Source organism: Priestia endophytica (assembly GCF_026790145.1).
Taxonomy (GTDB): Bacteria; Bacillota; Bacilli; order Bacillales; family Bacillaceae_H; genus Bacillus_I; species Bacillus_I endophytica_A.
Genome location: NZ_JALAMS010000015.1, coordinates 1 through 115343, shown reverse-complemented (window position 1 = coordinate 115343; position 115343 = coordinate 1). Strand labels below are relative to the sequence as shown.

At 38.0% G+C, this 115343-nt stretch carries 120 protein-coding genes, 1 pseudogene, 1 riboswitch and 1 other annotated feature (1 of these 123 running past the window's edge); of the genes and pseudogenes, 114 read left to right on the top strand and 7 right to left on the bottom strand.

All coding sequences use genetic code 11. The annotated features are described in order from the left end of the window. The 12 genes from MOC86_RS12510 to MOC86_RS12455 all read left to right on the top strand — a co-directional run. Positions 1–1108, top strand: partial view of a D-alanyl-D-alanine carboxypeptidase family protein gene (locus MOC86_RS12510; protein WP_419146634.1) — the 3' portion only. 29 nt of this gene lie to the left of the window's left edge; the window shows 1108 of its 1137 coding nt (coding positions 30–1137); its start codon lies off the left edge, out of view; the stop codon is at positions 1106–1108. Position 1109: 1 nt separating this feature from the next. Beyond that, entirely contained in the window at positions 1110–1706 is a 597-nt protein-coding gene (locus tag MOC86_RS12505) for a nucleoside recognition domain-containing protein (protein ID WP_019391636.1), read from the top strand. Beyond that, positions 1706–2239: a spore maturation protein gene (locus MOC86_RS12500; protein ID WP_019391637.1), complete on the top strand. Its 534-nt coding sequence runs from the start codon at positions 1706–1708 to the stop codon at positions 2237–2239. The genes MOC86_RS12505 and MOC86_RS12500 overlap by 1 nt, the downstream gene beginning before the upstream one ends. Positions 2240–2362: 123 nt before the next feature. Beyond that, the gene (locus MOC86_RS12495) at positions 2363–3097 is read left to right on the top strand and encodes a pseudouridine synthase (RefSeq protein WP_019391638.1); all 735 of its coding nucleotides are present in this window, start codon (positions 2363–2365) and stop codon (positions 3095–3097) included. A gap of 90 nt (positions 3098–3187) precedes the next feature. Next, positions 3188–3715, top strand: a complete 528-nt coding sequence (gene resA, locus MOC86_RS12490; protein ID WP_268584492.1) for a thiol-disulfide oxidoreductase ResA — start codon at positions 3188–3190, stop codon at positions 3713–3715. A gap of 12 nt (positions 3716–3727) precedes the next feature. Beyond that, positions 3728–5353: a cytochrome c biogenesis protein ResB gene (gene resB / locus MOC86_RS12485; RefSeq protein ID WP_268584491.1), complete on the top strand. Its 1626-nt coding sequence runs from the start codon at positions 3728–3730 to the stop codon at positions 5351–5353. After that, a complete protein-coding gene (ccsB, locus tag MOC86_RS12480) occupies positions 5350–6534 on the top strand; it encodes a c-type cytochrome biogenesis protein CcsB (RefSeq protein ID WP_268584490.1) in 1185 nt (394 codons plus the stop codon). The genes resB and ccsB overlap by 4 nt, the downstream gene beginning before the upstream one ends. A 124-nt stretch (positions 6535–6658) precedes the next feature. After that, a complete protein-coding gene (locus tag MOC86_RS12475) occupies positions 6659–7375 on the top strand; it encodes a response regulator transcription factor (RefSeq protein ID WP_124049494.1) in 717 nt (238 codons plus the stop codon). Then, complete coding sequence (locus tag MOC86_RS12470) at positions 7372–9138, top strand: ATP-binding protein (protein WP_268584489.1); 1767 nt, start codon at positions 7372–7374, stop codon at positions 9136–9138. Before MOC86_RS12475 ends, MOC86_RS12470 begins: the two co-directional genes overlap by 4 nt. A 122-nt stretch (positions 9139–9260) precedes the next feature. After that, positions 9261–9791: a sigma-70 family RNA polymerase sigma factor gene (locus MOC86_RS12465; RefSeq protein WP_268584488.1), complete on the top strand. Its 531-nt coding sequence runs from the start codon at positions 9261–9263 to the stop codon at positions 9789–9791. A gap of 148 nt (positions 9792–9939) precedes the next feature. Continuing rightward, a complete protein-coding gene (locus MOC86_RS12460; RefSeq protein WP_268584487.1) occupies positions 9940–10629 on the top strand; it encodes a peptidoglycan DD-metalloendopeptidase family protein in 690 nt (229 codons plus the stop codon). 104 nt (positions 10630–10733) lie between these two features. Next, positions 10734–10854, top strand: a riboswitch (FMN riboswitch). 143 nt (positions 10855–10997) lie between these two features. Next, complete coding sequence (locus MOC86_RS12455) at positions 10998–11594, top strand: ECF transporter S component (RefSeq protein WP_419146633.1); 597 nt, start codon at positions 10998–11000, stop codon at positions 11592–11594. 36 nt (positions 11595–11630) lie between these two features. Here MOC86_RS12455 and MOC86_RS12450 read toward each other — a convergent pair whose 3' ends face one another. Continuing rightward, on the bottom strand, positions 11631–11879 hold the full coding sequence (locus MOC86_RS12450; protein WP_019391647.1) for a ferredoxin: 249 nt from the start codon (positions 11877–11879) through the stop codon (positions 11631–11633). Between the two features lie 360 nt (positions 11880–12239). On the opposite strand from MOC86_RS12450, the gene MOC86_RS12445 reads away from it, so the two are divergent. The 9 genes from MOC86_RS12445 to MOC86_RS12405 all read left to right on the top strand — a co-directional run bounded on the left by MOC86_RS12445 (position 12240) and on the right by MOC86_RS12405 (position 21139). After that, positions 12240–13310, top strand: a complete 1071-nt coding sequence (locus tag MOC86_RS12445; protein WP_268584486.1) for a helix-turn-helix domain-containing protein — start codon at positions 12240–12242, stop codon at positions 13308–13310. Next, positions 13301–14833: a RecQ family ATP-dependent DNA helicase gene (locus MOC86_RS12440; RefSeq protein ID WP_268584485.1), complete on the top strand. Its 1533-nt coding sequence runs from the start codon at positions 13301–13303 to the stop codon at positions 14831–14833. Before MOC86_RS12445 ends, MOC86_RS12440 begins: the two co-directional genes overlap by 10 nt. Continuing rightward, the gene (locus tag MOC86_RS12435) at positions 14820–15389 is read left to right on the top strand and encodes a CPBP family intramembrane glutamic endopeptidase (protein WP_268584484.1); all 570 of its coding nucleotides are present in this window, start codon (positions 14820–14822) and stop codon (positions 15387–15389) included. Before MOC86_RS12440 ends, MOC86_RS12435 begins: the two co-directional genes overlap by 14 nt. A gap of 68 nt (positions 15390–15457) precedes the next feature. Continuing rightward, positions 15458–15916, top strand: a complete 459-nt coding sequence (locus MOC86_RS12430) for a DUF2663 family protein (RefSeq protein ID WP_111925119.1) — start codon at positions 15458–15460, stop codon at positions 15914–15916. Positions 15917–16080: 164 nt separating this feature from the next. Further along, positions 16081–16833, top strand: coding sequence for a metallophosphoesterase (locus tag MOC86_RS12425; RefSeq protein ID WP_268584483.1), 753 nt, complete (start codon positions 16081–16083; stop codon positions 16831–16833). Between the two features lie 90 nt (positions 16834–16923). Further along, on the top strand, positions 16924–17829 hold the full coding sequence (locus MOC86_RS12420; protein ID WP_268584482.1) for a MerR family transcriptional regulator: 906 nt from the start codon (positions 16924–16926) through the stop codon (positions 17827–17829). A 121-nt stretch (positions 17830–17950) separates the two neighbouring features. Further along, positions 17951–18550 (top strand): genetic competence negative regulator, encoded by a 600-nt coding sequence (locus tag MOC86_RS12415; RefSeq protein WP_040056729.1) that lies wholly within the window; start codon positions 17951–17953, stop codon positions 18548–18550. A 204-nt stretch (positions 18551–18754) separates the two neighbouring features. Continuing rightward, positions 18755–20035, top strand: a complete 1281-nt coding sequence (locus MOC86_RS12410) for a Glu/Leu/Phe/Val family dehydrogenase (RefSeq protein WP_268584481.1) — start codon at positions 18755–18757, stop codon at positions 20033–20035. A 144-nt stretch (positions 20036–20179) separates the two neighbouring features. After that, positions 20180–21139, top strand: a complete 960-nt coding sequence (locus MOC86_RS12405; RefSeq protein WP_268584480.1) for a YpdA family putative bacillithiol disulfide reductase — start codon at positions 20180–20182, stop codon at positions 21137–21139. Positions 21140–21164: 25 nt separating this feature from the next. Here MOC86_RS12405 and MOC86_RS12400 read toward each other — a convergent pair whose 3' ends face one another. Further along, positions 21165–22130, bottom strand: coding sequence for an asparaginase (locus MOC86_RS12400; protein ID WP_268584479.1), 966 nt, complete (start codon positions 22128–22130; stop codon positions 21165–21167). A gap of 114 nt (positions 22131–22244) precedes the next feature. Here MOC86_RS12400 and prsW point away from each other — a divergent pair, with 114 nt between their 5' ends. The 9 genes from prsW (at position 22245) to fni (ending at position 30218) form a co-directional block, all read left to right on the top strand. Next, positions 22245–22919 carry a glutamic-type intramembrane protease PrsW gene (gene prsW, locus MOC86_RS12395; protein ID WP_243517951.1) on the top strand — a complete coding sequence of 225 codons (675 nt, stop codon included), beginning with the start codon at positions 22245–22247 and terminating at the stop codon, positions 22917–22919. 192 nt (positions 22920–23111) lie between these two features. Then, a complete protein-coding gene (sleB, locus tag MOC86_RS12390; protein ID WP_268584478.1) occupies positions 23112–24083 on the top strand; it encodes a spore cortex-lytic enzyme in 972 nt (323 codons plus the stop codon). A gap of 13 nt (positions 24084–24096) precedes the next feature. Then, complete coding sequence (gene ypeB, locus MOC86_RS12385; protein WP_268584477.1) at positions 24097–25443, top strand: germination protein YpeB; 1347 nt, start codon at positions 24097–24099, stop codon at positions 25441–25443. A 123-nt stretch (positions 25444–25566) separates the two neighbouring features. Next, positions 25567–26223, top strand: a complete 657-nt coding sequence (locus MOC86_RS12380) for a flagellar brake protein (RefSeq protein ID WP_268584476.1) — start codon at positions 25567–25569, stop codon at positions 26221–26223. Between the two features lie 70 nt (positions 26224–26293). After that, positions 26294–26470 carry a YpfB family protein gene (locus tag MOC86_RS12375; protein ID WP_158512826.1) on the top strand — a complete coding sequence of 59 codons (177 nt, stop codon included), beginning with the start codon at positions 26294–26296 and terminating at the stop codon, positions 26468–26470. A 130-nt stretch (positions 26471–26600) separates the two neighbouring features. Beyond that, on the top strand, positions 26601–27281 hold the full coding sequence (gene cmk / locus MOC86_RS12370; protein WP_268584475.1) for a (d)CMP kinase: 681 nt from the start codon (positions 26601–26603) through the stop codon (positions 27279–27281). Further along, entirely contained in the window at positions 27278–27859 is a 582-nt protein-coding gene (locus MOC86_RS12365) for a lysophospholipid acyltransferase family protein (protein ID WP_243517965.1), read from the top strand. The genes cmk and MOC86_RS12365 overlap by 4 nt, the downstream gene beginning before the upstream one ends. 142 nt (positions 27860–28001) lie before the next feature. Next, on the top strand, positions 28002–29147 hold the full coding sequence (gene rpsA / locus MOC86_RS12360; RefSeq protein WP_268584474.1) for a 30S ribosomal protein S1: 1146 nt from the start codon (positions 28002–28004) through the stop codon (positions 29145–29147). After that, positions 29148–30218, top strand: coding sequence for a type 2 isopentenyl-diphosphate Delta-isomerase (gene fni, locus MOC86_RS12355; protein ID WP_419146632.1), 1071 nt, complete (start codon positions 29148–29150; stop codon positions 30216–30218). It begins immediately after the preceding gene. Between the two features lie 45 nt (positions 30219–30263). On the opposite strand, the gene MOC86_RS12350 is transcribed toward fni, so the two are convergent. Further along, positions 30264–30398, bottom strand: coding sequence for a YpzI family protein (locus MOC86_RS12350; protein WP_019391668.1), 135 nt, complete (start codon positions 30396–30398; stop codon positions 30264–30266). 103 nt (positions 30399–30501) lie between these two features. On the opposite strand from MOC86_RS12350, the gene MOC86_RS12345 reads away from it, so the two are divergent. From MOC86_RS12345 to MOC86_RS12165, 37 genes and pseudogenes are all read left to right on the top strand, one after another. Further along, positions 30502–31104: a hypothetical protein gene (locus MOC86_RS12345; protein WP_268584472.1), complete on the top strand. Its 603-nt coding sequence runs from the start codon at positions 30502–30504 to the stop codon at positions 31102–31104. A 188-nt stretch (positions 31105–31292) separates the two neighbouring features. After that, positions 31293–32603: a ribosome biogenesis GTPase Der gene (der, locus tag MOC86_RS12340; RefSeq protein ID WP_040056724.1), complete on the top strand. Its 1311-nt coding sequence runs from the start codon at positions 31293–31295 to the stop codon at positions 32601–32603. Between the two features lie 20 nt (positions 32604–32623). Continuing rightward, on the top strand, positions 32624–33664 hold the full coding sequence (locus MOC86_RS12335; protein WP_268584471.1) for an NAD(P)H-dependent glycerol-3-phosphate dehydrogenase: 1041 nt from the start codon (positions 32624–32626) through the stop codon (positions 33662–33664). Between the two features lie 181 nt (positions 33665–33845). Further along, on the top strand, positions 33846–34049 hold the full coding sequence (locus tag MOC86_RS12330) for a DUF2768 domain-containing protein (RefSeq protein ID WP_268584470.1): 204 nt from the start codon (positions 33846–33848) through the stop codon (positions 34047–34049). Positions 34050–34089: 40 nt separating this feature from the next. After that, entirely contained in the window at positions 34090–34800 is a 711-nt protein-coding gene (locus tag MOC86_RS12325) for a hypothetical protein (protein ID WP_268584469.1), read from the top strand. A 181-nt stretch (positions 34801–34981) separates the two neighbouring features. Then, positions 34982–36460, top strand: coding sequence for a stage IV sporulation protein A (gene spoIVA, locus MOC86_RS12320; protein ID WP_019391674.1), 1479 nt, complete (start codon positions 34982–34984; stop codon positions 36458–36460). Between the two features lie 380 nt (positions 36461–36840). Beyond that, positions 36841–37113 (top strand): HU family DNA-binding protein, encoded by a 273-nt coding sequence (locus tag MOC86_RS12315; protein ID WP_019391675.1) that lies wholly within the window; start codon positions 36841–36843, stop codon positions 37111–37113. 203 nt (positions 37114–37316) lie between these two features. Continuing rightward, positions 37317–37889 (top strand): GTP cyclohydrolase I FolE, encoded by a 573-nt coding sequence (gene folE, locus MOC86_RS12310; RefSeq protein ID WP_040056722.1) that lies wholly within the window; start codon positions 37317–37319, stop codon positions 37887–37889. A 21-nt stretch (positions 37890–37910) separates the two neighbouring features. Beyond that, positions 37911–38135 (top strand): trp RNA-binding attenuation protein MtrB, encoded by a 225-nt coding sequence (gene mtrB, locus MOC86_RS12305; protein WP_268584468.1) that lies wholly within the window; start codon positions 37911–37913, stop codon positions 38133–38135. Positions 38136–38395: 260 nt separating this feature from the next. Continuing rightward, complete coding sequence (locus MOC86_RS12300; RefSeq protein WP_268584467.1) at positions 38396–39202, top strand: heptaprenyl diphosphate synthase component 1; 807 nt, start codon at positions 38396–38398, stop codon at positions 39200–39202. Beyond that, complete coding sequence (locus MOC86_RS12295; RefSeq protein WP_268584466.1) at positions 39189–39890, top strand: demethylmenaquinone methyltransferase; 702 nt, start codon at positions 39189–39191, stop codon at positions 39888–39890. Before MOC86_RS12300 ends, MOC86_RS12295 begins: the two co-directional genes overlap by 14 nt. A 46-nt stretch (positions 39891–39936) precedes the next feature. Beyond that, on the top strand, positions 39937–40899 hold the full coding sequence (gene hepT / locus MOC86_RS12290; protein WP_268584465.1) for a heptaprenyl diphosphate synthase component II: 963 nt from the start codon (positions 39937–39939) through the stop codon (positions 40897–40899). Positions 40900–40995: 96 nt separating this feature from the next. Next, positions 40996–41448, top strand: coding sequence for a nucleoside-diphosphate kinase (ndk, locus tag MOC86_RS12285; protein WP_243517990.1), 453 nt, complete (start codon positions 40996–40998; stop codon positions 41446–41448). A gap of 61 nt (positions 41449–41509) precedes the next feature. Beyond that, a pseudogene (locus MOC86_RS12280) lies at positions 41510–42289 on the top strand (CheR family methyltransferase). A gap of 166 nt (positions 42290–42455) precedes the next feature. After that, complete coding sequence (gene aroC, locus MOC86_RS12275; protein WP_268584464.1) at positions 42456–43628, top strand: chorismate synthase; 1173 nt, start codon at positions 42456–42458, stop codon at positions 43626–43628. Continuing rightward, complete coding sequence (gene aroB / locus MOC86_RS12270; RefSeq protein WP_268584463.1) at positions 43628–44701, top strand: 3-dehydroquinate synthase; 1074 nt, start codon at positions 43628–43630, stop codon at positions 44699–44701. The genes aroC and aroB overlap by 1 nt, the downstream gene beginning before the upstream one ends. A gap of 281 nt (positions 44702–44982) precedes the next feature. Then, a complete protein-coding gene (gene trpE / locus MOC86_RS12265; RefSeq protein ID WP_268584462.1) occupies positions 44983–46503 on the top strand; it encodes an anthranilate synthase component I in 1521 nt (506 codons plus the stop codon). Continuing rightward, positions 46496–47515, top strand: a complete 1020-nt coding sequence (gene trpD, locus MOC86_RS12260; RefSeq protein WP_268584461.1) for an anthranilate phosphoribosyltransferase — start codon at positions 46496–46498, stop codon at positions 47513–47515. Before trpE ends, trpD begins: the two co-directional genes overlap by 8 nt. Continuing rightward, positions 47508–48275: an indole-3-glycerol phosphate synthase TrpC gene (trpC, locus tag MOC86_RS12255; RefSeq protein ID WP_268584460.1), complete on the top strand. Its 768-nt coding sequence runs from the start codon at positions 47508–47510 to the stop codon at positions 48273–48275. The genes trpD and trpC overlap by 8 nt, the downstream gene beginning before the upstream one ends. Further along, positions 48265–48891: a phosphoribosylanthranilate isomerase gene (locus tag MOC86_RS12250; RefSeq protein WP_268584459.1), complete on the top strand. Its 627-nt coding sequence runs from the start codon at positions 48265–48267 to the stop codon at positions 48889–48891. Before trpC ends, MOC86_RS12250 begins: the two co-directional genes overlap by 11 nt. Then, positions 48881–50113, top strand: a complete 1233-nt coding sequence (trpB, locus tag MOC86_RS12245) for a tryptophan synthase subunit beta (RefSeq protein ID WP_268584458.1) — start codon at positions 48881–48883, stop codon at positions 50111–50113. Before MOC86_RS12250 ends, trpB begins: the two co-directional genes overlap by 11 nt. Then, on the top strand, positions 50079–50897 hold the full coding sequence (trpA, locus tag MOC86_RS12240) for a tryptophan synthase subunit alpha (protein ID WP_268584457.1): 819 nt from the start codon (positions 50079–50081) through the stop codon (positions 50895–50897). Before trpB ends, trpA begins: the two co-directional genes overlap by 35 nt. A gap of 5 nt (positions 50898–50902) precedes the next feature. Further along, on the top strand, positions 50903–52006 hold the full coding sequence (gene hisC, locus MOC86_RS12235; protein ID WP_268584456.1) for a histidinol-phosphate transaminase: 1104 nt from the start codon (positions 50903–50905) through the stop codon (positions 52004–52006). 106 nt (positions 52007–52112) lie between these two features. Continuing rightward, positions 52113–53216, top strand: coding sequence for a prephenate dehydrogenase (locus MOC86_RS12230; RefSeq protein WP_268584455.1), 1104 nt, complete (start codon positions 52113–52115; stop codon positions 53214–53216). A 29-nt stretch (positions 53217–53245) separates the two neighbouring features. Further along, positions 53246–54532: a 3-phosphoshikimate 1-carboxyvinyltransferase gene (gene aroA, locus MOC86_RS12225; protein ID WP_419146631.1), complete on the top strand. Its 1287-nt coding sequence runs from the start codon at positions 53246–53248 to the stop codon at positions 54530–54532. Between the two features lie 131 nt (positions 54533–54663). Beyond that, positions 54664–55923: a tetratricopeptide repeat protein gene (locus MOC86_RS12220; RefSeq protein WP_268584454.1), complete on the top strand. Its 1260-nt coding sequence runs from the start codon at positions 54664–54666 to the stop codon at positions 55921–55923. A 141-nt stretch (positions 55924–56064) separates the two neighbouring features. After that, positions 56065–56613 carry a ReoY family proteolytic degradation factor gene (locus tag MOC86_RS12215; protein WP_019391694.1) on the top strand — a complete coding sequence of 183 codons (549 nt, stop codon included), beginning with the start codon at positions 56065–56067 and terminating at the stop codon, positions 56611–56613. Positions 56614–56698: 85 nt separating this feature from the next. Further along, positions 56699–57139: a DUF2487 family protein gene (locus MOC86_RS12210; protein WP_268584453.1), complete on the top strand. Its 441-nt coding sequence runs from the start codon at positions 56699–56701 to the stop codon at positions 57137–57139. Positions 57140–57267: 128 nt separating this feature from the next. Continuing rightward, a complete protein-coding gene (locus tag MOC86_RS12205; RefSeq protein WP_061801811.1) occupies positions 57268–57780 on the top strand; it encodes a ubiquinol-cytochrome c reductase iron-sulfur subunit in 513 nt (170 codons plus the stop codon). Positions 57781–57783: 3 nt separating this feature from the next. Then, positions 57784–58458 carry a menaquinol-cytochrome c reductase cytochrome b subunit gene (qcrB, locus tag MOC86_RS12200; RefSeq protein WP_019391697.1) on the top strand — a complete coding sequence of 225 codons (675 nt, stop codon included), beginning with the start codon at positions 57784–57786 and terminating at the stop codon, positions 58456–58458. Positions 58459–58483: 25 nt separating this feature from the next. After that, positions 58484–59257: a menaquinol-cytochrome c reductase cytochrome b/c subunit gene (locus MOC86_RS12195; RefSeq protein WP_124049458.1), complete on the top strand. Its 774-nt coding sequence runs from the start codon at positions 58484–58486 to the stop codon at positions 59255–59257. A gap of 80 nt (positions 59258–59337) precedes the next feature. Then, on the top strand, positions 59338–59931 hold the full coding sequence (locus MOC86_RS12190; protein WP_268584452.1) for a DUF1405 domain-containing protein: 594 nt from the start codon (positions 59338–59340) through the stop codon (positions 59929–59931). Between the two features lie 70 nt (positions 59932–60001). Beyond that, positions 60002–60409, top strand: coding sequence for a YlbD family protein (ylbD, locus tag MOC86_RS12185; RefSeq protein ID WP_268584451.1), 408 nt, complete (start codon positions 60002–60004; stop codon positions 60407–60409). Between the two features lie 18 nt (positions 60410–60427). Further along, positions 60428–60667 (top strand): YlbE-like family protein, encoded by a 240-nt coding sequence (locus MOC86_RS12180; RefSeq protein WP_019391701.1) that lies wholly within the window; start codon positions 60428–60430, stop codon positions 60665–60667. A 56-nt stretch (positions 60668–60723) separates the two neighbouring features. Continuing rightward, positions 60724–61080 (top strand): hypothetical protein, encoded by a 357-nt coding sequence (locus MOC86_RS12175; protein ID WP_268584450.1) that lies wholly within the window; start codon positions 60724–60726, stop codon positions 61078–61080. Between the two features lie 161 nt (positions 61081–61241). Continuing rightward, a complete protein-coding gene (locus tag MOC86_RS12170) occupies positions 61242–61685 on the top strand; it encodes a YlbF family regulator (protein ID WP_268584449.1) in 444 nt (147 codons plus the stop codon). Positions 61686–61776: 91 nt separating this feature from the next. Further along, a complete protein-coding gene (locus MOC86_RS12165; protein WP_026009502.1) occupies positions 61777–62049 on the top strand; it encodes a YlbG family protein in 273 nt (90 codons plus the stop codon). 3 nt (positions 62050–62052) lie between these two features. Here MOC86_RS12165 and MOC86_RS12160 read toward each other — a convergent pair whose 3' ends face one another. Then, positions 62053–62439, bottom strand: a complete 387-nt coding sequence (locus MOC86_RS12160; RefSeq protein WP_111925150.1) for a DUF7147 family protein — start codon at positions 62437–62439, stop codon at positions 62053–62055. A 385-nt stretch (positions 62440–62824) separates the two neighbouring features. On the opposite strand from MOC86_RS12160, the gene rsmD reads away from it, so the two are divergent. Further along, a complete protein-coding gene (rsmD, locus tag MOC86_RS12155; RefSeq protein ID WP_268584448.1) occupies positions 62825–63376 on the top strand; it encodes a 16S rRNA (guanine(966)-N(2))-methyltransferase RsmD in 552 nt (183 codons plus the stop codon). A gap of 32 nt (positions 63377–63408) precedes the next feature. Then, a complete protein-coding gene (gene coaD, locus MOC86_RS12150; RefSeq protein ID WP_019391708.1) occupies positions 63409–63891 on the top strand; it encodes a pantetheine-phosphate adenylyltransferase in 483 nt (160 codons plus the stop codon). 27 nt (positions 63892–63918) lie between these two features. Here the strand turns inward: coaD and ylbJ are convergent, their stop codons facing one another. Continuing rightward, positions 63919–65130, bottom strand: a complete 1212-nt coding sequence (gene ylbJ, locus MOC86_RS12145) for a sporulation integral membrane protein YlbJ (RefSeq protein WP_268584447.1) — start codon at positions 65128–65130, stop codon at positions 63919–63921. A 180-nt stretch (positions 65131–65310) separates the two neighbouring features. Here ylbJ and MOC86_RS12140 point away from each other — a divergent pair, with 180 nt between their 5' ends. Both MOC86_RS12140 and MOC86_RS12135 read left to right on the top strand, forming a co-directional pair. Further along, positions 65311–66105, top strand: coding sequence for a patatin-like phospholipase family protein (locus MOC86_RS12140; RefSeq protein ID WP_268584446.1), 795 nt, complete (start codon positions 65311–65313; stop codon positions 66103–66105). Beyond that, positions 66095–67120: a SepM family pheromone-processing serine protease gene (locus MOC86_RS12135; RefSeq protein WP_268584445.1), complete on the top strand. Its 1026-nt coding sequence runs from the start codon at positions 66095–66097 to the stop codon at positions 67118–67120. Before MOC86_RS12140 ends, MOC86_RS12135 begins: the two co-directional genes overlap by 11 nt. Before the next feature lie 42 nt (positions 67121–67162). Here the strand turns inward: MOC86_RS12135 and MOC86_RS12130 are convergent, their stop codons facing one another. Further along, entirely contained in the window at positions 67163–68368 is a 1206-nt protein-coding gene (locus MOC86_RS12130; protein ID WP_268584444.1) for a nucleotidyltransferase, read from the bottom strand. 159 nt (positions 68369–68527) lie between these two features. Between MOC86_RS12130 and MOC86_RS12125 the strand changes: the two genes are divergently transcribed. The 3 genes from MOC86_RS12125 to MOC86_RS12115 all read left to right on the top strand — a co-directional run bounded on the left by MOC86_RS12125 (position 68528) and on the right by MOC86_RS12115 (position 69990). Then, positions 68528–69043, top strand: a complete 516-nt coding sequence (locus MOC86_RS12125) for a YceD family protein (protein WP_019391713.1) — start codon at positions 68528–68530, stop codon at positions 69041–69043. A gap of 68 nt (positions 69044–69111) precedes the next feature. Then, on the top strand, positions 69112–69282 hold the full coding sequence (rpmF, locus tag MOC86_RS12120; protein WP_019391714.1) for a 50S ribosomal protein L32: 171 nt from the start codon (positions 69112–69114) through the stop codon (positions 69280–69282). 141 nt (positions 69283–69423) lie between these two features. Further along, positions 69424–69990: an RsfA family transcriptional regulator gene (locus MOC86_RS12115; protein ID WP_243518037.1), complete on the top strand. Its 567-nt coding sequence runs from the start codon at positions 69424–69426 to the stop codon at positions 69988–69990. Positions 69991–70037: 47 nt separating this feature from the next. Here MOC86_RS12115 and MOC86_RS12110 read toward each other — a convergent pair whose 3' ends face one another. Further along, the gene (locus MOC86_RS12110; protein ID WP_268584443.1) at positions 70038–70511 is read right to left on the bottom strand and encodes an N-acetyltransferase; all 474 of its coding nucleotides are present in this window, start codon (positions 70509–70511) and stop codon (positions 70038–70040) included. 246 nt (positions 70512–70757) lie between these two features. Here MOC86_RS12110 and MOC86_RS12105 point away from each other — a divergent pair, with 246 nt between their 5' ends. The 40 genes from MOC86_RS12105 (at position 70758) to pyrE (ending at position 115234) form a co-directional block, all read left to right on the top strand. After that, complete coding sequence (locus tag MOC86_RS12105; RefSeq protein WP_268584442.1) at positions 70758–71639, top strand: 2-dehydropantoate 2-reductase; 882 nt, start codon at positions 70758–70760, stop codon at positions 71637–71639. Positions 71640–71641: 2 nt separating this feature from the next. Next, the gene (locus tag MOC86_RS12100) at positions 71642–72025 is read left to right on the top strand and encodes a DUF3397 domain-containing protein (RefSeq protein ID WP_268584441.1); all 384 of its coding nucleotides are present in this window, start codon (positions 71642–71644) and stop codon (positions 72023–72025) included. Positions 72026–72106: 81 nt separating this feature from the next. Beyond that, entirely contained in the window at positions 72107–73717 is a 1611-nt protein-coding gene (bshC, locus tag MOC86_RS12095) for a bacillithiol biosynthesis cysteine-adding enzyme BshC (RefSeq protein WP_268584440.1), read from the top strand. A 393-nt stretch (positions 73718–74110) separates the two neighbouring features. After that, positions 74111–75049, top strand: coding sequence for a 16S rRNA (cytosine(1402)-N(4))-methyltransferase RsmH (gene rsmH / locus MOC86_RS12090; protein WP_268584439.1), 939 nt, complete (start codon positions 74111–74113; stop codon positions 75047–75049). Between the two features lie 30 nt (positions 75050–75079). After that, positions 75080–75439: a cell division protein FtsL gene (gene ftsL, locus MOC86_RS12085; RefSeq protein WP_243518047.1), complete on the top strand. Its 360-nt coding sequence runs from the start codon at positions 75080–75082 to the stop codon at positions 75437–75439. Beyond that, positions 75439–77658, top strand: a complete 2220-nt coding sequence (locus MOC86_RS12080) for a penicillin-binding protein (RefSeq protein ID WP_268584438.1) — start codon at positions 75439–75441, stop codon at positions 77656–77658. Before ftsL ends, MOC86_RS12080 begins: the two co-directional genes overlap by 1 nt. A gap of 171 nt (positions 77659–77829) precedes the next feature. Continuing rightward, positions 77830–79749, top strand: a complete 1920-nt coding sequence (locus MOC86_RS12075) for a stage V sporulation protein D (RefSeq protein ID WP_268584437.1) — start codon at positions 77830–77832, stop codon at positions 79747–79749. Between the two features lie 203 nt (positions 79750–79952). Further along, a complete protein-coding gene (locus MOC86_RS12070) occupies positions 79953–81431 on the top strand; it encodes a UDP-N-acetylmuramoyl-L-alanyl-D-glutamate--2,6-diaminopimelate ligase (protein ID WP_243518054.1) in 1479 nt (492 codons plus the stop codon). A 40-nt stretch (positions 81432–81471) separates the two neighbouring features. Continuing rightward, the gene (mraY, locus tag MOC86_RS12065) at positions 81472–82446 is read left to right on the top strand and encodes a phospho-N-acetylmuramoyl-pentapeptide-transferase (protein WP_268584436.1); all 975 of its coding nucleotides are present in this window, start codon (positions 81472–81474) and stop codon (positions 82444–82446) included. After that, positions 82447–83793: a UDP-N-acetylmuramoyl-L-alanine--D-glutamate ligase gene (murD, locus tag MOC86_RS12060; protein WP_268584435.1), complete on the top strand. Its 1347-nt coding sequence runs from the start codon at positions 82447–82449 to the stop codon at positions 83791–83793. A gap of 70 nt (positions 83794–83863) precedes the next feature. Further along, a complete protein-coding gene (gene spoVE / locus MOC86_RS12055) occupies positions 83864–84964 on the top strand; it encodes a stage V sporulation protein E (protein WP_040056699.1) in 1101 nt (366 codons plus the stop codon). Between the two features lie 197 nt (positions 84965–85161). Next, entirely contained in the window at positions 85162–86253 is a 1092-nt protein-coding gene (gene murG / locus MOC86_RS12050; protein ID WP_268584434.1) for an undecaprenyldiphospho-muramoylpentapeptide beta-N-acetylglucosaminyltransferase, read from the top strand. Between the two features lie 99 nt (positions 86254–86352). Continuing rightward, entirely contained in the window at positions 86353–87255 is a 903-nt protein-coding gene (murB, locus tag MOC86_RS12045; protein ID WP_243518060.1) for a UDP-N-acetylmuramate dehydrogenase, read from the top strand. A gap of 310 nt (positions 87256–87565) precedes the next feature. Further along, entirely contained in the window at positions 87566–88363 is a 798-nt protein-coding gene (locus MOC86_RS12040; RefSeq protein ID WP_268584433.1) for a cell division protein FtsQ/DivIB, read from the top strand. Between the two features lie 417 nt (positions 88364–88780). Then, positions 88781–90103 carry a cell division protein FtsA gene (gene ftsA / locus MOC86_RS12035; RefSeq protein ID WP_268584432.1) on the top strand — a complete coding sequence of 441 codons (1323 nt, stop codon included), beginning with the start codon at positions 88781–88783 and terminating at the stop codon, positions 90101–90103. A gap of 36 nt (positions 90104–90139) precedes the next feature. Further along, positions 90140–91312 (top strand): cell division protein FtsZ, encoded by a 1173-nt coding sequence (ftsZ, locus tag MOC86_RS12030; protein WP_268584431.1) that lies wholly within the window; start codon positions 90140–90142, stop codon positions 91310–91312. Positions 91313–91449: 137 nt separating this feature from the next. After that, positions 91450–92361, top strand: a complete 912-nt coding sequence (gene spoIIGA, locus MOC86_RS12025) for a sigma-E processing peptidase SpoIIGA (RefSeq protein WP_268584430.1) — start codon at positions 91450–91452, stop codon at positions 92359–92361. A gap of 25 nt (positions 92362–92386) precedes the next feature. Further along, positions 92387–93106 (top strand): RNA polymerase sporulation sigma factor SigE, encoded by a 720-nt coding sequence (sigE, locus tag MOC86_RS12020; protein ID WP_019391734.1) that lies wholly within the window; start codon positions 92387–92389, stop codon positions 93104–93106. A gap of 145 nt (positions 93107–93251) precedes the next feature. Next, positions 93252–94073: an RNA polymerase sporulation sigma factor SigG gene (sigG, locus tag MOC86_RS12015; RefSeq protein ID WP_372450208.1), complete on the top strand. Its 822-nt coding sequence runs from the start codon at positions 93252–93254 to the stop codon at positions 94071–94073. 111 nt (positions 94074–94184) lie between these two features. Continuing rightward, positions 94185–94442 carry a YlmC/YmxH family sporulation protein gene (locus MOC86_RS12010; RefSeq protein ID WP_243518072.1) on the top strand — a complete coding sequence of 86 codons (258 nt, stop codon included), beginning with the start codon at positions 94185–94187 and terminating at the stop codon, positions 94440–94442. A gap of 91 nt (positions 94443–94533) precedes the next feature. Next, positions 94534–95364, top strand: a complete 831-nt coding sequence (gene pgeF, locus MOC86_RS12005) for a peptidoglycan editing factor PgeF (protein WP_268584429.1) — start codon at positions 94534–94536, stop codon at positions 95362–95364. Beyond that, positions 95361–96038, top strand: coding sequence for a YggS family pyridoxal phosphate-dependent enzyme (locus tag MOC86_RS12000; RefSeq protein ID WP_268584428.1), 678 nt, complete (start codon positions 95361–95363; stop codon positions 96036–96038). Before pgeF ends, MOC86_RS12000 begins: the two co-directional genes overlap by 4 nt. 17 nt (positions 96039–96055) lie before the next feature. Then, positions 96056–96520, top strand: a complete 465-nt coding sequence (locus MOC86_RS11995; RefSeq protein ID WP_243518084.1) for a cell division protein SepF — start codon at positions 96056–96058, stop codon at positions 96518–96520. A 2-nt stretch (positions 96521–96522) separates the two neighbouring features. After that, positions 96523–96783: a YggT family protein gene (locus tag MOC86_RS11990; protein WP_040057042.1), complete on the top strand. Its 261-nt coding sequence runs from the start codon at positions 96523–96525 to the stop codon at positions 96781–96783. Between the two features lie 25 nt (positions 96784–96808). Continuing rightward, positions 96809–97585, top strand: coding sequence for an RNA-binding protein (locus MOC86_RS11985; RefSeq protein WP_019391741.1), 777 nt, complete (start codon positions 96809–96811; stop codon positions 97583–97585). A gap of 140 nt (positions 97586–97725) precedes the next feature. After that, on the top strand, positions 97726–98235 hold the full coding sequence (locus tag MOC86_RS11980) for a DivIVA domain-containing protein (RefSeq protein ID WP_268584427.1): 510 nt from the start codon (positions 97726–97728) through the stop codon (positions 98233–98235). 75 nt (positions 98236–98310) lie between these two features. Continuing rightward, positions 98311–98544 (top strand) — a binding site (T-box leader). A 75-nt stretch (positions 98545–98619) separates the two neighbouring features. After that, positions 98620–101388 carry an isoleucine--tRNA ligase gene (gene ileS / locus MOC86_RS11975; RefSeq protein WP_268584426.1) on the top strand — a complete coding sequence of 923 codons (2769 nt, stop codon included), beginning with the start codon at positions 98620–98622 and terminating at the stop codon, positions 101386–101388. A gap of 158 nt (positions 101389–101546) precedes the next feature. After that, complete coding sequence (locus MOC86_RS11970) at positions 101547–101801, top strand: hypothetical protein (RefSeq protein ID WP_040056691.1); 255 nt, start codon at positions 101547–101549, stop codon at positions 101799–101801. A gap of 240 nt (positions 101802–102041) precedes the next feature. Beyond that, positions 102042–102500 carry a signal peptidase II gene (gene lspA / locus MOC86_RS11965; RefSeq protein ID WP_124049430.1) on the top strand — a complete coding sequence of 153 codons (459 nt, stop codon included), beginning with the start codon at positions 102042–102044 and terminating at the stop codon, positions 102498–102500. Continuing rightward, the gene (locus MOC86_RS11960) at positions 102501–103412 is read left to right on the top strand and encodes an RluA family pseudouridine synthase (RefSeq protein WP_268584425.1); all 912 of its coding nucleotides are present in this window, start codon (positions 102501–102503) and stop codon (positions 103410–103412) included. It begins immediately after the preceding gene. A 189-nt stretch (positions 103413–103601) separates the two neighbouring features. After that, positions 103602–104144, top strand: a complete 543-nt coding sequence (gene pyrR, locus MOC86_RS11955; RefSeq protein WP_019391747.1) for a bifunctional pyr operon transcriptional regulator/uracil phosphoribosyltransferase PyrR — start codon at positions 103602–103604, stop codon at positions 104142–104144. A gap of 129 nt (positions 104145–104273) precedes the next feature. After that, on the top strand, positions 104274–105578 hold the full coding sequence (uraA, locus tag MOC86_RS11950) for a uracil permease (RefSeq protein WP_268584424.1): 1305 nt from the start codon (positions 104274–104276) through the stop codon (positions 105576–105578). 152 nt (positions 105579–105730) lie between these two features. After that, the gene (locus MOC86_RS11945; RefSeq protein WP_268584423.1) at positions 105731–106639 is read left to right on the top strand and encodes an aspartate carbamoyltransferase catalytic subunit; all 909 of its coding nucleotides are present in this window, start codon (positions 105731–105733) and stop codon (positions 106637–106639) included. Continuing rightward, positions 106623–107909 carry a dihydroorotase gene (locus MOC86_RS11940; protein WP_268584422.1) on the top strand — a complete coding sequence of 429 codons (1287 nt, stop codon included), beginning with the start codon at positions 106623–106625 and terminating at the stop codon, positions 107907–107909. The genes MOC86_RS11945 and MOC86_RS11940 overlap by 17 nt, the downstream gene beginning before the upstream one ends. Continuing rightward, on the top strand, positions 107906–109006 hold the full coding sequence (locus tag MOC86_RS11935) for a carbamoyl phosphate synthase small subunit (protein WP_268584421.1): 1101 nt from the start codon (positions 107906–107908) through the stop codon (positions 109004–109006). Before MOC86_RS11940 ends, MOC86_RS11935 begins: the two co-directional genes overlap by 4 nt. Beyond that, on the top strand, positions 108991–112206 hold the full coding sequence (carB, locus tag MOC86_RS11930) for a carbamoyl-phosphate synthase large subunit (protein WP_268584420.1): 3216 nt from the start codon (positions 108991–108993) through the stop codon (positions 112204–112206). The genes MOC86_RS11935 and carB overlap by 16 nt, the downstream gene beginning before the upstream one ends. Next, positions 112203–112976 (top strand): dihydroorotate dehydrogenase electron transfer subunit, encoded by a 774-nt coding sequence (locus MOC86_RS11925; RefSeq protein WP_040056687.1) that lies wholly within the window; start codon positions 112203–112205, stop codon positions 112974–112976. The genes carB and MOC86_RS11925 overlap by 4 nt, the downstream gene beginning before the upstream one ends. Positions 112977–112978: 2 nt before the next feature. Further along, complete coding sequence (locus tag MOC86_RS11920; RefSeq protein ID WP_326847729.1) at positions 112979–113914, top strand: dihydroorotate dehydrogenase; 936 nt, start codon at positions 112979–112981, stop codon at positions 113912–113914. Beyond that, a complete protein-coding gene (gene pyrF / locus MOC86_RS11915; RefSeq protein ID WP_268584418.1) occupies positions 113886–114602 on the top strand; it encodes an orotidine-5'-phosphate decarboxylase in 717 nt (238 codons plus the stop codon). The genes MOC86_RS11920 and pyrF overlap by 29 nt, the downstream gene beginning before the upstream one ends. Continuing rightward, on the top strand, positions 114599–115234 hold the full coding sequence (gene pyrE / locus MOC86_RS11910; protein ID WP_268584417.1) for an orotate phosphoribosyltransferase: 636 nt from the start codon (positions 114599–114601) through the stop codon (positions 115232–115234). Before pyrF ends, pyrE begins: the two co-directional genes overlap by 4 nt. The last annotated feature ends 109 nt before the right edge of the window (positions 115235–115343 follow it).

Here is a 115343-nt window from a genome sequence, read left to right as displayed (position 1 = left end):
TATGATAGTCACTATATTTCTTGCTGGTACCTTTCCATTAAAGAGTCAAGCTCAAGGAGAGGTTAGTGCACGGAGCGCTATATTAATAGATCAGCGCTCAGGAAGAATTCTGTATGAAAAAGACATTCATGAAAAGCGTCGTATTGCGAGCATCACTAAAATTATGACGGCCATTCTGGCGGTGGAATCTGGAGAAATGAACAAAAAAGTAAAAGTAAGCCGAGAAGCCATTCAAACAGAAGGCTCTGCTATTTATCTAGAGGAAAACGAAAAAATCTTACTTGAAGATTTAGTCTATGGTCTTATGCTTAGGTCTGGTAACGACGCGGCAGAAGCTATTGCAGAGCATGTGGGAGGAAGTAAAGAAGGCTTTGTTTACTTAATGAACCAAAAAGCAGCTGAAATTGGCATGGAAAATACAGAGTTTGCAAATCCACACGGTCTTGATGATCATGAAAATCACTATTCAACAGCGTATGATATGGCCATTTTAATGAAGTATGCGATGAACAGCAAAAAATTCCGAGAAATCTCTGGAACAAAAACATATCGAACTAAAAGCGGAGCACATGTACGCGTATTTAAAAACAAAAATAAGCTTCTTACAAGCCTTTATCCACATACAACAGGCGGAAAGACAGGATATACAAAAAGAGCGAAAAGAACGCTTGTCTCATCAGCACAGAAAGATGGTTTAGACCTCATTGCTGTAACGATTAATGCACCGAGTGACTGGGATGATCACATTTACATGTATAACATGGGGTTCGACAACTATAAAGCAACAAAAGTTGTACAAGAAGGCGAGATTGAAGGTGTGAAAAATAAGTTTTATGAAGACAAACTTTATGTAAAAAGAGATTTTATTTATCCTCTTACAGAAAAAGAGCAGGAAAAAGTAAAAACGAAGCTTACCCTTTTAAAACCAAGAAAAAAGGAATGGAAAGATGAAAGAAATGTCCCACAGATTGTTGGGAAGATTTCTATTTCTCTAGATGGCAAAGCTCTTGGTGAGATGCCCATTTATTATGATCATGGAGGAAAAGAAACAGGATCGTTTTTTGAGAAAGCAAAAGAACTGTTCTTTATAGGCCAAGGAGTACGGTAGCATGGTTAATATTATTTGGGTTTTGCTCACGGTTATTGGCTTAGTATTTGCGGTTGTGAATGGAAAAGTAGAAGAAGTAAATAAGGCTATTTTTCAGGGAGCACAAGAGGCTGTAACAATTAGTTTAGGTCTTATTAGTGTTCTTGTGTTTTGGCTTGGGTTAATGAAAATTGCTGAGGGAGCAGGTTTGCTTGTAAAACTTGCTCGCTTAGCTCGTCCTTTCATTTCAAGGCTTTTTCCAGAGCTTCCGAAAGATCATCCAGCAATTGGCTATATTTTGTCAAATATGATGGCTAATATGTTTGGACTTGGTAATGCTGCAACACCCCTTGGAATTAAAGCAATGGAAGAGATGAAGCGAGCGAACAATGGAAAAAATGAAGCAAGCAGTTCAATGATCACGTTTCTAGCTCTTAATACATCGAGTATAACGCTTGTACCGACAACAGTCATTGCTCTTCGCATTACGTATGAATCAGAAAGTCCTGCTGAAATTATCGGAGCAACGCTTCTAGCAACTTGTGTTTCCATGCTTGGTGCTATTTTACTTGATCGTTTCTTTTATCTTCGTCGCTTGAAAAAAGGTGGGAAAAAGTAATGGAAATCGTAAATTTTATTTCGATTTTGCTCATTCCGCTTATTATTGGTTTTATTCTGATCTATGCTACTTTTAAAAAAATACCAACGTATGAGCTGTTTGTTGAAGGCGGAAAAGAAGGAATCAGCTTAGCCTTCTCTATTATTCCTTATTTAGTTGGGATGCTTGTAGCTATTTCTATTTTTAGAGCTTCAGGAGCGATGGAATGGCTTCTTTCTTTTTTAAAACCAATGCTTCTTGCGATTGGTGTTCCTCCTGAAATTGTGCCGCTTGCACTTATTCGTCCGATCTCAGGAAATGCTGCTCTTGGAATGACGTCTGACTTACTTGCAACGTATGGACCAGATTCCTTTATTGGGCGTCTTGCTTCCGTTATGCAAGGAAGTACAGATACGACATTTTATGTATTAACTGTTTATTTTGGTGCGGTGGGAATTAAAAAAATGGGGGACGCTGTCAAAGTTGGCCTGCTTGCAGATTTAGTCGGAATTATTGCTGCAATTGTTATTGTAACGCTTATATTTGGGGCATGATGAAAAAGCTTCTTTGTAAAAGAAGCTTTTTTACCGTATATAGATGATAAGAATGAGCTTTTAAAGGAAAACTACTTGTACAACATATATGAAACAAGTAAGATGTACAAGAGGTGAATAACGATGGAACGATTACAAAAAGTGATTGCACACGCAGGAATTGCGTCAAGAAGAAAAGCAGAACAGCTTATTTTAGAAGGAAAAGTGAGAGTCAATGGCAAAGTAATTAAAGAGCTTGGAACAAAAGTAAAGCCACAGGACCGTGTTGAAGTTGAGGGAGTACAAATTGAACAGGAGAAACCTGTTTATTTCTTATTATATAAACCAACAGGGGTTATTTCGAGTGTAACAGATGATAAAGATCGTAAAACTGTACGAGATTATTTTCCGTATGTAGAAGAACGCATTTATCCAATTGGGCGTCTTGATTACGATACGTCAGGTCTTTTACTTATGACAAACGACGGAGCTTTTGCTAATCATCTTATGCATCCAAAATATGAAATTGAAAAAACATATATTGCAAAAGTGAAAGGCATTCCCCAAAAGCATGAAGTTCGCTTGCTAGAAAAAGGAGTCCGTCTTGAAGATGGTGTAACAGCACCAGCAAAAGTACGTGTTCTTTCCGTTGATAAGCGTAAACAAACATCGATTGTAGAGCTTGTTATTCATGAAGGAAGAAATCGTCAAGTTCGTCGCATGCTTGAAACAGTTGGATATCCGGTCGTAAAGTTAAAGCGTGAACGCTATGCGTTTTTAGATTTAGTTGGTTTAAATGCAGGAGAGGCAAGAGAACTTACTCCACATGAAGTGAAAAAATTAAATTCGCTTGCGGATACAGGAAAAGAGCGAGTGTGAAGCAACTGCTTCATGCTCCTTTCACCATACTTTAGCATGGTGAAAGAAGTATATGTAAGCGGATAACTTATCGATGTAAAGGGGGATTTTATGAAAAAGAAAAAAAGACGTCTCCTCGTTCGAACGATTATTTTGTCCATCTTGTTTAGCGCTGTTGGCTATACAATGTACGCTCAGTTTTTTGCTGAAAAAGAGAAAGTTGTGGTTGGGGAAAAAGCGCCTGACTTTGTCCTAGAAGATTTAAGCGGAGAAAAGCATAAGCTTTCAGATTATGAAGGAAAAGGCGTTTTCTTAAATTTTTGGGGAACGTGGTGTAAGCCTTGTGCAAAAGAAATGCCCGTGATGCAAAATCAGTATGAACAGTTTAAAGACAAAGGAGTCGAAATTCTAGCTGTAAATGCAGATGAGACTAAGCTTGCTGTTAATCGATTTTCGAAAAGTTATGGGCTTACATTCCCTGTGATGATTGATGATGGTGGAGAAGTACAGACCGCATACGATATAGGCCCTTTGCCAACAACTATTTTAATAGATTCCAAAGGGGAGATTGTTGATATTTTTGAAGGTGGACTTGATGAACAAAAAATCAAGGAATATATGGATAACATAAAGCCATAGGAGGTTTGAAACATGAAAGAAGTGAAATGTGAATGTGGCCATGTGAATCCACACGGAACAATTTTATGTGAAGCATGTGGAAAACCAACAAATGGTGAGAATTCTAAAAAGCTGTTAGATATGAGGTATGAAGGAAGTGCGAGAAGATCGCAGACGTATAACAAAACAGTAATTGATCATATTTGGAACTTCTTCTCGTCTGTAAAAGTAGGAATATGGCTTATTGTTTTAACCCTTATTGCCTCAGCTTTTGGAACGATTTATCCTCAGGAAGCGTACATTCCGATTAATGCAGATCCCTCGACTTACTACGAAGAACAATACGGAACACTTGGTGCTCTTTACTATCAACTTGGTTTTCACAATTTATACAGCTCATGGTGGTATCTACTTCTTATTGCTTCAATTGGGATTTCCCTTGTTATTTGTAGTCTAGACCGAGTTATTCCCCTTCATCGAGCATTGAAAAAGCAGCGTGTCACCCGACATGAATCTTTTTTACAACGACAGCGTTTTTTTAGCGTAACCGAAAACCCGATAGAATCCGATATTAATAAGGTAGAAGAACAGTTGAAAAAGAGAGGATACAGGGTTAAAAAAGAAGAAGGCAACTTGTTAGGTGAGAAAGGGCGTTTTTCAAGGTGGGGTCCTTATGTTAATCATATTGGACTTATTATCTTTCTTATCGGAGCAATGCTTAGGGTTGTTCCAGGGATGTATATTGATAAAACAATGTGGCTTCGTGAAGGAGAAACAAAGGCCATTCCCGGTACAAATGGGGAATATTTTTTGGAAAATAATCAATTTATCTATGAGGAGTATGGAAAAGATTCTGATGAAGTATTTCAAAAAACAATTGATCGTGTAGGAGCGGTAGCTAAAAATTATCAAACAGACGTAACCCTTTATAAAGGACAAGAAGGGAAGATTGCGGGAGAAGATCAGAAACTTGTAAAACAAAAAGACTTTCCTATCAAAGTGAATGAGCCTTTAAAATTTGATGGATATGCTGTTTATCAAGTTGATTACCGGTTAAATGAGCTAAGTGAAATGAAGCTATCGTTAGACGACAAACAAAGTGGAGAAAGCTTTGGAACAATCTCTATTGATTTACATAATCCAAAAGATACGTATAAGCTAAAAGACGGCTATCGAGTGGAGATTTTAAGCTATTTTCCTGATTTTTATTTTAATGAAGAAGGAAATCCTGATACAAAAACGAAAACTCCTTCAAATCCGGCTTTTGTGTTTAAAATGTTCACCCCAGATCGGCAGGAGGGAGAAACAAGTTTTGTAGCCATTAGACAAAATGTCGAACCTCTAGGCGAGAATAAGTATAAGATGACGTTTGCGGGAATTGATACGAAAAATGTGACAGGGCTTACTGTTCATAAAGACTCTACCCTCTGGATACTAGGACTAGGTGGATTAATCTTTATGATTGGGGTTATTCAAGGTATGTATTGGAATCATCGTCGTATTTGGATCCAACATACAGCTCAAGGGTTATTTATGGCAAGTCATACAAACAAAAACTGGTTTGGACTAAAACGAGAGCTTGAAAAAATAATAGAAGGAACAGCAATTGTGATGCCAGAGGATCAGCAAGAAAAGAAAAAGGGAGGGGATAAGGCATGAACTTAGTTAGTTTAAGTGGAAACTTACTTTATACAGCTTTTATCGTCTACTTAATTGCAACGCTTTTTTTCGGGGGAGCTATCAGATCAAAAAAAGTAGAGCGCAACAATAAAAAAAATAAATTTGCAACATTTGGTATTTTGTTAGCAATTGTAGGATTTGTCGCACAGGCAGGTTATTTTGTTACCCGATGGATTGCAGCAGGACACGTTCCTGTGAGTAATTTATTCGAATTTATGACGTTTTTCTCACTTATGCTTGTTGGGGCATTTATTTTGTTATACTTTATGTATAGATTAAGTTCACTTGGGGTTTTTACCCTTCCTATCGCCCTTTTACTAATTGCTTATGCAAGCATGTTCCCGCGGGATATTTCACCTCTTATTCCCGCGTTGCAAAGTCACTGGCTTTATATTCATGTCACAACAACAGCGCTTGGCCAAGCCATCTTAGCCGTTAGCTTTGCAGCAGGCCTTATCTATTTAATTAAGGAAGTTGATCAAACTAAAAGAGGGAAGAGGACATTTTGGCTTGAAGTTGTGTTGTATAGCCTTGTTACAACACTTGCATTCGTCATTATTACCTCATCTTTTCGAATTGCAGATTATGAAGCAACGTTTTCATGGGTTGATAAGCATGATGAGAAAGCAGAAGCAGTGTATCATCTTCCAGCACTTGTTGGACCAAACGAACACGAGCTTATAACAGAAGGAAAACTGAGCCCATTTATAGAGGTGCCTGCACTTATTAACGCAGCTAAACTTAATACATGCATTTGGTCCATCATTGGCGGTTTGATTCTCTATGTAGTATTACGATTGGTTTTACGCAGAAGGCTTGGAGAAGCTTTAAAACCGCTTGTACGAAATGCAAACTCAGAGTTAGTAGATGAAATTAGCTACCGTTCTGTAGCGATTGGGTTTCCGATATTCACTCTTGGTGCTCTTATTTTTGCAATGATATGGGCTCAAATAGCGTGGACAAGATTTTGGGGATGGGACCCAAAAGAAGTTTGGGCTCTTATCACATGGCTCTTTTATGCAGCGTTTTTACATCTCCGTCTTTCAAAAGGATGGCATGGTGAAAAATCAGCATGGCTTGCTGTGATAGGATTTGCCATTATTATGTTTAACCTTATTGCTGTTAACTTAATTTTAGCAGGGCTTCATTCATATGCTTAAGCCTTCACAACTGTGAAGGTTTTTCAATTGCAGAGAAAGGGCATAAAAACGTATGATAGGGATGAATCTAGGAGTACAATAAACGATAATAAGTCGTACATAAGAGAAACTAGGAGGTAAGAAAATGGACGTAGCTGCACGAATTTTAATCGTAGATGATGAAGAAAGAATTAGAAGACTATTGAAAATGTATCTAGAGCGTGAAGGGTATGCTATTGATGAAGCTTCAAATGGGGATGATGCAGTAGCAAAAGCGCTTGAGACAGACTATGACATGATTTTGCTTGATATCATGATGCCTGGAAAAGATGGACTTGAAGTATGCAAAATTATAAGAGAGAAAAAATCCACACCAATTGCAATGCTAACAGCTAAAGGGGAAGAAGCAAACCGTGTCCAAGGATTTGAAATTGGAGCAGATGACTATATTGTAAAACCATTCAGTCCACGTGAAGTTGTGCTTCGCGTAAAAGCTCTTCTGCGCCGCTCTTCTCAAACATCATATTTAACAACGGAAACAAAAGCAAAAGACTTGCTTGTTTTCCCGCACCTTACAATTGATAATGATGCCCATCGGGTTACAGCTGAAGGAAAAGAAGTAAGCTTAACACCAAAAGAATACGAGCTTCTTTGTTTCCTCGCTAAATCTCCAGATAAAGTATACGATCGGGAGCATCTTCTTCGTGAAGTATGGCATTATGACTTTTTTGGAGATTTGAGAACGGTTGATACACATGTAAAGAGACTCCGTGAAAAATTGAACCGAAAATCAGAAAAGGCAGCAAGTATGATTGTGACGGTATGGGGAGTTGGCTACAAGTTTGAGGTTGGCAATGAATGAGACTTTGGCGAAGTGTTGTAGGGAAGCTTTGGATTACAATCATTCTGCTTCTTTCTGTCGTTTTATTCATTCTAACCATTTTACTTCTTGAGTTTTTCGAAAACTATATTGTTGATCAAGCCGAAGAGGATTTGAACAGTACGAGCAAGCAAGTTGCTCATTTTGTAGAAGAAATGGAAGATGGAGATTTAGCTTTAAAGGCAACATGGAATCTCATTGATGATGCAAATATTATCGTACAAAAAGGAAATGAATATAGCTTTTCACCGAATATTCGAGAAGATAAAAAGCAGATTGAGAAATTCTTAAAAGAAGACAGCTATTTCAAAAACAGTGCAAATGGAACAGAGATGAGGAAGAAAGAAACAACCTTAAACCTTTCAAAAGAAGGGCAATCAGATCAAATCTACATCGTTTCAATGCCGTTTACAATGTCTTCTGGAGAGAAAGGAGCCGTATATTTATATCAGCCTCTTTCTTATTTACAAGAGCCTTCTCGTCAAACAACAAAATTTATTCTTTTAGCAGCTGGGATTGCTATTATTTTAACGACAATTTTTGCCTTCTTCCTTTCTACAAGAATTACAGCTCCTCTTCGTAAAATGAAACAAGCTGCATTTGAAGTAACGAAAGGAAACTTTGATACAAAAGTTCCTATTTTAACGTATGACGAAATTGGAGAGCTCGCTATTGCTTTCAATCAAATGGGGCGTCAACTTAAATATAATTTAAATGCACTGAATCAAGAAAAAGAACAGCTTTCAAGTATTTTAAGCAGTATGGCAGATGGAGTTATTACCTTTAGCCGAAATGGGACTATTCTTATTACAAATCCACCTGCCGAACAGTTTTTGCAAGCTTCTCTCTATGAACAAAAAATTGATATTACAAATGCATCAGGTCTTTCATCAAAAGTGCAGCGTTTGTTAGAAGAAGTTGTTCAAACAGAGCAGGAGCAAGTAACTGAGATGACAGTACAAGGAAGAACATGGGTTATCCTAATGTCTCCGCTGTATAATCAAACGAAAATACGTGGAGCTGTTGCTGTTATCAGGGATATGACAGAAGAGCGCAGGCTTGATAAGCTTCGTCAAGATTTTGTTGCTAATGTTTCGCATGAATTAAGAACGCCGATATCAATGCTGCAAGGCTACAGTGAAGCAATTATTGATGATATTGCTTCAACAGAAGAAGAAATGAAAGAAATTGCAAAAGTTATCCATGATGAATCATTAAGAATGGGTCGTCTTGTAAATGAACTGTTAGATTTAGCAAGAATGGAAGCAGGTCATATTAGACTTTCAATTGATGAAGTAGACATTGAATCGTTTACAGAACGAGTGCTTCGGAAGTTTCAGGGTGTCGCAAAAGAAGAGGATATTGGGCTTCATTTATTGTTAGAATCACTTCAAAGACAAGAAGTGAAAATTGATGCGGACAAGCTAGAGCAAGTCTTAACAAACCTTATTGATAATGCTATTCGTCATACACAGGGAGAAGGAGCTGTAACATTAGAAGTCGAAAGTTTATCTAGTGCTCTTTCTCTTAAAGTACAGGATACAGGAGCAGGTATTGCTGAAGAAGATTTGCCGTTTGTTTTTGAACGTTTTTATAAAGGAGACAAAGCAAGAACAAGAGGAAAAGCAGGAACTGGTCTTGGTCTTGCAATTGCTAAAAATATTGTTGAAGCTCATGAGGGAACAATCCGTGTTCATAGTATATTAGGGAAAGGCACAACATTTTCAATTCGATTGCCACAATAGAGAGAAAAAAGCTAGAAAAGGGTCATCTTTTTCTAGCTTTTTTCTTTTCATTTAGGTAAAGTTGAATTACCATTTATTAGTATTTAGATCCTTTTATAAAGGTTAGGAGAGGGGGAGAGATGATGAACACTGTACTTGAGCGGCTATATATAACATATCATCAAGATTTGCTTCGGTTTTTAGTATATACAGTGAAAAATCGAGAGAAAGCAGAAGACTTAGCACAGGAAGTGTATATACGTGTTTTGAAATCTTGCAGTAAATTTGAAGGAAACTGTAGTGAAAAGACGTGGCTTTTTACAATTGCTAAAAATATTGCAATAGACTATTTTAGAAAAGAAAAAGGTTTAAAAGAGTGTTGTCTTTTATCAAGTTGGCGGAAGCACATTTGTTGTGAAGAATCTCCTTCTCCAGAAGAACATACCCTCATTAAAGAAGAGATACAGCAGCTGTATGAAAGGCTCAGCACATGCAAAAATGATTTTCAGCTTGTTTTACTTTGTCGTTTTATTCGTGGATTATCTGTTGGACAGACTGCCCATTTTTTAGAATGGTCAGAGAGTAAAGTGAAAACAACGCAACATCGAGCCCTTAAAGCATTAAGGACAGAAATGAGTGGAGGAAGAAAGCGTAAATATAAACGTGAAATATAGTCAAGAAAAGGATAATGTACAACATTAACTTTTTAACATTTTTCTGGATAAAACTCTTAAAAAACGTAAAGTATATGGGAGATGTCTTAAAATGGTAGGTACAGTTTAAGGCAGGGACTAAACATGTTTTTTAGGAGGAACTACAGCGATGAAAGCACGCATATTTGGAATTATAACAATAGTCGCTTTTATAGTTGGAAGCGGGTCTGTCCAGGGAAATGCTGAAGAAGCCGAACAGTGGATTTGGCCAACTGAGGGAATATTAACAGACTTATTTGGCACACGTCATGCTAAGCATTATGGTATTGATATTGCAGCTCCTATTGGAACAAATGTTGAAACAGTTGCAGATGGTAAAGTGACAAAATCCTATCCTTCTTCAACATATGGAAACGTTGTTTTTATTAAACAAAACAATGGATATGAAGCAGTATACGCTCATTTACACAAACGTCTTGTAAAGCAAGGTGACACAGTTAGAAAAGGACAAATAATTGGTGAAGTTGGAAGTACAGGCCGGTCTTCGGGAAGTCACCTGCATTTTGAAGTACATAAAGGAAATTGGAATGAACATAAAACAAACGCCGTTGATCCTCTTCCTCTTCTTGATGAAGAAAAGCTTTATGCTTATTTAAGAGGGGGAGTTACAAGGGAAGTTTTTCAGTCTGTTTATGGAGAGACAACAAATGATGGGAAAGTGAAAACAACTGTTCAAAAAGGGGACACGTTATCAAATATTGCCGAGAAATACGGTGTATCAGTTTCAACTTTACAAGCGTGGAATAACTTAGATAAAACAACGATTTATGCTGGAGAAAAGCTTATCGTTCAGCAATGAAAGGTCTCCTAAAAGGAGATCTTTTATTGTTAAGGAAAGGAAAAAGGTTTTTATAATTTACTTTTAATTCGAGAAAAGTTATAATGAACATAAAATCACATATGGTTCATCTTCGGGGCAGGGTGAAATTCCCGACCGGCGGTTACAGCCCGCGAGCTTTCATTGAAAGCAGGATTTGGTGAAATTCCAAAGCCGACAGTACAGTCTGGAAGGGAGAAGGTGGAGGTTCAAACGTTTAATTTTTTAATTGTTAAACGTTTATTAAACGAGCTCTGCTAACTCCTTCAGCTATTTATGAAGGAGTTTATTTGCGTTTAATACAAGAACCTTTCTTCTTTGAGATGGATCGCAAAGAAGGAGAGAGGATTATGAACAAAAATAAAAAGACTCAAAAATTCGTTGCGATAGGAATGCTGAGCAGTATTGCTTATGTACTGATGATGCTTAATTTTCCTATCCCTATTTTCCCAAGCTTTTTGCTTATTGACTTCAGTGAGCTTCCTGCTCTTATTGCAGCAATTGTTTTTGGACCGCTAGCGGGAATTGCAGTTGAAGCAATTAAAAACTTCTTGTATTATGCTGTTCAAGGAAGTATGACAGGTGTTCCAGTTGGATCACTTGCTAATTTTATCGCTGGAGTTTTATATATAGTGCCCGTTGCGCTTATGTTTCGCAAGTTTCGCAACCGTAAAAGCATTACGCTTGGTCTTGCAGTAGGAACTATTTTGACCTCAACTGTTATGAGCATTCTTAATTATTATGTTATTTTACCGGCTTACACATGGTTTTTACAAGCACCAGCGATGTCAGATAAAATGCTTTATGCAACAGTTACAACAGCTATCTTCCCATTCAACATTGTTAAAGGTGCTATTGTCGGAGTTTTGTTTGGTCTTATGTATGCTAAGATGCACACTTGGATTGCCAAACGCTCTATTCATCCTTCAACATCTGTTTCAAAATAAAAAAGCTCGTTAGGAATGATCCTAACGAGCTTTTTTCTATTCGTATTTAAGAGCGTCGCCTTCAAAAGGATCGTCCGCTACTTTGATAGACTCAGTTGGGCATCCTTCAAATGCATCCATCATGTCATCTTCAAGTGCCTCCGGTACTTCTACAACGCCTTCATTGTTGTCTAATGTTACAAATGCAATACCTTCGTCGTCGTAGTCGTAGATATCAGGTGCTGCAGCTCCACATGCACCACAAGCAATGCATGTGTCCTTGTCAACAATCGTATACTTTGCCATTATAAAGACCTCCTAAAATTCTATCCATCATATAAATTTTATGATTATTGTAGTTATCACGAAACAATACGTTTCATACTCACTAAACATTGTACGGCTGTTTGGATAAGTTTTCAATAGAAAAATCATTCTGTCATCCTAATGCTTATCTTAATAACAAGCTACAAGGAATATCTTGTTGAACCAATTCATTCTGTTCACTATAGTATTACCCGAAAAGGCGTAAGGAAAAACGAAGAGAAAATGTCCTTATTTTTCAATTGATCTTTATAGGCTATGCAAAGGGAAAAAAGTGTGTGAACAACAAATGCATGTTAAAATAAAGAAAAAAGAAATGTTATAAGGAGAAGCGTATCTATTATGAATTCTCTTCATATTGTAATGTTATTTTGTCTTCAACGCTTGAAAGAAGAGCGTACAATATATGGGGTTTATCATTTATTAAAAGGAAAGAAATCAGCCCAAACAATCCAAGATGGGCAAATCTACGGTCTGTCTTTTTTGTTCCAATCTTTTCCTTATTTAAAGAAACCATCCTTTGATAGTATGATCACAACCTTAGTTCAAAAAGAGGCTATTATCTCCAAAGGGGAACATGTTTATCAAGTTACAGAAAAAGGTCAAGAATATGTACAAAAGTGGTTAACGACTAATGAACTACCATCTTCACTGAACGGCTGGCAGTATGCCAATGTAACATACCCTTTTTGGAAACGTCTTCTTGTTCTGTTCCAAACTGTCTCAAATTTAGTTTACGAAGAGAAGAAATTTGTTCCTGTGACAAGAGATGAGGAAACGTTAAGATGGTTAAAAAACTTTCTTGTGCGAAATAGGCAGAATCGGACTGAATTAGCTCATCAACTTTTTCAAGAGCTAAAAAACATTTTGAAGGAAACCCCACAGCTTAATGTGGAGATATTTGTACGGCAGTTTTCAGGGTATCAGTATGCAGGAGAAACAAACGTTCAAATTGCGAAAGAGTATAATATTGATGAGCATTATGTGCATCTTTGCCAACTAGCAACGGTGCATTTTATCATTCATATGTTGAAAAAGCAGAAGGATTTGTACAAGCTACTACAAGGGTTACTAACCGATTTTAATGTTGTTCTTCCCTTAACATCATCAGCTAAGGCAACATATGAACTTATGAAGAGAAACAAGTCATTTGAAGACATTATGAGAATTCGTCGTTTGAAAAAAAGTACGATTGAAGATCATTTAGCTGAAATTGCCCTTTTTGTAGATGATTTTAGCCTCTCAGACTATGTAACAAATGCTGAACAAGAAGAAATTAAACGCGTCTATTTAAAGCTCAATACGAATAAATTAAAACCTATCAAAGATGAAGTGTCATCTTCTATTACTTATTTTCAGATTAGGCTTGTGCTTGCTCATTTGACTAAAGAAAGGAGAGTCACATGGAGTTAGAAGATATTCTTTTTAAAAAGTTTGGCTACCAAACATTTAAGCCTGGACAAAAAGAAGTGATAAGTTCTCTTCTAGAGGGAAAGCATACGATAGCGGTTTTGCCAACAGGAACAGGGAAATCGCTATGCTATCAGCTCACAGGTTATATTATAAACAAACCGATTCTCATTGTGTCTCCGCTTCTTTCTCTGATGGAAGACCAAGTTCAGCAGCTTAAAATGACTGGAGAAAAGCGCGTGATTGCTTTAAATAGCTTTTTGCAAGAAAAAGAGTGGAAAAAAGCAGTGAACGAGCTTTCAAAATATAAGTTCATTTACGCTTCTCCAGAAGCACTACAAAATCCACGAACGCTGGATGCTTTGAAACGCATTGGCATCGCTCTTTTTGTTGTTGATGAAGCACACTGTATTTCACAGTGGGGGCACGATTTTAGGCTAGAATATTCAATGCTTGGATCAGTGTGGGAAAAACTTGAACGTCCAACTTGTTTAGCGCTAACAGCAACTGCAACAGAAGCGGTTACCGAGGATATTGTGGCACATTTACATTTAGAAGATGTAACAAAGCTTATTTATTCTGTGAATCGTCCTAATATTGGAATGAAAGTTAAACGAGTTGAAAGTATAGAAGAAAAAAAAGAGCATGTACTGTGCTATGTGCAAAAAATGAAAAAACCTTGCCTTATTTATTGCTCAAGCCGAAATTGGACCGAAAACTTAACAGAATATTTGCTTGAGAATGGAGTAAGGAATGTTGCTTTTTATCATGGGGGGATGCCATATAATGAGCGCATTTTAATTCAACAGCAGTTTCTTCATGATCAGCTTGATGTGATTTGCTGCACAAGTGCATTTGGTATGGGAGTAAACAAGAAAAATGTTCGGTTTGTGCTCCATTTCCACCCCCCAACACAGCTTGAAAGCTACGTTCAAGAAATGGGAAGAGCAGGGAGAGACGGAAAAGAAAGTTTTTCTGTTGTTCTTTACGATGAGCGCGATGACGAGCTCGCTTTTCATCTTATGAGTAGCGAACTTCCTGACCGTTCGTTATGCTATGCTGTTTTATCTATATTAGAAAAGTACCAAGATGGAACGAATGTTTCGCTACTTGATCGAGATATGATCGAGATATATGGCATCAATGAAGTTCACTGGCGCTTTATTCGTTTTCACTTGCAGCAAAATGGTATGATTAAAAACGACAAACTAGCGAAAATGAACCATAAAGAAGAAATGGTTAACAATATCCAGAAAGCTGTTGAAAGCAGGCTTCATGATAAAGAAGCTCGTTTTAAAGAGATGAAAAAGTTTCTACTTTCAAAATCATGTCGCCGTTCCATTATCCTTGATTATTTTCAGAACGATAGCGAGCCTACTCCACCATTATGTTGCGACATTTGCGGGATTGATGAAGAAGCATATGAAGAACGTGAATATGTGAATGAGGATAAAAAACCGTATAGTTGGATAAATCATTTATCACATCTGTTAGGACAGAAAGAGGAAAAGTATGAACACTTCTAAGTATAGTGATAGAGAACTGATTTGGAGTTTATATGGCACACAGGGGCTACTTTTTCTTCTCACAGTTGGACTCTTATTCTTTTTGCATGATCAACCAGCAGAATTAGGGGAGTATTTTCAACTTGACTTTCGGGAGCTTTTTTTATTTGGCATGCTTCCAGCCCTTGTTGTTGTGGCAGTTGATCTTTTACTGACAATAAAGCTGCCAAGTCATCTTTATGATGATGGAGGAATCAACCGCCAAATTTTTCGCTCTCGTTCCTTTTGGCATATTGTCTTTCTTTGTCTTCTTATTTCTTTTGTAGAGGAACTGCTTTTTCGAGGAGTTGTACAAGCACATATTGGTCTTGTTGGAGCAAGTATTATTTTTGCGCTTATTCATGTTCGTTATTTAACAAAACCAGTACTGTTTAGCTCGGTTGTTTTAATGAGTTTTATGATCGGCTTGCTTTTTTGGTGGACGGATAACTTACTTGTAACAATGACGGCACATTTTGTAATTGATTTTGTACTTGCTTTATATATTCGCTATATTGAAAAAGAAGAACATGCCTAAAAAAACATAATAATGACTAGGACAACCACATACCTATATTAACAAAGCGGAATGTAGGAGGAGTGGGCATGGAGAAAGAAATTCAAGCGCTTGATCATCGTACAGATGAAGCGACAAAGTTTGTATTACAAAGTGTCGTAAAGCGGAAAAGAAAGTTTGATACGTTAACAAAAAAAGAAAAAAAGCTACAGGGGTTATTGCTTCTTTTGGCAGTCGGAATAATGGGATATACGTGGTTTTCACTTCAAACTTTAGAACAGTTAACGTTTCAATCCGTTCTTACTCATATGCTTGAACGGTCCATTTATTTTATGTTTATTCTTGTGATGGGAAGCCTTTTTTTCTATTTAAAATATGTTCATGAAAAATGTGAGAAGGCAGAAAAAGAATTTCACGAGCTTCGGTGTGAAATTATTCAGAAAGCAGGGGAATACTGGCCTCAGCCAACTAGATGGGAAGCGAGACAAGCCGTTTTCGCAATGATGATGAAAAAGTTTGATGTAAATTTATATCACGAGCATAAGTAGCAATAGGACAGACCCATATTCCGTTTTTTTTCATAGTATGAGTTTTGAATACTTTTTATCAAAAAATAAATTTTTAAAAATTCTTCTCTAACATTTGTGACCGTTAAGGGAGAGCAGATGTTGTATCACCAAGAAAAAGCAGGAGAAGTAGAGGAGGAGATATCGTGAAGTTTATATTTTCCATGGCGTTGTTTCCAGTTGTTTTATTAGGATACATGTGGAAAAATGCCTTTGAAAACCGAATTGTATATCATAGGTTCCGTTTCCCGCAGTTTCCCGCTCGTGAAAAACTGCGTCTTTTTTTTATTTCCGATGTTCATAAAAGGACGATAGATGACAAACTCATTGAGAAAATGAAGGATGAGGTTGACGCGGTCATTATAGGGGGAGACTTAACGGAAGAGGAAGTACCTTTTCTTCAAGTAGCAGAAAATGTGCAAAAACTAAAAAGCTTAGCACCTGTTTATTTTGTATGGGGAAATAATGACTATGAAGCAGGAGAAGATGAGCTTTCAGAGTTGCTTGAAGAAAACGGTGTAACTGTTCTTCGTAATGAAGCAAAGTCCTATCTGTTGAAAGAGCATTCGATTGATTTCATTGGCGTTGAGGATGTTTCAAAACGGAAGGCAGATTTAGAAAAAGCTGTTCAAGGTGCAAAAAATTCTTTTCGTTTACTTTTGAGCCATAATCCTTTCATTATGAGAAGGATAAAGGAGGAGATGAATATTTCCCTCGTTTTAAGCGGTCATACACACGGAGGACAAATTCGCTTTTTTGGATGGGGACCTTATGAGCATGGGGGAGTTTATACAAGAAATGGAACGACTATTTTAATAAGTAATGGATATGGTACAACGAAGGTACCTCTAAGGCTTGGTGCAAAGCCTCAGACACACCATATTACAATTACAAGCTAATGATACAAAACGTATACAACGTTTACACAAAAATACTGGTAACGTATAATTCAACTAGATAAAGAAACGATGTTTACTTGGAGGTTCGCAATGGCTTCAAGAGAAGGAAAATATAATATAAAAGCAATTTCACAGCTTGTAGGTGTTCAGCCTGGAACATTGCGTGCATGGGAGAGACGATACAATATAGTAGATCCTGTCCGTAATGATTCAGGTCATCGGTTGTATACGGATCGAGACCTAAAAACGATAAAATGGCTAACAGACAAAGTAAATAGTGGTTTTACAATTAGTCAAGCCGTTTCATTACTTGAAAAAGAGGCTGTTTTTTCAATAGAGGAAGAAGATACAGCAACAACAACCTCAAAAATCAAAGAAGATCTTTTGAGAGCTCTCTTATCTTTTCAAGAAACAAGAGCTCAGCAACTTATGGATCAAGCTTTTAGTCTTTATTCAATTGAGAAGGTAGTTATTGATATTTTAGGGTCGCTATTAATATCCATTGGAGATTTGTGGGAGAAAGGGAAAATTACAAGTGCCCATGAGCACTATGCATCACAGCTTATTAAAACAAGAATTGGGATTATTCTTTATTCATTTCCATCACCACCAATTATGCCGAGAGCAATTGCTGTATGTGGACCAAACGAGCGACATGAAGTTGGATTACTCATTTTTACGCTCTTTTTAAAAATGAAAGGTTTTGAAGTTATTTATTTAGGGAGCAGCGTCGATAATCAAGATGTAAAAATAGTTGTTGGAGAAGTTCAGCCTTCCTTATTGTTTATGTCATGTACAATGAAAGAAAACCAGGAAGAAACAATAGCTCTTGTAAAAGAAGTGAAACGGGAATTTTCTTCACTTTCAATCGGCCTTGGGGGAGCTGCTTTTTCAAATGTGGAAGATGAAAGCATCCTTTCTTTTATTGTCGGTGATTCAAAACAAGAATGGGAACGTTGGATTAACATAAAATTAACAGAGATTCAAATGCAATAAGGTTGTCTTCTTTCTTATAAACATGTAAACTCTATTGTAACAGCACGAATGAACTCTTTTTCAACAAGTGCATATATTAAACTGTTAATGTCGTTGTTTCGGCGAATGGGGAGGGTGTATGATGAGATTAGAGCGCCTGAATTATAACAAGATAAAAATTTTCTTGACGTTTGATGATTTAACAGAACGCGGATTATCAAAAGAGGATATGTGGAACAACTCGTTAAAAGTCCAGCAGCTTTTTAGAGATATGGTTGACCAGGCGAGTGAAGAGTTAGGTTTTCAACCAACACAGTCGCTTGCTGTTGAAGTATTTGCTCTTCAAGCGCAGGGCATGGTCGTTATTTTAACAACAAGTTCTGAAGACCTCTCAGACCAAGAAGATGATGACTTCATGGATGACTATATTCAAATGCAGGTAACGCTAGATGAAAATCAGGACATTTTCTTTGAATTTTCATCTTTTGAAGATGTTATCCAGCTTGCAAATCGACTCTCCCCTTTAGATGTGAAAAGTGGTACGCTTTATTCTTATGGCAAACACTTTTATCTATTAGTGGACACAGAGAATGAAGAGGATTTGGATACAGAAACTCTTGTAGCGCTTTTGGCTGAGTATGGATATCCGTCAACGCTGACAAAATATCGCGTTCATGAATATGGGAAAATGCTCCTTGAAAAGAATGCGCTATCGTTTATAGCTGAGAAATTTTCATCATGAAAAGAAGAGCGATTTTATATGACGAACGTTCGTCATATAGTCGCTCTTTTTTTAAATTTCTAGAGAAGAATTAATCGCTTTCAAGAAAGTCGATTTTTAAATGTGAAATTTTGCGTTTTTCTCTTTGCATCAGCATATGAAAGGTGTATACTATGTCATGAAAGAAGCACCATTTACTATATTTGACTGTGGGAGGTTCTCTAAATGGTTGCCGATAAAATGCAAACCAATGAACATGATGATAGAGACAAAAACGATGTATTAAAGTCAACTCAAACTGTTATACATAGTGCTTTAGAAAAGTTAGGGTATCCAGAAGAAGTATTTGAGCTTTTGAAAGAGCCTTTACGATTAATGACAGTGAAGATTCCTGTACGTATGGATGATGGCTCTGTGAAAGTTTTTACAGGTTACCGTGCACAGCATAATGATGCTGTTGGGCCAACAAAGGGAGGAATTCGTTTTCACCCGGGTGTAACAGAAAAAGAAGTTAAAGCGCTTTCTATTTGGATGAGTTTAAAATGTGGTATCGTTGATCTTCCTTATGGTGGTGGAAAAGGCGGTATTGTATGTGACCCACGTAATATGTCATTTGGTGAGCTTGAGCGCTTAAGTCGCGGCTATGTAAGATCCATTAGCCAAATTGTTGGACCGACGAAAGATATTCCAGCTCCAGATGTTTTTACAAACTCGCAAATTATGGCATGGATGATGGATGAGTACAGCCGAATTGATGAATTTAATTCTCCTGGTTTTATTACAGGAAAACCGCTTGTGCTTGGTGGCTCACATGGTCGTGAAACAGCAACAGCTAAAGGGGTAACAATTTGCATTCGTGAAGCAGCGAAAGCAAAAGGAATTGAACTAGAAGGAGCACGCGTTGTTGTTCAAGGATTTGGAAACGCAGGTAGCTTTTTATCCAAATTTATGCATGATGCTGGAGCTAAAATAGTTGGCATCTCTGATGCATACGGAGCTCTTCATGATCCAAACGGTCTTGATATCGATTATTTACTAGATCGACGAGATAGTTTTGGTACTGTAACAAAGCTTTTTGATAGTACAATTACAAACAAAGAGCTTTTAGAACTTGAGTGTGATATTCTTGTCCCAGCAGCTATCGAAAATCAAATTACAGAAGAAAATGCAAATGATATACGAGCAAGCATTGTAGTTGAAGCAGCAAACGGGCCTACAACGCTTGAAGCAACTAAAATTTTATCTGAAAGAGGCATTCTCCTTGTGCCAGATGTGCTAGCGAGCGCTGGTGGAGTCACTGTTTCTTATTTCGAATGGGTTCAAAATAACCAAGGTTATTATTGGACAGAAGAAGAAGTAGAGAAAAAGCTGGAAACAGTAATGGTCAAATCATTTCATAACATTTATAATATATCGAAAACGAGAAAAGTTGATATGCGCTTAGCTGCATATATGGTTGGTGTTAGAAAAATGGCCGAAGCCTCTCGTTTTAGAGGGTGGATTTAAAGCCCTATATTTGCATCCATCCAAAAAATCTCCTAATATAGATTAGGAGATTTTTTTAATTTATAAGAAAAAAGCTTTAATTTTACTTGCTCTTATACAGTTTAATAAATAGTGAAGTTTTTTTACGACTAAGGAGGAGCGGCAATGAAAAAGGAAAGAGTTATAATTGTTGGAGGAGGCCCTTGTGGACTATCTGCCTCGCTTGCTCTGCAAGCGGAAGGGATAGATGCCCTTGTTATTGAAAAAGGGAACATTGTGAACGCAATCTACCATTATCCAACACATCAAACATTTTTTAGTTCAAGTGCAAAATTGGAAATAGGTGATGTTCCTTTTATCACAGAAAATCGGAAGCCAAAGCGCAATCAGGCGCTTGCATACTATCGTGAAGTTGTTGAACGTAAACAAATTCGCGTGAATGCGTTCGAAAAGGTCGTTAAAGTGGAAAAGCAATCAGATGGAATGTTTCATATTTTTACAGATAAGGAAACGTATGAAGCAGAGAAGGTAATCATTGCAACTGGTTACTATGACCATCCAAACTACATGAACGTAAAGGGCGAAGATCTTCCAAAAGTTTTTCACTATTTCAAAGAAGCACATCCTTATTACAACTGTGATGTTGTGGTAATCGGAGGGAAAAATTCAAGTATTGATGCATCGCTTGAACTTGTAAAAGCAGGAGCGCGAGTGACAGTGTTATACCGTGGTGCTGAATATTCACCAAGCATCAAGCCTTGGGTGCTGCCAGAGTTTGAAGCCCTTGTTCGCAACGAAACCATTCAAATGGAGTTTGGAGCGAATGTGAAAGAAATCACGGAATCGCATCTCACATATGTAAAAGGAACAGAAGTTCATAAGATTAAAAATGACTTTGTCTTCGCTATGACAGGATACCATCCAGATCATGCCTTCTTGAATAAGATGGGAGTTGAGCGTGATGAAGAAACTGGTCGCCCGCATTTTAACAGCGAAACAATGGAAACGAATGTTGAAGGAATTTATATTGCAGGTGTCATTGCAGCAGGAAATAATGCAAATGAAATCTTTATTGAAAATGGACGCTTTCATGGAGATCTTATTGCCAAACATATTATTTCATAAAAAAGGCGAGCATTGTCGCCTTTTTTCATTGAGTGAAATATTGAGAAAGAACTTTGTGATTTGAAGTTGTTTCTAATGCAAGGGCGAGTTTGATACGAGCTTTCTGACCGTTCAACCCATTTGAAAAAATAATTCCAAGTTCTTTTAGCATTCTTCCACCGCCTTCATATCCGTACACATCTTGTGCAATACCATTAAAACAGCGGGAAACAAGAACAATTGGAATGCCTTTTTCAATATACTTTTGAAGCTGCGGTACAGTCTGAGGAGGCATGTTTCCTTGACCAAGTGCTTCAATAACGAGCCCATCTATTTTAAGAGAAGAGAGAGCTTGGAAAATCTGTTCATCCATCCCTGCATAAGCTTTTAAGAGAATAACATTTTTCTTTGTTTCTGTAATTGGAAAATGGTCGTGAGATGTTGGAGCATGATGGAAATTTACTCCACGCTTTGTTACAATTCCAATCGGTCCGTACTGAGGACTTTGAAATGTAGCCACATTACTTGTATGTGTTTTAGTAACGTTAGCTGCCGTATGAATCTCGTCATTCATGACGACGAGAACACCTTTATCTCCAGCTTCTTTACAAAGCGCAACTTCGACAGCTGAAAAAAGGTTGTGCGGTCCATCTGCTCCAAGCTCATTGTTTGAACGCATTGCACCAGTTAGTACAATAGGGACGTTTTGTTGTAGAACAAGATCAAGGAAATATGCCGTTTCTTCAAGTGTATCAGTTCCATGTGTAACAACAACACCTTCGGCACCATTTTGGATTGCTTCTTCAATCCCTTGTGCAAGCTGGCGCATATGTGCAAGTGTTACGTGCGGGGACGGAAGACGAAAAATTTCTGAAATTTGAACATCAATTTCAATATCAAATAAACCTGAAAGATCGCTAAGCGGATGTTTATCCCCTGGCTTAACAGCTCCCCTTTGGTCTTCTTCCATAGAAATAGTTCCGCCAGTATGGATGATGTGAATCTTTCGCATGTTTATCCCTCCTTATGAATTATGAACTAGGAATAGTAAATTCTTTTAACTGAAACCATTCTCAATCACTAATGAACATGGTACGATTAAAAAAAAGAGAAAAGAGGCGCTTGAATGCTCGCAATCATCTCAGCAGGCATTGCCCCTGGACTGGCGCTTTTGAGCTACTTTTATTTAAAAGATGAGTACGAAACAGAGCCAATCTCAGTTGTCTTAAAAACATTTATCTTTGGGGCAGTCCTTGTGTTGCCTATTATGTTTATACAGTATGTCATGCAAGAAGAGCAAGTGTTGCAAGGGGCATTTTTAAATTCCTTTCTTACAACTTCATTTTTAGAAGAGTATTTTAAATGGTTTGTACTCTACTTTACAATTTTTCAGCATGTGGAATTTGATGAACACTACGACGGCATTGTATATGGAGCCGCTGTTTCATTAGGCTTTGCTACTGCCGAAAACATCCTTTACCTTGTTGCGAACGGTGTGCAAGACGCTTTTGCTCGTGCAGTTTTACCTGTCTCGAGTCATGCCCTTTTCGGCGTTGTTATGGGATACTATCTTGGGAAAGGAAAGTTTTTTGGGAAAAGCAGCCGTAGAAAATGGCTCACATATTCTTTATTTATTCCCATTTTACTTCATGGAATGTACGACTATATCTTAAGAACGATTGATAATTGGATGGTATTAATGATTCCATTCATGGTTTTTCTATGGGGGTTAGGGCTATGGAAAGTTAAAAAAGCCAAAAAAACAAAACCACCTGTGAGCGATTTTTTTACTCCTTCTTAATGTGAAAGATAAGGTTTAGAAGTTTATGGAAAAAAGATAAATTAAATGGTTTCAACGCGTAAACCCCTTAAAAGCCCCTGCTTTTAAGGGGTTTTTCTTATGAAGGGAAGGAAAGGTGAGATCTGAATAAAATAGCGGACTTTACAAAAAATACTCTTATCATCAATCAGGTATGATTTAGGAGGGTATAGGATGATTCGGTTTCGTAAAGTAAGGAATATTTTATTTGTACTATTCATATGTCAATGGGTCTTTATTCCAACTTTTTCTGACAAAAATGTAGCCAAAGCCTTTTCAAATCAAGTAATTCAGCATGGAGCTGTTGGTAATGATGTAATAGAGCTACAGTCAAGGTTGCAGTATGTAGGCTTTTATACTGGACCAATTGATGGAGTATTTGGATGGAGAACGTACTGGGCATCAAGAAACTTTCAGTATGAATTTGGAATGAAAGTAGACGGATTAGTAGGGCCTGAAATGAAGAGAAAACTTGTTGCTGCAACAAAATATCATGAAGGATATGTAAAAGAGCAAATCCGAAAAGGACGAAATTTTTCGCACTATGGAAATATACCGCTTGATCAACAAGTCAAAAAAGGAAGCAGTGGATCAAAAGGAGGCGGACAGGCTGGCGGAGGTTCTAACAAAGGTGGAACATCTAAAGGCAGCACAAATAACGCTGGGCAAAAAGGAACTAGTGGAGCTAAAGGAAATCAAGCATCCCCTGGTGGAAACCAAGGGACACAGCAATCTGCTACAAAAACAGGAAGCTCTAATAAACCACAAGCAGCAAATGTTCCTGATGGGTATTCACAAAATGACATTAATTTGATGGCCAATGCTGTCTACGGAGAAGCTCGAGGTGAACCATATATTGGTCAAGTTGCTGTTGCAGCTGTTATTATCAACCGTACGGAAAGCCCGTCGTTCCCTGATACACCAGCAGGCGTCATTTTTGAACCTGGGGCCTTTACAGCGGTTGCTGATGGTCAAATTTGGCTTACTCCAAACCAAACGGCTAAGAATGCGGTTCTAGATGCTTTAAACGGCATGGACCCAACAGGAAACGCAGAATATTATTTTAATCCAGATACTGCTACAAGTGCATGGATATGGTCAAGACCGCAAATTAAGAAAATAGGGAAACATATATTCTGTAGATAAAGAGGTGAGCAATATGTTACGAACAATATTGATTTGTATCCTTTCTATTGGGATTATAGGTGTTGGGTATTGGGGGTACCAAGAACATAAAGAAAAAACAGCAGTTCTTTTGCAAGCGGAAAATAACTACCAAAGAGCTTTCCATGATTTAACATATGATATGAGCTTATTGAATGACAAAATGGGTTCAACGCTTGCTATGAGCTCAAGAGATCAGCTTTCCCCGGCATTAACGGAAGTTTGGCGTGTAACATCTGAAGCACATAGTAACGTTGGACAGCTTCCTTTAACACTTGTTCCTTTCAATAAAACAGAAGAGTTTCTTTCAAATGTTAGCGATTTTTCGTACCGAGTTGGCGTACGTGATTTAGATAAAAACCCGTTAACAGATGAGGAGTACGGAAGACTAGAAGAGCTTTATAAACAGTCTACAGATATTCAGCAAGATTTACGGAAAGTACAAAATTTAGTATTAGAAGATAATCTTCGCTGGATGGACGTCGAAATGGCGCTTGCCACAAACGATGCTCAAGCTGACAACACAATTATTGATGGTTTGAAGACAGTTGAAAAGAGAGCTGGAGAATATTCAGAGACTGATTTTGGTCCAACAAATGCAAGCAGTGAAGAGGGAAATAAAAACTTCTCAAAACTAAAAGGAAAAGAAATTGATGAGAATGAAGCAAAGAAAGTTGCACGTTCGTTCCTCGAATTAGACAAAAATGCAAAGATTGATGTAACGAAAAATGGAAATGGAGCAAACTATAAATTTTACAGCCTACGTATCCAAGAGCCTGGAAAAGAACAAGAAACAAATATGGATATTACGAAAAAAGGTGGTTATCCAATTTGGGCTATTCGCCATGTTGATGTAGATAAGCAAAATATCAGCTTGAATACAGCAATGAATAAAGCGATGAAATTTTTAAAAGATCAAAGATTTGAAAGTCTTGTGGCATCTGATAGTGCTCAATATGATAATGTAGGAGTTTTTACATTTGTAGAAGAGAGACAAGGAGTTCGTATTTATCCAGATGCTGTGAAAATTAAAGTTTCACTTGGAGATGGAAGTATTGTCGGGTTTTCAGCAGCAGATTTCTTAGCTGCACACTATGACCGTGAAATTCCAAAGCCTGCTCTTAACGCTGATGAAGCTAAAAAGAAAATTAATGAAAATGTACTCATCCAAGAAGAAAGACTTGCGATTATTCAAAATGATCTTGGTGAAGAAGTACTGTGCTATGAGTTTTTAGGAACCATTAATAAAGACACATACCGTATTTTTATTAATGCTGAAAGTGGAAATGAAGAAGATGTGAAGAAAATGGATAACACAGAACCAATTTATAATGGTGTTTAGAAGAGAAAGGGATTCCCTTTCTCTTTTTTTTTGTTCATGTTTTAATAATAATTAGTAAAATATAGTGAGTTATCCTGTCATATGAAAAAGGAACGGTAACAAGTAGAGAGGAAGAGAGTGTTTATGGAGCTGAAGGTTGGAACATCGTTGAGGTTAGAAGAAGTAAACGGAGAAGGAAAGTACTATTGCAAAGTTGTTGAGGAAGGAGAAGGATATATTTATATTGATTATCCTATTCATCAAGCAACTAAAAAGAGTGCCTTTCTTCTTATGCATACAAGGTTAAAAGCTTATTTTGTAGAGGAGAATGGAGTGACATACCATTTTTCAACGGAAGTTGTTGGGCGTATAAAAAAGGAAATTCCTATGATACAGCTTCATTATAAAGGAGAAGAAAGCTTAGTTAAATACCAACGACGTGAGTATGTCCGCGTTGATGCAACACTTCCTGCAGCTCTTCACTCTCTAGATGGGACATTTGAGCCTTTTACAACAATCACGAAAAACATCAGCGCAAGCGGAGCTCTTTTAGCTGTTAAAGAAAAAGGAGTTTTTTTTCAAAAGGGAGATACAATAAACGTTTGGCTCGTTTTTGAGCTATCTGATCAATATTATCATATACAAACTGAAGCGGAGATTATTAATATTTTGCCCTCTCATATAGAAAAGCAACATAATGTCGGGGTGAAGTTTTTAACGCTTGGAGTTAAAGAGCAAGAGGCACTTATTCGATACACGCTGGAAGTACAGAGAGAACTAAAGAGAAAAGGTCTTCTTTAGAATAAAACAAAAATGATTGCCCCATAATGGATAAAGAAATAACTTTTATAGCTTAATGGAGTGATCATAGTTGAAAAAAGTAGAACGGGTTCTTTTTAAGCTTCTTATTATCCAGCTCTTTTGTTTACTGTTTTCTCAGGCTCTTCTGCGGGTCGAAGCTATCAGCCCATATATTTCAAAAATTCCTCAATACGAAGGCGTAACAAAAGAGAATATCACAAAAATTGTGGAAACGTTCGACCAGTAAGGGAACGTATGATAAGATAAAGAGAGAGTAAACAAGATACTCAAGGAAAGCATGCAGGAGTGGAAATCCCTGCTTTTTTTTCGTTCACATATGCACGAATTGAAATTTTAAAATAACTAGAGGAGGACGCATGGAAAAGCACATTTCAATTGCGATTGATGGACCAGCGGCTGCAGGAAAAAGCACTGTTGCTAAAATCGTCGCTACTAACTTATCTTATATTTATGTTGATACGGGGGCAATGTATCGAGCCCTAACTTATGAGGCGCAAAGAACAAAAGTAAATCTTCAAAACGAACAAGCCCTAATAGATCTTTTATACACGTTAGATATTACATTAAAGCCTTCTCCGCAAGGTCAACTTATCTTCATTAATGAAGAAGATGTAACAGAACAAATTCGTACAAATGAAGTAACAAAAGAAGTATCCATCGTTGCAAAACATGGAGAAGTTCGTAAAGAAATGGTTGACCGCCAACGCAAGTTAGCAAAAGGCGGTGGAGTTGTAATGGACGGACGCGATATTGGGACACATGTTCTTCCACACGCAGAAGTAAAAGTTTTCTTACTTGCTTCAGTAGAAAAAAGAGCGTATAGACGCTATGAAGAAAATAAACTAAAGGGATTTGATTCAGATTTAGAACAGCTTAAGCTTGATATTGCCAAGCGTGACAAGCTTGATTCTGAACGAGAAGTTTCTCCACTTCGAAAAGCAGAAGATGCAGTAGAAATTGATACAACTTCATTAACAATCGAAGAAGTGGTAGCTAAGATTCTAGATCTTGCTGACGAAAGGATTAATGTCTCATGAGCATTTACGGTTTTGCACGTGGGGTAGTAAAGTCCGTTTTGACCCCGCTATTTCGAGTGGAAATAATCGGTAAAGAAAATATTCCAAAAGATGCAGGCGTAATTGTTTGTTCAAACCATATTTCAAATTTTGATCCTCCTGTTGTAGGCATGACGTTTCCTCGTCCTGTCTACTTCATGGCTAAAGCAGAGCTTTTTAAAGTTCCTGTTTTGAAAACGTTACTGCCAAAAATCTACGCTTTTCCTGTTAAAAGAGGGCTTAGCGATCGAGACGCGCTCCGCAAAGGAATTTCTATTTTAAAAGAAGGGGGAGCGCTTGGTCTGTTTCCAGAGGGATCACGTAGTAAAGATGGAAAGCTCGGGAAAGGGATGGCAGGTGTCGGCTTTTTTGCTCTTCGTTCAAATGCGGTTATTGTTCCATGTGCTGTTATTGGTCCTTATAAACCGTTTAAGAAACTACAGGTTGTATATGGTAAACCAATCGATGTGACCGAGATGAAAAAAGAGCGAGCCTCTTCTGAAGAAGTAACGGAAGTTGTAATGAAAGAAATCGGTCTTCTGCTCGATAAATATCAATAACATTTAAGGCTTAACACTTGACAAAAAGGGTATATTTATTAGAAGTTAGAAAAAAGAGGATTTCTCGTAGACTAGCGAGAAGACAGTATAAATTCAAACTTTTAAATAAGTAAGTTGTTGGTCAACTAAGGAGGTTAAGGCAATGGTAGAAGATATGAATAGTGTAGAAATTAACAACCTAGAAGTGGGTGCAACAGTTACTGGAACCGTTTCAAAAGTAGAAGAAAAGCAAGTTTTTGTAGAAGTTGAAAACAGCAAAGTAGATGGCATCATTCCAATTAGTGAGCTGTCAAGCTTACATATTGAAAAAGCGGAAGATGTGATCGAAGTTGGCGCGAAAATTGAGGCAAAGATTCTTAAAGTAGAAGATGAAGCTTTAATTTTATCAAAACGTGCTGTTGATGCAGATAAAGCATGGAACGATTTAGAAGAAAAATTAGAATCAAAAGAAGTGTTTGACGTTGAAGTAAAAGACATTGTTAAAGGTGGCCTTGTTGTTGATATCGGCGTGCGAGGCTTTATTCCAGCTTCTTTAGTAGAAACCTATTTTGTAGAAGACTTTGAAGATTATAAAGGAAAAACGATGAGCGTAAAAGTGATGGAGCTTGATCGCGAGAAAAACCGCGTTATTCTCTCACATCGTGCTGTTGTAGAAGAGCAGGAAGTAGCGAAAAAGCAAGAGCTTCTTCATTCTCTTGAAGAAGGGCAAGTTCTTGAGGGGACAGTACAACGCTTAACAGATTTTGGCGCGTTTGTAGATATCGGTGGTGTTGACGGCCTTGTACACATTTCACAGCTTTCACATACTCATGTTGAAAAACCATCTGATGTTGTTACAGAAGGTGATAAAGTAAACGTTAAAGTATTGTCTGTTGATAAAGAAAATTCTCGTATTTCACTTTCTATTAAGGATACGCTTGAAGGGCCTTGGTCAAACATTAGTAACCGTATCAAACAAGGAGATGTCTTAGAAGGAAAAGTGAATCGCCTTGTTTCCTTTGGAGCATTTGTAGAAGTTGAGCCTGGTGTAGAAGGCCTTGTTCATATTTCTCATATTTCAAACCAGCATATCGGTACGCCACATGAAGTTTTATCAGAAGGCGAAGCTGTTAAGGTGAAAGTTTTAGATGTGAATGAGAATGAAAGACGTTTGTCACTAAGCATCCGTGAACTTGAAGAAGGAAAAGGTGCACAAAAAGAAGACTATAGTCAGTATGAGAAAAAAGAAGAATCTACAGGTTTCCAACTTGGAGAAATGATTGGAGATCAGCTAAAAAAACTGAGATAAATGGTGATGATTGTGAGCAGAGCACAACGAAAGATTGATCATATTAACCATGCTCTTTCAACAGGGCAAGAACGAAAACATGGGTTTGGAGATATAAGATTTGTTCACAATAGTTTACCGAATACATCTGTTGATGAAATTGATATTTCTACAAAAATTGGCGAGCTTTTCTTAAGTTCGCCAATTTTTATCAATGCGATGACAGGTGGCGGCGGACGTGAAACAGAACAAATAAATGGAAGTTTAGCAAAAGCAGCTGCCCAAACGGGAGTTGCCATGGCTGTTGGTTCCCAAATGGCGGCAATTAAAAATAGCAAGGAAGCGGCAACATACGAAGTGGTAAGACGCTGTAATCCGGATGGTATTATTCTTGCTAACCTTGGAAGTGAAGCTACAGTAGAACAAGCAAAAAGAGCTGTTGAGATGATTGATGCCGATGCTTTTCAGATTCATCTTAACGTTATTCAAGAGCTTGTCATGCCAGAAGGAGATCGGGATTTTAAGCAAGCACTTGAACGAATCGAACGAATCGTGGAAGAAGTTGGCGTACCCGTTGTCGTAAAAGAAGTAGGATTTGGAATGAGCCATGAAACAGTTGAAAAACTTTTAAATGTTGGTGTTTCCATTGTAGATGTAAGTGGATACGGGGGAACAAACTTTTCCAAAATTGAAAATGAACGACGCGACCGTCACTACGAATTTTTTAATAGTTGGGGAATTACAACAGCAGCATCTTTAATAGAAGTAAACAATAAACATCCATACATATCCACAATTGGTTCAGGTGGAATTCAATCTGCTGTAGATGCCGTGAAAGCGCTAAGTATTGGTGCGAATGCGGTAGGAATGGCAGGGACGCTCCTTCGAGTTCTAAGAGATAAAGGAATGGAAGGTATTTTAGAAGAACTTTGGACAATTCAAGACGAAATGATAATTATTATGGCTGCTCTTGGTTGCCGAACTGTGGAGGAACTAAAAAAGGTTCCGCTCGTTATTAGCGGTGATACACATCATTGGCTATCTTCACGTGGAATTGATTTAAACAAATACGGAACTCGAACGAAGATGTAAGCAACAACAAAGGAGGCTTGAGTATGATGATACTCAAGCCTTTTTTTAGCGTTTATTAATTTGTCTTGCTTCTTCAGGGCTTTGCATATGGGTTGCTCCCTTGTAATGAAGACCCTGATCACGGTCAGACTCCACACGTTTAGACTCTCGTAGCTTTTTTTCTTGACGGTCTTTTCCCATTGTTACCCCTCCTTTAGTAAGTTAGGATTCCCGCTCAGTTTTCTTCCTATACGATTATTTTGAATGGTTTTTACACATAATGGAGATGTTGGGAGGTTAGTGGATGGATGTCCTTTATTTTTATTGGTTCTCATGGATATGGTGGGTTTTACTGACTTTTTTTATGGAAAAAACAAAGGAAAGAACCTATTTAAGTGCTCTTATTTTACTGTTGCTTATTTTTTCTACAACGTTTATTTCTTTTGAGATTTGGGAGGTTAATGTAGCGTATCTTGTTTTGTTCACAAGTTCTTTCATTCCTTACAAAAATCAAACAAACTATATGATAAGCTGGATATACACACTCATAATTGCTCTATTTTATGGCGGTTTTTATTTGTTTGCTCTTTATGACCCAGTTTGGATCGTTGGAGATTACTTATGGCTTCTGAGCGCTTGTATGTTCCTCATTACATGCGTTGTCGTTGCTCCACATCGAGCGAGGCAGTGGCACTTTATTAATGGAGCTTGTGTAGGAGAAGCACTTCTCTCCATTGTGCTAGGAAAGATAGGGATAAAACCTGAAGTCGGGAATGAAGCGTTTTTAAGCTTAATAGCTGCTGTGACACTTGCCCTTTTTTTATGGGAGAGCATGAAAAAAACATTTTATTATATTAGTTTTGTTCGTTTAAAGGAAAGACCATCTTCCTTTTTCAAAAAAGGGTAGTTGTTCATAATGATGGTTTTTGATAAAATAACAAGGTTAAAAACCCTTATTAAATAAAAGGGTCCTTTATTTTTTAAAACGGAACATTTGAAAAATGAAATGAGACAAATTTGAAATAAAAAATCATAGCGATGGTTAAAAGAAAAAGTATCGCGTTTAGATGATGAACAAATGAAGGAGACAAAGTTATGGCAAAACCAGTTATTGCAATTGTAGGTCGTCCAAACGTCGGAAAATCGACTATTTTTAATCGTATTGTCGGTGAGCGTGTGTCGATTGTAGAAGACGTTCCAGGAGTAACAAGAGACCGTATTTATAGTTCTGCTGAATGGCTGAACAAAGACTTTAATATTATTGATACAGGCGGAATTGAACTTAGCGATGAGCCATTTATGACGCAAATTCGTCAGCAAGCTGAACTTGCAATGGATGAAGCGGACGTTATTATTTTCCTAACAAACGGTCGTGAAGGCATTACAGCAGCTGATGAAGAAGTAGCTAAAATTTTATATCGTACGAAAACTCCAGTTGTACTTGGCGTTAACAAAATTGATAATCCACAGATGAAAGAGCTTATTTATGATTTTTATTCTCTTGGGTTTGGAGAACCATTCCCAATTTCAGGTTCACATGGATTAGGACTTGGAGATTTGCTTGATGAGGCTGCTCGTCATTTTCCGAAAGATGAAGACGAAGAATACGGCGATGAAGTTATTAAGTTTTCATTAATTGGTCGTCCAAATGTAGGGAAATCTTCACTTGTGAATGCCATTTTAGGAGAAGAGCGTGTTATTGTAAGTAATATCGCAGGTACAACACGTGATGCAATTGACAGCAAACTTACAAAAGATGATCAAGAATACGTAATTATTGATACAGCTGGAATGCGAAAGAAAGGAAAAGTATATGAAAGTACCGAAAAATATAGTGTACTTCGTGCTTTAAGAGCAATTGAACGCTCTGACGTTGTTCTTGTTGTGTTAGACGGAGAAGAAGGCATTATTGAACAAGATAAACGTGTCGCAGGCTATGCACATGAAGCAGGTAAAGCTATTATTATTGTTGTGAACAAATGGGATGCAGTTGAGAAAGATGAAAAAACAATGAAGGAATTTGAAGAGAAAGTGCGTGATCACTTCCAATTCTTAAGCTATGCACCAATTGTATTTTTATCAGCGAAAACGAAAAAGCGCGTTCATACTCTTTTACCTGTTGTTCAAACAGCAAGTGAAAATCACGCAATGCGCGTTCAAACAAACGTATTGAACGACATTATTATGGATGCTGTGGCGATGAACCCAACGCCAACGCATAACGGAAAACGATTAAAGATTTTTTATGCAACACAAGTTGCGGTTAAGCCACCGTCATTTGTTGTATTTGTAAATGAACCAGAGCTAATGCATTTCTCATATCAGCGTTTCTTAGAAAATAAAATTCGCGAAGCATTTGGCTTTGAAGGAACGCCAATTCGTATTTTTGCACGACAACGAAACTAGAGAGTGGAGGCGTGGGAAAATTGTCAAGTATTGCAGTTTTAGGAGCAGGAAGCTGGGGAACAGCTCTTGCTATCGTTTTAGCAGATAATGGACATCATGTTCGTTTATGGGGGCATCGTGAGGCAACAGTAAAGGAAATTAACGAATGTCATACAAACGAAAAGTATTTGCCTGGAGTTATGCTTCCTGAAAATATCTATGGAGAAGCTTCATTGGGGAAAGCTATTGAAGGGTTAGATACAATTATTTTAGCCGTTCCAACAAAAGCAATTCGAGAAGTATGTCAAAGTATTAAATTAACAAACGGTATGTATACGATTGTTCACGTCAGCAAAGGTATTGAACCTGACACACATATGCGTATTTCTGAAATGATTGAAGAAGAGTTTGGGAATCATTCGGCACTTAAAGATGTTGTTGTATTATCAGGTCCAAGTCATGCTGAAGAAGTGAGCCAGAAACAGCCAACAACTGTAACCGTTTCTTCTACAAATATGGAAGAAGCAGAAAGAATTCAAGATTTATTCATTAATGACCAATATTTTCGCGTTTACACAAATTCGGATGTTGTAGGAGTAGAAATTGGCGGAGCGCTGAAAAATATTATCGCCCTTGGTGCTGGAATTAGCGATGGCCTTGGCTATGGAGATAACGCAAAAGCTGCTCTTATTACAAGAGGACTAGCCGAAATTTCTCGCTTAGGTTGCGCGATGGGAGCTAACCCGCTGACGTTTTCTGGATTAACTGGAATCGGAGATTTAATTGTTACGTGTACAAGCGTACATTCTAGAAACTGGCGTGCTGGCAATTTGCTTGGCAAAGGGCAAAGCTTGCAATCTGTATTGGATAATATGGGAATGGTTGTGGAAGGCGTACGTACTGCCAAAGCAGCTTACCAGCTCTCCTCAAAGCTTGACGTACAAATGCCGATAACAGAGGCTATTTATAACATTTTGTTCAATGACGTTGATGCGAAGAGTGCTGTTGACGGCCTTATGGGGAGAACAAAAACGCATGAAATGGAAGATTTAACAAATATTTTAGATGATAGAGGTATCTAATAGAAGATAGAAAGAAATCTCTATTATTCACTTTTGTTTTCGAGACAAAAAGCCTTGGACAACAATATGTTGTCCAAGGCTTTTTTACTTTTTGTAATAGAAACTAAAAAATTAAAGGTGTATGAAAAAAAAAAAAGAACTATATAGTTAAAGTATTAAGAAGGAAAAGGAGCTGAAAAGAATGTCAGAAGGATTGATGAAAATGTGGATTGCCTTTGGAGCAATTGCTTTTATGTTCTTTTCCGTATTCTTTATTTACGTGAGTAGATTTAAGCTTAAAAGAAAATTTTCGAAAGGGCTTACTGCTACTTTTGCATATCTTTTCATGGTTATAGCAGGTCTTATTATTATGATTGTTGTATTCAGCGGACCTGTCCAAAAGTAATGTATTTGCTTACATAATAGGTGATAAGGTAGGTTTTTTCATGAAAAAGGCTAGCTCTCTTTTATGTATTCTCTTTCTATTAACAGGTTGTTTATATCCTGAAGAAAGATTAAAAGAAAACAGATTTCCATATGAGGCCCAGCTTAATGCTGTTCAGACGGCTGTTGATCAATTTCGAGAAGATAAGGGAGGCATTGTTCCTATTAAGACAAGAGATATGAAAACGCCTTTATATCAGAAGTATCCTATAGACTTTAACAAGCTTATCCCTGCTTATCTTGAAGACGTGCCAGGAAACTCTTATGAAGCAGGAGGAGTATATTCTTATGTGCTTGTTTCTCCTGAAGAAAATCCAACAGTAAAACTAATTGATGTTTCTGTGTCCCAAAAAATCCATGATATTCACATTCGATTAGATGCTTATAGACAGAAGTATGGCTCTCCTCCATATGCACAAGAAGCAGGAGGTGGATTTTATATGCTTGATTACAAAAAACTCGGATATGAGCATAAAATCACCGTGCAAAGTCCCTACAGTGGCCAAACACTGCCTGTATTAGTCAACGGAAAAGCTGAGCTTTTTGTAGATTACTCGGAAGATTTGTATCGAGCATTGCAGAAGACAGAAAAAAGCTATAAAAAAGGAGATGATATAAGAGAGGTTCTTGTTGAAAACTCTCCTTTTGTACCTATTTTTTCCCCCTCTTATACTGTGAACAATAAGGGAGAACCTCTAATTCTCCAAAATTAAGTCATGAACCTCTTCTCTTCGAATACATATTGAAGGGAAGGGGTTTTTAACCTTTTTCATATAAAAGGATAGACAAATCTTTTTCTTTTAAGCTAGTCATATTTTAATAGGACAACATCATAAGTATATAGTGTTCTAGGCATTATATAGGTTATGAACTCATAGATCGGAGGGGGATCTTTTGGAAAAGGTTGATGTTTTCAAAGATATCGCGGAACGTACAGGTGGAGATATTTATCTCGGAGTCGTTGGGGCTGTAAGAACAGGGAAATCAACATTTATTAAAAAATTTATGGAACTTGTTGTACTTCCAAACATGGCGGATGAAGGTGAGAGAGCTCGTGCGCAAGATGAACTGCCGCAAAGTGCAGCAGGGAAGACAATCATGACAACTGAGCCCAAATTTGTTCCGAATCAAGCTGTAAATGTGGAAGTTGACGAAGGGCTGGATGTAAATATTCGCCTTGTTGACTGTGTAGGATATACGGTGCCAGGAGCAAAGGGATATGAAGATGAAAATGGGCCGAGAATGATTAATACACCATGGTATGAAGAGCCAATTCCATTCCACGAAGCTGCGGAAATTGGAACGAGAAAAGTCATTCAAGAACACTCTACCATCGGCGTTGTTATTGCAACAGATGGAACGATTGGGGAGATACCTCGAGCTGACTATATTGAAGCAGAAGAGCGCGTTATTGCGGAGCTGAAAGAAGTTGGGAAACCATTTATTATGGTCATTAACTCTGTGCAGCCATTTCATCCTGATACAGAAAAGCTTCGTCAAAATCTAATTGAAAAATATGATATTCCAGTGCTTGCTATGAGCGTTGAAAGCATGAGAGATCAAGACGTACACAATGTGCTACGTGAAGCACTTTTCGAGTTCCCAGTGCTCGAAGTAAACGTGAATCTACCAAGCTGGGTTATGGTATTAAAAGATGAACATTGGCTCCGTGAAAACTATCAAGAAGCTGTTCAAGAAACGGTCAAAGATATTAAGAGACTTCGTGATGTTGATCGAGTTGTTGACTTGTTTTCAGAGTATGAGTTCATTGATGAAGCAAGATTAGCAGGGATTGATATGGGGCAAGGGATTGCTGAAATTGACCTCTTTGCGCCAGATGACTTGTATGACCAAATCTTAAAAGAAGTTGTTGGCGTAGAAATCAGAGGGCGTGATCATCTTCTTGAGCTTATGCAGGAATTTGCTCATGCTAAAGTCGAGTACGACCAAGTTTCAGATGCCCTTCGAATGGTGAAGCAAACAGGCTATGGAATTGCGGCACCTTCACTTGCGGATATGAGTCTTGATGAACCTGAAATTACAAGACATGGCTCTCGCTTTGGTGTACGTTTGAAAGCAGTAGCTCCATCTATTCATATGATTAAAGTAGATGTAGAGTCTGAATTTTCTCCTATTATTGGAACTGAAAAGCAAAGTGAAGAGCTTGTTCGCTACCTTATGCAAGACTTTGAGGATGATCCGCTCTCAATTTGGAACTCAGACATTTTCGGCCGCTCTTTAAGCTCCATTGTGAGAGAGGGGATTCAAGCAAAGCTTTCTCTAATGCCAGAAAATGCGCGTTACAAGCTTAAGGAGACGCTTGAACGGATTATTAACGAAGGTTCTGGTGGCTTGATTGCGATTATTTTATAAACTAACAAAAAAGAGAGGATATCCTCTCTTTTTTGCGTTGATTTAATAAGAATCTCTTAAAATGAGCTAAGTCTTTTGGATTATTCATAGAGAAAACCTAGCATTATTCATAACTTTTCGCTTGATTACCAATATGTGATATGTTAATCTTTTAAAAGACATAGCGAGCAAGATATGCCTAAGCCAATGGAACATGTTGTGAAACCATTGCATTTTATTAACGAATCCTTTATGATGTAGGCATATTAGCGAAACAAGAGGATTCTAACGTATAAAGTTTGAGTAATATGTAAAGAAATGAAATAAGGACTAGGAATGTTACGATATCTCTTGCAAGGGATCGATGGATTCATTATCCTTTTTGGGAGGAGGTGAATAGCGTGAATAAGACAGATTTAATCAATGCAGTTGCAGAAGCTAGCGAGCTTTCAAAGAAGGATGCTACAAAAGCAGTTGATGCTGTTTTTGATACAATTCTAGATGCGTTAAAAGAAGGTGACAAAGTTCAACTGATTGGCTTTGGTAACTTTGAAGTACGTGAGCGCGCTGCTCGTAAAGGTCGTAATCCACAAACTGGGGATGAGATTGAAATTCCAGCGAGCAAAGTACCAGCGTTCAAACCAGGTAAAGCTCTTAAAGATGCTGTTAAATAAACATTACATATTAACAAGAGCTTAGAAAGGTCGCTTAATAGGCGACCTTTCTTTTTTGCCTTTGGGTGTTCCGTATGCTAGAATTTTGTTTGGAATTATCTCTTTATCCTCTTAAAACCAACTTTGCTTCTATAAAGCAAAGCTTATGATAAATATGAATGACGACTGAACGTCATTGACCGAATATAATGGAGGCTAGTTTTATGTCAGAACAGAATGTTAACAAAGAACAAATTGAGCATGCGGTTCGGCTCATTTTAGAAGCAATTGGAGAAGATCCAAACAGAGAAGGACTACTTGATACACCAAAGCGTGTTGCGAAAATGTATGAAGAAGTTTTTTCTGGACTAAAAGAAGATCCAAAAGAACATTTCAAAACAATTTTTGGTGAAGATCACGAAGAGCTTGTACTTGTCAAAGATATTCCGTTTTACTCTATGTGTGAACATCATCTTGTTCCTTTCTATGGAAAAGCCCATATCGCTTATATCCCGCGTGGAGGAAGAGTGACAGGTCTTAGCAAGCTTGCTCGCGCTGTTGAAGCGGTTGCGAAACGTCCTCAGCTTCAAGAGCGCATCACCTCAACAATTGCAAACTCAATTGTTGAATCATTAGATCCACACGGTGTTATGGTCGTTGTCGAAGCAGAACATATGTGTATGACGATGCGCGGTGTGAAGAAGCCAGGCTCAAAAACGGTTACTTCAGCTGTAAGAGGTATACTTGAATCAGATGCAGCTGCTCGTGCTGAAGTGCTATCATTAATTAAATCGTAAAGAGTGAGAGGAGCTAAGAGTATGTCAAAACCAGCGGAATATATCGTCATTAAAGCAGAGGAAGATGGAGTAAACGTAATCGGACTAACAAGAGGATCTGATACAAGATTTCATCATTCTGAAAAACTGGATAAAGGTGAAGTTATGATTGCTCAGTTTACAGAGCATACGTCAGCTATTAAAGTTCGTGGAAAAGCGATTATCCAGTCTCAACATGGAGAAGTGGAATCAGAGACGAAAAGGTAAGCTTATATGATGTCTCAAGCAAGCGTAAGTCTGTTTAAAAAAGTAGAATATTTCCTAGACTAGAATTAGGAATAAACGCAAAGATGAGCAGGAAGTTTCCTGCTTTTCTTTATATATACTATCTATTTTCTGAAAACGAGAACGTTTGAAAAGCATTGTGAAATTAACCGTTTTTTTACGAAAAACTTGTGTTATAATTGACGTTGTCTATTTTGAACGATTATCGAAAAGAATAATGAATAATGAAAGGGAGACAAAGGGTGATTGATGTGTCCAACATCTTGGAATTTATAGAGGACGTAAAAGAGCAGCTTACAAATAAGTTACAACATAAATACATGAAGAACATAATTTCAACTCCGAGCATTGATGAAGATAAGCTGTTGCTTTTATGTTCTTTTCTAGAGCCGTTTTCAACAGCGGAAAAGCCATTGCATGCACATGCTGTGTCCGTTATGCTTGTGCAAATTGCATTGGACACCCATGACTTAGTCTCCACTCAAAAAATCCCTAGCGAAACTGCGCCTGAAAAAGAACGACAGCTAACAGTAATCGCTGGAGATTATTATAGCGGTTTGTACTATTTTCTGCTTTCTCAAGCAGGTGACATTACGTTTATTCAGCGTCTTGCTACAGCAATTAAAAAAACCAATATATCAAAGATGTTTTTATATAGAAATGAAGTCAAAACGCTAGAAGAGATGATTGATCACTTCACATTAATTGAAACTGCTGTGTTTACAGCTCTAACGGAATATTTTGAGCAGCCGAAATGGACAAAGCTCTTTTTAAATGTCTTATTAACAAAGCGCTTTTCATATGAGAAGCAATGCTTGCTGAATGATGAAAAAACGCTTTTTACAGAAACGTTTAAAAAATATATGAGAAGAAATTCGATTAATAAGCGTGAAGGAATAGCAATGCTCGATTCCTATATAGAAACGAATCGAAACGCTCTTATTGATGGAGACGAGCTTACAAAAAGTGAGGAAATGAAAAAATATATAAAATCACTTTTAATTCATGAAACGAGTATGGGAAGAAGGGTAAACGATGCGAGAATCTAAAGAAGAACGCGTTCATAAAGTATTCGAAAACATCTCAGAACACTATGATCAAATGAACTCGGTCATTAGTTTTCGTCAGCATAAGCTATGGCGAAAAGATACGATGAAACGCATGAATGTAAAAAAAGGATCTCGTTCTTTAGATGTTTGCTGTGGCACAGCGGATTGGACGCTTGCTATGGCTGAAGCTGTCGGAGAACAAGGGGAAGCAATAGGTCTTGATTTTAGTCAAAATATGCTTTCAATTGGTGAGAAGAAAGTAAAAGCTTCTCCGTATACTAACGTTTCTCTTATTCATGGTAACGCAATGGAGCTACCTTTTGAGGATAATAGCTTTGACTATGTCACAATTGGCTTTGGTCTCAGAAACGTTCCTGACTATTTACAAGTATTGAAAGAAATGCACCGTGTATTGAAGCCAGGGGGCAAAGCAGTTTGTTTAGAAACATCTCAGCCAACGTTAATTGGGTATCGCCAGCTTTATTATTTTTATTTTAAGCGAATTATGCCGCTCTTTGGAAAGCTGTTCGCTAAAAGCTACGAAGAATATTCATGGCTTCAAGAATCAGCAAAAGATTTTCCAGATCGTCGCGCCCTCAAGCGTTTATTTGAAGAAGCGGGTTTTGGGAAAATCAATGTCAAAGCGTATGCAGGCGGAGCTGCTGCAATGCATATGGGGATTAAATAACATCATCAACGCTATTTCGATGAAATTTGTTTAAAAGGTGAAAAGAATGAAATTACAAATGATATATGCCTTTTTACATGGAGATATTTCTCGAATTGAAAAAGAGCTAGAAGAAGCCATTGAAAAAGAAAACACGTCCATTATTTCAGAGGCTTCTCTTCAGCTTTTACAAGCAGGAGGAAAACGAATTCGTCCTGTTTTTGTATTGCTAGGAGCAAAGTTTGGCGACTATGATATCGAAAATATCAAGAATGTAGCTATGGCACTTGAACTTATTCATATGGCATCTCTTGTTCACGATGACGTTGTTGATGATTCAGACGTACGTCGCGGGCAGCCTACAATTAAAGCCAAATGGGATAATCGAATTGCAATGTATACAGGGGACTATATTCTTGGGCGCTCTTTGGAATTAATGACGAAGATCCCGGATGTTGAAGCTCATAAAGTGCTCTCACATGCTATTGTAGAAGTATGTTTAGGCGAGATTGAGCAAATTAAAGATAAGTATGATTTAGAGCAAAATGTTCGAACTTATTTTCGCCGCATTAAGCGAAAAACAGCTCTACTTATCGCTGTTAGCTGTCAGTTAGGAGCTATTGCAGCAGGAGCTGACAAAAATATTCATGAACGCTTGTACTGGTTTGGTTATTATGTTGGCATGTCTTTTCAAATTACGGACGATATTTTAGACTTTACTTCCTCCGAAAAACAGCTTGGAAAGCCGGCAGGAAGCGATTTACTCCAAGGAAACATTACGCTCCCTATGTTTTATGCTTTAGAAATGCCTGGAATGAAAGAACAGGTTGAAAAGCTTTTTGCAGGGGAACATGACCGCATTACAGCTATAATTGAGGATGTGAAAAGGTCAGGATCCATTGAGAAAGCAACAAAAGTTAGCGACCTGTATCTTGATAAAGCATTAGCCGTTCTTGATGAACTTCCGCCAAGTAAAGCGAAAAACACATACAACCGAATTGCAAAGTTTATCGGAAAAAGAAAATTCTAATAACTTCTCCACCCTACTGTTGTAAAAATTCTGAATTAGTGATATTATTCACTTGTGATGTTTGCGTTTTCATAAAGTGCATAAAGGGTGGAGATTATGGAAAAGACATTTATTATGGTAAAACCTGATGGAGTACAGCGTAATATTGTTGGCGATGTTGTCACACGTTTTGAAAAAAAGGGTTTCCAATTAGTTGGAGCAAAACTTATGAATGTGTCAGAAGACTTAGCTAAAGAACATTATAAAGAACATAAAGAGAAGCCGTTTTTTGGAGAACTTGTTGACTTTATTACATCTTCCCCTGTTTTTGCGATGGTTTGGGAAGGCGAAAATGCTGTAACAGTTGCTAGAAAGATGCTAGGAAAAACAAATCCTGCTGAAGCAGAGGTTGGCACAATTCGAGGAGATTACGGCTTGCAGGTTGCTAAAAATGTTGTTCATGGTTCAGATTCAAATGAAAGCGCTACACGAGAAATCTCGCTGTTTTTTGAAGAAAGCGAGCTTGTTAATTATACGAAACTAATAAATGATTGGGTGTATGAAGGCTAGCATTATGCTAGCTTTTTTTATATTCTAAGAGATATGAAGCTAATTTGGTAAAGAAGTAAGGATGAATAATGTGAATGACTACGAGCAGTTTATATCAAACATCAAAAAGAAAACAGGGATTGATTTATCACTATATAAAGAAGCCCAAATGAAAAGACGGCTAACATCCCTTTATCAGAAACGTCACGCTTCTTCTTTTATGGATTTTTATAGAGCATTATGTGAGAAAGACGACCTTTTACAAGAGTTTCTCGATCGTTTTACAATCAATGTTTCTGAATTTTATCGAAATAGAAGCAAATGGATTGAACTGGAGGAGCAAATTTTAGTACCTATGCTTAAGAAAAAGCACTCCTTAAAAATTTGGAGTGCAGCATGTTCGACAGGTGAAGAGCCATATACAATTGCAATGATCTTAGCTTAGTTTTTACCATTAAAAAGTATTCGTATTTTAGCAACAGACATTGATGAAACAGTGTTAAAGAAAGCGAGAAAAGGTGTTTATGGAGAGAGAGAACTACAAGAACTCCCCCTACATATGAAAACAAAGTATTTTACATATAGAGAAGGACTTTATTATATTAGCGAAGACATTAAAAATACGGTTGTATTTAAAAAATATGATCTTCTTCAAGACCCTTTTCAGAACAACTATGATCTTATTGTTTGTCGAAATGTTTTTATTTATTTTACAGATGTAGCAAAGCATGCTCTGTATGAGAAGATGAGTCAATCTTTAAAAAAAGGAGGAGTTTTGTTTGTCGGAAGTACTGAACAAATCTTTAATACGAGCTCTTATGGGTTAACGTGTTCCCTACCCTTTTTTTATCGAAAAGAATAAAGAAAAAAGATAGACTACAGCTTGAAAATCATTAATAATTTTAAATTGAAAACACTTTAGAGCTTAAAAGCGTTAAAGTTTACGTTCCACAATCCAAATTTTTGTGTTATAGTCATACACAACAGAAAATTTTTTATTAAACAAACATAATAGACGGAGGAGTAAGATGAGATACTTAACTGCTGGAGAGTCGCATGGACCCCAACTAACTACAATTCTAGAAGGAGTGCCTTCAAATCTTCCATTGAAGGCTGAAGATATCAATGAAGACTTAGCACGTCGTCAAAAAGGCTATGGCCGCGGACGAAGAATGCAGATTGAAACAGATGAAGTAGAGATTTTAAGTGGTGTTCGTCACGCTTCAACGCTAGGCTCTCCGATTACGCTTGTTGTTGAAAACAACGACTGGAAGCATTGGACTAAAATTATGGGCATTGAAGAAATTTCAGAAGAAGAGAAGGAAGAAGTAAAACGAAAAATTACGCGTCCACGTCCAGGACATGCTGACCTTATTGGTGGAATGAAATATGGTCACCGTGATTTACGTAATGTTCTTGAACGTTCTTCTGCTCGTGAAACAACAGTACGTGTTGCAGCTGGAGCTGTAGCGAAAAAGATTTTAAGTGAATTAGGTATTAATGTTGCATCACACGTTCTAGAAATCGGCGGAGTTCGAGCAACTCCTCCTCAATATAAAAATTTAAATGAACTGAAAGATCGTACAAATGAATCTCCTGTGCGCTGCTTTGATCAAAGTGTAGAGCAGGAAATGATGAGTGCTATTGATAGTGCAAAAGAAAACGGAGACTCTATTGGTGGAATCGTTGAAGTAATTATTGAAGGTCTTCCACCAGGTGTTGGAAGCTACGTTCAATACGATCGCAAACTGGATTCTAAAATCGCTGCAGCGATTGTTAGCATTAACGCATTTAAAGGCGTTGAGTTTGGAATTGGTTTCGAAGCAGCTCGTTTGCCTGGAAGCAAAGTTCACGATGAAATTCTTTGGAATGAAGAAGAAGGATATACAAGAGGAAGCAACAATTTAGGTGGTCTAGAAGGCGGAATGACGACTGGAATGCCTCTTGTTGTACGCGGCGTAATGAAGCCAATCCCGACGCTTTATAAGCCATTGCAAAGCGTTGACATTGATACGAAAGAGCCTTTTTCAGCAAGCATTGAACGTTCAGATAGCTGCGCAGTTCCAGCAGCAAGTGTTGTAGCAGAAGCTGTTGTAGCATGGGAAGTAGCAAATGCAATTGTAGAGCAATTTGGTCATGACCGTATGGATCTTATTAAAGAAAATATTGAGCGCTTAAAAAGCTATGCAGGAGAATTTTAATGGAATCCCTGCAGATAAAAACAGCGTCTAAAAAGTATCCCGTTTATTTTGGTGAACGTATATTAGAAAACTTACACAGCGTCATTGAAGATGTATGCCCGTCAGTTTCTAACATCCTTGTTATCTCAGATGAAACGGTTTATAAACATCATGGCAAGGCGCTGATGAAAGAGCTTCCTAATCAAGCTCTTTCGTATATTTTGCCAAGTGGAGAAGGAGCAAAATCGTTTGAGCATTTTTATAATGTTCAAACATTTGCTCTTGAACACGGTCTTGATCGTCAATCACTCATTATCGCATTTGGCGGCGGAGTTGTCGGTGACTTAGCTGGATTTGTTGCCGCAACATATATGCGCGGCATTCCATTTATTCAAGTTCCAACAACACTGCTTGCACACGATAGCGCAGTTGGTGGAAAAGTAGCGATTAACCATGAGCTTGGCAAAAATATGATTGGTGCTTTTCATCAGCCAGAAGCTGTTTTTTATGATATTTCATTTTTAGAAACGCTAAGTGAAAAAGAATGGCGTTCAGGATTTGCAGAAGTGATCAAACATGCGCTTATTTATTCTACGACTTTCTATGATTGGTTGAAATCTAGTGTGTCTACTTTTGAAGATTTAAAAAGAGAAACGCTTATTCAGTCTATTAAAGAAGGGATAAAGGTAAAAGCTGAAATTGTAGCTAATGATGAGAAAGAAACGGGTATTCGTGCCTTTTTGAATTTTGGTCATACGCTAGGGCATGCAATTGAAGCAGAGCTTGGATATGGGGAGATTACTCATGGAGAAGCTGTTGTGATTGGGATGTGCTTTGCCTTCGAAATTGGAAAAGAGCTTATTGATACAACATTTCCTCTTGAAGAATTTAAAGAGTGGCTACATAAGCTTGGATATCGTACAGATATTCCACAAGGGTTGGATAAGAATAATCTTGTAGCTAAGATGAAAGCTGATAAAAAGGCACAGCATGGCCAAATTAACATGGTTCTTTTAAAGGAAATTGGAGAACCTTTATTAATGAAAGTCGATGAGAAGACCATTTTATCTCTATTGTCTGAGACTTCAAAATAGAGTTTTAATGGTTGACAGCAAATATTCTAGGTATTAGAATGTTCTGTAAGTTAGAGTTTTAGAGAGTATAAGGAAACATTGTAGAGCTGAGTATAAGTGAATATAAACTAGGTAGATGAGACGAGTGTAGAGAGAGCAGAGCAGAGGTTAGAAGAGTAGTAGTATATTAAATTGTCTATTTGCCTAAAGTCTTATTTGACTTTGGGTTTTTTTATTATCCCTCTTATCATCACCCACCTCACTGTTCTCATTCTTCACTTACGATATGGAGGAATGAGCATATGAATACTAATTTTACTTCTTTTTTGCAAGCATCATTAAATTATCGAACAATCCCAATTACAAAAACATTTTTAATGGATAACGTTATGCCAGTTGATCTTTTTCAATGTCTCGGAGAAGAAGCAATTTATTTGCTTGAGAGCAGCGATGAGAGCTCACCATGGGCGAACTATTCATTTATTGGTCTTAATCCTTTTTTATATTTAAAAGAACAAAACGGCACTTTCTTTTTAGAACAATCAGATGGTACAAAAGTAAACAGTTCTACTTGTTTAAATGAAGCATTTGAATTAGCAAAAGAATATGTGAAAGCGAAGATTCCAGATATGCCGCTTCCATTTAAAGGAGGAGCCGTCGGATTTTTAAGCTATGACTCTCTATCTCTTTTTGAAAAGGTTCCTGTTCATAAAGAAAATGATTTAGGAATGCCTGCTGTTCATTTTTCTTTTTGTGAAACAATTGCTGCTTATGATCACAAAAATAAGAAGATGACGCTTATTCACTATCTTCAAACACATGAAGAGCAAGATGAAGAAAAGTTAAAAGAGCTCTACGAGAACGGGGAAGCAAAAATTCGTTTCTATGTTGAAAAGCTTAAAAAGGACTGTCGCGCAGCGGAGCCAATCATTTTTTCAGCTGAGCGTAAAGAAGTTGATTTTAGCTCTGTCGAGTCTTCCTATACGAAAGAGAAGTTTGTAGAAGATGTTGAAAAATTAAAAGAATATATTCGAAGCGGCGATATTTTTCAAGGTGTTTTATCACAGCGCTTTAAATTGAAGACGGCTCTATCAGGATTGGAAATCTATCGCATTCTGCGTCTTGTTAATCCTTCACCATACTTGTTTTATATTAGGCTAGAAGATGCTGAAATTATCGGGAGTTCTCCAGAACGACTTATTCAAGTTGTGAACGGACACTTAGAAATTCACCCAATAGCAGGTACAAGGAGAAGAGGACGAACAGAAGAAGAAGAAGAAAAGTTGAAAAACGAAATGCTTCAAGATGAGAAAGAGCGTGCAGAACACTATATGCTCGTTGACTTAGCCCGAAACGACATTGGGCGCGTTGCTCGCTACGGAAGCGTTCAAACGCCAGTATTAATGGAAGTTGTTACATTCTCTCACGTTATGCACATGATTTCAAAAGTTACAGGAGAGCTTGATCGTAAATATTCCCCAATTCAAGCACTTCTTGCTGCCTTTCCAGCTGGAACAGTATCAGGAGCTCCAAAGGTTAGAGCTATGCAAATCCTCAATGAAATGGAGCCTGTTGCACGAAATGTGTACGCAGGAACGGTCGCTTACATTGATTTTGATGGAAATATTGATTCATGTATTGCGATTCGCACGATTGTACTAAAAGATGAAAATGCATATGTTCAAGCAGGAGCTGGCGTTGTGTATGACTCAGTGCCTGAGCTTGAATATAAAGAAACTAAAAACAAAGCAAGCGCACTTATTCATACGATTAACGTAGCTGAAGAAATCTACGGAAAAGAAGGAGCGAAGTTGCATGTTTAAAGAATACCTAAAGAAATGTCTAAACGGTGGGTTTTTAACAGAAAGCGAAGCACAGCTTGTGATGGATGGCATTATGAAAGGAAATGTATCACAAAGTCAAGTTGCTAGCTTTTTAACAATCTTAACGTATCGAGGCGAAACGGTTGAAGAAATAACAGGTTTTGTTCGTGCACTTCGTGAGAACATGCGTCCTTTTTCAACTTCTTTTCACGATGCTGTTGATACGTGCGGAACAGGAGGAGATGGAGCTTCTACCTTTAATATTTCAACAGCAAGCGCCATTGCAGCTTCCTCTCTGGGGGTGAAAGTAGCAAAGCATGGCAATAGAGCTGTTTCCTCTAAAAGCGGGAGTGCTGATGTGCTTGAGTATCTCGGTATTGATATTGGGTTAACAGAAGAAGAAGCAAAAGAAAAATTAGAACACTATAACATGGCTTTTTTGTTCGCTCCTTTTTATCATCCGGCAATGAAAAATGTTGCTTCAACTCGTAAAGAGCTTGGGTTTCGGACTGTATTTAATGCTTTAGGACCAATGGCAAACCCTGCTAATTGTTTAAAGCAAGTCATAGGGGTGTATTCTTTTGAACTTTCCCAAAAACTTGCTAAAGCGCTTCAAAAGCTTAATCCCCATCATGTTCTATTTGTAACAGGAAGGGATGGCCTTGATGAAATAAGCGCATGTGCGAAAACGGACATTGTCGAGCTGAAAGAAGGTCAAATTTCAACTTATACAATTGCACCTGAAGATTTTGGCTTACAACGTGGAACTCAGGAGGAAATTGTTGTAGAAACAGCGGAAGAGAGCGCTCGATTAATTCAAGATATTTTTGCCAACAAAGCGCCGACAACGGCCGTAAATGCTGTTGTTTTAAATACAGCAGCAGCTCTCTATGTAAGTGGCAAAGCATTGTCTATCGAAGAGGGAGTACGTATTACAGAGGAAGCGATTAAAAGTAAAACCGTTCAACAACATTTTAGACATATGACAAAAGAGGTGAATCTTCATGCTTGAGAAAATTTTACAAACAAAACGAGAAGAACTAAAAGAAATACAGTTAGGACAGCAAGAGGATGTTCAAAAGATTTCATTTTATCAAGCATTACAAAATAAAGCACGTCCTGTCTCATTGATCGCTGAAGTGAAAAAAGCTTCTCCTTCAAAAGGATTGATTAAAGAAAATTTCAATCCTGTCCAGATCGCAAAGCAATATGTGAAAGGAGGAGCAAATGCCTTATCTGTCTTAACAGATGAAACGTATTTTAAAGGTCATCATACGTATCTTACAAACATTAAGAAGGAAGTCTCCATTCCTGTTCTTCGAAAAGACTTTATTATTGATTCTCTTCAAGTAGAGCAAAGTGCTCGTATTGGAGCAGACGCTATTTTACTCATTGGTGAGGCGATGAGGCCAGAAAAACTGCATGAATTGTACTTACAGGCAAAAGAACTTTATTTAGATTGCTTAGTCGAAGTACATAGCAGAGAAGTACTTCAAGGCATTTTAACTATTTTTACACCAGAAATTATAGGAATTAACAACCGTAATTTGCACACCTTTCAAACAACGCTTCAGCAAACAGAGGAAATCAGTCAATTTGTTCCTAAAGAAAGCCTCATGGTAAGTGAAAGTGGAATTTTTACTTATGAAGATGTGCAAACCGTAAAAAAAGCGGGTGCAAATGCCATTCTTGTAGGTGAATCATTAATGCGTCAGGAAGATCAAACTACAGCTATTTATGATTTATTTGGTGAAGAAGTCTATGAAAGTTAAGTATTGTGGAGTTAAGAATGATAGAGAATGGAAACTTGTAACAGAAAGCATGTGTGATTACGTTGGGTTTATTTTTACTTCTAAGAGTAAACGTTATGTCTCACCAGAAGATGTTGGAAAATGGGCTGTTTCTTCTAAAAAAAGAGTAGGTGTTTTCGTAAATGAACAGTTAAGCATAATCGAAAAAGTAGTGAAAAAAGCAAAACTTGATGTTGTGCAATGTCATGGAGAAGAAACGAAGGAAGACCTTTTTCGCATAAAAGAGGCAACAGGGAAAGAAGTATGGAAAGCTTTACCTCATGATAGAGACACCGAAGAGAACATGATATTGTATAGCGAGGCTGTAGACGGATTTGTAATTGATACAAAAGTAAAAGGTTCGTTTGGCGGAACGGGAACGACATTTGACTGGAGCGTTGTTCCGAAATATACAAATAAAGCAGAGGGTTTGCAAAAACTGTGCTTTATCGCGGGAGGAATCCGCCCGGGAAATATTGAAGATCTTTTAACATATAGCCCACAAGCTGTTGATATTTCAAGTGGGATTGAAGAGAACGGAAAAAAAATGAAAACATTGATCAGTGAATTAGAAAGGAAGATGCACAATGAAATATAGCTATCCAGACAGTTTTGGCCGATTTGGAGAATATGGAGGGAAATATGTACCTGAAACATTAATGTACCCTCTTGAACAACTTGAAGAAGCATTAGATAAAGCAATGGAAGATGAAAATTTCAAAGAAGAATATGCGAATTTGTTAAAAGAATATTCAGGTCGCCCAACGGCTCTTACGTATGCAGATCAAGTGACTAAAAAGCTTGGTGGAGCTAAAATCTATTTAAAGCGTGAGGATTTGAATCATACAGGAGCACATAAAATCAATAATGCGCTTGGTCAAGCACTGCTTGCAAAGTATATGGGGAAAACAAAGCTTATTGCAGAGACAGGTGCAGGACAGCATGGCGTTGCTACAGCAACAGTTGCAGCTAAGTTTGGCATGGAATGTAAAGTGTTCATGGGTGAGGAAGACATTGAACGTCAAAAGCTGAACGTATTCAGAATGAAGCTTCTTGGCGCAGAAGTTATTCCCGTTTCTTCAGGAACAAAGACGCTGAAAGATGCGACAAGTGAAGCCATCCGTTTCTGGGTTTCACATTGTGAAGACCACTTTTATTTACTTGGCTCTGCAACAGGACCACATCCTTATCCAAAAATGGTTCGTGACTTTCAGAAGATTATCGGTATTGAAGCGAAAAAGCAATTTATGGAAAAAGAAGGGCGTTTGCCTCATACTGTGATTGCGTGTGTTGGAGGCGGAAGCAATGCAATTGGAATGTTCTACGACTTTATCGGTGATGAAGACGTTAAATTAATTGGAGTTGAAGCAGGTGGAAAAGGGCTTGATTCAGGCCTTCACTCAGCTAAGATGGCTCGTGGAAGCAAAGGAGTTTTACACGGTACACTCACAAACTTACTGCAGGACGAGCACGGTCAGATTACAGAACCATATTCCATTTCAGCTGGGCTCGACTATCCTGGTGTTGGACCAGAACACGCACTGCTTTCAAGCATCAACAGAGTCGAATATAAAAGTGCAACAGATCGTGAAGCACTTGATGCATTTACACTTTTAACTAAAACAGAAGGCATTATGCCTGCTATTGAATCATCACATGCGCTTGCTGAAGCTTTCAGGCTTGCTCCTTTAAAATCAAAGGATGAAACAATTCTTGTATGTTTATCAGGCCGTGGTGACAAAGATGTAAATTCACTAATTCGTTTATTAGAGGAGGAAATGGACAATGATCACGTTCAAAGAGAGACTACCAAAGCATAAAAAATTATTTATTCCCTTTATTACAGCAGGAGATCCTACAGAAGAAGCGACAGTTGAGTTAGCATACAGTCTTCAAAAAGTAGGAGCTTCAGTACTCGAACTTGGCGTTCCATACTCAGATCCTCTTGCAGATGGACCTGTGATTCAGGCCGCTTCAAGCAGAGCGTTAAAATCAGGAATGACTATTACAAAAGCAATCAAACTTGTATCAAAAATGAGAGAAAGAGGCGTTGAAATTCCGATTATCCTCTTTACCTATTTTAATCCTGTGTTACAATTGGGGTACAAAAACTTTTTCGCTTTAATGCGACAAAATCAAGTTGATGGTTTTCTTCTCCCAGATCTTCCATATGAAGAAAGTGAAGAGCTTCGTTCCCTATCAAAAGAGAATGAGGTAGCTCTTATTTCTATGGTTGCTCCAACATCCAAAGATCGCATTCAAAAAATCGCTGCATCTGCTGATGGATTTTTGTACTGCGTATCTTCTCTTGGTGTAACAGGTGTGCGAGATAAGCTTCCTGAAAATGTGCATGAATTCTTAGATGAAGTGAAACGATACGCAAAGGTCCCTGTAGCAGTTGGGTTTGGCATTTCTAAAGCAGACCAAGTGCAATTGCTTATTGATCATAGCGATGGAATTGTTATTGGAAGTGCACTTGTTCACAAAGTAGGAGAACTAGAAGATGCTTTAAAAGGGAGCAAAGAGGAGAAGAGAGAAGCCTTAACAACTATTGAGAATTATATTGAAGAGATTATTTCTCCTATATCACTTTGTGAGGTGTAAAAAGCGTGGAAGTCAAAAAACAGCTTCTTTCACTAACTCCTTATAAGCCGGGAAAACCGATTGAGGAAGTGAAAAAAGAATTTGGATTAGAGAAAGTTATTAAACTAGCATCAAATGAGAACCCGTATGGTTCTTCACCGAAAGCTGTTGAAGCTATTAAACAGGAAGCTTCAAAGTTAACGCTTTATCCAGATGGCTATGCGAGCGAGCTTCGTACAGCAGTAGCAAACTTCTTGAATGTTAAAGAAACAGAGCTTTTGTTTGGAAATGGGTCAGATGAAGTAATTCAAATTCTTTGTCGTTCACTTTTAACAAAAGATACAAATACAGTGATGGCGACGCCTACCTTTTCTCAATACAAGCATAATGCCGTAATTGAGGGAGCCGAAATTCGAGAAGTCCCCCTTATTGACGGTCAGCACGATTTAGATAAAATGCTTGAATCTATTGATGATAAAACACGAATTGTGTGGATTTGCAGTCCAAATAATCCGACTGGAACGTATGTTAATAAAGATCGTCTGCACGCTTTTTTACAGCGCATCCCAGAGACAACGCTTGTAGCCATTGATGAAGCATATTATGAATATGCAACAGCATTGGACTATCCGGAAACTATTCCACTTTTAAGTCAGTATAAAAATTTAATTATCCTTCGTACGTTTTCAAAAGCTTATGGACTTGCGGCCCTTCGCGTCGGGTACGGAGTAGCGAATACGGAGCTTTTACAAAAGATCGAGCCTGCGCGCGAGCCTTTTAACACAAGTCGTTTAGCACAAGCGGCTGCTTGCGCTTCAATTGAAGATCAAGCATTTATCGAAGAATGCCGAGAGAAAAATACAAAAGGTCTTCAGCAATATTATGATTTCTGTGAAGAGCACAAGCTTTCTTATTATCCTTCAGAAACCAACTTTATTTTGATTGATTTTAAACAGTATGAAGGAGATGCTATTTTTAACTATCTTCTTCAAAAAGGTATTATCATTCGATCAGGAAATGCGCTTGGTTTCCCAACTTCTATTCGTATCACAGTTGGATCAGAAGAGGAGAATAAGGAAATCTTGGAACATCTTCATACTTTCTTACAAGAATATGCAGTGCAGAGCTAACGTATAGAGATGAAAATGAAAGGCCAAGATGAGGCACACATAGACGTGGGCTTCATCTTGGCTTAAAATATAGGGACAAAGTTTTAGTATTAATGAGGTGGAAAACGTGACAAGAAATATTGCTGTCATTGGACTAGGGTTGATAGGTGGTTCACTTTCTTTAAACATAAGGGAAACGCAAGAAAACGTACATATGATTGGATATGATATAAACAAAGATCAGCTTCACCTTGCCAAATCACTAGGTGTTATTGATGAGGAAGCTTCTTCTATCGAGTGTGCATGTGAAAAAGCAGACATTATTATTATTGCGGTTCCTGTTACACATGCTGTTGCCTTATGTGAGAAACTTGCTTCTTTAAAACTGAAAAAAGGCGTTATTATTACAGATGTTGGAAGCACAAAAACAAAAATCGTTGAGAAAGCGAACATTTTTGCACATCAAGACGTTCACTTTATTGGAGGGCATCCAATGGCTGGATCTCACAAAAGTGGCGTAGCTGCTGCAAAGGTTCATTTGTTTGAAAATGCTTATTATATTTTAACTCCTTCTGAAAATACGCCAGAGGAGAAGGTTAGCGAACTTAAACATCTTCTTCAAGGAACAAAGGCACAGCTTATCGAAATGACGCCTTCTGAGCATGATAGAGTAGCAGGAGTTATTAGTCATTTCCCTCATATTATTGCGGCAAGTCTTGTTCATCAAGCTAAAAAATATAAAAAGCAAAATGAGTTAACCTCAAAGCTTGCGGCAGGAGGCTTCCGAGATATTACGCGTATCGCTTCAAGCAGTCCTGTTATGTGGCGAGATATTTTAATTCATAATCAACAATCAATGCTTGAACTTTTTGATGAGTGGGCATTAGAGATGGAAGAAATTAAAGAAATGGTACGTTCGCTTGATGCAGAAGGGATTTTTAATTATTTCGAAGAAGCTAAAAATTTCCGAGATGGCCTTCCTGTAAAAGAAAAAGGAGCAATTCCTTCCTTTTATGATTTGTATGTGGACGTGCCGGACTATCCAGGGATTATTTCAGAAGTAACAGGCTACTTAGCGGAAGAAAGAATCAGTATTACAAATCTACGCATTTTAGAAACACGTGAAGATATTTATGGAGTTCTTCGCCTTAGTCTTCAAAAAGAAGAAGATCGTGAAAAGGCTAGAATATGTTTAGAGAGTCATGGATATGGAACATTTATTCCATCTTAAAATAGAAAAAAGGAGCAGGTGAATAAAAAATGACGAAAGTGTTGGAAAGTCAGAAAGTAAGTTTAAAAGGGGAAATTGCCATTCCTGGCGATAAATCAATCTCGCACAGAGCCGTAATGTTCGGCTCTATTGCAGAAGGAAAAACAACCGTTCATAACTTTTTAGAAGGAGAAGATTGCCTAAGCACAATTGAATGTTTTCGAGCGATGGGCGTTGAAATTACTCGTACAGAAGATGTTGTTGAAATCAACGGACGCGGTTTTAACGGTTTAAAAGAACCAAGTCAGCTTCTTGATGTTGGAAACTCTGGTACAACAACAAGACTTATTCTTGGTCTTCTAGCTGGAACAGACTTTCACAGCTGCCTTATTGGAGACGACTCGATTGCTAAACGTCCAATGGCTCGTGTAACTGTTCCGCTTCGCTTAATGGGAGCAAAAATTGATGGACGTGAAAATGGTCAATATACGCCGCTTGCTGTGCGTGGACATGCATTAAAGGGGATTACATATGAATCGCCTGTTGCAAGTGCTCAAATTAAATCCTCTATTCTTTTAGCAGGCATTAATGCAGAAGGAAAAACAACGGTAAAAGAACCTCATAAATCACGTGATCATACAGAAAGAATGCTTGGCGCTTTTGGAGTAGAAGTAGAAAGCGATGAAACGAGTGCTTCTGTTGAAGGTGGACAAACGTTAAAAGGAACAACAGTAAACGTTCCTGGTGACATTTCTTCTGCTGCATTTTTCCTTGTTGCAGGAGCAATTGTACCAAACAGTCGTATTCGCCTTCAAAACGTTGGATTGAATCCAACCCGTACAGGTATTGTTGATGTATTAGATATGATGAATGTTAAATACAAAATTGAAGCAGAGCGTGTTGAAAACGGAGAACCTGTTGGTGATTTCGTTGTAGAAACGTCTGATATTAAAGGAACAGAAATTAGTGGAGACTTAATTCCACGCCTTATTGATGAAATTCCGATTATTGTTCTTCTTGCAACACAAGCAGAAGGAGAGACAATCATTAAAGATGCAGCAGAGCTGCGTGTAAAAGAAACAGACCGTATTTCTACTGTTGCAACTGAACTAAATAAACTTGGAGCAGATATTACACCAACAGAAGACGGAATGATTATTAAAGGAGGCACTCCATTGCATGGAGGAAATGTTGATAGTCATGGTGACCATCGCATTGGTATGATGCTTGCTGTTGCATCTCTTATTACTTCTGCGAAAGTAGAGCTGGAGCGTCCAGAAGCAATTAGCGTTTCATACCCAACGTTCTTTGAACATTTAGCAAAACTGTCACGCTAACAGGAGAGAACCATTTCTGGTTCTCTCTTTCTGTTGTCTAAAACCGAGTAGATTATTTGAAACATTTTTCATTGTCCTTTATCATGGAGTATACTAGATAAAAGTAAGAAGGATGTAAAAGGAGATTATATATGACAGAGCTTGAACAAGCTATAAAATATATTGAAAGCAATGAAGTTGAAAAAGGTTTAAAACTTATCAACGAAATAAAAGATGTTGTTGCAGATGACGAGAAGCTCCTCATTCTCGAATATTTTCAACAGTGGGGTCTTATTGATGAAGCGCTTGCAATGGCAGACAAGCTATTGGAGCTTTATCCAAACGAAGCAGAGCTTCTTGTTATTAAAGCAGAACTTTATATTGATGTAGAACAGGAAGAGAAAGCACTTGAAACATTAGAGAAGATTTCACACAGCCACCCGGTTTATGCCCAAGCCTTGCTTTTAATGGCTGATTTATATGAGATGCAAGGTCTTCCTGAAGTAGCAGAAGCTAAATTGCTTAATGCAAAAGAGCTTTTGCCTGATGAACCTGTCATCGACTTTGCTCTTGGCGAATTCTTTCTTAGTCAAGGAGAATTTAAAAATGCACAAAAGTACTATAAAAAACTGTTGAAGACAGAAGAGGACTTCAATGGAACAAACTTACATCATCGTTTAGCTGAATCACTTAGCGGTCTTGGTCAGTTTGAAGAAGCACTTCCACATTATGAGAAAGCACTTGAGGATAAGCTTGAAATTAATATTTTGTTTGAGTATGGAGTAACAGCTTATCAAGCAGGTCAGCATACAACAGCAATTGCAAGGCTAACAGAATTAAAAGAACTTGATCCACAGTATCATTCTGTATATCTTCCACTTGCTAAAGCATATGAGCAAGAAGAAATGTTAGCAGAAGCACTTCAAACAGCAAAAGAAGGAATAAAAGATGATGAATTCAATAAAGAGCTTTGGTTTTATAGTGGAAAGATTGCTCTTAAACTTCAAAATGAGGAATGGGCAGAGAAAGCTTTCCGTGAAGCTTTAGCTCTTGATCCTGGCTATTTAGAAGCCCTCTTAACTCTTGCCAAACTCCTTCTACATCAAGAACGATTTGAAGATGTTATTGAGCACTATGAACATGCAAAAGAGTTTGGAGAGGACGATCCTCATTTTGAATGGGACCTTGCTAAAGCATACGAAGGTGCAGAAGAATACAAAAAAGCATTAAATGCTTACGAAGGTGCATATAGTTTCTTTAAAGAAGATATTTTATTCTTAGAAGACTACGGTATGTTTCTCATGGAGGAGGGAAAAAGAAGAGAAGCGCGCACTATGTTTGAAAAAATACTCTCAATTAACCCATCTGCAACAGACATACAAGAAATCTTATGGCAATTAGAAGATTTGTGAAGGGAAAAATCCTTGTAGTGTTGAAGTAATAGACAAAGCATTATACTACAATCACCCCGTTTTCTATCCTGTAGGAATGGGAATATAGAACACAAAGGAGAAAATCTCTATTGGTAAAAAAGAGGAGGGAAGTGAAAGTAGATGGCGATCCCAGTATCTATAGATGAAAAGAAAGAATTTATTCGCTGGTTTTTAACAAATTATCAACTAAAAAGACGTGAGTGCGTTTGGATTTTAAATTATTTAATGAGCCATGATCAACTAATGAAGAAAGTTCATTTTGTAGAGAAAGCTCAGTTTTGTCCTCGAGGATTAATTATGTCAACACATTGTGTTGACGATCCGTCATTTCGATTCTACAAAGAGAACGTGATGACAACAGATGCGGAAAAATCATTTCATGATATTCGTTTGAACAGGGATGAAGATATTTACATTCAGCTAAACTTTCGCTCATCGTATCTCTCACCACAGTATGTTGCTGTTTTAGAAGATAATCCTTACATTCCTAAAAACTTAGAAGTAAACGAAAAAGATCGGTTGCTTGCTGAAAAAATGTTAGACGATTCTATTAAGTCTTTCCATAAAGCAAAAATTATGGAACTCATCGATAAAGCTCTTGATGAAGGAGACAAAGAGGAATTTTATCGTCTAACAGACTACTTAAAAAAATATGAAGAAAGTCAATAAGAAATACGGAGAAAACCTTGTCAAGTGACGAGGTTTTTTCTATGCTTAATATAGTCGAAAATTAGAGAAGGAATTGGAGGGGGCAATGTTGAAATGGAATAGTAGTGATGTCGGAATTTATCTTGCTCAAAAGGAATACATTGATACAATTATCGTTCCGCTTCACGCCGTCAATTTTGTGGACGAAGTCAAGAAGAATGGTTTTTTATGGGAAAGCATGATAGCGATTACAAATGAAATTGAGCACAGATTTAAAGGGAGAGTAATGTTATGTCCTCCTTTCACGTATCATAGTAAAGAGCCCTCAGTAACCGCGCGTCTAGAGCAATGGATTGAAGACTTCTATGATGGAGAAGCAAAGCATATTCTCTTTCTAACTAGTGATAAAGCGTGGCAACAAGAACAAGTGAAAGGATCGGTTGTTTTTGTCCCTTTTGAAATGCAAGAAACAGAGAAAGGAAAGAAAGAAGCAATCATGATTCAAGTTGAAAAGGTAACAAAAAGTCTTTTAGGGATGTGGAAGTAAAAAATGGCCTTTGATTAAGATTTCTATATCTAAATTAGTTAGAAAATTTAAAATATTTTGATGTAAATTGTCGAAACGAGGCCTTTTTAGTAGAAAATGTTCCTTTAGAGGATTAGGGAGGGAAAGCGATGGAGGAAAGAGAGCATCGTGTGTCACGTCGTCAGTTTTTGACTTATACATTGACAGGTGTAGGAGGGTTCATGGCGGCTGGAATGCTAATGCCAATGGTTCGTTTTGCAGTTGATCCAGTTCTGAAAAAAGGGGCTGGTGAAGAAATGGTTGCTGTTGCACAAGTGAAGGAAATTACAACAACACCACAGCGGTTTGAGTTCACTATTGATCAAGTTGATGCATGGCATGAATCAGAAGAGCCAAGAACAGCGTGGGTATATAAGGACAGCAAAGGAGAGATTGTGGCTCTTTCCCCAATCTGTAAGCATCTCGGCTGTACAGTAAACTGGAATGGAGATAAGAAAAATCACCCAAACCGGTTTTTTTGTCCATGTCATAACGGACTTTATGAAAAAAGTGGAAAGAATGTGCCTGGTACTCCACCAATGGCACCGCTCGATCTTTTCCACATGGAAGTAAAAAAGGGAACTTTATATTTAGGGAATGTCAAACCACGGGGGGAAGTGTAGCGTATGTTGAATAAAATATATGACTGGGTAGATGAACGGTTGGATATTACGCCAATGTGGCGCGACATTGCTGACCATGAAGTTCCAGAGCACGTCAACCCAGCCCATCACTTTTCTGCTTTTGTATACTGCTTTGGTGGCCTTACTTTTTTTATTACTGTTATTCAAATTTTGTCTGGTATGTTTTTGACGATGTACTATGTGCCAGATATAAAAAATGCATGGGAGTCTGTTTATTATCTTCAAAATGAAGTTGCGTTTGGCCAAATTGTTCGTGGCATGCATCATTGGGGCGCAAGTTTAGTCATCGTGATGATGTTTTTACATACTCTGCGCGTCTTTTTCCAAGGTGCATACAAGAAACCTCGAGAATTGAACTGGATTGTAGGGGTGCTTATTTTCTTCGTTATGCTTGGTTTAGGATTTACAGGTTATTTATTGCCATGGGATATGAAAGCGCTATTCGCTACAAAGGTAGGGCTTCAAATCGCTGAGTCGACCCCACTTATTGGAGGGCAAATTAAAACGCTGCTTGCAGGGCACCCAACGATTGTGGGAGCCCAAACTTTAACAAGATTCTTTGCTATTCATGTCTTCTTCCTGCCTGGCGCTTTGCTAGGATTAATGGGTGCACACTTTATCATGATTAGAAAACAAGGAATATCAGGTCCGCTTTAAAAGTTGAAAAGAGGAGGGAGATAAGATGCATCGCGGAAAGGGAATGAAGTTTGTTGGAGATTCACGCGTACCAGATAAAGAAAGACGCAATATTCCAAAAGATTATTCGGAATATCCAGGGAAAACAGAAGCATTCTGGCCTAACTTTTTACTCAAAGAATGGCTTGTTGGCGCTGTCTTCTTAATTGGATATCTATGTTTAACAGTTGCCCATCCTTCACCACTTGAACGAATGGCGGACCCAAATGATGCAGGATATACGCCATTACCAGACTGGTACTTTCTATTTCTCTACCAGCTCCTAAAATACACGTATGCTTCAGGGCCATATAACGCAATTGGCGCTTTTATTATTCCAGGAATTGCGTTTGGAGCACTTTTACTTGCACCATTTCTTGACAGGGGGCCTGAAAGAAGACCAACAAAACGCCCGTTTGCAACAGGGTTTATGCTTTTAGCTGTAGCAGGAACGTTCTACTTAACATGGGAATCTGTAAAAGCAGTTAATTGGGAAGAGCGTGAAGCACAAGGTGAAATTAAAAACGTCGCAGAAGTTGACCAAGAAGCAGAAGGGTATAAAATTGCGAATGAGCAAACCTGTTTGCAATGTCATGGGGAAAACCTTGAAGGAGGAGCAGGAGGGCCTGCATTAGCAGAAACCAAGCTCTCGGCGGATGAAATTGCAAAGATTGCAAAAGAAGGAAGAGGAAATATGCCTTCTGGAGTTTTTAAAGGAACAGACGAAGAGTTAAAAACGCTCTCTGAATATATTGAGAGCGGTGGAAAACCTAAAGAATAAAAAATAAGGAAGCCGGTTCCTAGTAGCCTGCTTCCTTATTTTATTTGGACACCTTATAATGAGGGAAAGGAGGTTAGGATATGGAGTATCTTTCTATTGTTTTAAAAGATCGACGTTTTTTATTTTTATTGCTTATTATTAATATTTTAGGAACGGTTTACGGTTACTATTGGTATGGAAATCAGCTTGCACATACGCCAGCTATCTTTTTACCCTTTGTACCAGATAGTCCAACAGCAAGCTTATTTTTTGTTTTTGTGTTAGTTGGGTTCTTATTAAATCGAAACTTTAAACTATTTGAAGCGCTTGCTCTCATTACTCTTTTCAAGTATGGGGTTTGGGCTGTTGTTATGAATTTATTAACATATGGTGTCACTGGATTTTTTAATGGAGCGATGCTTATGCTCGTACTTTCACATTCAGGGATGGCACTTCAAGGTCTACTTTACGTTAAAGAATATCGTTTTAAGATGATTCATCTTGTTATTGCAGGGATTTGGACTTTACATAATGAAATCATTGATTACGTTTTTGGCATGATGCCAACATATAGCATGCTAAATAATTATATGAAGGAAATTGGTTATTTTACGTTTTGGCTTAGTATCATTAGTATTTTACTTGCTTATTTTCTTGTTTTACATAAAGATGCTTCTCATACAAAGAAAATATAAAAATGGGCGAACGAGACGACACCTCCATACTTACAATAGCTAGTAGGCTATATATACGAGGTGAAAGAACGTGGCGCAAACGAAAAAGAAACTTCATCCAAAGGTCCAGGAGTTTAAAGCTTTTGTGAAGAAAAATCCCAAACTAATTGAGGAAGTTCGCGCGAATCGCAAAACATGGAAAGAGTTTTATGAAGATTGGTATTTGCTTGGTGAAGAAGACGAAGTTTGGAATGCTTATAAAACAGATGATGAAGAAACAAAAACTGAATCTTCACAGCGTGATTTTATTAGCGGGCTTTGGAGTCAGCTTAAAAAAATGGATATGAACCAAGTTCAGCATTATATGTCAAACGCAAACGCGGCTATTTCTAGCTTGCAAGGATTAATGCAGGAATTTAGTTCAAATACCTCAAAAAGCAATGCCCAGAAACAACAAGGGGGAGGGGACGCGTCTCCATTTTGGTTCAAAAAAGACTAAAATAGTTGAGGTGGCAGCATGCGCCAAGAAGTGTATGAATATATACAAGCAAAAGATAAACTACGTGATTTTATTAGGCAGCAGCCTATGTGGTATCGTAAATTAACGCGTAATCCACATGCCCTGAACGATTTTGAACTAGCGTCTTTAAACTACTACAAACAGACAATTCCTCATAAAGTTGAGAAGTTTTATAATTCCGTTGAGATGGCAAATATGATGCTAGCAATGTTTCAAGCAACAAGAAGCGGAGATTAAAAAGAGTAAAGAATAAAAAAACGCAAACACTATTCCTAAAAAAGGAGGAATTGAGTTTGCGTATTTTATTACTTGTTTTCGCTCTTTTGGGTCCGACGGCTGCACATGCTGCTGAAAAGCCAACGCTAGATGTGAGTTATAGTGTGAAAGAAGGAGCCGTATATATTGATTGTCGTCTTCACAACTTTTCATTTGTGCGAGATGATGAAAATAAAGGTGTGCTCAAAATAACGATTGATGATAAAAAGACGATCTTTATTGAGCAGGCTGCATTTGTGATAAGAGGATTAAAAGGTGGAGAGCATAAGGTTCAGATTGAAGTGATGAAAAATGAGGAAAATAGCTATGGCGTAGAAAAAGAGATTTCTTTTCAAGTAAAAGAGGAAAAAGAACAAGAGCCTATAACTGAATAGGAAAGAAAGTATAAAATCACATTTTCTCATCTTCGCGCTTTTTATTACAAGACCATTCATGGTAGAATGGAAAAGGGTAATAAAAAGCGTTATTTTTATGTTTTCTTTTGAAAATGCCCCATATAACGTAATCTGAAAAAGAAAAGCGGAGGTATAGATGAATGTTTGCAACGATGGAAACCATTCATTTGTTAGAACAGGCTGACGAGCTATCCGCCATGATTATCCATTCAGAAATCGGCGACGGTTATCGAACAAAGTTAAAAGAATTAGAGGAAGATAAGGAAGCGCAAGCTCTAATTAGCGAGTTTGTAAAGATGAAAGAACGCTATGAGGAAGTTCAACGTTTCGGAAAATATCATCCAGATTTTAAACTTGTTACAAAAGAGATTCGTCGTTTGAAGCGAGAGGTTGACTTACACGGTACAATTTGGGCGTTCAAGCAAGCTGAGAAAGAATTGCAAAATGTGCTTGATGAAATAAGTGTAGAGATTGGTAGCGCTGTTTCAGCTCAAATTAAAGTACCAACAGGTAATCCGTTTTTTGATACGATGTCAAGCTGTGGCGGTGGCTGCGGCGCTGGTGGAAGCTGTGGATGTAGCTGACCTAATATAGATTTTAAGGCGTGTTACAGTTTAGTAACACGCCTTAGCATTATACATAGTACAAGCAATAAAGGGGGAAGCAATGGTGATCATGACAGAGCGACAAGGCCTTGTCGTTTATTTAAACTCTGTAAAGCAAGCAAAAGCTTTAAGAAAATATGGAAACGTTCACTACGTTTCAAAATCGCTTAAATATGCGGTTTTATACTGTGATAAAGAAAAATCAGAAGGCGTAATGACTAAATTAAAGAGCCTTCCATATGTGAAGAAAGTTCTTCTATCTTATAAAGGATCTCTGAAAACAGAGTTTGAAAATTCAAGACCTGATAAAGCAAAAGAATATGATTATAAAATTGGATTATAGAATTTAGCTTAAAGGCGGAATATAGCGATTCATTCGCAAAATGCCGATTAAATGCTGGAAGTAAAGTTCCTTTTCACCAAAAAAAGTGGAGGGTTTTACATCAAGCGTTATAATGGTTTTTCCTAAATCTTCAGCAAGCGCTTCGAACAGTAGAAGTCGCTTGCTTTTTTGATCTGTAACAGCAATACCTTCGCGACAAATATAAAGAGGCTGAAAAGAACCAACAGAAGTAGGCTCAAGGATGACAAGAAAGGAAGAGAGCTTTCTTCCCTCTTTTTCTGTATTTAAAATCATAAGATGGCGTACACGGTGTGATTGATTTCTCGCTATTTCTAATAGTTCATAAAGATCTGAATAACCTTCCCCAAGTTCAATGAAACGTTGAATCATCTTCTTTTCTCCTTTAATGTTTTATAATAAGAGCTAAGCTTACTCTACCAAAAAGGACAACATAAAAAAACCCTGCAATCACTTGATTGCAGGGTCCTTCTATAGCAAGATTAACATTCCCGTATGTTTGTTAATCAAGATAAGAAGGCAAAGGGAGAGGAGAAACCGGAGGAAGAACTTATGGGGAACGTAAGTCTTCTCCGCGGTTGGCAACAACATCTCATCAAGATGTTGCTACTTGTCAGTTTATCCAAATCTAAAAAAGTTATACAAAAGGCCACAAAAAACTTTAAAAGAAAGTGAGCTTATTTTACGTTTGTATAAGAATTTGATAAGATAAGTGAAATGAAGTATACATATCTTGACAAGCCGAGGTTGAAAAATAATGAGAGTAGTATCAGGTGATAAAAAAGGACTAAGTTTAAAAGCTGTTCCAGGCACAACAACTCGCCCGACAACAGATAAAGTAAAAGAAGCGATTTTCAATATGATTGGACCCTATTTTGATGGTGGGATAGGGCTTGATTTGTTTGGAGGTAGCGGTGGTCTTGGAATTGAGGCGCTAAGTAGAGGGCTCCAAAGCATGATTTTTGTAGACCGAGATGGGAAAGCCATTCGGACCATCAAAGAAAATCTAAATTCCTGTAAGCTTACAGATCGTGCTGAAGTGTATCGCAATGATGCAGAACGAGCGCTGAAAGCTATAGAGAAACGAGAGCTACAGTTTGATTTAATTATGCTTGATCCGCCATATAAAGCGCAAAAACTCCTGCATCTTATGGAGGGAATTCAAAAACGTCATTTATTAAAAGAAGAAGGAATTATAATGGGGGAGCATGAGAATAATGTTGAACTTCCAGAAGTTATTGGTAAGCTGCACCGCGTTAAAAAAGAAGTATATGGATTAACAGTGATTTCGATTTATAAACATGGATAAAACAAGTTTTAGGAAGAGAAGGGAGCAAAATTATGGGGAGCATTGCAATTTGTCCAGGCAGCTTTGATCCTGTAACAAATGGCCACTTAGATATTATTACAAGAGGTGCAAAAGTGTTTGATACGGTTTATGTATGTATCTTGCACAACTCTGCCAAAAAACCGCTTTTTTCAGCTGATGAACGAGCAGAATTATTAAAAACCGTTACAAGTCATCTGCCAAACGTTAAAATCGAGATTCATACAGGTCTTTTAATGGAGTATGCGAAACAAAAAGATGCAAGCGCTATTTTAAGAGGTTTGCGAGCGGTCTCTGATTTTGAATATGAAATGCAAATTACTTCTGTAAACAGAGTACTTGATGACAATATTGAAACATTATTTATGATGACAAACAATCAATATTCTTTTTTAAGTTCAAGCATTGTAAAAGAAGTAGCCAAATACGGAGGGAACATTTCAGAACTTGTGCCAGCCCCTGTTGCAGAAGCGCTTAGTCAAAAATTTAAAGAGTAAAAAAAGCGATAGCGTTATCGCTTTTTTTTATAACTTATACTTTATTTTTCGACTATAAAGATAAGTATATATAGTAAGCATAGCAATAGTGAAGAGCGGACCATATGTAATGCATATTTGCCACCATTCTGTGAAAAAGAGCGATAAAACACTTTGAGAAGGTTCACCGCTTCCACTTAGTGTTGTAACATGTTCACGAAGCGGATTCCATAAAAGGAAAATAAGGAAAACGGAAAACACAGCATGAAGGATACGGGCCATGAAAAAGGGCGAAAAGCGAATATCAGTATCTGCTAAAAGACTTGCTACTTGGGCTTGAACAGACAATCCGCTAAATGCAAGAACAAATGACGCGAGCATAACTTGTTGAAATAGTGGTGAATGAGTTTCACTAATAAGCTGATTGCCGAGTGTAATTTCAAAAATTCCTGAAATAAACGGCAAGCTTAAAGACGTTGACAATTCAAGGGCTGAAAAGATAATGCCAAGTCCTTCTCCAATGAGAGATGTAATGTTGGTTACATAAAGAAGCCTGTTTAACACAGAAAAAATGATCATAAATCCGCCGATCATAAAGAGCGTTTGCACAGAGGACATAATTGCATCACCAAGCAGTTTGCCAATCATTCGTCCATCTTCTATTCTAGCTTTATGCATTTCTTTAAAAGCAATGAGGGGTGAAAAAGAGCTCTTTGGTTCTTTAGTACGGTAATCTCTCTCTTCCTTTCGTCCGTAGAATCTCATTGCAATGCCAACGAGCAAATTTCCCCCATAGTGAGCGCAAGCAAGTAACACTCCTAAATGAGGATTATGAAAAAAACCGACAGAAACGGCTCCGAAAATAAATACAGGATTTGAAGAATTCGTAAAGGAAGCAAGACGTTCTGCCTCAATTCGGGTTAGCTGCCCTTTTTTACGCATGTTTGCGGATAGCTTGGCTCCTGCTGGAAATCCTGAAGCCATTCCCATTGCAAGTACAAATCCACCGATACCTGGAACGCGAAAAACGGGGCGCATCAAAGGTTCAAGTAAAATACCAATAAAGCGAACAACTCCAAAACCAATCAGCATCTCAGAAATAATAAAGAAAGGAAGAAGAGAAGGGAAAACAACTTCCCACCATATGTTGAGACCCCGTAAAGAGGCATCAAAAGCTTGTTTTGGATACATAATAAGAGTACTTGCTAGCATAAGAGATAATAAAGAGAGAAGACCAGTTTTTATAAACGATGTTTTCACACTTTTCCTCCTTTAGCTATCATAGATTACATTTGGGTTAAACATGCAACAAATAGGGAGACGTGATAAACTATTTTTAACGATTTCGTCTCCAAAGTGAAGGTTGTACATATTCTAATATACGAGCATTGGGGGATTATTTAGACCAAAGAATTCATAAAGGATAATGGGGTGAAGGAGATGAATCGCCCGAAAATTGGTATTGCTCTAGGCTCTGGAGGTGCGAGAGGATTTGCGCATCTTGGAGTTTTAAAAGTCTTAAAAGAAGAAAATATAGAAGTTGACTATTTAGCAGGAAGTAGCATGGGAGCGCTTGTTGGTGCCTTTTACGGAACTGGGCTTGAAATGGAGCAGCTTTATCGCATTGCGTTTGCGTTCAAGCGTAAATATTACACAGATCTTACGCTACCTAAAATGGGCTTTATTGCAGGAGAACGTGTGAAAGAACTTGTGCGTATGTTTACGAAAAACAAGAACATTGAAGACTTAAATATCCCTTTATCAATTGTAACAACAGATATTAAAACAGGAGAAAAAGTAGTATTTGATAAAGGACCAATTGCTCCAGCTGTAAGAGCAAGTATTTCGATACCAGGCATTTTTGTACCTGAAAAAATTAATGGCCGTTTTCTTGTCGATGGAGGAGTTGTTGATCGCATCCCAGTCTCCGTCGTAAAAGAAATGGGAGCTGATATTGTTATTGGTGTGAACGTTTCACGTGTTAAAATGGATGCTGAGATTGGTTCGATTTTTGACGTTATTTTGCAAAGTTTTGATATTTTGCAGATGGAACTTGTTAAAAACCGGGAAACAAATTGTGACATTATGATTCGTCCACGCGTTGAAAAGTTTAGCTCAAGAGCTTTTACAAACATTAAAGAAATTATTGAACAAGGGGAAGCAGAAGCAATAAAACAGCTTCCCGCTATTAAGGAAAAGATAGAGACGTGGAAGGAGTCATTTCATGAAAAGTAGTAGCAAAAGAGTTATATGGTTTATCATTGGAGTTCTTATTATCTTCTCCATTACGTTCATTCCATTGTCATACTATATTACGAAGCCAGGACTTGCAGAAGAGTTAGAACCGATTGTGAAAGTAGAAGGCGGCTATAAAGAAGAAGGGGCCCTTATGTTAACAACGGTTCGTATTGGAAAAGCAACGCCACTTTCTTATGCACTTGCTCATTTTCAAGACTTTAGTCACCTTTATAAAGAAGAGGAAATATTGGGTGAAAATGAAAGCAATGAAGAGTATAACACTCGTCAGCTTCATATGATGGAAATGTCTCAAGAATCTGCGATTGCCATTGCGTACGAGAAAGCGGGCAAAGATATAGAGTATAAATATGATGGTGTTTATGTAATGGCAGTTGCTCCAGATATGCCAGCAGACGGCGTATTAAAAACAGGTGATATTGTAACAAAAGTAGATAACAAACTTGTAAAACACAGTGAAGATCTTATCTCATATGTAGAAGGAAAAAAAGCAGGAGATAAAGTAAGCGTTACATTTAAGAGAAATGAAAAAGTCAAAACAGAGACCATTACACTAGAGCAGTTAAAAGTGTTGAATAACCGAGTTGGAATGGGAATTTCACTTGTAACAGATTTTGATATCTCTGTTGATCCAAAAGTTAAAATTAACTCAGAAGAAATTGGGGGCCCATCAGCAGGACTCATGTTTTCACTTGAAATTTATAATCAGTTAACAAAAGATGATTTGACAAAGGGCCGTCAAATTGCTGGAACAGGCACAATCAATGAAAAAGGAGAGGTAGGAGAAATTGGTGGAATTGAGCAAAAGATTGTGGCAGCTGATAAAGCAGGAGCGGAGATTTTCTTTGCGCCAAACAATCATGGAGCAAAAAACTCTAACTATCAAGATGCCCTAAAGGCAGCTAAACAAATTGATACAGATATGAAAGTTGTACCTGTTGATACGTTTGACGATGCTGTTTCCTACTTAAATAAGATGCCTGAAAAAGAATAGAAAAGAGCTGTTTTCCGTATGATACGGGAAACAGCTCTTTTTTCATAGTTGAATAGGTGGTGTTGTATATTCTTGCTTGAAAAAGCGCTGACGCACCTTTATATCTAAAGGTAGGCTATATACTCTAGTTGCTTTTATATCCATATTTAAAAGGGGATGGTCCATTTTAGATACGGCTGAAACAAGGGGAACTTCAAAAGTTTTTTTCATTGTATTTAAGTAGTTTTTTCCTTGCTTTGTCATTCCTAGAAGTCTTGCATATGGAGGAGGACTGCCTAGAAGCGTTTTAGCTTCTTCTTTATTGGTATTCATTAAAATATGTAGGCACATGCGCTGAAGTCTTGTCCATGTGTAACGTTTGTTTTTAATAAGGGTCATCAATGTTTGGAAGGAGTCAGCTTCTTTCAACATTTTTAAGAAGCGGTATTCCATTCCTTCTTCCATTTCATAATGACTTTTAAGCTCAGAAGCCGAAAGAATGAAAAGTTGATGCTGTAAATAGGAGAAATAGGCTTCCCAATTATGCAAAAGTTTATATGTTTTCTTATACTTTTGCAGCTCATCAACTGTAGAAAGTGGTGTGAAAGAAGAAAGACTTTCAATAGTTGTTTGGTTTGAGAATAGGCTTTTTCGGATGCTTGTAGCACTTGCAATAGGGCCACTTGGAAGACTTTCATCATGATAGTCTGCACTTTTTCGCTGAATTGTAAAAGGAGCTAACTTAGCACCAAGTTTCTGAATTTCTTTTACATAAGAAAAACCAAGGATATTGTTTGGTTGTGATAGATCTAAATCAGTTTTAAAATGAGTTAAAGCATTTGTTACTGCATTTGGGTAGCTGCTCCCTTTTTTCATTTCAGCTTTAATGTTTTCTTCGATAAGAGGTTTGTTTGCACGTACAATTTCAGCTGCTTTTAGGAAGGCAGAGATATCTCCATGTTCACTCCCAAAGCAAAGAGAAGAAACAGACAGGGATTCTAGAATGTTTATAGCACCATATGCAAACGTATCAGCGTGTCCTACGGCAAATAAAAATGGAAGCTCAATCACAACATCTGCTCCTGCTTTTAAAGCCATTGCAGTGCGAGCCCATTTTGAAACAAGAGCAGGTTCCCCGCGCTGGAGAAAATTCCCGCTCATAATAACGACTGCACAATCTGTATCACTTTGCTTCTTTGCTTCATTTATATGGTAGAGGTGCCCATTATGAAACGGATTATATTCGGCGATAATACCTACTGTTTTCAAGCTTTTTGCCTCCTTTTTAAACTTTTCTTTTGCAATTTATAAAAAAAATGATAAAGTGGATATACGATAACGATTACCAACATTATAGTGTAAAGAAAAAATATTGACAAATAGCTTTGTGAAGGCTATAATTACTTTTGTTGCTTTGAGGTGATAACGTTGAAATGGTCAGTGCACCAACTGCGTAAATTACAAAGTAAAGGTTTAAATATAGATGAGAAAGTAGATTTGTCTGACATCGTAAAACGAGATGGAGAGATTCGTGATATTTCTCCTGTTCATATTACGGGAAGAGGAGACATTTTCTCAACACATGTTACCTTTCATTTAAGAATACAAGGGGAACTTATCTTGCCTTGTGCGAGAACACTTGTTGATGTTCCTTATGAATTTGACATTGAAACGGATGAAACCTTTATTTTAACGTCAACAGATGAAGAAACAGGAGAAGATGTTCATTACATTGAACAAGATATCGTTGATTTACAGCCGGTAGTGGAAGAACTTATCGTCCTTCAAGTGCCTATCCAAGTTTTTAGTGACGAACAGAATCCAGAAGGGGCTGCCCCTCAGTCTGGTCACGATTGGCAGGTTATTACAGAGGAAGATCAAGAACAAAAAGTAGATCCACGTCTCTCTGTTCTTCAGGATTATTTTAAAGACAAGAAAGACTAACAACCTTTAAGAAGATCCGGCTTAACCGGCCTTCATATGATGTAAATCCTTTTAAGGAGGTGGGAAGAATGGCTGTACCTTTTAGAAGAACTTCTAAAATGAAGAAAAGAACTCGTCGTACGCATTTCAAACTACAAGTTCCTGGTATGGTAGAATGCCCAAATTGTGGCGACATGAAGCTTGCACACCGCGTATGTAAAGCTTGTGGAACATACAAAGGAAAAGAAGTAGCAAAATAATAAAAAAACAGTGCATTTTTGCACTGTTTTTTTATTTGTCTTGAAAAAGAAGAGTTTAAAAAAACAATCATGTATTTCTTCTAGTCTATCTTCCCTATTAGCTGCATACGTATATAGTAAACAGAATAGGGGGGATTAAAGATGACATCAACAAGGCAGGATGCATGGACTAGTGATGAAGATTTATTGTTGGCGGAAGTAGTCCTTCGCCATATTAGAGAAGGTGGGACACAGCTAGCCGCTTTTGAAGAAGTAGGAAGAAAGCTATCAAGAACATCAGCTGCTTGCGGATTTCGTTGGAATTCCTATGTTCGCAAGCAATATAAAACAGGAATTGAAAGTGCTAAAAAACAGCGAAAAGAATTTAAGTCTTCAGCTGTTCCAGCACCGATTTTTGTACAAAATGCTTCTGAGGAAGGAACAGGGGTTAAAACGTTAACGCTTGATGAGATTATTAGCTATCTGCAGAATCTTAAAAATGGAAATGGTGGTTCTTTGGAAACTGCAGAAGAAAATAAAAAGCTTAGTTTGAAAATAAAAGAGTTAGAAAAGAAAGTAAACAGGTTGGAGCAGGAAAAACAAATGCTACAAACAAATTTAATTGTTGTAAGAGATGACTATAAAGCGCTTATTGAAATTATGGAAAGAGCAAAAAGAGTTGTTTTAAGTGACTCAACTGTAAAGGAAAAAGTGGAAGAAGTGAAGTAAAAGACAAGAAGGGAAATCCCTTCTTGTCTTTTTTATTTATAAGGTTGTTAAGCTTTTTGAGAAACACCAGCAGGATGCCACACAAGTGGATTCTCGCCTAAGTCTCGATCCATATCGTATTTTACAGGAGTGAATCCCATCTTGTTCCAGAATTCACTTGACTTAACACGTGGACTTGTTTTAATAGGTAAGTTAAACGATTTGGCAAATTCGATAAGAGCTCTTCCATATCCTTGTTGTTGATAGTCTTTCAGCGTCTCAAGTTTCCATATTTCAAGATATTCTTGAGAAGGTTCAAAGTATTGATCATATTTCTTTCCTCGCTTGTATAAACTCATACGTGCGACTAAACTATCTCCTAAATAAATTCCAAAGAAAGGTGACTCTATTTCATTTTCTGAGATGTTTGCTTGTAAATCTTCTAACATGGAGAGCTCTTGTATGCCGTATTCTTTAAATTTCTTAAATTCTTCGAGCGTCTTGTAGTTGATTTTTAGCCTCTTTACATCTTTGTTATACATAAAAAATCCCCCTTGTAGAAGTAATAAAGAACCCCTTGTTTTTATTATATACTAAATTATTAGAAAATTGCTCGTACAATGCTTAGGAAATGTTCTTAAGGAGGGTGAAGAGAGCACATGATAATATTAGGAGAAGAATAAAAATGAGATTTTTGCCCCTCTTCAGCTCTTTTTTTTCTTTCCTTCTGTTGGTACAATACAAGAGAGAAAAGACTTTTAAAGGAAAAATGATAGAAGGAGAGCAAAATGGAGAAACTAGACGTAATTGGTGGGGGAAGCCTTGGATTATTATATGCAGGGTATTTATCAGAACAATGGGATGTTACTTTATACACTAAAACAGAAGAACAAGCAAATGCTATTAAGCAAAAGGGGATTTTAGTTTATAAAGAAGCTTCTCTTCGCTTTTTTCCAAAAGTAAAACCAATCTCTTCTTATGTGGATGAAGGTCATCTCGCTATAGTAACGTTAAAGGAATATCAGCTCTCTTCAATTATGCCCATTTTAAAGGCTACATGCCGTCCTCTGCTCTTTATTCAAAATGGTATGAATCACTTAAAAATGCTTGATAAATTAACAGCTGAAAATGTTTTTCTAGGAGTTGTTGAGCATGGAGCATTGCGGCTTAATGAAAATACCGTTCATCACAAAGGAGAGGGAAAAACAAAAGTAAGTGTATGGAGAGGGGAGAAAACATTCCTTTCTTCGCTTTTGAGATATGACAAACGATTTCCATTTGTTTATGAACATGATTGGAAGGAAATGCTTCTTGGGAAACTTGTTATAAATATACTCGTTAACCCCTTAACAGCTCTTTATAAAGTAAAAAATGGAGTTCTCTTAGAAAATCTCTACTTTCTTCAAAATATGAGAGCTTTACTTAATGAAGTACATAATGTGTTAGAGTTAAAAGATGTGGAAAGTACTTTTGAAAATGTATTAACAATCTGCAAAAACACCAAAGATAACCGTTCTTCCATGCTTCAAGACTTGCAAAATAGAGGTATAACAGAGATTGATGCAATCGTTGGTTACGTGTTGGAAGAAGCGGAGAGAAAGAAAATCGAGACGCCTCTCTTATCATTTTTATACGCTTCTATAAAAGGATTAGCAAAGGGGGAGAGTTAAGGATGGGAAGCATCTTTTCAGCGATTTTAGCAACGCTTATAACGCTTCCTTTAGTGGCGTTTATTCTGTTTTATGCTGTGCTTCGCAAAGTTTTGGGAAGCAATCGAAGAGCTTTTCATCTATCAATTGATATTACAACCGTTATCCTTATTTTCTCTGTATACTGCCTATCTGCCGTTATTTGGGAAGGCTCATATTTATGGCTTATTTTACTCATCCTTTTAACTATTGCAGCTCTCACAACATTGCTACAGTGGAAGAAGACGAAAGACGTCCAATTTAAAAGAATTTTAAAAGGATTTTGGAGAGTGAGCTTTCTTCTTTTTTTTATTGCACATTTAGCTCTTTTTATATATGGGATTTTTAGTCGTCTTCAAAATATTTAGCTGAGGCTATTTACTAGACGAATGAACGCATAGCATTGATAATGAGAAGTGTGAATTCGAGTACAGAAAGGAAGTTCATCAATGGAACTTATAGATTATGCGGGAAAACCTCTTAATCCACTTATGAACGATTATGTGAATGGAGATTCTTTTATTGGAGAATATTTTCATTATGATGTTTTATCTCCAAACGTTTATAAAGAGCGAAAAGAGGACTTAATGCTTCGCTCGTTACCAAGAGAGGCATTAGTAAATCATTTGCTTTCATATAACGAACATTTAGGTGCCTGTAAAGAAACACTAGCAAGCATTGAGACTTTAAAAAACGCGGAAACAACGGTTGTTGTCGGCGGACAGCAAGCAGGTCTCTTAACAGGTCCGCTTTATACGATAAATAAAATTGTTTCTATTCTTAAATTAGCAAAAGAGCAGGAGGAAAAGCTAGGTTCGCGCGTTCTCCCTGTCTTTTGGATTGCAGGAGAAGATCATGATATTGCTGAGATTAACCATATTTTTGTAGAAGAAAATGGGATGAAAAAACACGTCTACAAAGATGGAGAACAGAAAATGGCTTCTGAGGCAGTACTTCATAAAGAAACCCTCCAAAAGTGGGTGAAGGAAGCTTTTCAAGCATTCGGCGAAAAAGAGTATTCTAAAAAAGCACTATCGTTTGTTGAAACCTGTTTGCAAAGTGCGACAACGTACGTTGACTTCTTTGCTCTCCTCATCACAAAGTTATTCAGCAAACATGGCCTCATTTTAATTGACTCAGGTTCATCATCTTTAAGAAAAATTGAAGCTGATTTCTTCACACAACTTATTAAAAAGAATGCTGAAATTAGTGAAGCCCTTGAAGAAACGCAGGTGAAACTTCGCCATCGCTATAAAAATGCCATTGAAACAGACATAGCTAATGCCCATATTTTTTATTCAGAAGATGGACGTCGCGTATTGCTCCAAAGAAATGGAGCAAAATTTTACGGGAAAAATGGAAGCATTAAACTTTCAGAAGATGAGCTTTTAACGATTGCTGAAGTGAAACCCGAACTTTTAAGCAATAATGTAGTAACTCGTCCTCTTATGCAAGAATATTTGTTCCCAACGCTTGCTTTTATCGCGGGACCAGGGGAAGTAGCTTATTGGGCTGAACTTGGGGATGTTTTTGGTACTTTTGATATGAAGATGCCTCCTGTTGTTCCAAGACTCTCCTACGCATTTATTGAACGTGGCATTGCGAGAGATATGGAAAAATTAGATTTATCGTTAGAAGACGTTTTCTCTGGCAACGTTTCTGTACGTAGAGATGAATGGCTAAAAGAGAGTGGGCAAGGAGCATATCTTTCTCATATTGAATATTTAGAAGAAGAAGTAGAAAAAGTCCATTCATTATTTCGTGATAAAGTATTGCAAGAAAATAAAAATTATGTAGATCTACTTCATAAAAATCGACAGCTTATTATGAGACAAATATCCTCTATTAGCCAAATTATGGAGAAAGATCACTTGAAAAGACATAGTGCGACTTGGAATAAATATCTTTCGATTGAAAATGCTCTAGTCCCACAAAATGCGCCACAGGAAAGAATTTGGAACGTTTTTTACTACATAAATAAATATGGTTTTACATTTGTAGACGAACTTGTAAGCTGTTCTGTCGAGTTTGATCATAAATTGAAAATTATTTATTTATAAGAAAATCCTGCCACTAGCAGGATTTTTTTTTGACCAAATAGAATTAAAATTATAAAGAAAAACATTTTATAAAAAAAACATTTTTTTGTTTGTAAGAAAGAAATCAAGTCGGAGATACTAATAAAGAAGAACAATTTCAAAAGAAAAACACATCAGGACTTTTCAAGCGTAAAATGTGAACATTATAATGCAACAGAAAGCGTTTTTTTAGCCTTCAAACTGTGGGAGTAATTGGATGTTTTTTTTCATGTTTTACAATGACATAATAAATTGACAAAATTCGTCGATAGTTTGTAGAAAAAGCTAAAAAAAACAAGTAATTTAATATATAATAAAAAAAGCATCCTAAATTAGAGGGTGTAATAGTTTAGGGAACAAAAAGTAGGTGCTAGCATGTTCAAACATAAGACAGTTTTATTAGAAGAAGCAGCAGAGGGATTACATATTAAACCCGACGGCATTTATGTGGACTGTACCCTTGGTGGAGCAGGACACAGTGAATATATTTTACAACAGCTATCATCAGAAGGTCATCTTATTGCCTTTGACCAAGACGATGTAGCATTAGAAAATGCAAAAGAAAAGCTAGCTCCTTATGAAGGAAAAGTAACGTTTGTGAAAAGTAACTTTCGCTTTTTAAAAGAAAAGCTTGCAGAACTTGGCGTTACAAAAGTTGATGGAGTTTTATTTGATTTAGGCGTTTCGTCCCCACAGCTTGATACCCCTGAAAGAGGATTCAGCTATCATCATGACGCTCCGCTAGATATGCGAATGGATCAACAATCAAAGCTAAGTGCATTTGACGTTGTAAATGAATGGCCGTATGAAAGGCTTGTGAAAATTTTCTTCCAATATGGAGAAGAAAAGTTTTCTAAGCAAATTGCACGAAAAATTGAAAGTTATCGAGAAACGAAAAAAATTGAAACAACAAGTGAGCTTGTAGAACTAATTAAAGAAGGAATCCCAGCTCCAGCTCGTAGAAAAGGCGGACATCCAGCAAAACGGGTGTTTCAAGCTATTCGAATTGCTGTCAACGATGAGCTAGGTGTTTTTGAAATGGCGCTTGAACAAGCAATTGATGTTGTGAGAAAAGGCGGACGTATTAGTGTTATCACGTTCCACTCATTAGAAGACCGCATTTGTAAAGCAATGTTCAAAGAAAAAAGTTCTTTACCAGACTTGCCTCATGGATTGCCTATCATTCCGAAAGAATATGAGCCAGCATTAAAGCTGATTACAAGAAAACCAATTCTTCCGAGTGAAGAAGAGCTTAATGAAAACAATCGTGCACGCTCTGCTAAGCTACGTATAGCTGAGAAAGCAAAAGAATAAGAAGGTGCGATAAAAAAGGGAGGGGTTGCATTGAATAACTTAGCGTATAAATTAAAAGAAAAAGAAAAAAAAGTTGTCCAGCACGAAATTAAACATGTAACAAAAAAGAAAAAAGTACGTCTTCCTTTAGGTGAAAAGCTTATTTATGTAACGTTTTGTGGGTTTATGCTGTTCGGCTCGATTCAGTTTATTTCGAATCAAGCTGCTCTATATGAAGCAAATGCGAATGTGCAAAAAGTAGAAGAAAAAGTAAAAGCTCAAAAAACAGTAAATATGGATTTAAATGATCAAGTAAAAGAGCTTAGTCAATATGATCGCATTTTAGAAAAAGCTAAAAAACTCGGCTTAGAAATGAATGCAGACAATGTGAAAGTTGTGAGTGAGAAGTAATGTCGAAACAAAACAATCGATCAATACGAAAAGGAGCAGCGATATTAATTTTAATATTTGGTTCGCTCTTTTTTGTGTTAGCTGGTCGCTTTTTTTATATCGAAGTCACAGGAAAAGCAAACGGTCAGCTTTTAGCTTCACGAGCTGAGAAAGCTCATACGCATAAAAGTACAATTGAAGCTCATCGCGGCACAATTTACGATCGAAATGGTACTGCTGTTGCCGAAGATACAACAGCGTATACCGTGATTGCTATTTTGGAAAAAGATTATGAAGACCATGTCAAAGATCCAGAAAAAACAGCAGAAAAGCTTGCCCCTCTTCTTGATATGAAAGAAGACAAGCTGCTTTCGCTCTTAACGAGAAAAGGAGCGTTTCAAGTTGAACTTGGCCCAGGCGGACGTAACATTAATCATGAGCTTCGAGCAAAGATTGAAAAGTTAAATCTACCTGGAATTGGATTTAAAGAGAGTTCTAAACGCTTCTATCCAAATGGGGAGTTTGCTTCTCATATCATTGGATATGCTCAAAAAAATGATAAAGGTGAAACTGTTGGAATGATGGGGATTGAAAAGCAGTTTAACGACGCTTTAACAGAAAAGGATGGCTATATGACGTATGAAAGTGATTCTACGGGCTTAAAGCTTCCTAATCCAAAAGAATCCATTGTTGCACCTAAGCAAGGAAAAGATGTGTATTTAACAATTGACCAAAAAATTCAAGTCTTTTTGGAAGAGTCAATGAGCGAAGTGCAAAAAGAGTATGAACCATCAAGTATTATTGGGATTGTAGCAAATCCTAAAACAGGCGAGATTTTGGCTATGTCAAATAGACCTGGATTTAATCCAAATCAGCGGAACATCCAGAACTTTGGAAACAGTGCTATAAGCTCTCGGTTTGAGCCTGGCTCAACAATGAAGATTTTCACCCTCTCAGCAGCTGTTGATGCAGGCGTATACAACGGAGATGAGCTGTATGAATCGGGAAGTTATAAAGTAGGTGGCAGTAAAATTGGCGACCATAACAATGGTGTTGGCTGGGGGCCTATCACATATAACGAAGGAGTGCAGCGTTCTTCAAATGTCGCTTTCGCAAAGCTTGCAATAGAGAAAATCGGTCCTGATCGACTCATGGAATACTTTAAGAAATTTGGTCTTGATAAAAAGACAGGAATTAATATCCCTGGCGAAGTGGGAAGTAAATTTGTGTACAATAAACCGCTTGAACAAGTTACAACAGCATTTGGACAAGGCTCAGCTATTACAGCTATTCAACAAATCCAAGCTGTAACGGCAGTTGCCAATGACGGAAAAATGATGAAGCCGTACGTTGTGAAAAAAGTGGTTGATTCTCAAAAAGATAAAGTGATTTCAGAAACACAACCGGAAGTAGTAAGTAAACCAATCTCTGCTGAGTCTGCAAAAGAAGTACGTAAACTGCTTCGTACAGTTGTTACAGGCGAGCATGGAACAGGTGCTGCTTATGACATTGATGGATATGAAGTAGCAGGGAAGACAGGAACAGCACAAATTGCAGGAGAGGACGGTAAGTATCTGACAGGCCGTGAAAACTATACGTTTTCATTTATGGGAATGGCTCCAGCAGATGATCCTGAATTAGTGATGTACGTTGCTGTTAAGCAGCCTCATTTGAAAGCATATGAAACAGGTGGAAAGCCAGTTGCTGAAGTGTTCAATCCGACAATGCAAAAAAGTTTGCAGTATTTACAGGTGAAACCTAGTGAAGAAGAAAAAGAGAAAACAAAATCTAGTGAAACAAAGTATGGAAACACGCTAGATTCATATGTTGGTTCTTCTGTTGAGGAAGCAAAGAAAGAATTAACAGGAAAAGGGCTATCTCCAGTTATTATTGGGAACGGGGAAACAATTGCAGAGCAGCAGCCTGCTCCGGGTTCAAGAATCATTTATGGAAACAAGGTTTTCCTACAAACAGATGGTTCACCAACAATGCCTGATTTAACCGGATTTTCTTACCGTGATGTGCTCGAAATTAGCGAGCTGCTTAATTTAAAAACAGCTGTTAGCGGTCACGGATATGTAGCAAAAGGCAGTCAAAGTATTGAAAAAGGTGCCTCATTGGAAAATAAAAGTCTTTTAAGCGTGGAACTTCACTCAGCAAAGAAAGCAGCTGAAGAGAAGCGAGAAGATAGTAATGAAGAACAAGAAGAATCAAGTGACAGCAACGCACCGCTTGATTAATAGATTAAAAGATTACGGTTTTCAGTAAATCTAATGTTCTCACAAGTAAGAGCGTTTAATTCTTATTTGTGGGAACTTTTGCTTGTGAATAGGCCTCCTCTGTTCGTTCTATATGAGAAAGTACAAGCATATAGTAGAGAACGAGCTTAAACGTAGGGGAGGAAACGTAATATGCGCGTGTCTGGAGTTACCGTTCGAAAGCGACTGTTAATCGTCCTTTTTGTCGGGATTCTTATCTTTTCGATTATTAACGTTCGCTTAGGATACGTTCAGTTTGTATTAGGAGACACATTAACAGAGCAAGCCAAAAGTTTGTGGAGCCGAAACATTCCGTTTGAGCCAAAACGTGGCGAAATTCAAGACCGAAATGGAGTAGAGCTTGCAACAAATAAAAGTGCCCCTTCTGTTTTAATTGTTCCGAGACAAATTGAAGATCCTGTAGAAACTGCAGAAAAGCTTGCTGCTGTACTTAATATGTCAAAAGAAAAAGCATACAAGCATGTTACAAAGAAAGCAGCAAGTGAACGAATTAATCCAGAAGGGCGTAAAATCTCTCATGAAAAAGCAAAAGAAATACGCGCGCTTGGATTAAAAGGAGTTTATATTGCGGAAGATTCTATTCGTTATTATCCATTTGGAAGCTATTTATCTCACGTATTAGGGTTTGCAGGAATTGATAACCAAGGGCTAACAGGTCTTGAAGCATATTATGACAAGCAGCTTAGCGGGGAAAAAGGAGCAGTTGAATTTTACTCTGATGCAAAAGGTAAAAGAATGCCTAATATTGCAGATGACTATACGGCCCCTGTAGATGGACTGAATTTAAAGCTGACAATTGATACAAAAGTACAAACTATTTTAGAAAGAGAACTTGACCTTGCTGATTCTAAATACAATCCTGATGGGATGATTGCGATTGCAATGAATCCCAAAAATGGAGAGATTCTAGGCATGTCAAGCAGACCGGATTTTGATCCAACAAATTTTAAAAATGTACCTGCTGATGTGTACAATCGAAATTTACCGGTTTGGAGCGCTTATGAGCCAGGATCCACATTTAAAATTATTACGCTAGCTGCTGCTCTTGAGGAGAAAAAAGTAGATCTTGCTAAAGATACGTTTGTTGATGATGGATCAATTGAAGTAGGAGGCTCAACTCTTCACTGTTGGAAGAGAGGCGGACATGGTGAACAAACATTTTTAGAAGTTGTACAAAATTCCTGTAACCCAGGTTTTGTAGAGCTTGGAGAACGTCTCGGCAAAGAGAAGCTTTTTGATTATATTAAAGACTTTGGCTTTGGACAAAAAACAGGAATTGATCTACAGGGAGAGAGTAAAGGGATTTTATTTAATCTTGACCGCGTTGGTCCTGTTGAACAAGCAACAACAGCATTTGGTCAAGGTGTATCTGTAACACCTATTCAACAAGTTGCAGCTGTTTCTGCTGCAGTGAATGGTGGTACTCTTTATACGCCACATATTGCCAAAGAATGGACAGATCCTGTTACAGGAAAAGTCGTGAAAAAGCAGGCACCTGAAGCGAAGCGTAAAGTTATTTCAGAGAAAACGTCTGAGCAAATACGCTATGCACTTGAAAGCGTCGTTGCAAAAGGGTCCGGTAAAGGTGCATATGTAGAAGGGTATCGAGTTGGAGGAAAAACAGGAACAGCGCAAAAAGTAAAAGATGGAAAATATCTAGAAAACAATCATATTGTTTCTTTTATCGGCGTAGCTCCTGCGGATGACCCGGAGCTTGTTGTATATGTAGCTGTTGATAATCCAAAAGGAACCGTACAGTTTGGAGGAGTAGTAGCAGCTCCGATTGTCGGAAACATTATGGAAGATAGCTTGCGAGCAATGGGAGTTAAACCGCGTAAAGATCAAATTGAAAAAGAACTAACATGGCTTGAAACACCAATGATTGAAACACCAGATTTAGTAGGCCTAGATAAAAAAGACTTACGAGAGCAGCTTGTTGATTTAAAAATAGATGCAAGTGGAAATGGAGATGTTGTTGTGAAACAGTCTCCAAAAGCTGGAACAAAACTTAAAGCAGGGTCTACGGTTAGAATTTATTTAGGAGAAAAATAAACTCTACGGGCAATTTTATAAAGGTTAGCGTATGCTTAGCGGATTTGGAAATGAAATTATTTCAAGAAATAAGCCTTGGGGAATTCCCCCGTGGCTTATTTTTCTGTAAAATGGGAAGAGGAATGATGCAACTAACCCTTATATTGAGTTTGTGGACATAAAATGGTACAACAATGGTTTAGGTAAAGGAAGGTTTGAATACAATGAAACTAACAGAATTAATTAACGTTTTGCCAAAGTGGCAGTTCAACGTTACAAGTAACGAAAATCCAGAGATTACTTCTCTTAAGATGGATAGCCGAGAAGTTGAAGAAGGCTCCTTGTTCTTCTGTGTGAAAGGGTATACGGTTGACGGACATGACTATGCCAAAACAGCAGTTGAAAAAGGTGCAGTAGCTCTTGTAGCAGAACATGAGCTAGATGTTGATATTCCAGTTGTGATTGTTAAAGACACAAGACGAGTTATGGCTTTGCTTGCCAACTTTTTTTACGGACAACCAACTGAAAAGTTAAAGCTTATTGGCGTAACAGGAACAAATGGAAAAACAACCGTAACGCATTTATTAGAAGCTATTTTTCAAGAGAAAAAACAAAAAACAGGTGTTATTGGCACAATTGAAACAAGAATTGGTTCCGAAGTTTATCCTGTTCAAAACACAACTCCTGAATCGCTTGCCCTACAAGGTATTTTCAGCAAGATGGTTGATGAAAATGTCGAAGTTGCAGCAATGGAAGTTTCATCACATGCGCTTGATTTAGGACGTGTTCACGGTTGTGATTACGATGTAGCTGTATTTACGAATTTAACGCAAGATCACCTTGATTATCATCATACAATGGAAGAGTATCGCTATGCGAAAGGTCTTCTTTTCTCTCAGCTTGGAAACCGATTTGAGGAAACGTCTCCTAAATATGCTGTCCTAAATGCTGATGATGCTTCATCAAAACTATATGCAAAAATGACAACTGCTTTTCTACTAACGTATGGTATTCACGCAGAAAGCGACATTATGGCTCGCAATATTGAAATGACAAGTAGCGGAACAACATTTGAGCTTGTGACGCCTCTTGGAAATAAGACAATGCACGTTAATTTAATTGGTGAGTTTAGCATTTATAATATTTTAGCTGCAGCATCGGCTGCATTTGCGCTTAATGTAGATTTAGAAACAATTGTAGCAGCTCTTTCTAAAGTAAAAGGCGTTGACGGTCGTTTTGAAGTTGTCAATGGAGGACAAGACTATACAGTTATTGTCGATTATGCTCATACACCAGATAGTTTAGAAAATGTGTTAAAAACGGTCAAACAATTTGCCGAGCAAAATATATATGTTATTGTTGGGTGTGGTGGAGACCGAGATAAAACCAAACGTCCAATCATGGCCAATGTGGCTGTGTCATATAGTACAGAAGCAATCTTTACTTCTGACAATCCGAGAAGTGAAGATCCAAAAGAGATTCTAAACGATATGACAGCAGAGCTCACAGAAGAAAACTTTACAACAATTGAAGACCGTCGTGAAGCAATTCAGTACGCGATCAACAAAGCGCAGGCTAAAGATGTTATCGTAATTGCTGGTAAAGGTCATGAAACGTATCAAATTATCGGTGGAACTGTTAATGACTTTGATGATCGCAAAGTTGCACTAGAATCTATTGAAAGCAAAACGAAGCAGGCATAAACCCTAGATCTGTTTTTTGATGTTAAGAGGAGGAAATCACGTGTTTGAGCAATTGATATTAGTAACAATTTTGGTGGGGTTTTTAGTAACGGCGGTTTGTTCCCCTTTCTTCATTCCGTTTTTAAGGCGTTTGAAGTTTGGCCAAAGCATTCGTGATGAGGGACCAAAATCACACCAGAAAAAAGCTGGAACGCCAACGATGGGCGGAATTATGATTTTACTTTCCATCGTGATCACAACACTTGTGATGACAAATATTTATCTAGAACCAACAGTTGAAACATTCTTACTTCTATTTGTAACAATTGGATTTGGTTTATTAGGTTTTTTAGATGACTTTATTAAAGTGGTCCTAAAGCGTAACTTAGGATTAACGTCAAAGCAGAAACTGCTTGGACAAATTGTTATTTCCGTTATTTTTTACATTGTAGCGCGTTCAGCTAATCTATCAACAGCGGTTAATATTCCGGGTACAGATGTAGAAATCGAGCTTGGTATTTTCTATGTTATCTTTCTAATTATTTGGCTTGTTGGGTTTTCAAATGCCGTAAACTTAACAGACGGGCTTGACGGTCTTGTATCTGGAACAGGAGCGATTGCATTTGGAGCTTTTGCTGTGCTTTCTTGGTATGCAGGGCAGTTTAACGTAGCTATTTTCTCTGTAGCTGTTGTTGGAGCTTTACTTGGCTTCTTAGTTTTTAACGCTTATCCAGCAAAAGTGTTTATGGGAGATACAGGTTCACTAGCGCTTGGAGGAGCTATTGCTACAATTGCTATTTTAATTAACGCTGAAATTCTGCTCATTATTATCGGAGGCGTATTTGTTATTGAGACGCTATCTGTTATTATTCAAGTTATTTCATTTAAAACAACAGGACGACGCATCTTTAAAATGAGTCCGCTTCATCACCACTATGAGCTTAGCGGGTGGAGCGAATGGCGCGTTGTTATGACGTTCTGGACAGTTGGTTTACTATTTGCGATTTTAGGCATTTATATTGAGGTGTGGATTTAAGTGAAAACAATCAAAACATATGAAAATCAAAATGTGGTTATTTTAGGATTAGCCAAAAGTGGGCTAGCCGCTTCTAAACTTCTACATAGACTTGGAGCTAATGTAACGGTAACAGACCGTACAGAACCAGAAGAAGAAGTAAAAAGAGAACTAGAAAAAGAGGGGATCTCTTCTGTATTTGGAGAGCACCCTCTATCCCTTTTAGATAATGCTTATATGGTTGTGAAAAATCCTGGAATTCCATATCGCATTCCTTTTCTCCAAGAAGCTTTAAAAAGAGAGATTCCTGTTATTACAGAAGTTGAGTTAAGCTATGAGTTGTCGGAAGCTCCAATTATCGGAATTACGGGAAGCAATGGAAAAACAACGACAACAACTCTCATCTATGAGATTTTAGCAGCAGCCCAAAAAGAACCCCTTATTGCAGGCAACATTGGAACGGTTTCTTGTGAAGTTGGAGCTAAAGCAGAAAAAGACCAAGTTATTGTTACAGAGCTGTCATCTTTTCAGCTTATGGGAATACGAGAATACAAACCTAAGATAGCTGTATTATTAAACATTTTTGATGCTCATTTAGACTATCATTCTTCAAAAGAGGAATATGTTGAAGCGAAGTTTAATTTATTTAGCCATCAAGATGAAGAAGATTATGCAGTTATCAATGCTGATGACCCTGTCATTTTTGCTAATCTCGGGAGTATCAAATCAAAAGTTGTACCTTTTTCACGTCATAAAGAGCTGAAAGAGGGAGCTTATTTATCAGGAAATAAACTGATGTTCCAAAAAGAGGAAATTATTAGCTGGGATGATGTTTTATTAAAAGGAGAGCACAATATTGAAAATGTTTTAGCGGCGATTGCTACATGCAAGCTTTACGGAGCAAGCACAGAAGCGATTGTTAGTGTTTTGAAAACATTTACAGGTGTTAAACATCGAATGCAGTACGTTACAAATATTGATGGCCGAGCGTTTTATAATGATTCAAAAGCAACGAATATTTTAGCAACAAAGGCAGCACTTTCTGGTTTTAAAGAGAACGTCATTTTATTAGCTGGCGGTCTTGATCGTGGAAATGGATTTGAAGATTTAGAAGAGGCGCTCTCATGTGTAAAAACGCTTGTCACATTTGGAGAAACAGCACCAAAGCTTGAAGAGACTGCAAAAAATGTGGGAATACAAACAATCAAACGTGTCGATAATGTAGAGAAGGCTGTTGCAGCAGCATATAAACTGTCAGAAGAAGGAGACGTTATTCTTTTATCACCTGCATGCGCAAGTTGGGATCAGTTTAAAACTTTTGAAGAGCGCGGTGACATGTTTATTAATTGCGTGCATAAGCTAAAATAGGAGCTTGTCTCAAAAACTGTTCACACCTTAGGAAGAAGCTCTGAATTCTTGTAGTCAGAGGTGTGCTACATTGTCAACTAAAAAAACAACGCCAGATTTCATTTTAATTGTATTAACTCTTTCATTGCTTACAATTGGACTCATTATGGTGTACAGTGCAAGTGCTGTATGGGCTTCGTACAAGTTTGATGATTCGTTCTTTTTTGCTAAGAGACAGCTATTGTTTGCAGGGCTTGGGGTATGTGCCATGTTTGTTATTATGAACATTGATTACTGGACATGGCGGAAATGGTCAAAATCCCTTATTATCATTTGCTTTGTGCTTCTTGTACTTGTTCTCGTTCCTGGAGTAGGGATGACGCGAAACGGCTCTACAAGCTGGATTGGCGTTGGAGCTTTTTCCATTCAGCCTTCAGAGTTCATGAAGCTTGCGATGATTGCGTTTCTTTCCAAATATCTAGCAGATAATCAAAAGAAGATCACTTCTTTTAAGAAAGGACTAATGCCTTCACTCGGGCTCGTCTTTCTAGCATTTGGTATCATTATGCTTCAGCCTGACTTAGGAACTGGAACAGTAATGGTTGGAACATGTATTGTGATGATTTTTGTAGCGGGAGCCCGAATTAGTCATTTTGCGTATTTAGGACTTGTTGGGGTAGCAGGCTTTGTTGCTCTTGTCGCCTCTGCACCTTATCGTATCAAGCGAATTACGTCTTTCCTTGATCCTTGGGAAGATCCGCTAGGAAGTGGATTTCAGGTTATTCAATCACTCTATGCCATCGGGCCAGGAGGCTTGCTTGGAATGGGACTTGGACAAAGTCGACAAAAGTTCTTTTACTTGCCAGAACCTCAAACAGATTTCATTTTTGCTATCTTAGCAGAAGAGCTTGGTTTCATTGGAGGCTCGATTGTGCTCATCCTGTTTGCTCTCCTTCTATGGAGAGGAGTAAGGATAGCGCTTGGAGCTCCTGACTTGTACGGTAGTTTTCTAGCTATTGGGGTTATTTCAATGGTTGCTATACAAGTAATGATTAATATTGGAGTTGTAACAAATTTAATCCCTGTCACAGGGATTACGCTACCGTTTTTAAGCTATGGAGGATCTTCCTTAACACTTATGCTAGCAGCTGTTGGAGTGCTGCTAAACGTTAGTCGACATTCTCGTTACTAAAAAAGAACTGCTACAATTGTAGCAGTTCTTTTTTTCTATTTCTTATTATTTTTGGTAAAATAGTTAGGAATGTCTCTGTAATAGAAATTTCATGCAATAATAGAAGAGAAAATGTTTAAAAAACGTAAATTTCATATCATCTATGTAATATAATTTTATGGTATGATTTAAAAAGTTGTGCAGATGAGGTGAAAGATATGAAAGTAATCGTAAGTGGAGGCGGAACGGGTGGTCATATTTACCCGGCTTTAGCCCTTATTAGAGAAATTCAAAAACAAGAAACTAATACAGAAGTCTTATATATAGGCTCAGAAAAAGGACTTGAAAGCGATATTGTGAAAAGAGCAGGTATTCCTTTTCGAGCAATTGAAATTTCAGGGTTTAAGAGAAAGCTATCTTTTGATAACGTAAAAACAGTAGCCCGCTTTTTAAAGGGTGTATCTAAAAGTAAAAAGTATATTAAAGAATTTAAACCAGATGTTGTAATTGGAACAGGAGGATACGTGTGTGGCCCTGTTGTTTACGCTGCTTCAAAGCTTGGGGTTCCAACCGTTATTCATGAACAAAACAGCGTTCCAGGTTTAACAAATAAGTTTTTAAGCAAATATGTAGATAAAGTAGCTGTATGCTTTGAACAGGCAGAAGCTTTTTTCCCTAGTGAAAAAGTGGTTATGACAGGAAATCCCCGTGCTTCTGAAGTACTTAATCAGGACGGAGTAAAAGGAAAAAAAGATGTTGGTCTTAGCTTAACTAAGAAAAGTGTACTTATTGTGGGAGGAAGCCGAGGGGCTCGCCCAATTAATGATGCGCTGTTAAGCGTTATAAAGGAAGCGGGTCAAAAACCGTACGAATTTTTATATGTGACAGGTGATGTGCACTATGAGCGAGTTGTGAAGCAGCTTGAAGAAGCGGGAGCGCAAGGAAATGTTATTGTTAAGCCTTTCTTACATAACATGCCAGAAGTCCTTTCTGGTGTTGATTTGATCGTAGCGAGAGCAGGAGCAACAACTCTTTCAGAAATTACCGCGTTAGGGCTTCCGAGCATTTTAGTCCCAAGTCCGTATGTAACAAATAACCATCAGGAAAAAAATGCACGTGCACTAAGCGACAATGATGCAGCAACGCTTTGCTTAGAAGCTGATTTAACAGGTGAACGCTTGCTTGAGTCCATTGATAAAATTTTACTTAATGAGCAAAAGCTGAAAGATATGAGAGCTGCATCGAAAAAGTTAGGTATGCCAAATGCAGCAACTGTTCTTTATGAGCTTTTGAAGAACTTGACAAAATAACTTTTGTCACCTTTAATAAAATGGTCAAAATCACTATTAGGTCAATACCCACATATAATAAAGTGGACGTATATAGCTAGATAAACGTAGGAGGATTCTATGGAACGGTTAGTGCAAGAACTAAAAGAAAATAATGTAGGAAAAGTGCTTCAGCATGAGCCTCTCGCACATCATACAACGCTTAAAATTGGCGGCCCTGCGGAGCTCTTTATTGAGCCAAATAGCGTTCAAGGTCTTGAGAAAGCAATGACTCTTATTAAGAAACATAACATTCCATGGCGAGCAATTGGTCGCGGCTCTAACTTGCTTGTGTCTGATGAAGGAATTAAAGGAGCAGTTATTAAGCTTGGTCGAGATATTAGCGATCTTACAGTTGAGGGAACAAAGGTAAAAGTTGGAGGAGGATACTCCATTGTTGCACTTGCAACACAGCTAAGTCGTAAAGGGCTTACAGGGCTCGAGTTTGCTGCGGGAATTCCAGGCTCTGTGGGCGGAGCTGTCTACATGAATGCAGGAGCCCACGGTTCTGATATGTCCAAGATACTGGAAAAAGCGCTTGTTTTATTTGAAGATGGAACAATTGAATGGTTAACAAACGATGAACTTCAGTTTTCATATCGCCACTCTATTCTTCAAAATGAACGTCCTGGTATTTGTATCGAGGCTGTATTATCTCTTGAAGAAGGAAATCGCGAGGCAATTGTTGAAAAAATTCAAAAGAACAAAGACTATCGTAAAGAAACGCAGCCATGGAATTTTCCCTGTGCAGGAAGTATTTTCAGAAATCCGCTTCCAAACTATGCAGGAGAGCTCATTGAAAAGAATGGCTTAAAAGGATATGAGATTGGTGGAGCAAAAGTAAGTGACCTTCATGCGAACTTTATTGTGAATACAGGAAGTGCAACAGCACAGGATGTTGTTGATCTTATCAAGTATATTCAAAAGACAATAAAAGAAAAAGAAGGCATTGAAATGCACACAGAAGTTGAAATTGTGAGCTAAATCATTTACCGTAACAAAAGGAACAAGGACATAAGAAAAGCTGTTTGAAAGTGTGAAAGAAAGGGAAAGTGAGTAATTGGCTTTCCCTTATATCGCAAATTAGAGGGATGCAACTTTTTAATTCTTTTGATCACTTGAAGAAAGTGGTCTTTTTCCTTGCTCTAATAAAGGAGCAAAACACAATCCTTTTCTTACACGTACGAAGAATCGATTGCGAGAATATCGTTTTTAGGCGTGCTGTATGTGCTATAATGTTAGTAATATGTACAGGCTCTTGCTTGTATGACTAAGCTATATAGGGTGAATGAACATGGATAAACGCAAAGTAGTAAATTTGGAAGATCGTTTACCTAAGCTAAAGGAACAAAGAAAATCAAGAGCTAATCGGAGACTTATTATATATATGTCCGTTTTTTTTATCCTGATCTTGTTTATTCTTTACACACAGTCATCACTTAGTAACGTGGCTAAGATTAACGTCGAAGGAAACGAGTACACATCCAAAAAAGAAATTATTAAAGCGAGCGATTTATCAACACATACGAGCTTTTTTAGCGTTGATTCAGATGATGTTAGCAAAAAAATTAAAGAAAATACGCAAATTAAGAGTGCTTCTATTGAGAAGGCTTTTCCTAACAAAATCAATATTCATGTGAAAGAGTATGATCGTGTTGCTTACGTAGCTGATGACGGGAAATTCATTCCTATCTTAGAAAACGGAGAGATCTTAAAATCTAATCAAGGGGAAGATACCCATGGGGATGCACCGCTCTTAGTAGGTTGGAATAATGGCGAACGTTTGGAAGAAATGATCAAAGAACTGATTAAGATTCCAGACAGCATTGCGCATTCAATTTCAGAAATTGAGTATACTCCAACAGATGTAAACAAAATGTTTATCACGCTTTATATGAATGACGGTTTTGAAGTAACGGCAAATATTGAAGATTTATCAAAGAAAATTTTAGCTTATCCACAAATCGTTAGTGAGTTAGGACCAGAAGCGGCAGGAGTCATTGATTTTGAAGTATATGACGGACTTTACGACCCATACTTTAAAGACGATAAAAAAGAAGATGAAGCAGAAGAAGCAGAAGAAGCTCAGTAGGAAAAGTGAAACCTTTTAAAGGGAGTATCGTTCTATAATTAGCTCGTTATAACTACTGTTTCTAAGGGAACAAAATAAGTGAAGAGAGCTGGGAAAATGCGGTAGATTTATTTTTCGGTGTTTTTTACTCTTTCTTTGTTTTATAATACCCAATTGGGCGTAAGTTACACTTTTCTAGCCGTTCATATTAGTGTAGACTAATATTTAATAGGTTTACGAATCTTTTACATTCACTTAATAGTAAATTCTTGTTATGATCTAACTCTATTAAAAATAACGGTTATTTAAACAAAAAAGATAAAAAAATTCAATTCACAAAAGGGAAAAAGAGCTATATGTTGAATAGTTTCATATGATAAATATAATTGTTGTTCTCCTAAAAAAGTAGGATTGAAGTGTTAAGGGAGGTGCCAGAGAATGAACAGCAATGAGATTTTCGTAAGTCTTGACATCGGTACATCCAGTGTGAAAGTAATCATCGGTGAAATGAGTGATGATTCACTAAATATCATTGGTGTTGGAAACGTGGAATCTAGTGGACTTAAAAAAGGGTCGATTGTTGATATAGATGAAACCGTTCATTCGATAAAGAAGGCTGTCCAACAAGCAGAGCGTATGGTAGGTATGGAGATTCATCGCGTTGTTGTTGGCGTTAGCGGAAACCATGTAAGATTACAAGATTGTCACGGAGTTGTAGCTGTTTCAAGCGAGAATCGGGAAATTATGAATAGCGATATTGCACGTGTTATTGACGCAGCGCAAGTTATGTCTATTCCTCCTGATCGTGAAATTATCGATGTTATTCCAAGACAGTTCATTGTAGACGGACTAGAAGGGATTACAGATCCTAGAGGAATGCTAGGTGTCCGTCTTGAGATGGAAGGCACGATTATTACGGGATCGAAGACCGTGTTACATAACTTTTTACGCTGTGTAGAGAGAGCAGGGCTTGAGATTACGGATATTTGCTTGCAACCCCTAGCAGCAGGTTCAATTGCTCTTTCTCGGGATGAAAAAAATCTTGGTGTCGCAATGATTGATATGGGAGGCGGTTCAACAACCGTTTCTGTTTTCAGCAAAGGACACTTACAAGCTACAGGAATTATTCCAATCGGTGGGGAACATATCACAAAAGACCTTTCAATTGGTCTTAGAACTTCAACAGAAGATGCAGAAAAAATTAAGCTTGCTCACGGCCATGGATTTTATGATCATGCATCAGAAGAAGAAGTATTTAGTGTACCAATCATTGGAAGCGATCAACATCAGCAGTTCAACCAACTAGAAATCGCTGACATTATCGAAGCGAGACTAGAGGAAATCTTTGATATGGTTGTCCAAGAAGTAAACAATTTAGGATTCAAAGATGTTCCAGGAGGATATGTACTAACAGGTGGTGTCGCTTCTATGCCAGGAGTTCTTGAACTGGCAGAAGTGGTACTTGAAAACAATGTAAGACTTGCAATGCCTGATTACATTGGAGTAAGAGAACCACATTTTACAACAGGTGTTGGCCTAATAAAGTTCGCCTATAAAAATGCAAAAATTCAAGGACGGGATATTAGTACACCTATTCAAGAAGAGATGGTTGAGGAAGAAATAATGGCTCCTCAACAGCCAAAACCAAAACCAAACGCAAAAATAAACTCAAACTCAAACGCAAATTCAAAGCAGAAGCCGAAAAATGAAAAGAACTTATCAAATCGGATGAAACGATTTTTCGGATATTTCTTTGATTAAAAGCAACGTAATTTCTAGAATTAGGAGGAACTTAAGATGTTGGAATTTGATACTAATGTGGATCAATTAGCAACAATAAAGGTTATCGGTGTAGGTGGCGGCGGTAACAACGCTGTAAACCGCATGATTGAACACGGTGTACAAGGTGTAGAATTTATTGCTGTTAACACAGATTCTCAAGCCTTAAATCTATCAAAAGCAGAAGTGAAAATGCAAATCGGTGCAAAGTTAACGAGGGGATTAGGAGCTGGAGCTAATCCTGAAGTTGGTAAAAAAGCAGCGGAAGAAAGTAAAGAGCAAATTCAAGAAGCGTTAAGAGGCGCTGACATGGTATTTGTTACAGCTGGTATGGGCGGTGGAACAGGAACAGGTGCTGCTCCTGTTATCGCTCAAATCGCAAAAGAAGAAGGTGCTTTAACAGTTGGTGTTGTAACACGTCCATTTACGTTTGAAGGAAAAAAACGTGCAACACAAGCTGCAGGCGGTATTCAATCGATGAAAGAAGCGGTAGATACGCTAATTGTTATTCCAAATGACCGTCTTCTTGAAATCGTTGATAAAAACACACCAATGCTTGAAGCATTCCGTGAAGCAGATAACGTACTTCGTCAAGGTGTACAAGGTATCTCGGATTTAATTGCTGTTCCTGGTCTTATCAACTTAGACTTTGCAGACGTAAAAACAATTATGTCTAACAGAGGATCTGCTTTAATGGGTATCGGAATTGCAACAGGAGAAAATCGTGCAGCGGAAGCAGCGAAAAAAGCGATTTCAAGTCCGCTTCTTGAAACATCTATTGATGGAGCGCAAGGGGTTCTTATGAACATTACAGGTGGAACAAACTTAAGCCTTTATGAAGTTCAAGAATCTGCTGATATTGTTGCTTCTGCATCAGATCAAGAAGTAAACATGATCTTCGGATCGGTTATCAATGAAAATTTAAAAGATGAGATTGTTGTTACAGTTATTGCAACAGGATTTGATGATTCAAATCTTACAAAAGCAGCACAGCAATCACGTCCACCACTATCTCAAAAATATGAACGTGAACAGCCAAAGCGTGAGCCTTTAAAACGCGAGCCTGCGCCAAAGCGTGAAGAACAGCCAACTTCTCAACAGGAGTACAGCCGTCCTTCTTCACAGCCATCTCAATCTGATGATGCGCTAGATATTCCGACATTCTTACGAAACCGTAATCGTCGTCGTTAAGCATAAAATAAAAAAAAATGAGCAAAAAAACGTCAAAATTACTTCTTTCTCTCATCATGAACTGACAGACTTTGGTGGGACAGTGTTTTATACTAATTCATAACAAAAGAAGAATAAGAGGGAGGAGTGGAACAGAGTTGGCCATTTATCTTGATTTAATATGGCTACTAAACTTTCTATTTGATGCGCTACTTCTGCTGCTTTGTGCGGTTCTTTTAAAGAGGTCTTTTAAATGGTGGAGACTGCTTCTTGGAGCTTTTATTGGATCATTGATTGTCATTCTTTTATTTACAGATGCAGCTCCTTTTGTAGAACACTATGGAGGAAAACTCACTTTTTCGGTTGTAATGGTCCTTGTTGCTTTTGGTTTTGTTCGCCTCCGCTACTTGATTGAGAGTTTATTAACATTCTATTTTGCTACTTTTACGGTTGGAGGAGGATTGATGGGTCTTCACTTTATGTTCTCAGACACGCTTATTTTCCAAGCTGCTGCAGCTCCTCATTCAGCAAGCTTTGGAGATCCTGTAAGTTGGGTTTTTATTGTTCTCACATTTCCTGTTCTTTTTTATTTTTCTAAAAAGAGAGTGGAAGGATTGCAAACGAGAAAAGTGCTTTATGATGAATTGATTCCAGTGACAATTCATATTAATGGACAAAGAGTAGAGGCAAAAGGGCTGATTGACAGCGGAAACCAGCTTACAGAGCCGTTGACAAAAACGCCTGTTATGATTGCTGTAAAAGAGCTAATGAGTGAAATCGTACCTTCAAAGCTTCTTGAGTTAACATCAAGTCTTGATGAAGATCATCTTTATGATGAACTACCTGTAGAATGGACAAACCGTATTCGCTTTGTTCCATACAGAAGTGTTGGTAGTTCGAGTCAGCTATTGTTAGCTTTAAAGCCTGACTTCGTAACCTTTCAATATCAAGATGAAGAAATGAAAGTAAAACGAGTTCTCGTTGGCATAAGTCCTGTCGAACTTTCACCTGAAAAATCGTACGAATGTATTGTTCATCCAAAAATGATTGTTGTATCAAACGTTTCTTAATTTGAGAGAAGAAAGGGGCAGAAAAATGGCTACATATAAAATTCGCTTGCGATTATGGTGGTACAAACTCTTAATTAAGCTTGGTTTAAAAACGGATGAAGTATACTATATTGGGGGAAGCGAAGCACTACCGCCTCCACTTTCTAAGGAAGAAGAAGCTGTTTTGCTTACAAAGCTTCCGAATGGAGATGAAGCAGCCCGTTCGATTCTTATTGAACGTAACTTGCGACTTGTTGTGTATATCGCTCGTAAATTTGAAAACACGGGGATAAATATTGAAGACTTAATAAGCATTGGGACAATTGGCCTTATTAAAGCAGTTAACACATTTAATCCAGAAAAGAAAATTAAGCTTGCCACATATGCTTCACGCTGTATTGAAAATGAGATCCTTATGTATTTGCGACGCAATAATAAGCTTCGTTCAGAAGTATCGTTTGACGAACCATTAAATATTGATTGGGACGGTAATGAGCTTCTTCTCTCTGATATTTTAGGAACAGAAGACGATATTATTACAAAGGATTTGGAAGCAACCGTTGATCGGAAACTGCTTTTAAAAGCTCTTCATCAATTAACAGATCGAGAGAAACAAATTATGGAACTTCGCTTTGGTTTAAGAGGAGATGAAGAGAAAACCCAAAAAGATGTTGCTGATATGCTGGGAATTTCACAGTCTTATATTTCAAGACTTGAGAAGCGAATAATTAAAAGATTGCAAAAAGAATTTAATAAAATGGTGTAGCGAGAAGGAATTAAGCCTTCTCGCTTTTCTTTTAATATTTCGAAATTTAGAAATAAAAACAGTGAAATGTATATATAATGCCCTTTTGCTCTTTGTTCTCATTTTTCGTACCATCCCTACGTGCATATTTTTTCCTTTCAAGGAGATACTGAATTTTGAACATCATCTCCTGATAGGAGGGTCACCATTGGCAAGAAACAAAGTAGAAATATGCGGCGTTGATACTGCAAAACTACCTGTACTAAAAAATGAAGAAATGCGCAAGCTTTTTAAAAGCATGCAAAGCGGTGATACTAGCGCTAGAGAAACGCTCGTAAACGGAAATTTGCGCCTTGTGCTAAGCGTCATTCAACGGTTTAATAATCGTGGTGAATATGTCGACGATTTGTTTCAAGTTGGCTGCATCGGTCTCATGAAATCTATTGATAATTTTGATCTTAGCCAAAACGTTAAGTTTTCCACATATGCCGTACCGATGATTATCGGGGAGATTCGTCGCTATTTGCGCGATAACAATCCGATACGGGTTTCAAGATCACTGCGTGATATTGCGTATAAAGCGTTGCAAGTGAGAGAGAAAATCATTGGTGAAACTTCTAAAGAACCAACAGCAGAAGAAATTGCAAAAGTGCTCGATGTTTCACACGAAGAAATTGTTTTTGCCCTTGACGCGATTCAAGATCCTGTCTCGCTATTTGAGCCAATTTATAATGATGGGGGCGACCCAATCTATGTAATGGATCAACTTAGTGATGACCGTAACAAAGATACAAGCTGGATTGAAGAAATTGCCCTTAAAGAAGGAATGAGAAGATTAAACGAGCGTGAAAAATTGATTTTGCGCAAGCGTTTTTTTCAAGGGAAAACTCAAATGGAAGTTGCTGAGGAAATTGGGATCTCACAAGCTCAAGTTTCAAGGCTCGAAAAAGCAGCTATTAAACAAATGAACAAAAATATTCAGAACTAAGTGCAAAAAAGCGGTTAAGACTAGTCTTAACCGCTTTTTTTATCGGATTAACTTCTGTTTTTACAACGCGTCCCATATATATAGTAAAAAGTGTATAAAGGGGAGAAAGAGATGATCCGAATCTCAGAATTTCAGGCAAAAGACGTTGTGAACGTATCAGATGGAAAGCGATTAGGGAACATTGGGGATGTGGATATTGACGTTTCAACAGGAAAAATCTATTCGATTATTATTCAAGGTTCAAATCGGATGTTAAGTATGTTTACAAAAGAAGAGGAAATTGTTATTCCATGGCGAAGTATAGTAAAAATTGGCTCAGATGTTATTTTAGTTCGCTATAAAAAAGCCTCTGAATTTCCTAGTGAATAGAGCGCACTTTTTAGTCAACAGATGATAACAAACTGTGTTACAATGAGAAAAAGCTATGCTTATAATAAGGGGAAGTGTGGATTGATAATAAATGGAACCGTTTGTAAAAAGCAAGAAAGAAACCCTTTTATCGTTAGAGCTGTGGGAAAGTGAGTATGCCAACTTAACGGCTGGATTTACAACAAAAAAGGGTGGAGTAAGTTCTCCCCCTTATGAGAGCTTAAATCTTGGTCTACATGTGAATGATAGTGCAAAAGACGTTGTTAAAAATCGTCATATTGTAGCAGAACAATTGTCATTTCCGCTCGAAAGCTGGGTATGTGCAGAACAAGTTCACGGCACAAATATTCAGAAAGTAACGATGAATGATAAAGGTAAAGGAACACAAAGCTACAGTGACGGCATCGCAAAGTGTGATGGTATTTATACAAAAGATCCATCAGTTTTACTTTCGCTTTGTTTCGCAGACTGTGTGCCGTTATATTTTATAGCTCCGAATTATCACTGTATTGGTCTTGCTCATGCAGGATGGCGTGGCACAGTTGGAAACATTGCAGGAGAGATGATTTCCGCTTTTAAAAGTGAAGGAATACGAGAGAGTGAGATTTTTGTTACTATCGGACCATCAATTGGCGAATGTTGCTATATTGTAAATGATGAAGTTATTGATTTAGTAAAAACGGTGCTAGATGATAGGTCAGGAAGTGCGTATAATGAAGTTGAAAAAGGTCAGTATACGCTGAACTTGCAAAAAGTGAACAAGCATCTGCTTTTACAAGCAGGAATTGCAGAAGAAAATATTCTTCTTTCCTCACGCTGTACAAGCTGTGAAAGTGAAACATTTTTTTCACATCGCCGTGATGAAGGAAAAACAGGAAGAATGTTTAGTTTTATTGGATATAAGGAGAGTGTCAACCTGTGAACGTTGCACAAAATGCCGCACATATACATAGCAAAATAAAGGCAGCGTGTGAGCGCGCTAACCGTAACATTGACGAAGTAAAACTCGTTGCTGTGACAAAGTATGTTTCAAAAGAAACAGCTCAAAAAGCGTTAGACTCTGGTGTGGTTCATTTAGGAGAAAACCGTAATGAAGGATTTCTAGACAAATATGAGACGCTTGGTGAAGAAGCTGTTTGGCACTTTATTGGTTCTCTGCAGACGCGTAAAGTGAGAGATGTTATTAATAAAATCGATTATCTTCACTCTTTGGATCGTTTGTCTCTTGCAAAAGAAATAGAAAAACGAGCGGAACACCCTGTAAAATGCTTTATTCAAGTCAATGTATCAAATGAGGAAACAAAGCACGGTTTAAAAAAAGAAGAGGTTATTCCATTCGTGCAAAAGCTGTCAGACTTTCAGAAAATTGAAGTGATAGGCCTCATGACAATGGCTCCGCACATTGAAGATCAAGAGAAGCTAAGACACTACTTTTATGAACTTCGACTGTTAAAAGAAAAAATTACAGCTCTAAATCTTCCATCCGCACCTTGCACAGAGTTATCAATGGGCATGAGCAATGACTATGAGATAGCTGTTGAAGAAGGCGCAACTTTTGTTCGTATCGGAACCTCGCTTGTTGGAAAAGAATTTTAAGAAGGAGAGGTAGAACAATGGGAATGAAAAGTAAGTTCAAAAACTTTTTTGCTCTTGAAGAAGATGAATATGTAGAGGAAGAATATGAGCAAAGAAGATATGAAGAAGAACCAAGGGAGCAAGAGCCAAGAGAGATGAAACAGCAAACGCAAACTCAAAACCAAAATCAAAATGTTATCAGTCTTCAAAGCGTACAAAAATCTTCAAAAGTGGTGCTTTTTGAGCCAAGAATGTATGCGGAAGCACAGGATATTACAGATCATTTAAAAAATCGAAAAGCAGTTGTGGTAAACTTGCAGCGCATTTCCCGCGATCAAGGCGTGCGCATTGTAGACTTTTTAAGTGGAACAGTTTATGCATTAGGCGGAGATATTCAAAAAGTAGGAACGAATATTTTCCTATGTACACCAGACAACGTTGACGTTACAGGAGCAATTAGTGACGTAGGTGAAGAACAAGTAACCAATAATAAGAGGTGGTAGCTCTGTTAATATTAAATATTTTAGATAATGTGATTCAAATCTACACATGGGCTTTAATCATTTATGTATTAATGTCATGGGTTCCTAATTTGAGAGAAAATGCCGTTGGTCAGTTTTTAGGGCGCATTTGTGAGCCATATTTGGAAGTGTTTAGACGCATCATTCCACCGCTTGGAATGATCGATATTTCACCAATTGTAGCGTTTTTCGTTCTAAATTTAGCTCGCATAGGATTGCACCAAGTATTTATGATGTTTTTATAAATTTTAAAGCAAGCAGAGTGGTATAATGACAGAACTTTATCAGCATTTCAGAAAAGAAGAGCACGAGTTCGTTGACGCTGTGTTAGAGTGGCAAGGGCAAGTATTAAATCAATATAGCCCAAAGCTCACAGACTTTTTAGATCCCCGTGAACAGGATATTGTGCATACAATTATCGGAAGTGAAGGGGATGTAAAAGTTTCTTTTTTTGGTGGCTATGAAGGGGCAGAAAGAAAGCGTGCTCTTTTATTTCCAAGCTATTATGAGCCAAGTGAAGAAGACTATGAGCTTGAACTTTTTGAAGTCAAGTACGCGTCAAAGTTTGTTACACTAGAACATCGGCACGTACTTGGCACTCTAATGTCTGTTGGACTTAGACGTTCAAAGTATGGAGATATTATCGCTGGAGAAGAGCGGATTCAGTTTATTGTAGCTCGGGAGATGTCCTCCTTTGTGAAAATGAACATTTCAAAAATGGGAAAAACGTCTGTATCGTTACAAACCAAACCGCTAAACAGCGTAATGGACAATAAAGAAGAATTAGAACTGAAAGAAACGACGGTTTCATCACTTCGCCTTGATGCTGTTCTTTCGTCCATCCACAACATATCTCGACAAAAAGTTCAAACTCTTATTAATGGTGGACATGCTAAAGTGAACTGGAAAACACTTGAACAACCTTCTTTTGAATGTAATGAAGGAGATACTCTTTCTTTAAAAGGGCATGGACGAGCTCGTGTTGTTAGCATTAACGGAAAGACAAAGAAAGAAAAATGGCGAATAACGGTTGGTAAACTAAAATAATTGTTAAATAAGGCAGGAATGTGATGTAAAATGTTGAATATGACAATGTGTAGTTTAGATAGCCTTATTTGGTAACAGCGAAAACGCTGTAGTGAAATATACAAATTTAACTAGGAACTTAATTGATGGAGGTGGCTCTTGTGCCTTTAACACCTTTAGATATTCACAATAAAGAATTCAACAGAGGATTTCGTGGATATGATGAAGATGAAGTAAACGAATTTTTAGATCAAATTATTAAAGACTATGAGCAAGTTATTCGAGAGAAGAAAGAAATTGAAGAACGAGTTCACGAACTAACAGAAAAGCTTGGTCATTTTACAAACATTGAAGAAACGCTAAACAAATCAATTTTAATTGCGCAGGAAACAGCAGAAGACGTTAAACGCAATGCTCAAAAAGAAGGAAAGCTTATCATTAAAGAAGCAGAGAAAAATGCGGATCGTATTATTAATGAGTCTCTTGCTAAATCTCGCAAAATTATGCTTGATATTGAAGAGCTGAAAAAGCAATCAAAAGTATATCGTACAAGATTCCGTATGCTTATTGAAGCGCAGCTTGAGATGCTGGATAATGATGACTGGGATCATATGATGGATTACCAAATGGTTGCAGCTGGTGAGGATGTTGACGGAGAGAAAGACGAATAACGCCCTTTCTTATGAAGAAATCTTGACATCTCAAGGAGAATTATCATATAATACTCAATAAAATGCTCGATTACCCTACAGACGAAGAAAGGGACAGTAATTTCTTTTCAATTATGATCAAGCGAGTCAGGGATGGTGCAAGCCTGATATCAAAAAAGAAATGAACATCACCCTGGAGTTCCATGTTGAACTTATAGTAAACAATGGCGTTTCATTCGCGTTAAGAATGTGAAAGAGGATGAGCTGACTTTTTTCTATCGTCAACGAATCAATTAGGGTGGTACCGCGGGAAACCTTCTCGCCCCTTCATGGGGATGAGTTGGTTTCTTTTTTTATGCCGTAACGAGCGTTTATAGGAAATGACTAGAAGGTGGAGGTAAGGAAATGGAATATAAACAAACGCTTTTAATGCCGAAAACAGAGTTTCCAATGCGTGGTAATCTTCCAAAGCGCGAGCCGGAAATGCAGAAGAAATGGGAAGGAATGAGTATTTACGAAAAAGTACAGGAACGCACAAAAGGTCGCCCGTTCTTCGTTTTACATGATGGACCTCCATATGCAAACGGAGATATTCATATGGGGCATGCGTTAAATAAAGTATTAAAAGACTTTATTGTACGCTATAAATCAATGGCTGGTTTCCACGCTCCATACGTACCTGGTTGGGATACGCACGGTTTACCAATTGAGACAGCTCTAACGAAAAAAGGTGTAAATCGTAAAGAGATGAGCATTGCTGAGTTCCGCAAGCTTTGTGAAGAATACGCTTGGCAGCAAATTGATGGACAGCGTGAACAATTTAAAGCACTTGGAGTTCGCGGTGATTGGGAAAATCCATATGTAACGCTTGAGCCGCAGTATGAAGCACAGCAAATTCGTGTTTTCGGTGAAATGGCGAAAAAAGGCTATATTTATAAAGGTCTTAAGCCTGTATACTGGTCTCCTTCAAGTGAATCAGCACTAGCGGAAGCAGAAATCGAATATCAAGACAAACGTTCACCATCTATCTATGTCGCTTTTGATGTAAAAGACGGAAAAGGCGTTCTAACAGATGAGAAGTTTGTCATCTGGACAACAACTCCTTGGACAATGCCAGCTAACCTTGGAATTTCGGTTCACCCAGCGCTTGAGTACAGCATTGTTGAAGCAAATGGTAGCAAATATGTTATTGCTTCAGACCTTGTTGAATCGTTTACAAAAGAAGTAGAATGGGATGAGTACAAAGTTGTGCGCACTCTAAAAGGAACAGAGCTTGAAAACATCACTGCTTCACATCCACTATACGGTCGTGATTCCCTAATCATGCTAGGTGAGCACGTTACAACTGATGCTGGTACTGGATGCGTTCATACAGCACCAGGACACGGGGAAGATGACTTTATCGTAAGTCAAAAATACGGACTTGAAGTACTATGCCCTGTTGATGCAAAAGGGGTTATGACAGAAGAAGCAGGCGAGTTTGCTGGATTATTCTATGATAAAGCGAACAAACCAATCGTTGATAAACTTGAAGAAGTTGGAGCACTCGTAAAATTATCGTTCATTACCCACTCATATCCGCATGACTGGCGTACGAAGAAACCAACAATCTTTAGAGCAACGGCACAATGGTTTGCATCAATTAAAGACTTCCGCAGCGAATTACTAGATGCAATTAAAGAAACAGAATGGACGCCAAAATGGGGAGAAACTCGTCTTCATAACATGGTGCGTGACCGTGGTGACTGGTGTATTTCTCGTCAGCGTGCATGGGGTGTTCCAATTCCTGTGTTCTACGCAGAAAACGGCGACTCTATTATTACAGATGAAACAATTGAACACGTATCAAACTTATTTAGAGAACATGGTTCAAATGTATGGTTTGAACGTACAGCAAAAGAACTTCTGCCAGAAGGATTTACACACCCAGGAAGCCCGAACGGTGAATTTACAAAAGAACAAGATATCATGGACGTTTGGTTTGACTCAGGTTCATCACATCAAGCTGTTCTTGAAGAAAGAGAAGACCTTGTGCGCCCAGCAGACCTTTACTTAGAAGGTTCTGACCAGTATCGCGGTTGGTTCAACTCATCTCTTTCAACAGCTGTTGCTGTAACAGGAAAAGCTCCATATAAAGGCGTATTAAGCCACGGATTTGCTCTAGATGGTCAAGGACGTAAAATGAGTAAATCAATCGGAAACGTTGTTGTTCCTGCAAAAGTCATGAAGCAGCTTGGAGCAGATATTCTCCGCCTATGGGTTGCATCTGTTGACTATCAAGCAGACGTACGCGTTTCAGATGAGATTTTAAAACAAGTTGCTGAAGTATATCGTAAAATCCGCAATACGTTCCGCTTCCTTTTAGGAAACTTAGCAGACTTTAATCCAAGTGAACATCGCGTTGAGATGGAAAACTTGTGTGAAGTTGATCGCTACATGATGGCGAAATTAAATGAGCTCATCAAAAACGTAAAAGCAGGCTACGATAACTATGAATTTGCTTCTGTTTACCAAGCTGTTCATAACTTCTGCACAATTGATATGAGCTCATTCTACCTAGATTTTGCAAAAGATATTCTTTATATTGAAGAAGAAAGCAGCCATGATCGTCGTGCAATTCAAACCGTTCTGTATGATTCTCTTGTTGCCCTAACAAAACTTGTATCTCCAATTTTAGCTCATACAGCTGACGAAGTGTGGGCACATATCCCAGCTGTGGAAGAAGAAAGTGTACAGCTAACAGATATGCCACAAGAGTTTGTTGTACAAGGTGCAGAGGAGCTTTTAACAAAATGGAGCAGTTTCTTAACGCTTCGTGATGATGTGTTAAAAGCACTTGAAGTAGCTCGTAATGAAAAAGTGATTGGTAAATCATTAACAGCTAAAGTAACACTATATCCAAGCGAAACAACAAAAGAGCTTCTTTCTTCTATTAAAGAAGACTTGAAACAAATTTTCATCGTTTCAGATCTTGAGATTGCTGGAAATAAAGACGAAGCTCCTGAAAATGCAGCTCGTTTTGATGAAGTAGCGATTACAGTAGAAAAAGCCGAAGGTGAAACATGCGAACGCTGCTGGACAGTGACAAAAGAAGTTGGAGAAAACAAAAATCATCCAACACTTTGCACACGCTGCGCAAGCATTGTAGACAATATGGAAATTAAAGAAGCATAATGATAAAAAACCTCCGTTTCTATGCGGAGGTTTTTTTATGGATAAAAGGCTTTTTTTACTGTCTTTAAGGAAAAAGTTGTGTTGCACATTTTACGTCCCAACCGGTCACACTATAACTACTCTTAACAACAACTTTAACAGCAGGGATGGGGGATAGCATGTATGAGAGCATTAGACATGAATTACTTGTAATGCGTGATGAGCTTAGGCAGAGTTTATACCGAAATACCGCTAGTACGAACCCACAAGTTAGACAGTATATCCAAGATGATTTAGATGATGTTGAACGAGCGCTTTTAAAGTTGGAAATTGGTGTTTTTGGTGTTGATGAGAGCACAGGGGCACAAATTCCTTATCATAAGCTTTCAGCTCTGCCAACGGCCCGCACGGAGGAAGAAATTATATATCATTAAAATGGCGATAAAAGAGTTAGAAGTAGCACTTAAGCTTCTAACTTTTTTTTATGGGTTAAAAAAGGTCACTTTTAAATTTGAATTTCAAATAGAGGCCAACTTGTGCTAAAATTCATAATGGTAATAAATTCGTCAAAATACTGGCAGAGAAAAGCCTTTTCCTTTTTCCCTATCGTTTGAAGTAGGGTTCTTCTTATTTTTAGGAAGGGTGAAAAGGTAACTAGAGAAGGAGGAGCGGCTGTGTGGTATTATTTGATTGCTCTATTTGTTATTGCGCTTGATCAATTAACAAAATGGATTGTCGTTCAAAAAATGGAGTATGGAGAAAGCATTACGGTAATTGAAAATTTCTTTTACATTACATCCCATCGCAATAGAGGAGCAGCATGGGGAATACTAGAAGGGAAGATGTGGTTTTTTTACCTCATCACGATTATCGTGATTGGAGCAATCATTGTTTATATACAAAAACTAGGCAAAAAAGAAGCGCGTCTTAAAGTAGCACTTGCTTTTATGCTTGGAGGAGCTATTGGAAACTTTATCGACCGTCTCGTACGTAAAGAAGTTGTCGATTTTATTGATACATACATTTTTTCTTACAACTATCCAATCTTCAACATTGCAGATTCTGCACTTGTGATAGGGGTTATTCTTGTATGTGTGTTTACTTTATTTGATGGAAAAAAGGAGTCAAAATAAATGGAAGTTATTACGTTAAGTATGGAAGAAAGTCAAGCAGGACAAAGGCTTGATAAAGTACTTTCTTCTTCGATTGAAGGATCAAGAACGCAAATTCAGCAGTGGATTAAAGATGGAAACGTCAAAGTAAATGAAAGCAAAGCTAAAGGAAACTACAAAGTAAAAGTAAATGATACGATTGTTATTGAAATTCCAGAGCCAGAGCCGCTTGATGTTGTTCCAGAAGAAATGGATTTAGATATTTATTATGAAGATGAAGACGTGCTTGTTGTAAATAAACCGCGTGGCATGGTTGTACATCCTGCGCCTGGTCATGTATCAGGAACGCTTGTAAATGGGCTTATGGCTCATTGTAAGGACCTTTCAGGTATTAATGGCGTTATGCGCCCAGGTATCGTTCATCGCATTGATAAAGATACGTCAGGCCTTTTAATGGTTGCTAAAAATGATTTAGCACACGAGTCATTAGTAAGTCAGCTTGTTGCTAAAACGGTAACAAGACGATATAAAGCAATTGTTCATGGAGAAATTGCTCATGAAAACGGCACAATTGACGCACCAATTGGTCGTGATAAGAAAGATCGTCAAAGCATGACAGTTACAAATGAAAACAGCCGTGATGCTGTTACACATTTTAAAGTGCTCGAAAGATTTAAAGATTTCACTTTTGTAGAATGTCAGCTTGAAACAGGTCGTACACATCAAATTCGTGTTCATATGAAATATATTGGCTTCCCACTTGCTGGAGATCCAAAATACGGACCAAAAAAGACTCTTGATATTGATGGACAAGCGTTACATGCGGGCATTTTAGGATTTGATCATCCACGTACAGGAGAATACAAAGAGTTTGAAGCACCGCTTCCTAAAGAGTTCAGCGACTTACTTGATTTATTAGCAAAAAGAAGTTGACAAACTCTTATAATGGTGACATAATCTTAAGTAGTTAAATAAGACCCTTTAACATCAGTCCTGTGAGGCTGAGAAGGAAACGGACCGCAGATGCAGCAGGCGTCTGCAAGCTTACTATACCCGGCATCCTCTCAGTCACGGACAAAGAGGATGCTTTTTTTATGGAATGAAGAAGTGAGGTGAACGCAGGTGGGAATTAAAGCAAATGTACTAGATGAGCAAGCAATCAGAAGAGCGTTGACACGTATTGCTCATGAAATTATTGAAAGAAACAAAGGCATTCAAGAATGCGTTCTTGTTGGCATTAAAACACGAGGCATTTACCTTGCAAATAGGCTTGCTGAACGAATTGAACAAATCGAAGGAAAGCCGATTCCAGTAGGAGAGCTTGATATTACTCTTTACCGTGATGATTTATCAAAAGCAACAGAAACAAATGAACCGCTTGTAAAAGGTTCTGACATTCCTGTAGAAGTGTCAAACAAGACTGTTGTTGTTGTAGACGATGTCCTTTATACAGGTCGAACAGTGCGAGCTGCAATGGATGCACTTGTGGATATTGGTCGACCATCTCAAATTCAACTTGCTGTGCTCGCTGATCGAGGCCATAGAGAGCTTCCGATCCGCGCTGACTATGTTGGGAAGAACATTCCAACATCTAAGAGTGAAAAAGTAACGGTCAAGCTGAAAGAAGTAGACGAACTTGATGAAGTAACAATTATGGAAAAATAATAAACGTAAAAAACCTCCTTTTAAACGGAGTCCTGTGAGGCTCATAAAGGTGGTGTGATAGGATACGTCTATCATCGCCTCTTTATGCCCTCCGGTGTAAAGAGGTTTTTTATTTAAGGAGAGAAACAGATGAAAAAACAAACGATTGGTGTACAGGAAAAACCACCTTTAAGCAAATGGTTGCCCCTTAGCTTACAGCATTTGTTCGCGATGTTTGGAGCAACGGTACTTGTACCATTCCTTGTTGGGCTAAGCCCTTCAATAGCGCTGATCTCAAGCGGAATTGGAACACTGACATTTTTGCTTATCACAAAAGGGCAAATTCCCGCATATCTTGGTTCATCGTTTGCCTTTATCGCGCCTCTCATTGCGGCTCAAGCAAGCGACGGGATTCAAGGAGCGATGTTTGGGACATTTTTAGCTGGTGTAATTTATGCTATTGTTGCTCTTCTTATTAAAAAAACAGGCGTAAATTGGATTATGAAGCTTTTACCACCTGTTGTTGTAGGCCCAGTAATTATGGTAATCGGCCTTAGCTTGGCTGGCTCAGCGGTGAATATGGCAATGAATGATAGCGATGGAAACTACAACGGCAAGTTTTTACTTGTAGCACTTGTCACATTGGGAGTGACAGTCATTGCTTCAACATACTTTAAAGGCTTTCTTGGCTTAATCCCGGTTCTTATCGGTCTTGCTGTTGGCTATATCTTCGCTTTAACACAAGGTTTGGTTGATTTCAAACAAGTACAAGAAGCCAGTTGGATTGCGATGCCAGACTTTTCTATCCCGTTTCTAGCTTATACACCTTCATTTTCTTGGAATGTGGCTCTTATCATGATTCCGATTGCGATTGTGACGCTGTCAGAACATATTGGTCACTTGTTTGTACTGAACAAAGTAGTTGAAAAAGACTTTATCAAAAAGCCTGGTCTTCATCGCTCAATCTTAGGAGATGGAGTGGCAACAATGATTGCTGGGTTAATTGGTGGACCTCCAAGCACAACATATGGAGAAAACATCGGCGTGCTGGCGATTACAAGAGTGTTTAGCGTGTTCGTTATCGGAGGAGCAGCTGTGATTGCAATCTTGTTCGGATTCGTTGGAAAGGTTTCAGCTCTTATCTCAAGCATTCCATCACCAGTAATGGGAGGCGTATCAATTTTACTCTTTGGAATTATCACTTCATCTGGATTGCAAATGATGATTGATAAGAAAGTCGATTTAAGTGATAAGCGTAACCTTGTGATTTCATCTATTATCCTTGTAATCGGGGTTGGAGGCACAACGCTTAAAATTACACATCAGCTTGAGCTTGATGGGATGACGCTTGCAGCGATCAGCGGAGTTGTTTTAAACCTTGTATTACCAAAAGAGAAAAAAAAGCAAGAGGCAAAACAAGCAGAAGTTATTGAAATTGAAAAAAATATTGTATAAAGTTACACCTTTTAAACTAAAGTCCTGTGAGACTTAAAAGGGTGTGTAGGTTTGCTATAGCCTAAAAACACCCTTTCCTTACACAACCTTGTGAATGGAGAGGGTGTTTTGTTAGCAAACCTCCTCACCTCCAAAAGAATAGGAGGAGAAACATGAAGAATTTAGTATCAATGGCTGACTTATCAGTTGAGGAAATTTTAGATCTTCTTGAAAATGCAGAGAAAATGAAACACGGTAAGTATGTAACACAGCTTCCAAAGCAAACATTCGTTGCGAATTTATTTTTTGAACCAAGCACGCGCACAAAATCAAGCTTTGAAGTAGCGGAAAGAAGACTAGGACTCGACGTTATTCCATTTGATGTAACAACGTCAAGCGTTCAAAAAGGCGAAACTCTCTATGACACTGTGCAAACTTTATCATCTATTGGAGTAGAAGCAGTTGTCATTCGTCATACAGAAGATGAGTATTACAAAGATCTCATCGGAAAGATTTCAATTCCGGTCATAAATGCAGGAGACGGATGTGGTCAGCATCCAACCCAATGTTTGCTTGATCTTATGACAATTAAAGAGGAGTTTGGCGTTTTTGAAGGACTGAACGTAGCCATCATAGGTGACTTACGCCATAGCCGGGTTGCAAGAAGTAATGTCGAAATATTAGGAAAACTAGGAGCGAACATTCTTCTAGCAGGGCCTGAAGAGTGGAAAGATTCTTCACTAGAAGGCACATATGTAACAGTTGATGAAGCAGTTGAAAAAGCGGATGTTGTTATGCTTCTGCGCATTCAGCTTGAAAGACATGAAAAGGACGAAGACCTACGTGCTTACCATGAACAATACGGGCTAACAATCGAGCGAGAAAAGCACATGAAAAAAGGAAGCATTATTATGCATCCAGCTCCAGTAAATAGAGGAGTTGAAATCGCCGATGAGCTTGTGGAATGTTCGCGCTCACGTATTTTTAAACAAATGGAAAACGGCGTCTATATTCGAATGAGCGTGCTTGCGCGTTCTTTACAAATGACTGAAAGGGGAATGAAATATGCAATTGCTCATTAAAAACGTAAAGGTACTAACAAATAACGGTCAACTAGAGGAAAAAGAAGTTCTCATTGAAGAAAACAAAATTGTTAAGGTGAGCAAAAATATTTCAAGCGAAGCTGCTGAAATTATTGATGGAAAAGGTCAGCTTCTTTTACCAGGATTCATTGATGCTCATATCCACCTTCGTGAGCCAGGCGGCGAGCATAAAGAAACGATTGAGACAGGAACGCTTGCAGCAGCAAGAGGGGGCTTCACAACTGTTGCAGCAATGCCAAATACAAGACCTGTTCCAGATACAAAAGAAGGAATGACATGGCTTGTTAATCGTATTGAAGAAAAAGGACATGTCCGTGTTTTACCGTACGGATCCATTACAATTCGCCAAGCTGGAAAAGAACTAACAGATTTTGAAGGACTAAAAGAAGCAGGTGCATTTGCACTAACAGATGACGGAGTTGGTGTTCAATCTGCAGGCATGATGTATGAAGCAATGAAAAAAGCAGCAGCACTCAACATTCCAATTGTTGCGCACTGTGAAGATAATACATTAATTTATAAAGGCTCTGTTCATGACGGGAAATACTCTCGTGAGCAAGGATTAAACGGAATTCCATCCGTTTGTGAAGCCGTACATATTGCAAGAGACGTTCTTCTTGCAGAAGCGGCGGGTTGTCATTATCATGTTTGTCATGTGAGTACAAAAGAATCTGTTCGCGTTATCCGCGATGCAAAAAAAGCAGGAATTAACGTAACAGCAGAAGTTACGCCACATCATCTTCTTCTAAGTGAAGACGATATTAAAGGACAAGATACATCATTTAAAATGAACCCACCACTACGAGCAAAAGAAGATCAACAAGCTCTTATTGAAGGACTTTTAGATGGAACAATTGATTTCATCGCAACAGATCATGCACCACATACAGAAGAAGAAAAGAGCGTTGGAATGGAGCGTGCACCGTTTGGTATTGTAGGACTTGAAACAGCATTCCCGCTTCTTTATACAAACCTTGTTGAAAAAAATGTTCTAACATTAGCACAGCTTGTTGAGTTTTTGACGGAAAAAGTTGCTTCAGTCTTTAACTTACCGTATGGAACATTAGAAGAAGGAGCAATAGCAGATCTTACGCTTGTGAACTTAACAGAAGAAGAAAAAATTGATCCAAATGAGTTTTTATCAAAAGGTCGCAACACACCATTCAAAGACTGGACATGTAAAGGATGGCCTGTTATGACAATTGCAAAAGGAAAACGCGTATGGGAAAAAGGGAGTGTAACAGTATGAAACGTCAGTTAATTTTAGAAGATGGAACAGTATTTATTGGAGAAGGATTTGGTAGCACTAAAGAAATGATGGGGGAAGTTGTATTTAACACAGGAATGACAGGCTATCAAGAAGTTCTTTCAGATCCTTCTTACTGTGATCAAATCGTTACAATGACATATCCGTTGATAGGAAACTATGGAATTAACCGAGATGATTTTGAGTCAATTACACCAGCTGTGAAAGGATTTATCGTTAAAGAAACATGCGATTTTCCATCAAACTTCCGCAGTGAATACTCACTTCATACGTTCCTAGAAGAGAAAGGAATTCCAGGACTTTCTGGTATTGATACAAGAAAGCTTACACGTAAGATTCGTACGGTTGGAGCAATGAAAGGGAAAATTTGTGGAATGGATGAAAATCCAGAAGAAGTAGCAGCAGCGCTTCGCGGAACAGATTTTGCAACGGATCAAGTGAGTCGGGTTTCTACAATGAAACCATATCCAAGCCCTGGTCGCGGTTTTAAAGTAGTTGTTGTCGATTTTGGAATGAAGCACGGTATTTTAAGAGAGCTAACAGAGCGTCACTGTGATGTTATCGTTGTACCGTACAACACAACAGCAGAAGAAATTTTACGCTTAAATCCCGACGGCATTATGCTAACAAATGGACCTGGAGATCCAAAAGATGTACCAGAAGCACAGGAAATGATTAATGGAGTACTTGGGAAAATTCCTTTGTTTGGAATCTGCCTTGGACATCAGCTTTTTGCTTTAACATGTGGAGCAGATACCGAAAAAATGAAATTCGGTCACCGTGGTGCGAACCACCCAGTGCAAAATGTTGAAACAAAGCAAGTGATGATCACTTCTCAAAACCACGGCTATGCAGTTCGAGAAGAAAGTGTAGAGAATACAGATCTTGAAATTACGCACATTGCACTAAACGATGATAGTGTAGAAGGATTAAAACATACGAAATATCGTGCTTTTACAGTTCAGTTCCACCCAGAAGCGTCTCCAGGACCTGAAGATGCAAACAGCTTATTTGAACAATTTATCACAATGATGGAAGAAGAAAAGAAAGCGGGGAATCTTACATGCCAAAACGCGTAGACATTCAAACAATCTTAGTAATTGGATCAGGACCAATCATCATCGGGCAAGCAGCAGAATTTGACTATGCGGGAGCACAGGCGTGTTTAGCTCTAAAAGAAGAAGGCTATAACGTTATTCTTGTGAACTCGAATCCAGCAACAATTATGACAGATACAGAAATGGCTGACAAAGTATACTTAGAGCCGCTTACATTTGACTTTCTAGCATCCATTTTACGTAAAGAACGCCCAGATGCTATTCTCCCAACGCTTGGGGGGCAAACAGGTTTAAACCTTGCAATGGAATTATCAAAAGCAGGAATTCTAGAAGAGCTTGATGTTGAAGTGCTTGGAACGAATTTACAGGCAATTGAACAAGCAGAAGATCGTGAGCAATTCCGTTCTCTTATGAACGAGCTTGGTGAACCTGTACCAGATAGTGAGATTATTCACACACTGGAAGAAGCGCGTACGTTTGTTGAAAGCGTAGGTTTCCCTGTTATTGTGCGTCCAGCATACACGCTTGGTGGAACAGGCGGAGGGATTTGTCATAATGACGAAGAACTAAACGAAATTGTCACAAGCGGATTGAAGTTAAGTCCTGTTACGCAGTGTCTTCTTGAGAAAAGTATTGCAGGCTTTAAAGAGGTAGAGTATGAAGTAATGCGTGACAGCAACGATAATGCAATTGTTGTTTGTAACATGGAAAACATCGATCCTGTTGGAATTCATACAGGAGACTCTATTGTAGTAGCACCAAGTCAAACGTTAAGCGATAGAGAATACCAGCTTCTAAGAAATGCTTCTCTAAAAATTATTCGTGCTTTAAAAATTGAAGGAGGCTGTAACGTTCAGCTTGCGCTTGATCCATATAGCTTTAACTATTACATCATTGAAGTAAACCCACGTGTAAGCCGTTCATCTGCGCTAGCGTCTAAAGCAACAGGTTATCCAATTGCGAAACTTGCAGCGAAAATTGCTGTAGGCTTAACACTTGCTGAAATGAAAAACCCTGTAACAGGAAGAACATATGCATGCTTTGAACCAGCACTAGACTATATTGTAACGAAAATTCCTCGCTTTCCATTTGATAAGTTCGAATCAGCAAACCGTAAGCTTGGAACGCAAATGAAAGCAACTGGTGAAGTAATGTCAATTGGTCGCACATTTGAAGAATCATTGCTAAAAGCTGTGCGTTCACTTGAATCAAATGTTTATCATCTTACATTAAATGAAGCAGAAAACATTGATAATGAACTGTTAGAAAAACGTATTTGTACGGCAGGTGATGAGCGCTTGTTCTACGTTGGAGAAGCACTTCGCCGCGGCTACACAATCGATCAAATTCATGAGTTTAGCATGATAGATCTTTTCTTCTTAAAGAAAATGGAGAACATTATCAAGTTCGAAAAAGAAGTACAAGAAAACCAAAAAGACTATACAGTATTGAAAAAAGCAAAAGAAATGGGCTTTAGTGATAAAGAAATTGCGAAGCTTTGGGACATGAGTGAGCGTGACGTCTACGAGTTCCGCAAAGAAAACAAACTTTTCCCAGTCTATAAAACAGTAGATACATGTGCAGCAGAGTTTGAATCACAAACACCATACTTCTACGGTACGTACGAAGAAGAAAACGAGTCAGAAATAACGGAAAAAGAAAGTATTGTTGTGCTTGGATCAGGACCAATTCGTATCGGACAAGGAATCGAATTTGACTATGCAACAGTGCACTCTGTATGGGCTATCCAAGAAGCAGGATATGAAGCGATTATTGTCAATAACAACCCAGAAACGGTCTCAACAGACTTTAGTACATCTGACAAACTGTATTTTGAACCACTAACAGTTGAGGATGTTATGCACGTTATTGAACATGAAAAACCAAAAGGTGTTGTTGTTCAGTTTGGTGGACAAACAGCGATTAACCTTGCAGAAGAGCTTGAAGCACGCGGTGTTAAGATTCTAGGAACATCACTTGAAAGCTTAGACACAGCGGAAGACCGCGATAAGTTCGAAAAAGCATTAGCACGTCTTGGTGTACCACAGCCACTTGGCAAAACGGCAACATCAACAGAGCAAGCTGTAAATATTGCTCGTGAAATCGGCTATCCAGTGCTTGTTCGTCCTTCATACGTTCTTGGCGGAAGAGCAATGGAGATTGTATATAAAGAAGAAGAACTTTTATACTACATGGAAAATGCGGTGAAAGCACATCCAGATCATCCAGTGTTAATTGATCGCTATTTAACAGGTCAAGAAATCGAAGTTGACGCAATTTCTGATGGAGAAACAGTAGTCATCCCAGGAATTATGGAACACGTAGAGCGTGCAGGCGTTCACTCAGGAGACTCAATTGCTGTATACCCACCGCAAACATTACCACAGGACATCCAAGATAAAATTGTAGATTATACGATTCGCCTTGCAAAAGGATTAAACATTGTCGGTCTATTAAACATTCAGTTTGTCTACTCAAAAGGTGATGTGTATGTGTTAGAAGTCAATCCACGCTCAAGCCGTACAGTTCCATTCTTAAGCAAAATTACGAATGTTTCAATGGCAAACATTGCAACAAAAGTTGTTGTTGGAGCTTCATTAAAAGAGCTTGGCTATGAAACAGGATTATGCCCTGTAAAACAAGGAGTTTACGTGAAAGTTCCTGTCTTCTCCTTCGCTAAACTGCGTCGCGTTGACATTACGCTTGGACCTGAGATGAAATCAACAGGAGAAGTAATGGGGAAAGACTTAACGTTTGAAAAGGCTCTTTATAAAGGATTTATTGCAGCGGGAATGAATATCCAACAGCATGGATCTGTGCTTATGACAGTATCTGACGGTGATAAAGAAGAAGCACTAGAGCTTGCTCGTCGCTTCCATGCGCTTGGCTATAAAATTTATGCAACAGAAGGAACAGCAGAAAACATTAAAAATGCAAACATTCCAGTTGAAGCTGTGAAGAAAATTAGCCAATCACATGAAGAAAACCTGCTTGGACTTATTCGTAGCGGTGAAGCGAAAATTGTTGTTAATACTCTTACAAAAGGTAAACAGCCAGCACGTGATGGCTTCCGCATTCGCCGTGAAGCAGTTGAAAATGGCATTCCATGTTTAACATCACTTGATACAGCGAACGCTATTTTAAGAGTACTAGAATCAATGGGATTCCAAACAGCACCAATGAACAAAAATGAAAAAGCACAGGAGGCTGTTCTTTCATGAATAAAAAAGGTGATATGACGATTGTTTCACAGCGTAATATAGCTAAAAACATCTTTGAACTAACGCTAAAAGGAGATCTTGTCCGTAACATGAACGAACCTGGACAGTTCGTTCATGTTCGGGTAAACAATTCCTACCTTCCTTTATTACGCCGTCCAATCAGCATTTCATCTATCAATAAAGAAAAAAACGAATGTACGCTAATTTATCGGGCAGAAGGAATGGGAACAGAGCTTCTTTCTAAAAAAATGGTTGGTGAAACGCTTGATGTATTAGGGCCTCTTGGTAATGGTTTTAAAATTAAAGAAATGGCTTTGAAGAAAACAGCCTTGCTTGTTGGCGGTGGCATTGGTGTTCCACCACTTTATCAGCTTTCAAAAGAATTAAAAGCAAAAGGAATAAATGTTATCCATGTGCTTGGTTTCCAAGATAGAGAAACGGTGTTTTATGAAAGCGAATTTGCAGAGCTTGGAACAACGTATATTGCAACAGCTGATGGATCCTACGGTGAAAAGGGATTTGTTACAGACGTTATTAGAAAGTACAATTTAGATTTTGATCATCTCTTCTCGTGCGGGCCAACAATGATGTTAAAAGCCTTGCAAGAGGAGCATGGTCACAAAGATGTGTATCTTTCACTTGAGGAAAGAATGGGCTGTGGCATTGGGGCTTGTTTTGCATGTGTTTGTCGAGTAAGTGAAAACTCTACAGATTATAAAAAAGTGTGCAGTGATGGTCCGGTCTTTAAAGGGGGAGAGATTTTACTATGAACATGCTTTCAACAAAATTGCCAGGTTTAGATTTAAAAAACCCTATTATGCCTGCTTCAGGTTGCTTTGGATTTGGAGAAGAGTATGCAGGACTATATGATTTAAGTCAGCTTGGTGCGATTATGATTAAAGCAACAACACCTCAAGCGAGATTTGGAAATCCGACCCCGCGTGTTGCTGAAACACCTGCTGGGATGTTAAACGCCATCGGTTTGCAAAATCCAGGGCTCGAGCAAGTGATCGAAAAGAAAGTAAAATGGCTTGAACAGTACGATGTACCTCTTATTGCAAACGTAGCAGGAGCAACAGAAGAAGATTATGTGATTGTTGCAAGAGAAATTTCTAAAGCCCAAAATGTTCGTGCGTTAGAGCTTAATATTTCTTGCCCAAATGTGAAAGCAGGAGGCATTACATTCGGTGTTGATCCAACGCTTGCAGCTGAATTAACAAGAAAAGTAAAAGAAGTGTCAGAAGTTCCTGTTTACGTTAAGCTTTCTCCAAACGTGACGAACATCGTTGAGATGGCATTAGCTGTTGAAAAAGCAGGAGCAGATGGATTAACAATGATCAACACGCTGCTTGGCATGCGACTTGATTTAAAAACAGGACAACCGATTTTAGCGAACAAAACAGGTGGACTTTCTGGTCCTTCCATTAAGCCTGTAGCGATTCGCATGGTGTATGAAGTAAGTCAGAGAGTTGCAATTCCAATTATCGGTATGGGCGGTGTGACAAACGCAAGCGATGTTTTAGAATTTTTATATGCTGGAGCAAGTGCAGTAGCGGTTGGAACAGCCAACTTTGTTGATCCATACGTTTGTCCACAAATTATTGAAGAATTGCCTGAAGTACTTTCAGAGTATGGATTTTCACATATTGAAGAATGCATCGGAAGGAGTTGGAAGAAACGTGAAGGATTCGCTCATCTTAGCTCTTGATTTTCCAAACAAAGAAGAAGTTCATACGTTTTTAACTCCTTTTGGGGATGAAAAACTGTATGTAAAAGTTGGAATGGAGCTTTTTTATAAAGAAGGACCAAGAATGATCGAAGAAATTAAAAGTATGGGACACCATATTTTTCTAGATTTAAAACTTCATGATATCCCAGTAACCGTCAAAAGAGCAATGAGTTCTCTTGCTTCTCTTGAGGTTGATCTAGTCAATGTTCATGCTCTAGGTGGAAAAGCAATGATGGAAGGGGCGCTTGAAGGGCTTGAAGCTGGAACAAGAAGTGGTAAAGCTCGTCCAAAATGTATTGCTGTAACACAGCTTACAAGCTCAACAGATGAGATGGTAAGAGCTGAACAGCTTGGTTCTGTTTCACTGCAGCAAAGTGTTGAACATTTAGCAGGCCTAACGAATGAAGCAGGACTTGATGGAGTTGTTTGCTCTGTTCACGAAGTAGAGAGAATTCATGAGCTTGTTCGCCCTGATTTTCTTACTGTAACGCCTGGTATTCGCCTTTTAGGAGATAATGCTCATGATCAACATCGCGTTGCAACACCAGCTATTGCACGTGAAAAAGGCTCAAACTTTATCGTTGTAGGACGCTCAATTACAAGAGCAGAAAATCCAGTTAAAGCATATGGAAAAGTTCAAAAAGAGTGGAGAGGGATAACATCATGAAAAAGAAAATTGCACAACACTTATTAACAATTGAAGCTGTATGTTTACAACCTAACGACCCATTTACATGGGCTTCAGGGATTAAATCACCGATTTACTGTGACAATCGCCTCACTCTTTCATATCCTGAAGTGCGTCAGGATATCGCACAAGGGCTTGCGAGTCTCATTCGAGAAAATTTCAAAGAAGTGGACGTTATTGCAGGTACGGCAACAGCAGGCATTCCACATGCAGCATTTGTTAGCGATGTTCTTAGCCTACCAATGTGCTATGTTCGTAGCAAAGTAAAAGAACACGGCCGTGGAAATCAGATTGAAGGACGAGTGACAAAAGGAGATAAAGTTGTTGTTGTAGAAGACTTAATTTCAACAGGCGGAAGCGTCCTGAAAGTTGTGAAAGCACTAGAAGAACAAGGCTGTGAAGTACTTGGAGTTGTTTCGATCTTCACTTACGAGCTTTCAAAAGCAGAAGAAGCTTTCAAAGAAGCGAACGTTACGTTAAAATCACTTTCTAACTATTCTACTCTAATCGAGGTAGCGCGTGAAAAAGGTAGCATCACAGAAAAGGATTTAGAAAAACTGAAAGAGTGGAAGAAAGATCCTTCTTCAACAGAATGGCTTTCACTTGTATAAAGATGATAAAAAGAGTCAATTAGGAATCTAGTTGGCTTTTTTTATTTTGAAAAAAGGAACATTACAATAAAAAGACCGTTCGTCAATATGGAGTTACCCCTGTCAAGTA

Bases quoted from the DNA above. Each gene is read 5' to 3' on its own strand.
- MOC86_RS12505 (WP_019391636.1), top strand. From the start codon at position 1,110: ATGGTTAATATTATTTGGGTTTTGCTCACGGTTATTGGCTTAGTATTT.
- MOC86_RS12500 (WP_019391637.1), top strand. From the start codon at position 1,706: ATGGAAATCGTAAATTTTATTTCGATTTTGCTCATTCCGCTTATTATT.
- MOC86_RS12495 (WP_019391638.1), top strand. From the start codon at position 2,363: ATGGAACGATTACAAAAAGTGATTGCACACGCAGGAATTGCGTCAAGA.
- resA (WP_268584492.1), top strand. From the start codon at position 3,188: ATGAAAAAGAAAAAAAGACGTCTCCTCGTTCGAACGATTATTTTGTCC.
- resB (WP_268584491.1), top strand. From the start codon at position 3,728: ATGAAAGAAGTGAAATGTGAATGTGGCCATGTGAATCCACACGGAACA.
- ccsB (WP_268584490.1), top strand. From the start codon at position 5,350: ATGAACTTAGTTAGTTTAAGTGGAAACTTACTTTATACAGCTTTTATC.
- MOC86_RS12475 (WP_124049494.1), top strand. From the start codon at position 6,659: ATGGACGTAGCTGCACGAATTTTAATCGTAGATGATGAAGAAAGAATT.
- MOC86_RS12470 (WP_268584489.1), top strand. From the start codon at position 7,372: ATGAGACTTTGGCGAAGTGTTGTAGGGAAGCTTTGGATTACAATCATT.
- MOC86_RS12465 (WP_268584488.1), top strand. From the start codon at position 9,261: ATGAACACTGTACTTGAGCGGCTATATATAACATATCATCAAGATTTG.
- MOC86_RS12460 (WP_268584487.1), top strand. From the start codon at position 9,940: ATGAAAGCACGCATATTTGGAATTATAACAATAGTCGCTTTTATAGTT.
- MOC86_RS12455 (WP_419146633.1), top strand. From the start codon at position 10,998: ATGAACAAAAATAAAAAGACTCAAAAATTCGTTGCGATAGGAATGCTG.
- MOC86_RS12450 (WP_019391647.1), bottom strand. From the start codon at position 11,879: ATGGCAAAGTATACGATTGTTGACAAGGACACATGCATTGCTTGTGGT.
- MOC86_RS12445 (WP_268584486.1), top strand. From the start codon at position 12,240: ATGAATTCTCTTCATATTGTAATGTTATTTTGTCTTCAACGCTTGAAA.
- MOC86_RS12440 (WP_268584485.1), top strand. From the start codon at position 13,301: ATGGAGTTAGAAGATATTCTTTTTAAAAAGTTTGGCTACCAAACATTT.
- MOC86_RS12435 (WP_268584484.1), top strand. From the start codon at position 14,820: ATGAACACTTCTAAGTATAGTGATAGAGAACTGATTTGGAGTTTATAT.
- MOC86_RS12430 (WP_111925119.1), top strand. From the start codon at position 15,458: ATGGAGAAAGAAATTCAAGCGCTTGATCATCGTACAGATGAAGCGACA.
- MOC86_RS12420 (WP_268584482.1), top strand. From the start codon at position 16,924: ATGGCTTCAAGAGAAGGAAAATATAATATAAAAGCAATTTCACAGCTT.
- MOC86_RS12415 (WP_040056729.1), top strand. From the start codon at position 17,951: ATGAGATTAGAGCGCCTGAATTATAACAAGATAAAAATTTTCTTGACG.
- MOC86_RS12410 (WP_268584481.1), top strand. From the start codon at position 18,755: ATGGTTGCCGATAAAATGCAAACCAATGAACATGATGATAGAGACAAA.
- MOC86_RS12405 (WP_268584480.1), top strand. From the start codon at position 20,180: ATGAAAAAGGAAAGAGTTATAATTGTTGGAGGAGGCCCTTGTGGACTA.
- MOC86_RS12400 (WP_268584479.1), bottom strand. From the start codon at position 22,130: ATGCGAAAGATTCACATCATCCATACTGGCGGAACTATTTCTATGGAA.
- prsW (WP_243517951.1), top strand. From the start codon at position 22,245: ATGCTCGCAATCATCTCAGCAGGCATTGCCCCTGGACTGGCGCTTTTG.
- sleB (WP_268584478.1), top strand. From the start codon at position 23,112: ATGATTCGGTTTCGTAAAGTAAGGAATATTTTATTTGTACTATTCATA.
- ypeB (WP_268584477.1), top strand. From the start codon at position 24,097: ATGTTACGAACAATATTGATTTGTATCCTTTCTATTGGGATTATAGGT.
- MOC86_RS12380 (WP_268584476.1), top strand. From the start codon at position 25,567: ATGGAGCTGAAGGTTGGAACATCGTTGAGGTTAGAAGAAGTAAACGGA.
- cmk (WP_268584475.1), top strand. From the start codon at position 26,601: ATGGAAAAGCACATTTCAATTGCGATTGATGGACCAGCGGCTGCAGGA.
- MOC86_RS12365 (WP_243517965.1), top strand. From the start codon at position 27,278: ATGAGCATTTACGGTTTTGCACGTGGGGTAGTAAAGTCCGTTTTGACC.
- rpsA (WP_268584474.1), top strand. From the start codon at position 28,002: ATGGTAGAAGATATGAATAGTGTAGAAATTAACAACCTAGAAGTGGGT.
- fni (WP_419146632.1), top strand. From the start codon at position 29,148: ATGGTGATGATTGTGAGCAGAGCACAACGAAAGATTGATCATATTAAC.
- MOC86_RS12350 (WP_019391668.1), bottom strand. From the start codon at position 30,398: ATGGGAAAAGACCGTCAAGAAAAAAAGCTACGAGAGTCTAAACGTGTG.
- MOC86_RS12345 (WP_268584472.1), top strand. From the start codon at position 30,502: ATGGATGTCCTTTATTTTTATTGGTTCTCATGGATATGGTGGGTTTTA.
- der (WP_040056724.1), top strand. From the start codon at position 31,293: ATGGCAAAACCAGTTATTGCAATTGTAGGTCGTCCAAACGTCGGAAAA.
- MOC86_RS12330 (WP_268584470.1), top strand. From the start codon at position 33,846: ATGTCAGAAGGATTGATGAAAATGTGGATTGCCTTTGGAGCAATTGCT.
- MOC86_RS12325 (WP_268584469.1), top strand. From the start codon at position 34,090: ATGAAAAAGGCTAGCTCTCTTTTATGTATTCTCTTTCTATTAACAGGT.
- folE (WP_040056722.1), top strand. From the start codon at position 37,317: ATGTCAGAACAGAATGTTAACAAAGAACAAATTGAGCATGCGGTTCGG.
- mtrB (WP_268584468.1), top strand. From the start codon at position 37,911: ATGTCAAAACCAGCGGAATATATCGTCATTAAAGCAGAGGAAGATGGA.
- MOC86_RS12295 (WP_268584466.1), top strand. From the start codon at position 39,189: ATGCGAGAATCTAAAGAAGAACGCGTTCATAAAGTATTCGAAAACATC.
- hepT (WP_268584465.1), top strand. From the start codon at position 39,937: ATGAAATTACAAATGATATATGCCTTTTTACATGGAGATATTTCTCGA.
- ndk (WP_243517990.1), top strand. From the start codon at position 40,996: ATGGAAAAGACATTTATTATGGTAAAACCTGATGGAGTACAGCGTAAT.
- aroC (WP_268584464.1), top strand. From the start codon at position 42,456: ATGAGATACTTAACTGCTGGAGAGTCGCATGGACCCCAACTAACTACA.
- aroB (WP_268584463.1), top strand. From the start codon at position 43,628: ATGGAATCCCTGCAGATAAAAACAGCGTCTAAAAAGTATCCCGTTTAT.
- trpE (WP_268584462.1), top strand. From the start codon at position 44,983: ATGAATACTAATTTTACTTCTTTTTTGCAAGCATCATTAAATTATCGA.
- trpD (WP_268584461.1), top strand. From the start codon at position 46,496: ATGTTTAAAGAATACCTAAAGAAATGTCTAAACGGTGGGTTTTTAACA.
- trpC (WP_268584460.1), top strand. From the start codon at position 47,508: ATGCTTGAGAAAATTTTACAAACAAAACGAGAAGAACTAAAAGAAATA.
- MOC86_RS12250 (WP_268584459.1), top strand. From the start codon at position 48,265: ATGAAAGTTAAGTATTGTGGAGTTAAGAATGATAGAGAATGGAAACTT.
- trpB (WP_268584458.1), top strand. From the start codon at position 48,881: ATGAAATATAGCTATCCAGACAGTTTTGGCCGATTTGGAGAATATGGA.
- trpA (WP_268584457.1), top strand. From the start codon at position 50,079: ATGATCACGTTCAAAGAGAGACTACCAAAGCATAAAAAATTATTTATT.
- aroA (WP_419146631.1), top strand. From the start codon at position 53,246: ATGACGAAAGTGTTGGAAAGTCAGAAAGTAAGTTTAAAAGGGGAAATT.
- MOC86_RS12220 (WP_268584454.1), top strand. From the start codon at position 54,664: ATGACAGAGCTTGAACAAGCTATAAAATATATTGAAAGCAATGAAGTT.
- MOC86_RS12215 (WP_019391694.1), top strand. From the start codon at position 56,065: ATGGCGATCCCAGTATCTATAGATGAAAAGAAAGAATTTATTCGCTGG.
- MOC86_RS12210 (WP_268584453.1), top strand. From the start codon at position 56,699: ATGTTGAAATGGAATAGTAGTGATGTCGGAATTTATCTTGCTCAAAAG.
- MOC86_RS12205 (WP_061801811.1), top strand. From the start codon at position 57,268: ATGGAGGAAAGAGAGCATCGTGTGTCACGTCGTCAGTTTTTGACTTAT.
- qcrB (WP_019391697.1), top strand. From the start codon at position 57,784: ATGTTGAATAAAATATATGACTGGGTAGATGAACGGTTGGATATTACG.
- MOC86_RS12195 (WP_124049458.1), top strand. From the start codon at position 58,484: ATGCATCGCGGAAAGGGAATGAAGTTTGTTGGAGATTCACGCGTACCA.
- MOC86_RS12190 (WP_268584452.1), top strand. From the start codon at position 59,338: ATGGAGTATCTTTCTATTGTTTTAAAAGATCGACGTTTTTTATTTTTA.
- MOC86_RS12180 (WP_019391701.1), top strand. From the start codon at position 60,428: ATGCGCCAAGAAGTGTATGAATATATACAAGCAAAAGATAAACTACGT.
- MOC86_RS12170 (WP_268584449.1), top strand. From the start codon at position 61,242: ATGTTTGCAACGATGGAAACCATTCATTTGTTAGAACAGGCTGACGAG.
- MOC86_RS12165 (WP_026009502.1), top strand. From the start codon at position 61,777: ATGACAGAGCGACAAGGCCTTGTCGTTTATTTAAACTCTGTAAAGCAA.
- MOC86_RS12160 (WP_111925150.1), bottom strand. From the start codon at position 62,439: ATGATTCAACGTTTCATTGAACTTGGGGAAGGTTATTCAGATCTTTAT.
- rsmD (WP_268584448.1), top strand. From the start codon at position 62,825: ATGAGAGTAGTATCAGGTGATAAAAAAGGACTAAGTTTAAAAGCTGTT.
- coaD (WP_019391708.1), top strand. From the start codon at position 63,409: ATGGGGAGCATTGCAATTTGTCCAGGCAGCTTTGATCCTGTAACAAAT.
- MOC86_RS12140 (WP_268584446.1), top strand. From the start codon at position 65,311: ATGAATCGCCCGAAAATTGGTATTGCTCTAGGCTCTGGAGGTGCGAGA.
- MOC86_RS12135 (WP_268584445.1), top strand. From the start codon at position 66,095: ATGAAAAGTAGTAGCAAAAGAGTTATATGGTTTATCATTGGAGTTCTT.
- rpmF (WP_019391714.1), top strand. From the start codon at position 69,112: ATGGCTGTACCTTTTAGAAGAACTTCTAAAATGAAGAAAAGAACTCGT.
- MOC86_RS12115 (WP_243518037.1), top strand. From the start codon at position 69,424: ATGACATCAACAAGGCAGGATGCATGGACTAGTGATGAAGATTTATTG.
- MOC86_RS12110 (WP_268584443.1), bottom strand. From the start codon at position 70,511: ATGTATAACAAAGATGTAAAGAGGCTAAAAATCAACTACAAGACGCTC.
- MOC86_RS12105 (WP_268584442.1), top strand. From the start codon at position 70,758: ATGGAGAAACTAGACGTAATTGGTGGGGGAAGCCTTGGATTATTATAT.
- MOC86_RS12100 (WP_268584441.1), top strand. From the start codon at position 71,642: ATGGGAAGCATCTTTTCAGCGATTTTAGCAACGCTTATAACGCTTCCT.
- bshC (WP_268584440.1), top strand. From the start codon at position 72,107: ATGGAACTTATAGATTATGCGGGAAAACCTCTTAATCCACTTATGAAC.
- rsmH (WP_268584439.1), top strand. From the start codon at position 74,111: ATGTTCAAACATAAGACAGTTTTATTAGAAGAAGCAGCAGAGGGATTA.
- MOC86_RS12080 (WP_268584438.1), top strand. From the start codon at position 75,439: ATGTCGAAACAAAACAATCGATCAATACGAAAAGGAGCAGCGATATTA.
- MOC86_RS12075 (WP_268584437.1), top strand. From the start codon at position 77,830: ATGCGCGTGTCTGGAGTTACCGTTCGAAAGCGACTGTTAATCGTCCTT.
- MOC86_RS12070 (WP_243518054.1), top strand. From the start codon at position 79,953: ATGAAACTAACAGAATTAATTAACGTTTTGCCAAAGTGGCAGTTCAAC.
- murG (WP_268584434.1), top strand. From the start codon at position 85,162: ATGAAAGTAATCGTAAGTGGAGGCGGAACGGGTGGTCATATTTACCCG.
- murB (WP_243518060.1), top strand. From the start codon at position 86,353: ATGGAACGGTTAGTGCAAGAACTAAAAGAAAATAATGTAGGAAAAGTG.
- MOC86_RS12040 (WP_268584433.1), top strand. From the start codon at position 87,566: ATGGATAAACGCAAAGTAGTAAATTTGGAAGATCGTTTACCTAAGCTA.
- ftsA (WP_268584432.1), top strand. From the start codon at position 88,781: ATGAACAGCAATGAGATTTTCGTAAGTCTTGACATCGGTACATCCAGT.
- ftsZ (WP_268584431.1), top strand. From the start codon at position 90,140: ATGTTGGAATTTGATACTAATGTGGATCAATTAGCAACAATAAAGGTT.
- sigE (WP_019391734.1), top strand. From the start codon at position 92,387: ATGGCTACATATAAAATTCGCTTGCGATTATGGTGGTACAAACTCTTA.
- MOC86_RS12010 (WP_243518072.1), top strand. From the start codon at position 94,185: ATGATCCGAATCTCAGAATTTCAGGCAAAAGACGTTGTGAACGTATCA.
- pgeF (WP_268584429.1), top strand. From the start codon at position 94,534: ATGGAACCGTTTGTAAAAAGCAAGAAAGAAACCCTTTTATCGTTAGAG.
- MOC86_RS11995 (WP_243518084.1), top strand. From the start codon at position 96,056: ATGGGAATGAAAAGTAAGTTCAAAAACTTTTTTGCTCTTGAAGAAGAT.
- MOC86_RS11985 (WP_019391741.1), top strand. From the start codon at position 96,809: ATGACAGAACTTTATCAGCATTTCAGAAAAGAAGAGCACGAGTTCGTT.
- ileS (WP_268584426.1), top strand. From the start codon at position 98,620: ATGGAATATAAACAAACGCTTTTAATGCCGAAAACAGAGTTTCCAATG.
- MOC86_RS11970 (WP_040056691.1), top strand. From the start codon at position 101,547: ATGTATGAGAGCATTAGACATGAATTACTTGTAATGCGTGATGAGCTT.
- MOC86_RS11960 (WP_268584425.1), top strand. From the start codon at position 102,501: ATGGAAGTTATTACGTTAAGTATGGAAGAAAGTCAAGCAGGACAAAGG.
- uraA (WP_268584424.1), top strand. From the start codon at position 104,274: ATGAAAAAACAAACGATTGGTGTACAGGAAAAACCACCTTTAAGCAAA.
- MOC86_RS11945 (WP_268584423.1), top strand. From the start codon at position 105,731: ATGAAGAATTTAGTATCAATGGCTGACTTATCAGTTGAGGAAATTTTA.
- MOC86_RS11940 (WP_268584422.1), top strand. From the start codon at position 106,623: ATGCAATTGCTCATTAAAAACGTAAAGGTACTAACAAATAACGGTCAA.
- MOC86_RS11935 (WP_268584421.1), top strand. From the start codon at position 107,906: ATGAAACGTCAGTTAATTTTAGAAGATGGAACAGTATTTATTGGAGAA.
- carB (WP_268584420.1), top strand. From the start codon at position 108,991: ATGCCAAAACGCGTAGACATTCAAACAATCTTAGTAATTGGATCAGGA.
- MOC86_RS11925 (WP_040056687.1), top strand. From the start codon at position 112,203: ATGAATAAAAAAGGTGATATGACGATTGTTTCACAGCGTAATATAGCT.
- MOC86_RS11920 (WP_326847729.1), top strand. From the start codon at position 112,979: ATGCTTTCAACAAAATTGCCAGGTTTAGATTTAAAAAACCCTATTATG.
- pyrE (WP_268584417.1), top strand. From the start codon at position 114,599: ATGAAAAAGAAAATTGCACAACACTTATTAACAATTGAAGCTGTATGT.